The following is a 115343-nucleotide window of genomic DNA, read 5'->3' as shown; positions in this document are numbered from 1 at the left end:
GGACACATACGGCGCATCGACAACCGCCAAGGTTTAATTCTGTCATGCGCATGGGCCGGTACCGACTGTGCCATCCCCCATCCCCGGCCCGGAAATTGGACCGCTCTTGCCCGAGAGCGGTCTTTTCTTTTTCCGGATGCGCTGGGGCCTAACTCAGACCGCAGGTCGCTTTGATGTCTGCGGCCCGCTGGTCCAGCTCTTTGACGTAGTCGCCGGACAGCATTTGCAATCTTTTGTTCTCGGTCCCGGTCACAAGACCCAGTAATGCACCTGCCGGAGTGATCGCGGCGACGCTTTCCAATTGCTGGTCCTGAGCGTGTTTCTTTTCCGATGCAATCGCCCGCAGATCCCCTTCGGCTGTGGCACAATTGATCGGATGCCGCTTGAGTGTTGTGTCCGAATAAGCGGGAATGGCCGTGATCATGGCTGCGGTGCCGATCAAAGCAGTATAAAAAATTGCATTAGATTTGTCGCGTAACCCATTCATTTCAATATAACTCCCCAAATGTAATTTGATCTCTGGCCGACTTTGGCAAACTGTCTTGTGTCAGGCTACGCGCATCCGTCACGTCAACGCAACCCGCGCAAGCTGGTGGTAAATTTCACAACATCCAATCGCACCGACTTGAGCCTGCCGGGATACGCCCCTAAATTAGCGGTAACGCGCGACGACGGAGACACAGATGTTCGGCATTCCCGGCAAACAGGCCGTGACCATAACGCCCAAAGCTGCAGAGCAGATCACCCGCCTGATGAAATCCGGCGGTCATACTGGTCTGCGTATCGGTGTGAAAAAAGGCGGCTGTGCAGGCATGGAATACACCATGGACTATGTCGACGAGGCCGACCCGCATGACGAGGTGGTCGAGCAAGACGGCGCACGCGTGATGATTGCCCCCATGGCGCAAATGTTCCTGTTCGGAACCGAGATCGATTACGAAGTCTCGCTGCTGGAATCCGGGTTCAAGTTCAAAAACCCCAACGTGGTCGATGCCTGTGGTTGTGGCGAGTCGATCAAGTTTGACGAAAGCCTTACATCGCAGCCCTAAGCTGATTTCAGGTGCAGATAGGTTTCATTGAAACGTTTCGTCAGGTGATCGCCTGCGGAAATCACCTGCCCTGAACCCGGTGGGGCGACATTGGTGTCGTAGGTTGGGTTGAAGAACATCGGGACCGAGATCCTTTCGTGGGACCCGCCTATTACCCGGTGCTCGGTCGCCTTGACGCGGCCTGCGGTCCAGAACTCCAGCATCTCACCGAAGTTGATCACAAAGACACCCGGTTCGGCCTGAACCTTCTCCCACGCCCCATCGGGCATCCGTACTTCCAATCCAGACGTGCCGTCGGTGGCCAAAAGGGTCAGGCAGCCGTAATCTGTATGCGCGCCAATGCCGAAGTCTTTGTCCCCGGCCCAAACAGGCCGCTGGGGATAGTAGTTCCCGCGCAGCAGGGCCATTGGCGTGTCGAAGGCCGCATCAAAACTGCCCGCGTCCCGCCCCAAGGCGACAGCAATCGCGCGCAACACCCGCATGGATACATCGCAGGCATCCGCGTAATACGCGCGAATGGTGTCTTGAAAGTGCTCTGGTTCCTCGGGCCACAGGTTCGGGGCATACACGCTCAGGTTCTGGGCGCGGTATGGGTTGCCCTGCGGCAGTTCATAGCCGCAATCGAACACTTCCTTGAAATCCGGATTGGCTGTCGGATCAACCTGCTCTGACTGCGGCGCGCCCCAGCCCCGATTGGAACCGGTCACAGCCATGTCGACAGCGCGTTTGTCCTGCTCGGGCAAGCGGAAAAAGTCGTAATAGGCCGCGATCACGTTCTGAATGCGTTCCCGCGTCAGCCCTGTGTTGCGCACCTTCAAAAACCCAATCTGTCCAACGGCTTGCCGCAAGCGCGCAAGCTCTTGCGGGTCCCGGTTGTCCAGCTTTTCAAGATCAAGGTTGTCGATCATGGCATCCTCGGAAGACTCAGCGCGAAAACTGCCCGTCACAGATATGAACTGCAACCGCAATTGTAAGGTCCGATCATCGATGCTATCCGATGGCCCAAACGACAAATTCGCAGGGAGAGTTCGATATGCGGCGCAAGCTGGCGGCTGGAAACTGGAAAATGAACGGAACCGGCGCAGCGCTTGCCGAGCTTAAGCAACTTGCGGCCAAGCACCCCTCGCCTTCGGTCGATATTCTGATCTGTCCCCCGGCCACCCTGTTGCACCGCGCCGCCGAGATGGTTGAGGGTACTGGCGTCTCGGTCGGCGGGCAGGACTGCCACGCAGAACACTCGGGCGCGCATACCGGTGATGTCAGCGCCGAGATGCTGCAAGACGCCGGTGCCACGGCAGTCATTCTGGGCCATTCGGAACGGCGCGTGGATCATGGCGAGCAAAACGAAGACGTGCGCGCCAAGGCCAGATCGGTCATGGATGCAGGCCTGAAAGCCATCATCTGCGTCGGCGAAAGCCTCGAACAGCGCGAGGCCGCCAACACATTGGACATCATCGGCGGGCAGATGTCGGGCTCGATCCCGGACCAGTCAACCGGCGAGAACCTGATCGTCGCTTACGAGCCGATCTGGGCCATCGGCACCGGCAAGGTTCCGACGCTGGAAGAGATCGGTGAGGTCCATGATTTCATCCGCGCCCGTCTGGAACGCCGGTTTGGCGAGGGCGTCGGCCGCTCGGTCCGGTTGCTGTATGGCGGTTCGGTCAAGCCGTCCAATGCGGCCGAAATTTTCGGTGTTTCGAATTTAGACGGCGCGCTGGTCGGCGGGGCCAGCCTGAAAGCTGCGGATTTCTCGGGCATCATCGAGGCGCTGGAAGGCGTCTGAGCCGGGGCCGCACAATCAGGCCAGCTTCATCGTCACGATCCCGGCAATGATCAACGCCGCTGCCAGAAGGCGCATGGGCGTCAGCGCCTCACCCAGCACCGTGACGCCCACCAGAAACGCGCCAACCGCGCCGATGCCGACCCAAATCGTGTAAGCAGTGCTCAGCGGCAGATCCCGCATCGCCAGTGACAGCAACCCAAACGAGCCAATCATGGAAACGCCCATGATCGCGGTTGGCAAAAGCCGCGTGAAACCCGCGGATTGCTTCATCGCACCCGCCCAGACAATTTCGAGAATTCCGGCAAAAACAAGCATGATCCATGCCATGAGGTGACCCCTTATCCAAGCGGGTCGTCCCGCATGATCTGCCCGTGGTGGGGAGGTCGTCCTCTGACCCCGAGATAGGCATCCCTGCCCCGGGTTCAAGTGTGTGGCCGGGCAACACGCGCCGCCCGGCCACAAATTCGCTAGTTCGTTATGATCTCAGGCCCCATGACCGAGTTCGGCAGGAAGGTCGAAATCCACGGTATATACGTCACCATGATTAGGAAGACGAACAGCACCGCCAGGAACGGCAACGCGGCCCGCACGACGCTCATCATCGGCATGCCTGCCACGCCCGAAGTCACGAACAGGTTCAACCCGACCGGAGGCGTGATCATCCCGATTTCCATGTTCACCACCATGATGATGCCCAGATGGATCGGGTCGATACCCAGCTCGATCGCAATCGGGAACACCAGCGGCGCGACGATGACCAGCAGACCCGAAGGCTCCATGAACTGACCACCGATCAGCAGGATCACGTTCACCACGATCAGGAAGGTCACCGGACCCAGACCGGCAGACAACATCGCCTCGGCAATGTGTTGCGGGACCTGCTCGTCCGTCAGCACATGTTTCAGGATCAGCGCGTTGGCGATCACGAACAGCAGCGTGACGGTCAGTTTACCAGCCTCGAACAGCGTATGCTTGGTGTCAGGGTGAAAGAACGCGGTGACCAGAGCATGCGGTTTCTTGAACAGCGGAATATTCGCCGTCCCCTCTTCCGTACTGAGCGGCCCCATGTCCTTGTAGACAAAGCTGGCAATCAGGAAGGCGTAAACAGCGGCCACCGCTGCGGCCTCGGTTGGTGTAAAGATACCACCGTAGATGCCGCCGAGGATGATCACGATCAGGAACAATCCCCAACCGGCCTCACGTGCCGAGGTGAAAATCTCGCCCCAACCCTTCCAGTCGCCTTTGGGCAGGTTCTTCACCTTGGCCATGACGTAAATGGTGATCATCAGCATCAGACCGGCCATCAGGCCCGGAATGACACCCGCCAGAAACATCCGCCCGACCGAGACCTCAACGGCTGCCGCGTAGACAACCATCACGATCGAGGGCGGAATCAGGATGCCCAGCGTACCCGCGTTACAGATCACACCTGCGGCGAATTCCTTGGAATAACCCACCTGACGCATCCCGGCGATGACAATGGAGCCGATGGCCACAACGGTCGCCGGGGACGACCCGGACAGCGCAGCAAACAGCATACAGGCAAAGACACCCGCAATCGCCAGACCACCGGGCAGATGCCCCACGCACGCAATCGAGAACCGGATGATCCTCCGTGCCACCCCACCCGTGGTCATGAAGGACGAGGCCAGAATGAAGAACGGGATCGCCAGCAGGGTAAAGTGCCCCTCGAACGCCTCGAACAGCGTGCCCGCGACCGAAGCCAGCGAACTGTCGGAATAAATCAGCAGGAACAGGGTCGAACTGAGGCCAAGCGCCACCGCAATCGGAACCCCGATCAGCAGCAGGCCGATGACCATCGAGAAAAGAAGTACAACGTCCATCAGTCATGTCCTCCCTGCTGCGCGCGCACTTCTTCGATCTCGTCCTCAACCTCGTGGCTGGCGACCAGACGGTCCGTTTCACCGCGCCAAATCTGCAGGGCAACCTGCGCAAAGCGGATCACCAGCAGCAGCATCGACAAAGGCAGGATGAAATACGGAACGACCTTGGGCAGTTTCTCGTAATATTCGCCATAGTTGATCAGGTCTTCCAGGAACCGCAGCGGTGCGATCATCGGAATATCGTCAACTTCATAGAAACTCTGGCTGCGGGCGTCGAAATTGAACCCGGTCGGGAACCAGCGACCCGATGTGGGCGGCAGGTCAGCAAATACCGCCCAGTAATCATAGGCACCCTTGAGCAACAGCAGCGAGAACACCAGACAACAGGCCACAGCGATCAGCGCCAGGATCCGACGCGGCGCGGGGGCCAGCATGTTCAGGATCGCATCGACCCCAAGATGAGCGTGTTTCTTGACCGCATATGACGCGCCCAGCAGCACAAGCCAGCCGAACATGAACACCGTCAGTTCCAGCGCCCATAGTATGTTCGAGTTAAAAAAGAACCGGGCGATCACATTGGCAAAGGTCACGGCCGTCATCAGGCCCAGCAGCAATGCAATCACGGTCTCTTCGATATGGTCGACCAGCCCAGACGGGCCGGATTTCGCACCAGACATCTTTCTGTCCCCGCATTTTTGGTGATGAGAGTAAATTGCGGCGGGCCTTTGAAGCGGCCCGCCAAGGCCGCGCGTCGTTAACTCCCCAGTCCCCGGACGCGCGGCCTGACCGGATCAGAACCCGGCGTTGATGGCCTGTGCGGCGTCGATCTTGTCCTGACCCACGTCACCAGCGAACTGATCCCAGACGGGCTTCATCGCATCAACCCAGGCCTGACGCTGTTCGGGATTCAGTTCACGAATGATACCACCCGCGTCGGTGATCGAGGCTTTGGCCGCTTCGTTCACGGCAAAGGCTTCCTTGTTCCGGGTTTCGGTCACTTCGTCCATGATGGTCATGAACTGGTCACGCACCTCGGGGTCCAGGCTGTCCAGCCAATCCACCGAGGTCACGACCAGATAATCGATGATGCCGTGATTGGTCTCGGTAATGCCGTCCTGCACCTCGAAGAACTTCTTGCCGTAGATGTTCGACCAGGTGTTTTCCTGCCCGTCCACAACGCCCTGTTGCAGCGCGCCATAGACTTCCGAGAACGCCATCTTCTGCGGGCTGCCACCGATCGCTTCCATCTGCGCAACCAGCACGTCCGAGGACTGCACCCGGAATTTCAGACCATCCGCATCCGACGGATCAACCAGCGGCTTGTTCGCCGACATCTGCTTCATGCCATTGTGCCAGAAGGCCAACCCCTGCAGGCCACGGCGCTGCATGCTGTCCTTCATCGCCTGACCATCGGCCGAGGCCTGGAACGCGTCCACGGCATCGATGTTCTTGAACATGAACGGCAGGTCGAACAGGCGGAACTGTTTGGTGAACTTCTCAAACTTCGACAGCGACGGCGCGGCCAGTTGCACGTCGCCTTGCAGCATCGCCTCAAGCACCTTGTCGTCATTGTAGAGGGTCGAGTTCGGATAGACCTCCATACACATCACGCCGTTCATCTCATCATTGACGCGCTGTTCCAGCAGCGAGGCAGCGATGCCTTTCGGGTGCTTGTCGGTGTTCGTCACATGCGCGAACTTGACGACGATTTCACCGTCGTCGCACGCCGCAATACCCGCCGAGGCGGTTACCGCCAATGCCAGAGCCGTCGCGGCTGTTGTCAAAACTCTCATCTGTTCTCCTCCCAGACTTCAAAACATTCCATCAGATGCCACAGGGGCACCGCATGCCGGGCAGTGAAGCGAATCAAATCCTACCGCACAACGTTTTGATTCCGGGGATGAAGGGTCGTTATTTATATAATAATAACCGATACTTAAATTATACCTTTCAGGCACGTATTTTGTCACCCAGCCAAGGGTGTGCGGAAATCCGCACAACGGAAAACCAAGATGTGCGGAAATCCGCACGGTTTTCGAATCACCGGTTCAGAATCAATCCCTTTGCCCCATCACACCCACCGCAGCCCGCTCCAGCGGGCTGCCCGGCCCAACAGGTTTGATCGCATGAAAATGCGGGCAAACCTGACGGGAGGGTCTGCTTATCTGCGATAATCCTCGGGGCGGATCTGATACCGCGCCAGCTTGTCATAAAACGTCTTGCGCGGCAGTTTCAGTGCCTTTGCCGCGTCCGAGGCTTTGCCATTGTGCCGCCCCAAAGCCGCAATCAACAACGACCGTTCGACGCGTGCCATCTGATCGCTCAACCCAAGTTCCGCGGCTTGAGCGACATCCTCGGGCATCCCCAACACAAACCGCATCGCTGCAGACATCAACGACCGTGCATTCCCCGGCCAATCGCGCGCCATCAACGATGCCAGATGGTCCGAGGTGATCTCGGGCTCGGGGATACCGGCCTGTTCAGCGGCTTGCGCCACATAGTGACGAAAGATGATCGGGATATCCTCGGGCCGCTCGGCCAGAGACGGAATGCGCACCTGCATCACGTCCAGACGATAGAACAGATCGGCGTTGAAACGCCCCTCGTCCGACAGCGCAGCCAGATCCGCCGTTGTCCCTGCAAGGATCCGGGCATCCATGCCCTGTTCAATCCGTTCCAGAGCCGCATATTGCGTGGCCTGCGGCATTGCCGAGATCTCATCCAGAAACAAGGACCCACCCGCAGCATCCTCGCACCCTTGCAGTAGCTCCTCAGCAGTCAACGCGGATCCTGCGCGCTTCACAAAGGGACCCTGTGCAACAGGAGACATTAGATGCACAACTTCGGCCACTTTGGACACCCCGCTGCCCGGCGGCCCGGTCACCAAAACCTCGGCACCGGTTGGGGCGACGTTTCGCACCCGCTCGCGCAACGCCTCGGCCTGTGGTGACAGGCCGAACAACAAACGCGCTGCGGGATCGCCGCGCTCAAGCTCGGACTTCAACGCACGTTTTTCCATAACCTGCGAGCGCTGCGCAAAAGCCCGTTCCAGCACCGCCAGCAGATCCGAGGCCGCGCAGGGCTTTTCCAGAAAATCAAACGCCCCCTGCCCCATGGCCTGCACCGCCATCGGAATATCCCCCTCACCGGTCAACAGAATCACCGGCAGTTCGGGGTCCACATCGCGCGCATAGGTCAGAAGATGAAAACCGTCACGCCCCGGCATCCGAATGTCCGAGACGATGACACCGGGAAAATCCGCCCGGATATGATCCTTTGCCGCAACAAAGGATCCTGCCGGAACCGGCGTGAATTCGGCCAGTTCCAAAGTCTGCGCCAGCGCCTCACGCACGGCGGCATCGTCATCGACCAGAAGGACCCTGCGTGTCATGCAACCTCTTCCTCTCTGAAATACTCAAGCTCGACAGTGAATACCGCGCCGTTTTCGGCGTTCGCACCGCGAATATTGCCGCCAAAACTCTGCACCAGCCCGTAAGAAATCGACAGGCCCAGCCCCATGCCTTCGGACGAGCCGACGGATTTGGTGGTATAAAACGGCTCGAACAATTTGTCGGGGTCTTCGATACCCGGCCCGCTGTCGCGTATCGCCACAACAACGCGATCTCCGGTTCCAATCTCGATCAAGATACGCTTGTCTGCCTGCCCGCTCATCGCGTCGATGGCGTTGTTGATCAGGTTCACAAAGACCTGCGCCAAACGAACCTCACCGCCCCACGCATTCACCGGATGGGTCGGTGGGGTCCAGTCCAACGTTACCCCTTCTTCACGCAATCTTGCCTCTGTCAGTTCAATCGCCGATTGGATCACCTGAACCAGATCGACCTTGCCCATAGGCTCGCTTTCGTTGCGCGCAAAGGCCCTCAGGTTCTTGATGATCCGCGCCATGCGCGCGGCCATTTCCGAGATACGGCCAAGGTTTTTTCCGGCCTTTTCACCCTGCCCCCGCTCCATGAAGGCTGCACCATTGTCGGCGAACTGTTGAATGGCCATCAAGGGCTGGTTCAATTCGTGACTGATGCCCGCCGACATCTGACCCAATGCGCTCAGCTTACCAGCCTGTACCAAATCCGCCTGAGCTTGCTTCAAGGCAGCCTCCGCCTCCTGCCGCTCAGCCACTTCGCGCCGCAGGGCTGTGTTGGCGGTCGTCAGATCCCGTGTTCGCTTTGCCACGCGGCCTTCAAGCACGGCATTGGCTTCGGCCAAAGTACGCCGCCGCTCGGTGGCCAGAAACAACAAGGCGCCAAAGGCCAGACAGATCGCGGCCACCGCCGCCGCCTGCAACCCGGCCAACCGGCGCGCCGGGGCCACATCCACCAGCACCTCGGCGGTCATGTCGATCACCGGCAGATCAAGCGTCAGATGCAGCGCGTGCTGCGGCAGGTAACGGCCCCAGTTCAACCGCCATAACTCGTGCCCGCCAACCCAGGACGAGGCAAAATCGACTGGCGCGCCCTCGGGCGGCGTCAACCCCCGCTGCCCGTCGGCGCGGTACCAGAACAACAGATCGGACCGGTTCGAGATAAAGACGACGCCGTTGTGATCAACAAAGAAAACCGCTTCGGTACTGCCGCGCCAGGTCTGTTCGACATCCTGAACATCTGCGAACACCATCAAGGCCCCTACGACCTGTCCGGCTGGACCAAAAGCCGGGGCCGCGTAGGAATAGATCCTGTTTCCGCTTTCGGTTTCGACACCATGCGCACTGCCCATCGCGCCCTGCAATGCACGCTCAAACGCGGGATGCCCCGCCATGCTGCGTTGCGCAACTGGCTGGGCCGAGGCCAGAACGCGGCCAGTTCGATCCAGATACATCATGTTGACCGCAGCTGTCTTGTCGGCCACATCCAATAGCACCTTGCGCGCCTCTTGCTGCTGCTGGGACGTTTCCAGCGCGGCCAGCGTCGGGTGACCTGCCATCAGAACCGCAAGCTCCTGATAGACCTGCATCTGAGTGCTCAGCCGGTCGGCGGCAAGCTCCAGATCGGCTTCGGCCTTTTCACTCAGCTGCGACAGCGCCTGCCGATACCCGTAGGACCAGACACCTGCCGACAATAAACCGACCGCGATCAGGAAACCGCAAATGACCCAAAACCTTTGCATGACATAGGGTCTTGCATTCACGCCGCCTGATGGCAAGTCTGCGCCGCATGAAGACCGTCTCTCAATCTCCGACCGATCCGGGTTTCGTTCAGGACCCCTATCCGTTCTATGACACAGCGCGCGCGCATGGAGATCTGGTTTATTGGAGCGACTACAACATGGTCGCCGCCGTTTCGCACAAGGCGGTCCACGCGCTGTTGCGCGACCGCCGCTTTGGTCGCGAAATCCCTGCTGAGCTTGCAAAACCCGGCCCGGATCACCTGGCCCCGTGGCTGGCGGTCGAGGCTCATTCGCTGCTTGAGACTGAACCACCCCGCCACACGCGGCTGAGGGCTTTGGTCACACGGGCCTTCACCTCGCGCGCCATTGCCGCCTTGGCCCCGTCGATCGAAACCCTGTGCCATGACTTGATTGATCAGTTTCCGGACCGGCCCTTCGACTTACTGGATGCCTATTGCACGCAAGTTCCTGTCATAACGATCTGCCGCCTGCTGGGGGTGCCCGAAAGCATGTCCCCCGACCTGCTCAGATGGTCCCACGACATGGTCGCGATGTATCAGGCAAGCCGCACGTCAGAGACTGAACAGAACGCAGCGCAATCCGCACAGGATTTCACCGCCTTTCTAGACGGTTACATCCAACAACGACGCACCGACCCGCGTGACGACCTGATCACCCGCCTGATTGCGGCAGAAGAAGAAGGCGACAGGCTGTCAACCAATGAACTGATCGCCACCTGCATCTTACTGCTCAATGCAGGGCATGAGGCGACGGTCCACTCACTTGGGAATGGTGTAAAAACCCTTCTTCAATGCGGTCTGGGCAGCAGTACCCTCGGGCCGGATGCAATCGATGGCACTGTGGAGGAGATCCTGCGCTTCGATCCGCCCCTGCATATGTTCACCCGCTATGCCTATGAAGAGGTTGAGGTTTTTGGCCATTCCTTCAAACGCGGCGATCAGGTTGCGCTGTTGCTGGGTGCCGCCAACCGGGACCCCGAGGCATGGCCGGACCCGCATATCTTCAATCCAAAGCGTCCGGTCAAAACAAACTCAAGCTTTGGCGGCGGCCTGCACTTTTGCGTTGGCGCGCCCCTGGCCCGGCTCGAGATGCGCATCGCTCTGCCCATCCTGTTCGACAGATGCCCCAATCTGCACCTGACCGAGCCGCCAACATACTCGGACAGCTACCATTTTCACGGCCTTGAACACCTAATGGTTCTGGCCTGAAGCCTAAAATCAAATCGCGCGTTCCGCGCGATGCCTCCGGCGGGGATATTTTTAGCCAGATGAAGTCTGGATCCCCTGTTCATCTGGCTGGAAATATCCCGGGGGAGTCGCCCCGACAGGGGCGGCGGGGGCAGCGCCCCCAACCCCCTTAGGTGCTGGCCAAGGCGTTCAAGGGAAGCATGGTCGTGGACTTGATCTCTTCCATTGACAGCAATGCGGTGACGTTGTGGACACGAACCTCTGATATCAGAGACTGGTAAAACTGATCATAGGCGCGGGCATTTTTAACCCGTACTTTCAGAATATAGTCGATGTCCCCTGCCAGTCGGTGTGCCTCTTGCACTTCGGGTTGATCCCGAAGGGCTTTCAGGAACCTACGCTGCCAGTCGGCTTCGTGCTCGGATGTGCGGATCAGAACAAAAAAAGTGGCCTCGAACCCCAGCGCTTCGGCGTCCAGCAATACCGTTTGCTGACCAATGATTCCGGCGCTTTTGAGCTTGCGGATTCGATTCCAAACCGGGGTCTTGGAACTGCCGACCCGGGCTGCTATTTCGTCCAGCGACTGGCTGGCATCGCGCTGCAGCTCAGCCAGAATTTTCCGATCCGTATCGTCTATCCGCACCGACATTCCATTTTTCCTTCAGTTTCGAAACGCTCGTCCCAAACAGGTCGCTTAAGAAGACGCACGTTCTTATTTATTCCGCGATATGGCGGTTTGGTGGGAATATTTCCTATATTGTAGGGCAAGTCAAACCAAGCTCTGGACGATCTGATGCAGCTTACGAACGAAACAGGACGCACAGGACATGTCGACTTTGTCGGCGCTGGTCCCGGTGATCCGGAATTGCTGACGCTCAAGGCCCTGAAAGCCTTTGAGCGCGCGGATGTCGTTCTGCATGACCGTCTCATCGGCGAAGACGTCCTGACCCTTGCCGGGCAAAGCGCGCATCTGGTGGATGTTGGCAAGGCTGGGTTCGGCCCGTCATGGAAGCAAGCCGATATTGACGCACTGCTGGTCGATTATGCCCTGAAAGGCAACCGCGTTGTGCGTCTGAAATCCGGCGACCCCACCGTGTTTGGGCGGCTGGACGAGGAAATCGAAGCGGTTGAGGCTGCTGGTATCTCGTGGCGCATCGTTCCCGGCATCACTGCGGCCTCTGCAGCCGTTGCGGGCATCGGTCAAAGCCTGACCCGGCGTGGGCGCAATTCCTCGGTCCGGTTTCTGACAGGGCATGACATGAAGGGTTTCGCCGATCACGACTGGACCGCTCTGGCGCGCGAGGGATCGGTTGCCGCGATTTACATGGGCAAGAAATCCGCCCGTTTCATCCAGGGTCGCCTGATCATGCACGGCGCGGACCGCGCCACCCCCGTAACACTGATCGAAAATGCCTCGCGCCCGGATCAGCGCGTTGTGGCAAGCACACTCGATCAACTGCCCACCGACCTGAGCGCCGCCGAAATGGACGGCCCGGTTCTGACATTCTATGGCCTTGCCCCGCGCCAAGCGGCCGAGGCCCTGACCGAATTCAATAAGGAGCTTGCCTGATGGCCCGCGCTTTTACCCCTAAAGTTGTCACTGCAAATGACCTGCTGGAAGGCGACGTGATCTACCAGACCGAGGATGACCGCTGGTCGCGCGATCTGTCCGAGGCCGAGCTGATCACCGATGAAGCCCACGCGCAGGTCCGTCTGCTGGACGCCGCCCGCCAAGCCAACAAGATCGTTGGTGCCTATCTTGCCGATGCAGCCGCTGGCGCAAACGGCCCCGAACCCACCCATTTCCGCGAGGAGTTCCGCCGCACCGGGCCCTCGAACTATGCCCATGGCAAGCAGGAAACTGAAACGCAGCCCCGGGCCTGACTTCCGGCCCCTCTTCCTCTCCCCAAAAGGCCCCAAAGTTCGGGGCTGCAACTAAGGACAGCTAGATATGTATCGCTACTCCGAGTTCGACACAGCATTCCTGGCAGAGCGCAACAAACAGTTCCGCGCACAGGTCGAGCGTCGTATTGACGGCTCGCTGACCGAAGATGAATTCAAACCCCTGCGCCTGATGAATGGCCTTTATCTGCAACTGCACGCCTATATGCTGCGGGTCGCCATTCCCTACGGCACGCTGAACAGCGCGCAGATGCGCCAACTGGCGCTGCTGGCCGAGAAGTGGGACAAGGGCTATGGCCATTTCACCACCCGTCAGAACATCCAGTATAACTGGCCGAAACTGAACGACGTGCCGGATATGCTGGACGCGCTGGCCGAAGTTGGGATGCACGCCATTCAGACCTCAGGCAACACGATCCGCAACGTGACCGCCGACCATTTTGCCGGTGCCGCCGCGGATGAGATCGCCGACCCGCGCCCCTACGCAGAACTGCTGCGCCAGTGGTCCACCGATCACCCGGAATTCCAGTTCATGCCGCGCAAGTTCAAGATCGCCATCACCGGCAGCGAAAACGACCGCGCCGTGATCAAAGCGCATGACATCGGCCTGCAACTGATCGAGCGTGACGGCGTTCTGGGTGCCCGCGTCATCGTGGGCGGCGGTTTGGGCCGCACGCCGATGATCGGCAAGGAACTGTCCGAGTTCGTCGCCTTCGACGATCTGCTGGCGTATCTGGAAGCCACTGTGTCCGTATGGAACCAGATCGGTCGCCGTGACAACAAGTACAAGGCCCGCATCAAGATCACCGTGCATGAAAACGGCATCGACGCCATCCGCGCCAAGGTGAACGAGCGCTTCCTGCAGGTCCGCCCGCAGTTCAAAGGCGCCGACATGAACCTGCTGGAAGAGATCAAGGGCCACTTTGCTGCACCTGCTTTCCGCAAAGGTTCGGTTGCATCGTTCGAAAGCGCCTATACCAACGATCCGGTATTCCGCTCGTGGGTCGATACCAACATCGCGCCGCACAAGAACGCGGACCACGCGATTGTCACGATCTCGATCAAAAAGCATGGCGCAACGCCCGGTGATGCAACGGCTGAGCAGATGCGCGTAATGGCCGATCTGGCCGAAACCTTCGCCTATGACGAGCTGCGTATCAGCCATGAGCAGAACGTGATCCTGCCCCATGTCCACAAATCGGACCTGCCCGCGATCCATGCCAAGCTGAAAGAACACGAACTGGCCACAGCCAATATCGGCCTGATCAGCGACATCATCGCCTGCCCCGGCATGGATTACTGCGCGCTGGCGACGGCCCGCTCGATCCCGGTTGCGCAGGAAATCGCGACCCGGTTTGACGAGCTGAAGCTGGAGCATGATATCGGTCACCTTAAGATCAAGATCTCGGGCTGCATCAACGCATGTGGTCACCACCATGTGGGCCATATCGGAATTCTGGGTCTGGATCGCGCAGGCGTCGAAAACTACCAGATCACGCTGGGTGGTGACGCGACCGAAACAGCCTCCGTTGGCGACCGCACTGGCCCGGGCTTTGCCTATGACGAAATCGTGCCAGCCGTCGAACGTATCGTGGACACCTACCTGAACCAGCGTGAGAGCGCCGAAGAAACCTTCCTGGAAACATATCGCCGCGTCGGTATGGCTCCGTTCAAGGCGGCCCTCTACCCCGAGGCTCAGGCGAATGCCGCTTGACCTTATCCAGACGGAACTGGGTGCAGACAGGCGCGAACTGACCGACAAGGTTGACGCGCTGAACAACCGGTTCCGCCACCACAGCGCCCATGACGTCATGCATGGCGCAATCGAAGAGATCGACGAGCTTGCTCTGGTCTCAAGCTTTGGGGCGGAATCGGTGGTGTTGCTGCATATGGCGGCGGTGGTCGACAAGATGACCCCGGTGCTGTTTGTGGACACGCAGATGCTGTTCACCGAAACGCTGGAATACCAGCAGGAGGTCAGCGAGCGTCTGGGCCTGAAAAACGTTCATATCATCCGCGCGGATGATCAGGACATTCAGCGGGAAGACCCCTATGGCGCGCTGCGCCTGCGGGATACGGATGCGTGTTGCAACCTGCGCAAGACCTTCCCGCTGCAACAGGCATTGACCGGGTATTGCGGCTGGATTACCGGGCGCAAGAGATTCCAGTCCGGTACCCGCGCCGCGCTCGATTTCTTCGAGGTCGAGGACGGAACAGGCCGGATCAAGGTCAACCCGCTGGCCCATTGGGCGCCCGAAGATGTGCGCGCCTATATGGAAGAAAACAACCTGCCCCGGCATCCGCTGGTGGCCAAAGGATACCCATCGATCGGCTGTGCGCCCTGCACCTCGCCGGTCAAAGAGGGCGAAGACCCCCGCGCCGGGCGCTGGCGCGACCAGAACAAGGAAGAATGCGGCATCCATTTTGTCGATGGCAAGATGGTGCGCGCCGGAGAGAAAACATGAACGTAATCGTAACGGATGAGGGGTTCGCCCCCGATGACTGGACCGACGGCTTTGTGACCCTGGAAGACGCCGCGAATGATGTTGTGGCGCTGGATGTGGCCTCGGACGCCGACCCGGATGAGCTGATTGACCGTCTGGGCAGCGCAAAAATGGTGCGCGTGGACTTTCCGTCCTCGGCGGATGGGCGTGGGTTCACCATCGCGCGCGTGCTGCGCCTGAAAGGCTTTACCGGACGTCTGCGCGCCAAGGGGCACGTTCTGGCCGACCAATACGCCATGGCCCGCCGCAGCGGGTTTGATGAGGTTGAAATCGACAACGCCCTGGCGACCCGTCAGCCCGAAGATCAGTGGCTGGCCCGCGCCGACTGGAAAGAGAACAACTACCAGGCCCGCCTGCGCGGCTAAGACCGCTATCGCCAGCTTGTGAAGGAAGGGGGCAAACTGTCCCCTTTTCCTGACTTGGATCAAAGATTAAACGGAGATGTCGGTTTACCTCACCGGCAGTGAAACGATGACAGAGATGAAACCCGTGAGTGAAGCAACCGCCGTAAAGGCCCCCGTACTGCCCGACGCGCAGACTGTGACCGATGTGAAGCATTGGACCGACAGCCTGTTCTCGTTCAAAGTGTCGCGCCCTGCGACGCTGCGGTTCCGCTCGGGCGAGTTTGTGATGATCGGCCTGATGGGTGACCCCGACCCCAAAACCGGGCGTCAGAAACCTCTGCTGCGCGCCTATTCGATTGCTTCGCCCTCGTGGGATGAAGAGCTGGAGTTCTACTCGATCAAGGTGCAGGACGGCCCGCTGACCTCGAAGCTGCAGCATATCAAACCCGGCGATCAGATCATCCTGCGGCCCAAGCCCGTCGGCACGCTGGTGCATGATGCCCTGCTGCCCGGCAAACGTCTGTGGTTCTTTGCCACCGGCACCGGCTTTGCGCCATTTGCCTCGCTGCTGCGCGAGCCGCAGACCTATGAGGACTATGATGAGGTCATCATCACCCACACCTGCCGCGAAGTGGCCGAGTTGGAATATGGCCGCCAGCTGATTGAAAGCATTCGTCAGGACGAATTGCTGGCCGAACTGATGGGCGAAGGCTTTGCCGACAAGATCCGCTACTACCCGACAACAACGCGGGAAGAGAGCCCCAAGATGGGCCGCATTACGGAACTGCTGAAAGACGGCACCGTGTTTGCCGATCTGGGCATCGAAGGCGGCATCAAGCCCGAAACCGACCGCGCGATGGTCTGCGGCTCGCTGGCCTTCAACCTGGACATCAAGGAAATCCTGGAAGAGTTCGGCCTGCGCGAGGGCGCAAACTCGGAACCCAAGGAATTCGTGATCGAAAAGGCATTTGTCGGCTGATCGACACGGCTGGCTGGGCCTTTCCTGACCCGGCCAGCCGATTCCCGCGATAATTCACGGGAATTTCCGACTTACAGGCGTTTATGCTGCTTGAAACGCTGCCCGGCCCGGTCTAAATTCCGGGCTCGAAATTCTGCAATCATCAAAGGAATGAACCCATAGCTCGCAGACCCCACAACGCGCCGCCGCAAAGAGATACCGGACCGCGCGTCAACGACAAAATCCGTGCCCCCGAAATCCGCCTGATTGGTGCTGAAGGTGAAAATGTCGGGGTGGTTCATCCCGCCAAAGCCATGCAACTTGCCGCCGATGCCGGCCTCGATCTGGTCGAGATCTCGCCCAACGCGAATCCGCCGGTCTGCAAGATTATGGACTTTGGCAAGTACAAGTACGAAACGCAAAAGCGCGAAGCCGAGGCCCGCAAGAAACAAAAGATCATCGAGGTGAAAGAGGTCAAGTTCCGGCCCAACACCGACACGCATGATTATGACGTCAAGATGAAGAACGTCTTCAAGTTTCTGGAAAAGGGCGACAAGGTCAAAGTCACCCTGCGGTTCCGCGGTCGTGAGATGGCGCACCAGAACCTGGGGCGCGAACTGCTGGAACGCGTTGCCGAAGACATCAAGGATATCGGCAAGGTCGAGAACATGCCGAAGATGGAAGGCCGTCAGATGATCATGATGATCGGCCCGCTACCGCAGAAATAGTCCCGGCAAGCAATCCCAATTCGAACCCTGTCAGAGACGATCTGGCAGGGTTTTTTCGTTCACCTGAACGTCATAGAACGCGATTTGCATCCCATCGAGATAATCCGCACATGCTGAAAGCCGGAAAGCGACAAATGGTCGATTTCAGACGCTCTGATTTCGACGCCGCCTTGGCGCAATCCGGAAAGATGTGGATCGGGGTTTGGCTCAATCCGAATGCGACGGATCCTTGGGAGGCTACGATGGGTGAAATGTCTTTTGCCGGCGGCGTTTATCAGTCGCTTCCGTCGCAGGCCTATTGCGACGAGGCCGTGTTTGCCACCGAACGCAGCCGCATATTCAGACGCGCGTGGCAACTGGTTGGCCATGTAACCGACCTGCCCAACCTCGGAGACTATGTTGTCGAGGATATCAGCGGCATCTCGGTGATTGTGATCCGGGGTCAGAATTGTGAAATCCGCGCTTTCTACAATGTCTGCGTGCATCGCGGGCATGAGCTGCTGAATGGCAAGGGCTGCGCCAAAAAGATGACCTGCCCCTATCACGCCTGGACCTATGACACGACCGGTCAGCTGCGCGCCGCCCCAAATGCCACTGCCTTTCCCGGGTTCGACAAAAGCCAGTACAAACTGCGCCCGGTGCGGATTGAGGTCTTCTTTGGGCTGATCCTGGTCAATCTGGATGCGGATGCACGCCCGATGGCCGAACTGGCACAGGAGGCGCTTGGCGAGATTTCGGACTATGCCCCCAACCTGCCCACCTACCAGCGCGCCGATCGCACGGAACGCTTGGCCAGTGCGAACTGGAAGGTCGTGGCCGAGAATTTCAACGAATGCTACCACTGCGCCGTCGTGCACAAGACCCTGACCACAGGCGTTGTCGACCCGGATCAATACCAGACGCGCGGTCACGATTATGGCATTCGCCACGCCAGCCCGGCGCGGCCGGATTCCCAGAAATCCTATGAATACGTGGCGGACCCCACTGCGCGCACGGACAAATTCCTGACCTGGTGGTTCTTTCCCCTGTTCGCGCTGCAGGTCTATCCCGGTGGCATCGTGAACACCTATCGCTGGAAACCGCTGAGCGTGAACTCAACCAAGATTGAGGTCGACTGGTGGCTGCCCGACGCCACCCCCAACACAGTCGAGCGCGAGATCATCCTGCAACACCGCACCACTACCTTTGCCGAGGACGGCCCGATTGTGGATTCGGTGCAGCGCGGATTGGAAAGCGGTGCTATCGGTCATGGTGCGCTGGTGGTGGACAATGCCTGCTCGTCCCAGTCAGAGCATCCGATCATGGCATTCAACGCGCATTATCAGAAGGCCATGCAGAACACGGCCCTCTGACCCCTTTTTCAGACCGGAAGCGTCGCATCGATGGCTTTCGCCAGTTTTGAAACCAACTCGTCAATCTGCGGCTCTTCGATGATGAAGGGCGGTGCCAGCAGGATGTGATCGCCGTTCTTGCCGTCGCGGGTTCCTGACATCGGGTAGCAGATCAGCCCCTCGGCCATTGCCGCCTTCTTGATCTTCCCGGCCACACCATGCGCTGGATCGAACGGGGTTTTGCTGTCCCGATCAGCAACCAGTTCGATCCCCCGAAACAAACCGCGCCCGCGAATATCGCCTACATTCGGGTGCTGGCCAAAGGCAGCTTCCAGCGCCGATTGCAGTTTCTCACCCATCACACCGGCGCGCGTGGGCAGATCACGCCCGGTCAGTTCGCTAACCACCGCCAAAGCCGCTGCCGTGGCCACCGGATGGCCGATATAGGTATGCCCGTGCTGAAAGAAGCCAGAGCCGTTCTGAATAGCCTCATAGATCCTGCCCGCGCACAGCATTGCACCAATCGGTTGATAACCAGCCCCTAACCCCTTGGCGATACACAGAATATCCGGAGCGATCCCGTCACGGTCGCAGGCAAACAGATGCCCGGTCCGCCCCATGCCGCACATGACTTCATCCAGGATCAACAGCACACCGTACTGATCGCAGATTTCGCGAATACGCTTGAAATACCCGTCCACCGCCGGAACAGCGCCCAGCGTCGCCCCGACAACCGGCTCGGCCATGAATGCCATGACCGTCTCGGGACCAAGCCGCAGAATTTCGGCCTCCAACTCATTGGCGACACGTTGGCCGTAGTCAAAACTGCTCTCACCCTCGGGCTTCTCGGCATATTCATAACAGGGCGCGATATGGGTCATTTCGATCAGCATCGGCGCAAATTGCGTGCGCCGCCAGGCATTGCCGCCCGCCGACAAAGCCCCCAGCGTATTGCCGTGATAGCTTTGCCGCCGTGCGATCACGTGGCGGCGCTCGGGCTGGCCGATCTCAAGGTAGTATTGCCGGGCCAGCTTGATCGCGGCCTCGGTCGCCTCGGACCCGCCCGAGACAAAATACACCCGATCCAGATCACCCGGAGCATGCTCGATCAGCAAATCCGCCAGCGCCTCGGCAGGTTCCGAGGTCATGAACCCACTATGTGCAAAAGCGATCTGTTCGACCTGCTTTTGAACCGCTTCGATAACGGCAGGATTGGAATGCCCCAGACAGGACACCGCCGCATCGCCACAATCCAGATAGCGTTTGCCATCGGCATCAATCAGGTAACACCCCTCACCCCCGGCGGCGACGGGCAAAGCAGCCTTGGTGTGGCGCGGAAAAACGTGGCTCATTTCGAAACTCCCTTGATCAAAGACACCAGCGCCGCAACCGACGCCGCATTGTCAGCCCATGGCTGACCGTCAGAATTCGTCAGGCTGTTTTCGAACCCGACCCGCAGATCACCGCCGCGCTGCGCGGCCTTATGCAAGCACGCATGTTCACGCGGCCCAAAGGCGCACACCATCCAAGGTGAGCGATCCTGCGGGAACTGATCAAGATCTTCGGGCGACGACACCTGACCGGTCGAATAGCGTCCCAGCACCAAAAGGCGATCCTCCTGCCCGTCCCGGACAATGCCTGCGCGCTGCCATTCGGTCAGCAATGCCGCATCCTCAGCATCATACAGAATATGCTGAACGCGCGTCCCCTGATCTTGACACAGCCCATAGACACGATCCGCCATCTCTGGCGCCCGCGCGATCTCGCGCACCGAGACCGATGCCCAACCGGGCCGCACCTGTCGCAAACACCCATACTGGGCATCAACGCCATAAATGCCCGCGGCCTCGGTCGTGATTTGAATGTCCAGATCGGGCACCTGCTTTTTCAGTTCCACGACGGCTTCGAGATACCGCCCTGCATCCAGCGAATGCTGCCCGTGCGCATCCCGAATATGAAGATGCAAGCCATCTGCCCCAGCCTCACGACATGCCCGCGCGGTTTGGACCGTCTCCTCTAGGGTAACTGGCAGGTGCGGGTGATCCACATGCCCGCGCCGCGCGCCATTGGGTGCGACAAGGATGTAAGGTTGCTTTGGCAGGTCGGTCATCGGTTGCTCCGTCAAACACATAGCCGATCTATCCATGCCCCGGACGTTTTCAATTGGATAATTTAAAAACATATGTTTTCTTTCACACCATGACCGACACCCTCAACCAGTTGACCAACGCTCTCAGACACGAGATCGACCACATGCCGGCGCAATTGCAGGCGGCGGCCAAATACGTGATCGACCATCCCGGCGACTTTGGCCTCGACCCGATCCGCGTCACAGCCGAGAATATCGGCGTCAGTTCAAACGTCCTTGTGCGCCTTGCCCAGCGTATGGGGTTTGACGGCTACGACGCCTTCCGCCGCCCGTTCCGGCAAGCTCTGGTCACGGACGGAGAGGACCGCCTGCATCAGGACTGGCTGTCACGCCAAGGGGCAGACGGGCCGTTCAGCGCAGCCCAGGCCGATTTCGCCCGCAACGAGTTGAATGTGGTTACAAGATCACTGCGGTTGATGGACCCCGGCGACGTCAAGGACGCGACCAACCTTATTCTGAACGCGCAGCGCTGTTTCATCACCGCGACGCGGGCCAGCTACGCCCTGGCTTACTATTTCCACTACGCAGGCCGCATGGCCCATCCCGGCCTGCAACTGGTGCCACGGCATATGGGCTCTGCCACCGACGACCTGCTGGACGCGGACAGCAACGATTGCCTGCTGGCCATAACGGTGCGGCCCTATTCGGCAGAAACCATCCGCACCATGCGCTTTGCAGCAGACAAAGGGGTCCGGCTCATCCTGATCTCGGACAGCGACGTGATCGCGCCGGGATTGCGACCCGATGTCAGCTTACAGATCAGCACGCGGTCCATGCACCATTTCTCCAGCTTTTCCGGGGCGATGGCCGTGCTGGAATGCCTTCTCAGCCATCTCTTCGCTGCAGGTGGCGAGGACGCCAGGCGCCGGGTCGAAGCCTATGAAAAGGCTCGCGAGGATACCGGCGCCTATTGGCAGGCCCCGAAACTGCCCAGAATACGCAGCACATAAAAAGCCCCGGCGCACGGTCCGGGGCTTTCCAGAAAAACCTGCCTGCTTCACATACAGGCTTCAACGGCGCGCTTGGTCATTACTCCAACCAGATGCGCCCGGTATTCCTTGCTGCCATGCAGATCGGCAATCATGTTCATCGGGTTGACCTTCAGATCCATCAACGCATCAGGACGGAACGCAGTGTTCAGCGCCGCCTCGGCCTCGGACCACCGGAACACACCGTCCTCGCTGGCCCCCGTTACGGCAACACGGACACCATCCGAGAACCGCGCCACAAACACACCGACCAGGGCAAAGCGCGAGGCAGGTTGCAGGAACTTCTGATAACTCGCCGCCTGCGGCACCGGGAACCGGACCGATGTGATGATCTCACCCTCATCCAGCGCCGTGCTGAACATACCGTCAAAGAAATCATCCGCCCCGATCTGGCGCGTATTGGTCACGACCGTCGCGCCCGATCCCAGCACACCTGCCGGATAACACGCCGCCGGGTCATTATTGGCGATGGACCCGCCAAGGGTACCGCGATTACGCACCGCCGGATCACCGATCTGACCCGCCAGCGCCGCCAATGCCGGATAGTTGCCCGCAGCCTCGCGCGCCACCACCGCGTGTGGTGTCGCCCCGCCAATAGCGACCGAGCCGTCATCCTCGATGCACACCCCCTGCATCTCTGCAATCCCGCTCATCGACACCAGTTTCGACGGCGCAGCCAACCGCTGCTTGAGAGTCGGAATCAGCGTCTGCCCACCCCCCAGCGCCTGCGCATCTTCAGACCCTAACGCAGCAACCGCATCAGCGATGGTCGAGGGCTTCTCAAACTCGAAATTGTACATTTCGTCTTCCTTTCCGAAAGGCGCTGATCCGCCCTTCATCTGGCTATAAATATCCCGGGGAGCGCGAGGGGCTGGCCCCTCGCACCCCAACCTCTCAGCTGTTCATCGCGGCCCAAACGCGCGACGGGCTCACGGGCATGTCGATGTGATCGACCGCCTTGCCGCCCGAATTCAGCGCATCCAGCACCGCATTGACCACCGCAGGCGGAGAGCCAATCGCCCCAGCCTCACCACAGCCTTTCACCCCCAGTGGGTTATGCGTGCACGGCGTCTGGCTGGAATGATCCACGCCATAGAACGGCACGTCATCGGCGCGTGGCATAGCGTAATCCATGAAAGACGCGCTCAGCAGTTGCCCGTTTTCGTCATAGGCGCAGTTCTCCAGCAACGCCTGACCGATCCCCTGCCCGATCCCGCCATGAACCTGACCATCCACAATCATCGGATTGATGATGTTGCCGAAGTCATCCGCAGCGGTGAACTTTTCGATGCTGACCTGGCCGGTTTCAGGATCGACCTCAACCTCACACGCATAGGCCCCTGCCGGGAAGGTGAAGTTGGCCGGATCGTAAAACGCAGTCTCTTCCAGCCCGGGCTCCACCTCCAGCGGATAGTTATGCGGCACGTAGGCGGTCAGGGTCACATCACCCCAGGCCACCGACTTGTCGGTGCCTGCCACGCTGAACTGACCGTCCTTCAGCTCAATATCAGCCTCAGACGCTTCCAGCAGATGGGCGGCGATCTTCTTGGCCTTCTCGATCACCTTCTCGGTCGCCTTGACCATGGCCGAGCCACAGACCGCCAGAGACCGAGACCCATAGGTCCCCATCCCAAACGGGATCTTCGAGGTGTCACCATGCACAATCTCGACCATCGACTCGTCGATGCCGATCATGTCGGCCACAACCTGCGGGAAAGCGGTCTCGTGCCCCTGCCCGTGGCTATGTGCGCCGACCATGACGCTGATCGAACCGGTGGCATTCACCCGCACCGTCGCCGCATCATAGAGACCCGCGCGGGCCCCCAGCATGCCAACGATGTTCGAGGGTGCAATCCCGCAGGCTTCGATATAGCAGTTGATGCCCAGACCCCGAAGCTTGCCATTGGCTTCACTGGCCGACCGGCGCGCGGCAAAGCCTGCCAGATCGGCGGCGGCCTCCAACTTGTCCATGGTCCCGTTGTAGTTGCCGGTGTCATAGGTCAGCGCCACCGGCGTGTCATAGGGGAACTGGGTGATGAAGTTCTGACGGCGCAGGGCAATCGGATCGACGCCCAACTCACGCGCGGCCTTGTCCACCACACGTTCCAACTGGAACGTCGCCTCGGGTCGGCCCGCACCGCGATAGGCATCCACCGGAACCGTATTGGTGAACATCGCCTTCACGTTCACCTGAATGACCGGCGTCTTGTAGTTGCCCGCCATCAACGTGCCGTGCAGCCATGTGGGCACGGAACTTGAGAAGGTCGACAGATATGCCCCCAGATTCGCAAAGGTATTCGTGCGCAAACCGATGAAGTTATTGTCGGCATCCAGCGCCAGCTCGATGGTACTGACATGATCGCGACCATGAGCATCCGACATGAACGCCTCGGACCGGCTGGACGACCATTTGACCGGACGGCCGCAAGCTTTGGCGGCAAAGGTCACGAATGCCTCTTCCGCATAGTGGAAGATCTTGGTGCCGAAACCACCGCCCACATCCGGCGCGACCACGCGGACCTTGTGTTCAGGCAGGCCCAGAACAAAGGCGCACATCAGCAGGCGGATCACATGCGGGTTCTGCGAGGTGGTATAAAGCGTATATTCCTCGGTCGCCCGAGCGTATTCGGCGACAGCGACGCGCGGCTCCATCGGGTTAGCAACCAATCGGTTGTTCACCAGATCCAGAGTGGTCACATGCGCCGCGTTGGCAAACACCTCATTGACCTTGGCATCGTCGGCCTCACCCAGTTGCCAGTCATAGCAGATGTTGTTTTTGAGATCGTCATGGACCAACGTCGCGCCATCCTGTGCGGCGGCCTTCATGTCGATCACGGCGGGCAGTTCTTCGATATCGACCTCAATCGCCTCGGCGGCGTCGCGGGCCTGTTCCAGACTATCGGCCACAACGGCGGCAATCGGATCACCCACATGGCGCACCTTGCCTTGTGCCAGAATGGGGTGCGGAGGTTCCTGCATGGGCGCGCCGTGCTTGTCGGTCACTTCCCAGCCGCAGGGCATCCCGCCCACGCCTTCGAAGTCCTTGCCGGTGAAAACCTTGACCACACCCGGCATCCCCTCGACCGCCGAAGTATCGACGGATTTGATCCGCCCATGCGCGATGTCGGAACGCAGGAAATGCACATAGGCCTGGCCATGTACGTTGATGTCGTCGGTGTAATTGCCTGCTCCGGTCAAAAAGCGCACGTCCTCGCGGCGCTTGGAACTGGCTCCGATGCCACTGTCTTTGGGCATTGCTTGTTCTCCTCCCATAAACGGATGCGGAAGCATCCTCTGTCATCCCACGGGCGTCTCCCTTACGCCCGCAGTGGCATCATTCGGCAGCGATGCTGCTGGCGTCCTGACCCGAAGCGGCCATGATCGCCTTGACGATGTTGTGGTATCCGGTGCAGCGGCACAGGTTGCCTTCCAGATACTTGCGGATCTCGGCCTCGGTCGGGCGCGGATTGTCTTTCAGCAGGGCCGCGGCACTCATCACCATGCCCGGTGTGCAGAACCCGCATTGCAGCCCGTGGTGATCCTGAAATGCCTGCTGCATGACATTCAGCGACCCGTCCGGATTGGCCTGACCTTCGATGGTACCCACGTCGGCCCCATCAGCCTCAAGCGCCAGCATGTTGCAGGATTTGACCGCCTCACCATTCACATGCACCACACAGGCGCCGCATTGGGCCGTATCGCAGCCTACATGTGTGCCCGTCAGCGACAGGTGGTCGCGCAGAAAGCTGGACAGCAGGGTCCGGCCTTCGACGTCACCGCTAACGGATTTACCGTTCACGGTCATTGAGACCTGTGTCATGAGTTCCTCCCAGTTTTGATTTTCTCCCTTGCGACCGAGTTAAACACGGGAATTTTCGTTTGAGAACAAAAATCTTGTCGCGTTCAACGCCCCAAGCGTCGCTTAACACTCATAACCTAAAGTGGCGGGGATAGAGGTCAAAATGCCGTAGCGTCACGGCCTGCGCTGGGCGCGCGGCTGAGGTCGTGTCGGGATTTCCTTGAGCAATCCGCCCACACCCATGGCCGCAATATCCGCGCCTGTGGTCTCGACACCGCAGGCAACGCGGGACAGAACCCAATCCGCGCCGTTCAAAGCAGGCGAGCGTGCGCAACCCGGCAGGCCGATAACGGGCCGATCCCCCATCGCGCCCAGAAACAGCAGGTTGCCGGGATCGACCGGCATACCGAACCGATCCACCGCCCCACCCGCTGCCCGCACAGCCGAAGGTGCCACATCATCCACATCCGAGGTGGCCGAGGCGGTCAGGATCATCAGAACGTCGCCCTGCGTTCCGGCAATGGCCTTCGCAAGGGGATCGGTGTCATGCGCGACGATCTGCACGTCGCACAACTCCATCCCCAACAGTTCGACCCGCCCCCGCATGGCCGCGATGCCTTTTTCGTTCGGTGGTCCGCCGGGAATATCCGTCACGATCAGACCAGCGGTCTTGTGAACCGGCGCAATCAGTTGAATTGCGCTTTGCGCAAGGCTTGCTGCGCGCTGAACGTCTACTTCGGGCACGGCGTAGGAAATCACCTTGATCGTCGCGACCATTCCGCCATCGCTCATCTGCTGATGCTGCGGAACAGTGGCGACGGTGATCATTGGGTTGACCTGATTGAACTGCTCCAGCGCGGCCACGTCCAGCCCCACGACGCCCGGCCCGTTGGCCAGCAAGTTGACGCGCCCCGTAAATGCTTCGGTCACGCGCAGGTTCGCCGCCGACGGGTCAGGTACCAAAGCCTTGGCCAACAGCGTAGCCGCCTCGTCCTCGTGACAGTCGCCGGGTTCCAGACGGGCCACGACAATTTCGGTCAAACCGGCCTGTGTCAGTTGTGCGATGTGATCTTCGGTCAGTCTCAGGCCCTTGCGCAGCTTACCGTCCGCGGCCATGACCGAATGCGCCAGAATCGCCCCGCTTGCATCGGCTACGGGCACCGGGCCAAACTTCATGCTTTGCCTCGCAGAACAGCCGTCATCTGAGCCAGGATCGCAACGGCAATTTCCGAAGGATCAGCGGCCCCGATGTCCAGACCAATTGGCCCGTGTATTCTGCCGATCTGCGCATCGGTAAACCCGGCAGCAACCATACGCTCGACCCGTTTGGCATGGGTTCGCTTTGACCCCAGCGCGCCGATGTAGAACACGTCCGCCTCCAACGCGGCTTGCAGCGCGGGGTCGTCCAGCTTGGGGTCATGGGTCAGCAGAACAACCGCTGTGCGCGTGTCCAGTCCCAGTTTCAAAACGGCTTCGTCCGGCCAATCGGTGAGAATCTTTTCACCGGGAAAACGCGCATCCGACGCGAAGGCATCGCGCGGGTCCACGATGGCCGGGTCATATCCCGCAATCCGCGCCATTGGCACCAGAGCCTGCGCGATGTGAACCGCACCGACGACGATCAGGCGCAACGGCGGGTTATGGACGGCGACAAAGGTCTCTCCATCCTCTTCAAACCCTGACCGGTCCATGCGCAGTCGGTCGGGGTATTTGTTGCGCCTCAGGGCGCGGTGGCCGCTGTTAATATTGACCTCATAAGCCAGCGGCTCGCGCGCCGCCCGCGCGGCGACCAGTTCGGCCAGCATCGATTCAGGCAGGACGCGGCCAACCGGCTCAACCAGAACCCGGATGGTGCCGCCACAAGCCAGACCCACGGCAAAGGCGTCTTCGTCGCTGACGCCAAACTCCAGCAATCGCGCCTCGCCCTCATCAATGGCTTCCAGCGCCTCGACGATCACCGCGCCTTCGACGCACCCGCCGGACACGGACCCTTCGATCCGCCCATCACCGCCAATCACCAACTGAGCGCCCACCCGGCGCGGTGCACTGCCCCAGGTCTCGACCACCGTCGCCAGGGCCGCACCGCGCCCTTTGCGGTGCCAGTCCAAAGCGGTTTCCGGGCTGTTGTCGAATCGCTCCATCGAAGCCTCCTGAGGTCATCGGACTCAACATAGTCAGGAAAAGCGGGAAGAAAAGCATGTGGGGGCGGTCCCCGCTCAAGGACGAGGTCGCTTGGGGGCAAAGGTTCCTTCGTATTCACATAAGCAAAGCATTGATTGTCTGCGCCCGTGCTTTTAGCCTGCAGCTACCTTCGGGGCCTATCCCGGATGTGCCCCCATTTTCAAAACGGAGACAGAGAGTTGAAACGCATTCTTACACTCGGCGCAGCCATTGGGCTGTTGGCGTCAACCGCAGCCTGGGCTGATACATTTGAACGCTATGGCGAGGTCGAAGGCTGGAAGGTTTTCATCGACAATGAAAAGAAATCCTGCCTGATCGAGGCGATTGATGACTCGGAGAACGTGGTTCAGATGGGCCTGACAGAGGATCGCGGCGTGGGCTATGTCGGCGTTTTCACCAAGGCCGAAACGGACATCAAACGCGGTGAGAAGGAAGAGGTGGCAATCATTCTGGGCGACAACCTGTATCTGGGTGAGGCCACAGGGATGAAGGGAAACATCACCAAGGGGTATTCAGGCGGCTACGTGCTGTCGGACGATCCGCAATTCGCGGAAGATCTGGCCAAACAGAAGGTCATGATCGTGTTCCCGGAAAAATCCTTTGGATTCACCGTCGATTTGACCGGCACTTACAAAGCCATCGAAATGGCGCGCGAGTGCAATGAAAAACAGCTGGGCTGACGCTTAGCCGGAAAGCGCGGAGATCAGCCGCGCTTTCTCTCCCACATCCTGTGGTTCCGAAATGACGGTCGCCAGATCTTCGAGCGATGCAATCGAGTGACCGGCGCGGAAGCTGTCCACATGCGGCAGCATGGCAGCCACGCCCTGCGCCTTGGGCGCGAACCCATCCCATCGCAGCAACGGATTGAGCCAGATCAGACGGCGCGCCGACAGGTGCAGACGTTCGGTTTCCTTCGCCAAGGCGTCCGGGTCGCCACGATCCAGCCCGTCCGAGATCAGCAGAACAACGGCACCCTGCCCCATCACGCGCCGCGACCAGTCACGATTGAACGCGTGCAGACAGTCCCCGATCCGTGTGCCGCCCTCCCAATCCTGCGCCTCGGCCCCAGCAGCGGCCAAAGCGGCATCCACATCGCGTTGATGCAGATGGCGAGTAATATTGGTCAGTCGTGTGCCGAAGGTGAAAGCGTGGACCTTGGCCCATCCGGCGCCCTTGGCGTTCGAGACGGTGTGCAGGAAATGCAGGATCAGGCGGCTGTATTGGCTCATTGAACCCGAGATGTCGCAAAGAACCACAAGATTGGGCCAGCGTGGCCTAGGTTTTTGCAGCGCAATGTCCCGTATCTCACCACCCTGACGCATGGCTGCGCGCAGGGTTTTGGCGCGGTCGATGCGGTGGCCCAGAGGGTTGGCCTGCGCCCGCCTGCTGGCAATCGAATGAACCGGCAAGGTAAGACGCGCCAGAAGGCGTTTGGCCTGTGCGATTTCATCCGTGCTCATCTGCTCAAAATCCAGACTGCGCAGGCGTTCTTCGGAAGACGCGGTTTGCGAGGCGTCAATGTCGAGCTCGGTCTCGCCTTCATCTTCCGCAGGCTCGGGCAGATCACGTTCAACCCCGTCCAGCAGCGCCTCGGCTGCGCGCTTTTCGGCAGCGTCTGCTTTACGTTCTTCCTGCACGCCCCGAATGGCGGGCAGCATCATGGACATCATGTGTTCCAGATAACGCGGGTCGCGCCAGTAGAGGCGGAAAACCTGTGCAAAGACGGTGCGATGTTCAGGTCGGTTCACGAAACAGGCGTGCAGGGTCCAGTAGAAATCCTGCCTTTGCGTGAAACCCGCCGCCTGCACGGCGCGTATGGCATCCACCACCCGACCTGTCCCGATGGGCAGTCCCGCCTTGCGCAGCGCGCGGGCGAAATGGGTGATGTTTTGCGCCAGTTTCGGATCTGCGGGGGTGTCGAGCGTAAGGTGTTCGGCCATTACCTTTCATGGGGGCTCTGCCCCCATACCCCCGAGGTATTTTTGAACAGAAGAAGCATCAGGCGGGTTCGAGGTCGGCTTTTGCCTCATCCAGAATGCGTTTGGCTTCAGAGCCTTGCAGTTTCTGGATGTCGTCCTGGTATTTCAGGATCGCGCCGAGCGTGTCGCCGATGACCTCGGGGCTGAGGTTGATAACGTCCAGCGCCAGCAGGCATTTGGCCCAGTCGATGGTTTCGGCCACGCCGGGCTTTTTGAACAGGTCTTCTGTGCGCAGGCGTTGAACAAAGGCGACAACCTCGCGGCTGAGTGTCTCGGCGGCTTCGGGGGCGCGGGCGTGCAGGATTTCGATTTCGCGGTTGAAATCGGGGTAGTCGACCCAGTGGTAGAGGCAGCGGCGTTTGAGGGCGTCATGCACCTCGCGCGTGCGGTTCGAGGTGACGATGACGATGGGTGGCTCGGGCGCATGGACGGTGCCGAGTTCCGGGATTGTGACCTGAAAATCGCTGAGCGCTTCCAGCAGGAACGCCTCAAAAGGTTCATCGGTGCGGTCGAGTTCGTCAATGAGCAGCACCGGCGCGCCGTGCTCATCAGGTCGCATGGCTTGCAGCAAAGGGCGTTCGATCAGGTAATCGTCCGAGAACAGCTCGGTTTGCAGGGCTGTTCGGTCCGCACCGCCAGCGGCCTCAGCCGTGCGGATGGCAACCATTTGCGCCGGGAAGTTCCATTCATAGACGGCTGAGGAGGCATCCAGCCCTTCATAACACTGCAGGCGGATCAGGCGGCGCCCCAAACCCGCGGCCAGTGCCTTTGCGATTTCGGTCTTTCCAACGCCTGCCTCACCTTCCAGAAACAGCGGGCGGCCCAGCTTGAGCGCCAGAAAAACCACCGTCGCCAATGCCCGGCCGCACACGTAACCTTGCGCGCCCAGTGTTTGCTGAACGGCATCAATGGAACTTGGTTGGGTCATGCATGTTCTCCTTGCGGCCTAACAGGTCATGGGCCGGGGTCTTCGTCAAGCCTGCGGTGGGGGAAGAGGTACGGCGATCCTGCGCGCTGACAAGGTCTTTTCCGGCGGCGGGGTCTGTGCTAGCGGGTGCGTCATGACCGATAGCATCACGATCCGCCGCCCCGACGACTGGCACCTGCATCTGCGCGATGGCGCGATGCTGCAGGCCGTTCTGCCCGAAACCGCACGCCATTTTGGCCGTGCGATCATCATGCCCAATCTGGTGCCCCCGGTGGTGACCGGTGCCCATGCCGCCGCCTATCGCGAGCGCATCATGGCCGCGCTGCCCGAGGGGATATCCTTTGAACCACTGATGACCCTGTACCTGACCGAGGATACGGACCCGGACGATCTGGCCGCTGCCCATGCAAGCGGGCTGGTCAAGGCGGTCAAGTTGTATCCGGCGGGGGCCACGACGAATTCGCATTCCGGCGTGCGGAATTTCGACAATGTGCGCCCTGTGCTGGAACGCATGGCCGAGATTGGCCTGCCCCTGTGTGTGCATGGTGAAGTGACAGATGCCGAGATCGACATTTTCGACCGCGAGGCGGTGTTCATCGACCGCGTTCTGGACCCGATCCGCAAGTCCACGCCGGGCCTGCGGGTGGTGATGGAGCATATTACGACCCGTGACGGTGTTCAGTACGTCAAAGCCAACGACACCGATCTGGGCGCAACAATCACGGCGCATCACCTGATCATCAACCGCAACCACATTCTGGTTGGCGGGATCAAACCGCATTACTACTGCCTGCCCGTCGCCAAGCGCGAGGAGCATCGGTTAGAGCTGCTGAAAGCCGCGACCTCGGGTGATCCACGCTATTTCCTGGGCACCGACAGCGCGCCTCATACCGATGACAACAAGGAAATGGCCTGTGGGTGCGCGGGGTGCTTCACGGCGACCAACACCATGTCGCTGGTGGCCGAGATGTTCGACCGCGAAGGGGCGTTGGACAAGCTGGAAGGGTTCGTTTCCCTGAACGGGCCTGCCTTCTATGGCCTGCCTGTGAACGAAGGTTCGATCACGCTGACCAAAGGCGAACCGGTCGAATACCCCGACAAGATCGAAACCGGAGATGGCCCGGTAACCGTGTTCGACCCCGGTTTTCCCCTGCACTGGCGCGTGGACTAACCCGCCAGTTTTGCAGCCAGATCGCGGGCGCGACCACCGGTGCGCAGCATCGACCAGATCGCGTCCGCCTCAATCCCTCCGATCAGTTTCGAGGCTTTGGCACGTACCCGGTCTTCCCGGTCGGACAGAGACATTGGGGTCATGAGGTCATAGGTTGCCTCGCGCCGCGCCCCGTCGCGCCGCAGCAAGGTCAGGCGAGCCTCAGTTTCGGAAAGGGAGTCATCCGCTTCGACAGTGATACGATCTTGCAGCGACCGGATGCGCGGGTCGGCACAGACCTTCTCAGAGTAGCTGCCCGGTAACGCGGTGTCATATCCCAACGCCTGCATTGCAATCACCGTGCGATACGAGAATTTCGCGCCCAATCCGGTGGTCGGAGATATCTGGTTACACACGCTCATCCAGCGCGGGTGGGTTATTACCTTGATCTCGGCCACTTCGGGTTCGGCGATATCCAAAGAAAGCGCCGCCTCTAGCGCCGCGTGCAACCCATGGCAGCAGGCGTGGAACTTGTGGCTGACGGATTCGAAGAGCCATTCGTCGCCCAACCCATCCAGAGCGGCCGCAGCATCCGCAGCCCCCTGATGCGTCGCGCCAAAGCCATAGGGCCCTTCCAGCGCGTCCGCGTTGGGTTCAAATCCGCGCTTGACCAGCAGCGCCGCCTCAACCCCATTCGAGGCTGCCAAACCCGCGTTGTAAGGCTTGCCCATCGTGCCGAACTGAGCCTTCAGACCCGCCGAACGGGTCGCCGTCAGGCCCAGCACCTGACGCATCTGATCGGCGTCGAACTGTAACAGACGCCCCACCGCCACCGCCGCCCCAAAGGCCCCGGCCGTTGCCGTTTGGTGAAACCCGGCCTGATAGTGGCCGCGCCCCAGCCACAGGCCGATGCGGATCGAGACCTCCATCCCGATCAGGGCCGCTTCGAGGAAGTCCACAAGAATACGATCATCCCATTCCGACACCGCCAGCGCTGCAGGCAGAACCGCGACCGAAGGGTGGCCGATATGGGCGAAATGGGTGTCGTCATAATCCAAGGCATGGGACACCGTACCATTGACCAGAGCCGCCGCGCGAAGGGGCGCGCGCGCCCCGCCGAACATATGCGCCTGGGCGGTGCCCCCCTCCTCTAGCACCATATCCCGAACGGTATTGGATACTGGTTCATCCGCCCCGGCGCGGCCAACGGCGACCCAATCCAGAACAGATAGCGACGTGACAATCCGTGCCTGCGCAGTGGTCGAGATCGGGCCCGCGGCAAAAGCCGCCAATGCTGATGTGAAATCTGACATGAGGTGCAGTCTAACGTGCGCCGTTCGTTGGTAAAGCCTTAGCTGTAAAGCTCGGCGGCACGAGCCTCAAACGCGCGAACGATGCGCTGCATGGCCTCGTTGAAGACCACGCCAATGATGCCCTGCAGGATGGCGTTCTTGAATTCGAAATCCACATGGAACGACACGTTGCAGCCCCCGTCCGGCGCGTCTTCGAACTGCCAGTCGGATTTCATGTATTTGAACGGACCGTCCAGATATTCGGTGTCGATCTTCTTCTGATCCGCGAACAGCGTCACCCGGCTGCCGAACCGTTCGCGAAACACTTTGAATGAGATGACCAGATCGGCCTCCATCACCTCGGCCTCGCCTGCCGCATAGGTCTTGCGGATACGGGCCGCTGCGCACCAGGGCAGAAACTGCGGGTATTTCGCCACATCCGCGACCAGATCATACATCTGCTGGGCGGTGTATGGCAGGTGGCGGGTTTCCGAGTGGATGGGCATGGCATTCAGGCATTTAAAGGTGACAATGGCGCGTCATGTCGTATGTTGCGCGCCAAAGATCAAGGGGGCTGCGATGACTGACCGCGCTTATGTGATAGATGAGATGATCTCGGCCAAGGCCATCGCGGCGCGGATTGAGGAGCTTTGTCGCAAGATTTCCGAGGAATTCGGCAATACCGACAAGCTGGTCGTGGTGGGCCTATTGCGGGGCAGTTTCGTCTTCATCGCCGATCTGGTGCGCGAGCTGGACCTGCCCATCGAGGTCGATTTTCTTGAGGCGTCGTCTTACGGCGATTCCATGGAGAGCAGCCGGGAAGTGCGTATTCTCAAAGACTTGCGCGGCGCAATTGAAGGGCGCGACGTATTGGTGGTCGAGGATATTGTCGACACTGGCCACACGCTGAACCACGTCACCAACCTGCTGCACAGCCGCAATCCCAAGCGTCTGAAATCCATCGCCCTGCTGGACAAACCCAGCCGACGCGAGGTTGATTTCCGCTCGGACTGGATCGGGTTTGAGATCCCGGATGAGTTTGTTGTCGGTTACGGAATTGACTACGCACAGCGCAATCGCAATTTGCCCTTTATTGGCAAGGTGCGCTTTACCGAAGACACGTAAGCGGCTGGCTTAACCCAAAACCTGACGGACCGCATTCAGAAAGATTCCGGTTCCGATCGGGATCAACGCATCGGGAAAATCGTAATCCGGGTTGTGCAACTGCGGATGATCGCGCCCGGCCCCGAGCCAGAACATCGCGGTCTTCGCGTCTTTGCCGAATTGGCCGAAATCCTCGGAAAACCGCTGTGGTGCGTTGGTCCGTTTACACGCAACGTTTTGGGCGGCGCAGGCTTGGGCCAAAATCTCCACCGCATCCGAATGATTGGTGCAGGCGTCGAAAACGTCTTCGTAAGTGATCGTGGCACCCAGCCCCTCGGACTGCGAGACCTGCTGCACCAGGGTCTCGGCATCCGCAATCAGTTTGGACATCCGGTCGTCGGATACCGTTCGCAGCGTCACCCAAAGCTCGGCCTGTCCGGGGGCGACGCCGAATGTCTGTTCGCCCAAACTGGCATGGGTGATCGTGGTCAGAGCGTAATCCGCGTTCAGCGCGCCACCACCGCCAAGCGCCGTCAGCGCCGGGATCAAAGCCGCCAACGCGCCCGCCGGAGAGACCCCGTCCTGAGGCGCGGCCGCGTGCGACGTCTTACCCGTCAACGCAATACGCATCCCGCGTGACGCGCAATTGGCGGGGCCTTTACACAGCTCGACCGCGCCAAGTTGCAAACCCGGAAGATTATGCAGCGAAAACACGAAATCAGGTGCGATTTCAGCGAATTGAGGATCGGCGCGGAAGGCTGTGGCCCCCTGCCCGGTTTCCTCGGCAGGCTGGAAGATCAAAACAACGCGACCTCGTTCGGGGCGCTGTTTCTGCAACGCCAGCGCCACGCCCAACACCATCGACATATGGCCGTCATGCCCGCACAGATGCCCCCGGCCCGGTCTCTGCGAGACGTAAGGAACATCCGAGAGTTCCTGAATCGGTAACCCATCCAGCTCACACCGAATACCAACGCATGGCCCGTCCTGACCGCTGTCGAACACAGCGGCGACGCCGTGCCCACCAAGCCCGGTCAACACGCAATCCGCGCCGATGCCGCGCAATTCATCCGCAATCCGGGCGGCGGTCTCGTGCTCGGCTCCGGACAGTTCGGGCTGTTTGTGCAAGCCATGGCGCAACCCAATCAGCCGCGCCAGCGTGTCAGGTGTCACGCCTGCCCCAGCTTCTCTTGCCGGGCGGCGCGCAGGCGGGCGAAATCATCGCCTGCGTGATAGGACGACCGGGTCAACGGCGTGGCCGAGACCATCAGGAACCCTTTGCCATAGGCCGCTTTTTCGTACGACTCGAACTCTTCTGGCGTGACAAACCGGTCCACCGCGTGGTGCTTGGGCGTCGGTTGCAGATACTGACCGATGGTCAGGAAATCGATATCGGCGGCGCGCATGTCGTCCATCACCTGACCGACCGACTGTTTGTCTTCGCCCAGACCCACCATGATGCCGGACTTGGTGAAGATCGACGGGTCCAGTTCTTTCACCCGCTGCAACAGGCGCAGCGAATGGAAATACCGCGCGCCGGGACGGACCTCGGGGTAAAGGCCCGGTACGGTCTCAAGATTGTGGTTGAACACGTCCGGTTTCGCCTCGACAACAGTCTCAAGCACTTCGGGCGCGCATTTCAGGAAATCCGGCGTCAGAATCTCAATCGTCGTCTTGGGTGAGCGATGACGGACCGCGCGGATGGTCTGCGCAAAATGCTCGGCCCCGCCATCGGTCAGGTCATCGCGGTCCACCGAGGTAATCACCACGTGGTTCAGACCCAGTTTTTCAACCGCATGTGCCACGCGACCGGGTTCGAACACGTCCAGCGCATCGGGGCGTCCGGTGGCGATGTTGCAGAAGGTACAGCCGCGGGTACAAATCTCGCCCATGATCATCATGGTGGCGTGGCCCTGGCTCCAGCATTCGCCTACATTCGGGCACCCGGCCTCTTCGCAGACGGTGACCAGATTGTTTTCACGCATGATCTTATGCGTGTCGGCATAGCCTTTCCCGCCGGGCGCCTTGACCCTGATCCATTTCGGCTTCTTGGGCTGTGCATTGTCCGGGCGATGCGCCTTTTCGGGGTGACGTTGCTCGGGGATTTTCAGATCTCGCACGGGCAGTTTTCCTGACTTTGGGTCAACTTTCTGTTCTCATAACATAAAGCAGTCATAGGTGTTACGCCAGCGACGCATAGCCGCTATGCAAGCTATCCCAATAGTGCATTTTAGTTTAACCTTAAACTACATCTTTTCCATACATTTCAAAGGACAATTACAAAAGCGACGCTTTGCGCCCGCAGCATTTCTTGGATTGAAGGCATTTTAGACCTGTTTTAAATCACGCCCGGATCACATGTGAATCACAGGAGCTTGAACGTGAAAACCGGAACCAAACTGCCGCAGGTTACCTTCCACACCCGCGTCCGCGACGAGGCTGTCGAAGGCCCCAACCCCTATCGCTGGCAGGACATGACAACCGCAGATTACTTTGCGGGCAAGCGGGTCATCCTGTTCTCGCTTCCTGGCGCGTTCACGCCGACCTGTTCGACCTATCAACTGCCCGGTTTCGAAAAAGGCCACGCAGATTTCGTCGCCAAGGGTGTGGACGAGATTTACTGCATGTCGGTCAATGACAGCTTTGTCATGAACAAATGGGCGCAGGATCAGGGCCTGAAAAACGTCAAGGTCATCCCCGACGGATCCGGCGAATTCACCCGCAAGATGGGCATGCTGGTCGACAAGGACAATCTGGGCTTTGGAATGCGCTCGTGGCGCTATGCTGCGATCATCAATGACGGTGTGGTCGAGGCGTGGTTCGAAGAGCCCGGCCTGATGGATAACTGCCCTGAAGATCCCTATGGCGTGTCCTCGCCGGAAAACCTGATGCAGCACCTGCAACAGGCGGCCGAGCCTGAACTGGCCTGAAGCGCGATCCGTCTTTTCCCGATTGGCCCGCCCTTTGGCGGGCCTTTTCAGTTTCGGGTGGCGGATACGATGGATTCTCCGACCTCGCGGATAACCTCGGCCAGCCGGTCAGACCAGTCTTCATCCCCGCTGGACACGCGGCGGACCAGACCCACGGTACGGGCCGGTTGTGGCGCGCCAAAGCGGAGAAGTTTCAGGCCGGGAACTGCCTCACCCTCGGCCCGTGCGGCAAGTTCCGGGATCAGGGTCAGGCCAAACCCTTCGGCCACCAACCGCGACAGGGTCGCCAGCGAGGATGCGCCCATGTTGATCTGGCCGCTGCCCCGATCCTGACCACATACCTCAAGCGCCTGATCCGTCAGGCAATGGCCGTCTTCCAACAGCATCAATTGCGCAGATTGCAGGTCCAGCGGGCGCAGCATGTCCGGGGTTGCGGATACTTTTTCCAACCGCGCGGCGCTGCCTGCCAACAGGAACTGATCCTGAAACAAGGGCGTCTCCCTGAACTCCGACCCCGCGACAGGCAAGGCCAGAACCGCGGCGTCAATTTCTCCGGTACGCAGCAGGGTCAGCAGGTGTTCGGTTCTGGCCTCGCGGATCTGCACCCGCAGCGAGACATCGCCGGCCCTTAACCCGGCCAGAACGCCGGGCAGCAGATACGGCGCAATGGTCGGGATGATCCCGATCGACAGCGACCGATGCCCGCCTGAATGGTCGCGCGCAAACTGATCCAAACGGTCTGCCGCACCAAGGATCAGTCGCGCGCGGTCCAGAACATCCCGGCCAAGCGGTGTCAGAAGAATATCGCGCGCCTGCCGCTCGAACAGCACCCCGCCCATGGTTTCCTCAAGCGCTTTGATCTGAACGGACAAAGCAGGCTGCGATACGTTACAGACCTGCGCCGCGCGCCCAAAGTTGCGCTGCTCGGCCACGGCCTGAAAATATTGCAGCTGTCTGAGTGTGAAATTCATAACCCCTGCTTATCACCACCCAAGTGATCTGCAAGGGTTATGTATGACTTCTAACCGATCATCCGATCCCGTTCAGCCTGATCTTCATAGTGTCGTTTCAGGCGCTGCAAAGCGATGCGCAGGACGATTTTACCGGACCGCGCCGACCATCCCATACGCTTTTCCGCCAATTCCAGCCCTTCCAGATAGCAGCAACACCGCAAGGCAACATCGCTGAGACCCGGACCCAGATCAGACAAGGCCCGCGCCACCCGGTCGCGCGCATCAGAGGACCCGCGTCCGCCATGCGACTCGCTGCCGAAACTGCCCCGGCCACCGCTTGTAAGAAACCGGTCCCAATTCTGCGCCACCTGAGGGCCGATCTGCGCCAGTTCAAAATCTTCGCGCAGGCGCTCCCCTGCACTGACAAGGGTCTCGTCCAGAAAGGGTTTACCGTCCCGATCCCGACGCCGCGCCAGCGCGATCAGCGGGCTTTCTGCAGCGCTATAGCGGATGCGCCGCGCCCGGTCGCCTTGGTCCGAGGCGGCTTTGGCCTGAAACGGTGTTTGCGCTTCGGCCATACCAAATTCATTGCGCGCGCGGGCTTTGTTCTCAGCCTCGGCTACAAGACGGCTCAGCGCGGTGCGACCTGATGCCGATATCCGGTAACGCGAAATCCGCCCGGGATTGTCGCAGGTGATCCAGTCCTGCAAGGCCAGCGCCTGTGCAATCCTGCATTCGACCACGGCGGTTCGGGTCGCACCGGCCTCGCCCGTATCCCGAACCACAACTGCCTTGTCCATATCTTCGGCCACAGCAAGCACCGACCCGGTTTCGCACAAACGGCGCAGAACGCGCATGGCTTCCTGATCGAAAACGTCCTCTTCCCCCTCGTCCGGCAAGGCACGGTGGTTTTCGGAAATCGAAAAATGGGTTTCGGCCAGCGATTGCAGGGCTGCATCCACAAGCGGATCGTCACGGCGCATTTCAATGCGTCTGATCTGCCGAAGAATGGTCGACGCATGGCACCCTGCCGATCGCGCGATATCCCGTATCGATCGGCCGGTCTCGGTATGAGCAAGGTATCTCTGCGCCCCTTCAGGCACCCATGCCGGGATGGTGAAAGCCACGTTGTTTTCCATATTCATTTGCCCTCGTCGACAAAACAGACTGCCACTTTTCGCCCTCGGAATTTGAGTTAACCAAATCTAACTAGAGGTGCTTTCGTTACTCGTTCGTTAACCCCAACGGCCTGGAACCAGATTTGATTCAAAAAGATAAACAGTCGTGAAACCATCGTTCGGGGGGAGCCGAACCAAGGCAACACCCGCTTAGGTTGTGTGACAAACAGGCCGTCAAAGCTCGTACAAGGGAACACGAACATGCAGGACCTGATGACCATGATCACAACGCTTCGCCGCCCCCGACTGCTGGCACGGGCGGCCAAACACGGGGCGCAGGATTACAATCGGGACCGGCACCTGCAACGCATTCTGGGATATGGTTCGCTGCCCGGCACAGGCGCGGCCCTGATGCGGTTGCTAGAGCTTGAGAGAGAGGTAAATGAGCAACGAAAAGAAGAAGATGCTGCCTATTCTCTGGTCCGGCATCTGGATCTTCTGATTGCCCTGTTGGGCGAGGCGCAGCTGTATCAGGCCAGCCGCGCCTCGTACACTACTTGATCAGATGAAAGCGTCCGGCATAGAGGCTTTCTTTTCCGCTACATAAGCCTCAAGCGCGGCGGCTTTGTCCGGGTCCATCTGCGGCTGCTGATAGTTTGCCAGCAGATGCTCGACCCGCGCAGTTGCCAGGGCGCGCGTATCGCGGGCGCCTTCTTCCTGCCAGGTCTCGAACGGCTTGTAGTCCAGCATTTCGGTTTTCCAGAACGCGTCCTTGAAATTGGCCTGCGTATGCGCGCAACCCAGATAGTGACCGCCCGGCCCGACTTCGCGGATCGCGTCCATGGCCAGCGCGTTTTCGTCATAGGTCACGCCTTTGGCCAAGCCGTGCAGAATGCCCAGTTGATCGGCATCCATGACGAATTTCTCGAAATCAGCGACCAGACCGCCTTCAAGCCAGCCGCAGGCATGCAGCATGAAGTTCACACCCGATAGCAGACCCATGTTCAACGAGTTGGCTGTTTCATACGCCGCTTGCGCGTCCGGCAGTTTCGACCCGCAGAACGAGCCGGCCGAACGGTAAGGCAGGTTCAGACGCCGCGCCAACTGGCCCGCGCCGTAGGTAATGTGCGAGGCTTCGGGCGTTCCGAATGTCGGCGCGCCCGAGTTCATGTCGATCGAGGTCACCATCGCGCCAAAGATCGCAGGCGCGCCGGGGCGAATGATCTGGCTATAGGCGACACCGGCCAGAACCTCGGCCAGAACCTGCGTCAGCGTCCCGGCAACCGACACCGGAGCCATCGCTCCACCGACGATGAACGGAGAGATGATGCAAGCCTGATTGTTGCGTGCATAGACCTCCAGGGAGCCCATCATCACATCGTCGAATGTCATCGGCGAGTTGATGTTGGTCAACGAGGTCATCACCGTGTTTTCCTGCACGAACTCTTTGCCGAACAGAATCTCGCACATCTCAACCGAATCCTGCGCGCGGCTGGGGTCGGTCACGGATCCCATAAAGGGTTTGTCCGACAGGGTCATATGCGCCAAGAGCATATCCAGGTGACGCTTGTTCACCGGAATATCGGTCGGTTCGCACACTGTCCCGCCCGAGTGGTGCAGCCACTTGGACATATAGGCCAGTTTCACGAATTTGTTGAAGTCATCCATGGTCGCATAGCGGCGACCGCCCTGCGCGTCACGCACGAATGGCGGGCCATAGACCGGAGCAAGCACCAGATTGCGGCCGCCAATTTCGACCGATTTCTCGGGGTCGCGGGCGTGTTGCGTGAATTGGCTGGGGGCGGTCTTGATCAACTCACGCGCCAGACCGCGCGGGATGCGCACACGCTCACCATCGATATCCGCGCCCGCATCGCGCCAGCGTTCCAGCGCCGCCGGGTTGTCGACGAAGTTGACGCCGATCTCTTCCAGCACTGTTTCCGCGTTGTATTCGATGATCTCCAACGCTTCTTCGTTGAGAACTTCGAAATTCGGAATATTGCGTTCGATATACTTTGCAGTTTCGATGCGAACCGCGGTGCGCTCGGCCCGGCGGGCAGCGCCACCGCCGCCTCTCGCCCTGCGCCGGGTGTTTGCCTCTGCCATGAGAAAATCCCGTCTGAATGGTTAGATTGACCGTTTAGTTACAGGATTGAGCGTCATCGAGCATATGGTTTACGGCGCTCTGGGGGGAAAAGCGACATTGCGCTTCACATTGGCGTAGATCTGCACCGCGGCGTTACGCTTCGGAAACCGTATCCCATTCAATGCTGTCGATGCTCGGCTCAAGCATCAGAGGAGCGACAACCTTGTGCTGCAGTTCCTCGGGGTGATCTTCCATCGAGACCAGAACAGCGATTGTTCGTTTGCCTTCCACCGCATCGCCCTTTTCAAAGCCAACGATTCGAACATCGTTTTGCGCCAATGCCTTGAGAACAGCGACACGCGCATCTGCCTGCGCTTCTTCCGAGCATTGAAGAAGGATCTTGAACTCTTGCGTCAGCGGCACCCCGGCACGTGTGGTGCGCTTGAGCCATTTCACCAACGGCCTGAGCCCGAGATTCACAAAAATCACGAAACCCGTCATCATGACGGCAAACACCCAGGCCCCTGCCCCCGCCATCATTCCGACAGCAGCCGAGCACCACAGGGTAGCAGCCGTATTCAGGCCATGAATGGTGAATCCGTGCCGGAAAATGATACCGGCCCCCAGAAAGCCGATTCCCGAAACGACCTGCGCCGCAACGCGCGTCGGGCTCACCTCATCCGGAAACAGCGCCGAGAATACAACAAACGCAGCGGCACTCAGCGCGACCAGCGCATTTGTCCGCAGCCCGGCCATTCTTTGGCGGACCTGACGCTCGGACCCGATTAGCGCGCCGCAAAACAGCGCCAAAGCCAGATTCAGTGCGGCAATCTCGATGGAAATCGGCAATTTCGGTCCCTTGTTCTATTTGTATATACATCGACCCAGCCGAGTTGTCATATTTTCGTTACAAAACTTTTACAATTCCTTTTTTTTGAATCGCTGACCCCCTTTGAGAATCAGAGGTTGCTCTTGCGAAACAGGTGCGCTTGGCCTAAGGCGCGGATATGACCCAAGACACCCATGACCGCCTTCTGATCATCGACTTCGGCAGCCAGGTGACGCAGCTGATTGCCCGTCGCCTGCGTGAACTGAACGTCTATTGCGAAATCCACCCCTACCAAAATGTCACGATGGATGTGGTGCGCCAGATGGCGCCGCGCGCCGTGATCTTTTCGGGCGGCCCGGACAGCGTCACGCGCGATGGCTCGCCCCGCGCCCCGCAAGAGATTTTCGACTATGGCGTGCCGATCCTTGGTATTTGCTACGGTCAGCAGGTGATGATGCACCAGCTTGGCGGCAAGGTCGAAAGCGGCCATGGCACTGCCGAATTCGGTCGTGCCTTTGTTACACCGGAAAGCAAGCTAGACATTCTGGACGGCTGGTTCGCTGACGGCGACGAACAGGTCTGGATGAGCCACGGCGACCATGTCAGCGAAATTGCACCGGGTTTTGAGGTCTACGGCACCTCGCCCAACGCGCCCTACGCGATCACAGCAGACCCCGCGCGCCACTTCTATGCGGTGCAATTCCACCCCGAGGTGCACCACACGCCCAAAGGCGCAAAGCTGTACGAAAACTTCGTCAAGCTGGCCGGGTTCAAGGGCGATTGGACCATGGGTGCCTATCGCGAAGAGATGATCCGCAATATCCGTGAACAGGTTGGCGACAAAAAGGTCATCTGCGGTCTGTCCGGCGGCGTCGACAGCTCGGTCGCGGCGATCCTGATTCACGAGGCTATCGGCGACCAGCTGACCTGTGTCTTTGTCGATCACGGCCTGCTGCGCAAGAACGAAGCCGCCGAGGTCGTGGGCATGTTCCGCGACAACTACAACATTCAGCTGATCCACGCGGATGAAAGCGAGCTGTTCCTTGGCGAGTTGGACGGTCAGAGCGACCCGGAAACCAAACGCAAGATCATCGGCAAACTGTTCATCGACGTGTTCCAGAAACACGCCGACACCATCGATGGGGCCGAGTTCCTGGCGCAAGGAACGCTGTACCCCGACGTGATCGAATCCGTCTCGTTCTCGGGCGGGCCCTCGGTGACAATCAAGTCGCACCACAATGTCGGCGGCCTGCCGGAAAAGATGGGCCTGAAACTGGTCGAACCCCTGCGCGAATTGTTCAAGGACGAAGTCCGGGCACTGGGCCGCGAACTGGGCCTGCCAAACAGCTTCATCGGCCGCCACCCCTTCCCCGGACCGGGGCTGGCCATCCGCTGCCCGGGCGAGATCACCCGCGAAAAGCTGGAGATCCTGCGCGATGCCGATGCCATCTACATCGACCAGATCCGCAAACACGGCCTTTACGACGACATCTGGCAGGCCTTCGTTGCCATTCTGCCCGTGCGCACCGTTGGCGTTATGGGTGACGGCCGCACCTATGACTATGCCTGTGCCTTGCGCGCTGTGACCTCGGTCGATGGTATGACCGCCGATTACTATCCGTTCAGCCACGAGTTCCTGGGCGAAACCGCCACGCGAATCATCAACGAGGTCAAGGGCATCAACCGCTGCACCTATGACATCACATCAAAACCCCCCGGAACGATCGAGTGGGAATGACAGAGCATCGCAAAAGCCGGGATTGGTGATCACCATCCCGGCTTTTTTGTTTACTGGCGCTGCTTCTGCGCCGACCTTAGGTTCTTAGGACCCTGCTGAACTCAGGCGTGACCCATTGCGCGATTCAGCGCAGATCCGTCAAAACCGGATTCAGGGTGCCCGATCCGCCCGAATCCGTTTAAGCCCTGTAAGACACAGGAACAAAGCGCGGAGGATGCGGGGTGGAGAAAGGATCGGTCCAGGTCTTCAAGGCCGGTTTCTGGATGATCGGCGCGATCCTGTCGTTTTCCTCGATGGCTGTCGCCGGGCGCGAACTGAGCCTGCATCACGACACGTTCGAAATCATGATGTATCGCAGCATCGTGGGCATCATTGTCGTCGCGACTGTGCTAAGCGCAATTCGCGGGTGGCATCAGGTCACCACCGAACGCCTGAGCCTTCATGCGATCCGGAACGCGCTGCATTTCACCGGACAGAATCTGTGGTTCTACGCGGTCGGGGTGATTCCTTTGGCACAGGTCTTCGCGCTGGAGTTCACGCAGCCGCTGTGGGTCATCCTGCTATCGCCGTTGTTTTTGAATGAGCGTCTGACAACACTCAAGGTCACTGCGGCCCTGATCGGTTTTGCAGGTATCCTCATCGTAACGCGTCCCGGCACCGCCCCGCTAAGCCCCGGCTTGATGATGGCTGCCGCCTCGGCGATTTTCTTCGCGTTTACAACGATAACCACCAAAAAGCTGACGCGGTTTGCAAGCATCGGATGCATCATGTTCTGGCTTGCTGTTATGCAGGCCGTTCTGGGGGCTGCGGCCGCAGGTCTGGACGGTCAGATCGCCCTTCCCACCCTGCAAACAGCGCCCTACTTGCTGTTGGTCGGGCTGGCCGGATTGCTGGCACATTTCTGTATTACCAACGCGTTAGCCATCGCTCCGGCCACTGTGGTCATCCCCTTTGACTTCGCGCGTCTCCCCACAATCGCCGTGGTCGGAATGCTTCTTTACAACGAGCCCATCGATCATTGGACAATGCTGGGGGCTGCCGTGATCTTCTCGGGGATTTTCCTGAACGTGCGGTCCGAGAATCGTAACAGTTTGGCAACAGTCCGCGACTCTAGTCGTAACTAGTAACGCACGGTCACGACTTGACCTTAAACTAACCGGAAAGAAAGTATCGGGCACATTTTTGCAGGTTGGTACGCAACTCACACTCAACGCGTAGCCGAAAGCACCTGCGAGGGACTGTAAAGGGAGGTTCAAAATGAAAAAAGCGCTACTGACGACATGTGCGCTTTGCTTTGGGGCGACAGTTGGTCATGCAGGTGGCCTGGATCGAAGCGGGCAAGGCATCAACCTGATCTTTGAGGAGGGATCGGTTGTTCAGTTTCGCCTTGGGTACACCAACCCAAGCGTATCGGGAACAATGCCTGCGTTAATCGGGCCAAATGCTGGTCAACCTGTCGATTCGGGCAACGTTGCAAATGACTTTTTTACACCGCATCTGGGGTACAAGACTGCTCTGACTGAGCAGTTGGACTTTGCGATCATGTATGATCAACCTTTCGGCGCGGACATTGAATATGCCGATGATTACCCGCTGTCGATCAACCCAAACCCTGCTGGACGCCAGGATACTCTGAATGCAACCGCAGACACAGATGCTGTGACCGCGCTTTTGCGTTACAAATTTGACAACGGGTTCAGCGCACTGGGTGGCGTACGCGCGCAGCGCGTAAAGGCATCGGTCAGCGTACCACTTGTAGCCGGGTATGAAGTCAATACGGACGCGGACATTTCGTTCGGATATGTTGTCGGAATCGCTTGGGAAAAACCGGAAATTGCTGCTCGTGTCGCACTGACTTACAATTCAAAGATCAGCCATAACCTCTCGCAAACCGAGGCACTTGATTCCACCGGTACACTCAACTCAGGAACCGAGATCGAAACACCGCAATCGGTCAATCTGGATTTTCAGACTGGCGTCGCCCCGAAGACCCTGCTTTTCGGATCTATTCGTTGGGTTGACTGGCCTCAGCTCAACTTTTCGCCGCCGAATTATCCATTTAACCCACTTGTCGACTACGACAACGCCACCTATACCTATTCGCTCGGTCTTGGTTATCAGTTTTCCGACGAATTCTCTGGTGCGGTAACACTTGGCTATGAAACCGACGAGGGTGAACCAGTATCGAACCTTGGTCCGACCGACGGTTTCTGGAGCATCGGTGTCGGTGGAACATATTCGTTGGAAAAAGCCAAAATCTCGGGAGGCATCCGCTATACCGACATCGGCGATGCGACCGTGGACGGCGCAGGCCCCAACGCGCGCGCCGACTTCTCAGGCAACAGCGCCTGGAGTGTTGGTTTCCAGATCACCTACGCTTTGGACTGATCTGACCGATCACGCAAACACAAGGCCCCGCCCATTCGGCGGGGTCTTTTTTGTCGCATGTTTCGGGTCGCTTCGGCGTTCGCGTGGTGACAGGTTGGCCCTATGGAACCTCAGAAACATCTCTCATCCCGCGCCTGGGCCGAACTGTTGCTGCTTGGCCTGATCTGGGGCGCGTCCTTTGTGTCGATTCGCATAGCTCTGGATACGATACCGGTGATGACCTCGGTCCTGCACCGCACGTTCTGGGCCATGGCCGCGCTGTGGCTGGTCGTTTGGATCAAGCGCCTTGAGCTGCCCACGGACCCACGAACCTGGCTGGCCTTCTTGATCATGGGTCTTTTGAACAATGCCGTTCCCTTCTCGCTGATGGCGTGGGGACAGTTGCACATCGACACCGGACTTGTGGCCATCTTGAATGCGGCAACGGCGATCTTTGGCGTGCTGGTTGCGGCCTTATTCTTCGCGGATGAACGGCTGACAAAATCGCGCCTGACCGGGGTCGTTCTTGGGTTTGCGGGCGTCTCGGTCGCCATCGGCCTTGGCAACTTTGCAGGTTTCAACCTGCAAAGCCTGGCTCAGCTCGCCGTTTTAGCGGGCACGGTGTCTTATGCCTTCGCCAGCGTGTGGGGCCGAAAACACCTGTCCGGCATGTCCCCAGTCGTCGCAGCGGCGGGTATGCTGACCGGCGCGACACTCATGATCCTGCCGATCACGCTAATGGTTGATGGCGTGCCAACCCTGCGCCTTCCGGCGGCAACATGGGCGGCCATTGGATACTATGCCATCATTGCGACGGCGGGGGCCTATCTTCTGTATTACCGGGTGCTGGCAATGGCTGGCAGCGGCAACCTGATGCTGGTCACTTTGGTCATCCCGCCCATCGCCATTGTCCTTGGCGCGGGTCTAAGGGACGAAGCACTACCACCCAATGCCTATATCGGTTTTGCCATCCTTGCCTTTGGGCTGGTAATCCTGAACCGCTCGGGCAAGCGCGATTGACGCGGTCCCCTGCCCGTTCTAGCAAAGGCAAAACTAAGGGACAGCGGAACATGATCTACGGCTCGGCAAAGGATTGGCGCAGCGCTGCGCGGAAGAAAGTGCTGTTTTTCGGCATGTCGGGCCTGGGCAAAACCTATGTGTCGAACATCCTGCGGGATTCGGGCGATTGGTTCCATTACTCGATCGATTACAGGATCGGCACGCGCTACATGGGCGAATACATCACCGACAATGCCAAGGCCGAGGCGATGAAGGTGCCGTTTCTGCGCGACCTGCTTTTGTCGGATTCGATCTATATCGGCTCAAACATCTCATTCGAGAACCTGACACCTGTCGCCGCCTATCTGGGCAAGCCCGGCGATCCAGCCAAAGGCGGGCTTGAGATGCCCGAATACCACCGCCGTCAGGAACAGTTCCGACTGGCCGAGATTCATGCCTTGCTGGATACCGAGTATTTCATCGACAGGGCGCAGCGTCTGTATCATTACCCGCATTTCATCTGCGACACCGGCGGGTCGATCTGCGAATGGGTCGATCCGAATGATCCGTCTGATCAGGTGATGACCGAACTGTCCAAGCACACGCTGATGATCTGGCTGAAAGGGGACGAGGATCACACGGCAGAACTTGTCCGCCGCTTCGACAAAGCTCCGAAACCGATGTCCTATCAGGCCGAATTCCTGACCCGCGTGTGGACCGACTATCTGGACCAGCACGGCTGCGCCGAGGCCGAGGTCGATCCGAATGCCTTCATCCGCTGGACCTATGCGCAGGCGCTGGCCCATCGTCAGCCCAGATATGCGGCCATGGCCAAAAACTGGGGCATCACCATCACCGCCGATGAGATAGGCAAGGTGCGCGACGCGGCCGATTTCGATGAGTTGATCGAACGCGCCCTTGAGACCCAACCCAAGAACGCCTAACTACAAGCTTCTGTAAAAACCCAAAAAAGCCTGAACCGATGCCGATCAAGATCCCCTCAGACCTGCCCGCCTTTGACGTCCTGACCAAGGAAGGCGTCATGGTCATGGCCGAGGATCAGGCAATGCGTCAGGATATCCGCCCCCTGAAGATCGGGTTGCTGAATCTGATGCCCAAGAAGATTCAGACGGAAAATCAGTTCGCACGTCTGATCGGTGCAACGCCGCTGCAAATCGATCTGTCCCTGATCCGCATGACCGAGCATCGGACTAAGAACACCGCAGCCGAACATATGGCCGAGTTCTATCGCCCCTTTCAGGAGGTCAAGGACCAGAAGTTCGATGGCCTGATCATCACCGGCGCTCCGATTGAACATCTGGAATTTCCGGACGTTACCTATTGGGACGAGATCAGCGAAGTTTTCGAGTGGACCCAGACCAACGTGCATTCCACCTTCGGCGTCTGTTGGGGCGGGATGGCGATGATCAACCATTTCCACGGCGTCAAAAAGCACATGCTGGATGCCAAAGCGTTTGGCTGTTTCCGACACCGGAACCTGAACGCGGCGTCTCCGTTCCTGCGCGGCTTCTCGGATGATTGCGTCATTCCGGTCAGCCGCTGGACCGAAATGAAACAGGCCGAGATTGACGGCGCACCGGGGCTGAACACCCTGCTGGGCAGCGACGATGTGGGCCCCTGTCTGGTCGAGGATCCGGGGCATCGTGCGCTCTATATCTTCAACCATTTTGAGTATGACAGCGATACGTTGAAGCAGGAATATGATCGGGACGTGGCCAATGGCACGCCGATAAACGTGCCGATGAACTACTACCCCGATGACGACCCGACCCGGACGCCGCAAAACCGCTGGCGCAGCCACGCGCATCTTTTGTACGGCAACTGGATCAACGAGATTTACCAGACCACACCTTTCGACATGGACGAAATTGGCCGTTAAGCTTCTGATATCATTCGCCGTACTCGTTCTTGGCTTTGCCGCATTCACCGCGTGGCGCAGCGCCCAGATCGAAACACGGGCCGAGGCTGCCTTTCCACCGGAAGGTCAGATTTTAGATGTCGATGGGATCGCAGTCCACGCTGTCGTGATGGGCGAAGGCCCCGATGTGGTACTGATCCACGGGTCCAGCGGAAACACGCGCGACATGACCTTTGCGTTGGCGCCAATCCTTGCCCAGACCTACCGTGTCATCGTGTTTGATCGTCCGGGGCTGGGCTATTCCGCCAGTTTCAATCCTGACGGAGAAACCATCACCGAACAGGCTGACATCCTGCAGAAGGCTGCCGCTCAGCTAGGGGCTGATAAACCCATCGTCGCTGGCCAAAGCTATGGCGGATCCGTCTCGCTTGCCTGGGCCGTAACGCGGCCCGACAATATCTCGGCCCTTGTTCTGATCGCCCCCGCCGCCATCCCGTGGGAGACGCCGCTTGATGGGTTCAACCGCCTCGCCTCGACCCCGGTCGGGAACACGCTCGCACTGCCCCTGATCACCTCTTACGTGCCGGGTTGGTATGTCGAACAGGCGATGGACAAGGTCTTCGCCCCGCAGACGGCCCCCGAAGGATATGCCGCGCATTTCGGGCCGGAACTGACGATGCGCCGGGCCTCGATGCACGCCAATGCCAAACAACGCGCCAACCTGCTGGACGAAGTCGCCACGTTGCAACCCCGCTATGCCGAGATTTCGGTGCCGACGGAAATCCTGCACGGCACCGCCGACGACACCGTGGGGCTTGAGTGGCACTCGCACCGCCTGATCGAACAGATACCGGGGGCAGAGCTGATCGAACTGCCCGGCATCGGCCACATGCCGCAGGTCGTGGCTGCCGAGGAAGTGGCCGCCGCAATAGATCGGGCCGCGCAGCGTGCGGGTTTGCGTTAGGCAGGCACCTAATCCATAGTAAGAAATGGATTTTATTGCGAGGTGATGCATGGCCCGGTCCGAAAAAGGCTCCATCGATAACTACTTCCGCAAAGGCGCGCCGAAGGATGTGCGCGACCTGATCAAAAAGGCAAAGAAGGGCGACATCCTGAACCCGACCTACCCCTATGCGGAAAAGATGAAGTCCAAGGAGTATGAGGCGCAGATCGGGGCGTTGCAGATCGAACTGGTCAAGATGCAATCCTGGGTCAAAGAGACCGGTCAGCGGGTTGCAATCATCTTCGAAGGCCGCGACGCGGCGGGCAAAGGCGGCACGATCAAACGCTTTCGCGAAAACCTGAACCCGCGCGGCGCACGCAATGTGGCGCTGGCCAAACCGTCCGACGCCGAACGCAGCCAGTGGTATTTCCAGCGTTATATCCAGCATCTGCCTACGGCTGGGGAAATCGTGTTCTTCGACCGCAGTTGGTACAATCGCGGCGTGGTTGAAAACGTTTTTGGCTTTTGCGAGCCTGAACAACGCGAACGTTTCTTTCGTCAGGTTCTGCCGCTAGAAACCGGGCTGGTGAATGACGGCATCCACCTGTTCAAGTTCTGGCTGAATGTCGGGCGCGCCGAACAGCTGAACCGGTTCCTCGCGCGAGAAACCGACCCGCTGAAGCAATGGAAACTCAGCCCCATTGATGTGGCGGGATTGAACAAATGGGACGAATACACTCAGTCGATCTCGGAGACTTTGACCCGATCCCATACCGAGCATTGCCCCTGGACCATCGTCCGATCAGACGACAAGAAACGCGCCCGCATCGCAGCGATTCAGACGGTTCTTGGCGCGCTGGACTATGATGAAAAAGACAAGGGCGCGGTGGGTAAAATTGACCCAAAAATCTGCGGCGGGCCAGAGATTTGGGACGCGTAGGCACGCAGCACCAAGTGATGGACGCTCAGACACAGGTGGACTATGTCTTTGCTTCCCAAGGAATGAAAACTGACCTGAGGCCAGGATGACGAAACGCGGTTACCACCATGGAAACCTGAAACAAGCCCTGATTGAGGCTGCGTTGTCCCTGATCGAGGAAAAAGGCCCGACGGGGTTCACTCTGTCCGAGGCGGCGAAGACGGCTGGGGTCACGCCAGCGGCTGTTTATCGGCACTACCACGGGCGTGAAGATCTGATTGCCGAAGCTGCCAAACAAGGCTTCGAGATGTTTGCCGACCTGATGCAGTACGCCTATGACAAAGGCCAGCCCTCGGCCCTTGCCGCGTTCGAGGCGACGGGGCGCGCCTATCTGGCTTTTGCCCGCAAACATCCCGGCCACTATATCGCGATGTTCGAAAGCGGCGTGTCTCTGAACCGCACGCCCGAGCTTTCTCTGGCGGCCAATCGTGCCAAGAATGTGCTGGAAAAGGCCGCAGCGGATCTGTCGCAACATATTCCACCGGAAAAACGCCCGCCTGCTTCGATGTTCAGCGCGCATATCTGGGCGATGAGCCATGGGGTCGTCGAACTCTACGCCCGCAACACGGGCGCAACGTCGCCCTTCCCGCCCGAGGACCTGCTGGAAAGCGGTATCGGGATCTATCTGCGTGGATTGGGGTTGGTGCCGCAGGACGACTGATGTGGTTCAGACCCGCTGACTGTTTTGCGGCACGCTCAGGCCCGAGGTGACATTGATCAGGTTCATCTGCCCCATGCCCTTGATGTCGACAAGACCGATATCCGAGACCTGAAATTCGTCGATCAGGGCGTATTTCATTTCCTCCGGCGCGACGATATTCATCGGGTTTGCAAAGACTTGCAGACGCGCGGCGGTGTTCACCGCTGGACCAAAGACGTCATAGACGTATTTCTGGATACCCACGACCGACCCGACCGCAGCCCCCATGCCCAACCCGACACGTGCCTGCCATTTATAGGGGTGGCTTTCATTGCGGCGTTCGAGATAGCGCAGAAACCGCACGGCACAATGGGCCACGGCGGTTGCGTGATCCGGCGTCGCATCGGGCATGCCCGAAACGGCCAGATAGGCGTCACCGATCGTCTTGATCCTCTCGCATCCAAACTGTTCGACGATCCGGTCAAAGGCTGTGAAGATGTCGTTCAACTCGCTCAGCGTCACTGTCGGATCGGTTTTCGCGGCAAAGTCGGTGAAGCCGACAAAATCCAACATCACGACCGAGACCTGATCGTACAATTGCGGGGTCACAACACCGAAGGTCTTGAACTCTTCGTACACCGCGCGCGGCATCACGTTCAGCAGCAGACGTTCGACCCGTTCCTTTTCGCGCTCCAACTCTCGGGTGTTGCGTTCCACCATAGTCGAGTAGCTGTCGATCATGCTTTCAAGTTCGCGAATGCGCGTGATGTTCTGGCATTCGATGATCAGAACCTGCTCGGACAGGCCATTGGCCAATGACACTGTGACCGCAAAGATCAAGGTCCGGCGTCTGGGCTTGATCTGCAACTCGACCGAGTAGCGCAGGCCAGACTGTTTGACGTCATCCAACTCTCTCAGATCAAGATCGGGCACCAGATCCAGCAGCGTTTGACCGTCCTCTGGTTTGCCGAACCATTCGGCGAAAGAGCCATTGTGAAAGACAAACTCCAGATCCTCGGCCCGCACCACGGCCACGCCGACGCCAATAGCGCGCAACAATTGCTCGTTGATGGCATGGATGCTCATGCAGCGTCCCGGGCGACGATGATCGACCGTTTTCCTTCAATCGCGCCAAGGGCTGTCTTGATGTCTGGCTCTGACATACCGTGCATTTCCAGCGCCTCGCCGAACAACACGGCCATGGCGTCGAAGTCCTCGTGGCTGATATTGAGATGGCGGTGAACCGCCTCGATCCTGTCGTCACTGAATGCAGCAGGCCCCCCGATCAGAGAGGAAACGAATTTGGTTTGATGGTCGATCAGGCGCGGCATATCGATATCTTCGAAATAGTCGCCGATCTCGTCGGAATCCAATGCCATTTCGTAGAAGGACATCACCACCCGGCTGATCGTTTTAAACCCACCGTATTTCTCATAAAGCGTCTGTGTCACACCAATACCCGGGCGTTACCAATTGAATAACGCCACAAGACTATAACAAATTCCGATTTTTGTTAACGTTTATCAGACTTAAGGGTCTATTCGCCTGTTGTGGGGCTGTTTTTTGAACCCGGAAAGCGCCGCGAAAGGTCCAACCTCAATCCGTTCCATGGGTGCGGCTATAGGCCGAAACGGCCGGCGGTTCATGCGCAGCACGGGCTGTTTCACCGGGGTCGTAGACCTCGATCAACAATGGGTAGCAAGCGGCGGTGTCCGAGGAATGCTCGGACGAACAATCCCCGCCCGGGCAGGCCGACAGACCGACGATCAAATCGATCTCGGCGTAAAACTCAAGATAATCCCCCGGACGCACCGGGCTGGCCTTCATGAAATACTGACCGGTGTCCCGCGTGAACCCGGTGCACATGAAAACGTTCAACACGTCATGCACGTGCATCTCAGCCTCGTGCAGCGGCAGGCTGCAATACCGGGACAAGGCGCGTGTCAGATTGGAATGGCAGCAATAGTGATAGTCGTCACCAGACAACAGCCGACCGGTATACGGGTCACAGCGCGTCCCGATAACATCGTGGACCGAGCCGCCGAACTCATCGAATCCATACCAGTCCAGCGTATCGTCAATGATGGTCGCCATCGGGCGCATGGTAGGGAAACTCGACCACATCCGGTCGCCGGTCGACAGATGCGTGCCATGCAACGCGCGGGTTTTTCCGGAATAGAACCGCTCGGCCAGATCGTGCTTGTTCCACAGGTTCAGATCGCCGACCTGAGACCCCTGCACCGACACAATGCGGAAAAACGCGCCTGCGGGGACGTCGATACACGCCGCATCCCGAGGGGCCGCAGTGACCTCGGCGGATTTGACGGCTGCGTTGCGCAGGGCACGCAGCCCGGTCAGGTCCGGCGGGTCCAGCGTGTCTGGCGGATAGCAGATGACGGGTTCAATGGCCTTGCGCTGAGACGCATCTGCAGGTGGCGTGGAGTTCGGGATTTCAAGTTTCACGGCGCACCTCTTGGCGAAAGACAATCAAATTGACGAACTCTGTAAGGGATAGAGCAAATCAGGCCGAACCGCCAAGGCCCGGAATCACAAATGCGCACCCCTTTCCGACACGCGTCAGCGCGCCATTCGCGCGCGCCGCCGGGCGATTGATTGCCGAAAGGCCCAATCGCTGAACACGGTCAACGGGAAAAGAACCCGCTCACCCAGCCCATCGATCACAACAAGCCGACCGCCGCGTTCCTGCGCGCGGACGATGTTTGCGGCCCACAGGTCGCCCACGATGATACGACCGCGCTCCAGATCGTCCAAAAGCTCCAGTAGTTCGGCCTTCAGCTTTTGCTGAACCTCGGGTTTATCCTTTGCCGCCACCATTTCAGCGTGCAGCGAGGGCGCGAGATCTCCGTCCGGCCCGGTCATTTTTTCAACCACAAGGGCCGGTCCCCGAGAGGTCGGCGCATAGCCCATGAACCGGGCCAGACGCTCAATCTCGGGACACCCACGATTCAGGGCCGCCAGGTATTCATTCGCCTCACGCGCCCATTGTCGCAGATTTCCGTACCGCCATTCGGCATAGCGCGGAATGAGATGGTTGCGCTTTGGCTCATCAACCCGAACCTTCAGCAAGGCGTTTTCCAGTTCAGGATGTTGGAATATCTCGTAATTCTGGCTTTTGCGCAGCGGCGCATTACCGTCCAGCTCAATCATTTTGTTTTTTGTCCTGTCTGCCGATATGCAGAGTTTTCCGCTTGAGGCGAATATAATCCCGTCATCAATTCGTTACAATGCAGGCAGTTGGCGCACCGGCGTTCACAGCTTGGCAATTGGACAGCAAATCGGATGAAAGTGGCGGAGAGACAGGGATTCGAACCCTGGAGACGGTTTCCCGCCTACACACTTTCCAGGCGTGCGCCTTCGACCACTCGGCCACCTCTCCGTGACGGCGATATTTGGACCAATGCCGGTGGATTTGCAAGGGCCGAATTCAGGGAAAGTGAACGGTTTCAAACAAATCCGTGACGTCGAAATCCGATGTCTTCTATGGACGGATCAAAGCTCATCCCCGGCGTCAGGATCCAGATCCGCCTCGGTCATTTGGATCGGCGCAGACGTCGCCTTTTTCGGGGCCTCGGGTTCTTTCTCAGGCGGCTCGGACGGGCCTTGAGGCGCCGGGTGCAGAACTTCAGGGTTGCGCAGCCACAGATCACGCTGAGCAAACGGGATCTCGATCCCGGCCTCGGCAAAGCGGCGGTTGATTTCGTGGTTCATGTCGGATTTCACCGACAGCACCCAGTTCACGTCGCGCAGGATGGCCCGGATTTCGAAATCCAGCGAATCCGCGCCAAAGCCCTGGAACACCACGCTGGGTGCAGGGTTCGCCAGAACCATCGGATGGGCATTTGCGATCTCACCCAGAATCGTTTCGACTTGTTGCGTGTCTGTGCCATAGGCCACGCCTACCGGCACGATCACCCGCCCGATGGTATTGCCCCGCGTATAGTTCGTAACCACGCCGCTGATCAGGTCCGAGTTCGGAACGATCACATCTGTTCGGTCGAAGGTCTCAATCGTCGTGGACCGGACCGAGATGTCGCGCACATAGCCCATCATCCCGTTCACATCGATCCAATCCCCCTTCGAGATCGGACGCTCGACCAGCAGGATAATGCCCGAGACGAAATTCGACACGATAGTTTGCAGACCAAATCCGATCCCGACAGACAGCGCCCCGGCCACAATCGCAAGCGAGGACAGATCGAACCCGGCCACCATAATCGCGATCAGCGCAGCGATGGTGATCCCGACATAGCCGGACCCGGCCACAATCGCGTTCTGGCCACCTGGATCAATTTTTGTTTTGGGCAACAAAGAGTTGCGCAACCCGCTTTGAACCAGCCGCGTCACCGTGTAGCCGATGGCAAATACGGCTACGAAGGTCAGGAAATTGCTGGGTGAAATTGTGACCCCACCGATGTCGAAACCCAGCAGAATGCGCGTCCAAACCTCGATCAGATCAGTCTCGCGTGCGCCCCAGTAGATGGCCAGAACGGGCACCGACAGGATCGCAAGCGCAAACCCCAGCAGCACCGAAAACAACGAGTCGCGCGCGGCGTCGCCCTGCCCCGTTATCCAACCATAAACCGTTGTCAGGAAGCGCTGCGCGATCACCAGCGCCGCAATCAGGATCAGCGTCTTGACCGCCGGAAAAACAATGGCCTCGGCTGCATTCGTATAGCCGAACATCGCCAGAACCGGCGTCGCGATGCCAAGCAGGAACAGCACACGACGCAGCAGCTCGATCAGTTGGCTCAGGCTTGCGCCGCGGGTTGACGCGTTTGGGTCGACCTCATCCTGTTGGACGTCATTGGTCCGGATATGGCGCACCCGCAGCAGAAGCAACGCGGTCATGACAACAACCGGGAAGCTGACAACAGCCCGCGTCGCGTCCGAGATATTTTCGATCTGATCGAACAGAATGGCCAGTTCGTGCAAAATCAGCATGATGGCCAGCAGATCCAGATAGACCCGCAATTCCTTGATTTTATTTGCTGACAGGCGGCGGAAATTCTGCGCCTCTCCGATCAGATAGATCTGCCGACCGATCCAATCGTAGAAGAAAATGATCGCGGCCCAATACGGAACGCTTTGCAACAGAAAGGTGCCACGCAAGCCCAGCACCCCGGTCAGCGTGATCGCCTGAACGGCGGCCCAGACACCCAACCAGGGCAGAGCAATGCGGAACAGCGAGACGACAAAGGTCCAGACCCCGGTGCCCCCACCACCCAATTTACGCAGGTAGTCCCCGCCTCTTTCCGACCAATAACGCCCAAAGATCAGCAGAACCGCCGAGGCAACCATCAACAGAAAAATGCCCAGGCCGCGCTCGCGGATTTGTTCGCGGACGGAATCTGTACGCAGGTTCTTGGCGGTCTCGTTGAACAGGCTGCGGGTGGCTTCGGTCACATCCGCCCAGGCCGGCCGCCAATAGATCGGGTTGATCGGGGACGGACCACGCTGCAACAGCTCTTTTTTCTGGCGGTCCCGGATGATCCGGTCAATCTCGCTGATCAACCCGTTGGCCCTGCTATAGGCCTCTTCCGAGATGATCCGGGGGACGCGCAGGCTGTTGAGTTGTTCGTCCAGATGCGCGCGCAACATCGCCAGTTGTTCTGGTTCTTCGGCATCACCTTCCGGCTTGGGACCCAGCGCCTTGATCTGGCCTTCCAATGTCTGAATGCGGTCAGTGTTTGCCCCGCGCGCCTGATTAAAGTCCTCGCGGTAATTGTTTATTTCAGAACGTAGATTTTCTAACGCAGCATTCGAGGCCCTGTTGGCCTCGATCACCGTTTCGGCCCGGTCCGCCGTCTTGATCCAGCCCTGATAGTATTCGCTCTGCCGGTCGGTCAGTTGCGCGGTGGCCGCGCCGACAAACCCGAACAGACACAGGGCAACCAGAACAAGGCACAGGCGGACCTGCTGCAGCATCATACGTCCTCGAACACGCCCGGAATGCTGCGGGGTGCTTCGGTCATCCAATCCGGTACCGGCAGTTCTTTTTCACGCAGGAATTCCGGGTTGAACAGCTTGGACTGATAGCGCGTGCCATAGTCGCACAGGATGGTCACGATAGTATGGCCGGGGCCCAGATCCTTGGCCAGACGCACCGCGCCCGCCATGTTGATCGCGGTTGAACCGCCCATAACCAGACCTTCCTCGCGCAGCAGATCGAAGATCAGGGGCAGCGCCTCATTGTCGGTCATCTGGTACGAAAAGTCCGGCGTGAAGCCTTCCAGGTTCTTGGTGATGCGCACCTGTCCGATGCCTTCGGCGATCGAGCTGCCCTCCATCGCGATCTCACCGGTGGTGTAGTAGGAGTAAAGCCCTGCCCCCATCGGATCGACCAGGCCGATCTTCACACCTTTGGGCTGCAAAGCGTCGGCCACACCGGCCAGCGTTCCGCCTGAACCTACGGCACAGACAAAACCGTCCACCTTTCCATCGGTCTGTTCCCAAATCTCGGGGCCGGTGGTTTCCACATGGGCCTGACGGTTGGCGATATTGTCGAACTGGTTGGCCCAGATCGCGCCATTGGGTTCGGTTTGCGCCAGTTCCTCGGCCAGACGGCGCGAGTAATGCACAAAGTTGTTTGGGTTGCGATACGGCGCCGCCGGAACCTGTACCAGTTGCGCGCCGGCAAGGCGCAGCATGTCTTTCTTTTCTTCCGACTGGGTTTCCGGAATCACGATCACCGTCTTGAAGCCCATTGAGGCACCAACCAGCGCCAAGCCGATCCCGGTATTGCCCGCCGTGCCTTCGACAATGGTGCCACCGGGTTTCAACTGACCCCGCGCGACCGCATCGCGGATGATATAAAGCGCCGCGCGGTCCTTGACCGACTGTCCCGGGTTCATGAACTCGGCCTTGCCGAGGATTTCGCATCCGGTCTCTTCACTGATGCGCTTCAGCCGGATCAGCGGTGTTTTCCCGACTGCGTCGGCAAGGTCTCGTGCAATGCGCATGGCGCCCTCTTGTCGTTTGGTATCAGGGAAGATTTACAGCCGAGCCGCCGCAACCACAAGCGCGATAGTCACTGGCGCAAACGGTCCCGGTGACGGGCCAGCCAATGGGCCAGCGACAGCAAGGGCAAATCCTTGAAGGCATGGCTGTCCACAAGACTGATGAATTCCGAATACGGCAGAATTCGGGTGCGAATATCCTCGCCTTCGCTGTCCAATCCGCCTGCGTCGGTCGTTTCGGTCAAAGCTCCAAGACCGACATACAGATAGACATACTCGGTCGAAGACCCGCTTGAGGAATAGGCCCCACCCGCAAACTCTAGCGCATCGAGCGTGACCTGAGCCTCCTCCAACGCCTCGCGATGGGCCGCCTGTTCCGGTGTTTCGCCAGCGTCGATCATGCCCGCCACCGGCTCCCACATCCAGGGCTCGGGGTCTTCGATCAGGAAGATCGGGGGGCGGAACTGCTCGACCAGCATCACGGTGTCCTGCACCGGGTCATAGGGCAGAACCACAACCGCGCTGCCCTGCATCAGGCTGTTGCGGTTCAGAACAGGACCCATCGAACCGTCGTGCTGGCGGTGCTGTAGCTGGATTTCCTCTATGCCGAAGTAATCGACATAGGCGCGTGTATGACTGTGGACGACAACATCCGTTGCCGTATCGCGCGGATCACCCGAGCGGCGCTGCCGGGCAAACAACTTGGCCTGGGCGCGAGTCTGTATTGCCGGGATGCTGCGGGTCATCTTTTTGGCATCAACCTTGCCGAAATAGGCCATCTCCTCTTCGGCGGCCAGCGCGGTGACCTCGCCCAGTTTCTCGGCCCACCGCTCCAGCGACCAAAGACCCGCAGGCACCCAGGCACCGGGGGCCGGGAAAAACACCTGAGCGGTCGTCGTGCTGCCATCGGGTAAGGCTACGGCCAAGGGCTGCAAATCATAGTCAAACCCGCCTTCGTAATAGGCCAGTCGTGCCAGATCCTGCTTGGTCAGGTCGCGGGCCAAAAGGCCGTCGGCCTCAGCCCCCGGCATTGGCTGGATCATCGGAAAGTCCTCTCCTACCACCGCATGAACTGCATGATCCGGCAGACTGGCAGGGGTCAGCGACACATCCCCAGCGGACCGACCCAGCACGCGTTCCAGCAGTGGAACGTAGCGCAGGGTGCCGTAAAAGAACAAATCAGACACGGGTGAACAGCTTTCCTGTCGGGTTGAGGGTATCAGCGCCAGCGTCGGCTGGCGATTTCCGTGGCCAGACCGGCCAGAACCGACCCGACGGCCAAAGTGATCAGGATTTCCGGAACCAGCAGCAACCGCCCATAGTCGACACCGATCACGAAGATCGCCTTGAGCGCCTCGAACGGGCCGTCATAGCGGTTGCGCATGGCAAGGCGAAACATCTCATAACAGCCCTGCACAAACAGCGCCCAGAACACCAGCGAGGCCACGCCGGTCAGCCCGTTGTTGATCCCGGCAGTCCAGCCGCGCCCTGCCCGTTTGCCCATGATTTTCCAGCCACATGCGACAGCGATTACAAGGTTCACCACGGTGAAATAGCCGTAATCCTTACCCTCTTCCCCGTTGTTGATAATCATGCTGGAGACCAGAAAGGCCACCACCGCAAGACAAAGGGCGGCAACTAATCGCGCGGCTGTGGGCATTTACCAATTCCGTTCCTTAACTGGGCTTTGCTATGGTGATCTGTGTCACATCGCAATTGCCCGTGTCAAAGGCCGCGCCACATGCGGTCAAATAATAATTCCACATGCGGCGGAAACGCTCATCAAACCCCATGTCAGCGATCTGATCCCACTTGGCGTTGAACGTGTCATACCAGCGGCGCAGCGTCAGGTCGTAGCTTTTGCCAAACTCTTTCGAACGCACCAGATCAAGCCCCGCCAGATCAATCTGCTGGCGCAGGATCGTGGGCGATGGCAACATGCCGCCCGGAAAGATGTATTTCTGAATGAAATCAACACCGTTCTTGTAAAAATCCCAGCGGTGATCGCCCACGGTGATGATCTGCAACGTGGCCTGAGCGCCGGGCTTCAGACGTTCGCGCACCGTCTCGAAATAGACAGGCCAGTACTTTTGTCCCACAGCCTCGAACATCTCGATCGAGGCGATGCCGTCATACAATCCACGCTCGTCCCGATAATCCTGAAGCTTCAGCTCGACCATATCGGTAAGTCCAGCTTTTTCCATACGTTGTCGCGCAAAGTTCAACTGTTCTTGACTAATGGTCAGGCCGGTGACGCGCAAACCACGCTCTTTCGCGGCATATTCGGCAAAGCCGCCCCAGCCGCATCCGATCTCAAGCACATGATCGCCGGGTTTGACGCCCATTTCGTCAATGAGGCTGGCGTATTTGGCCGTCTGCGCCTTTTCCAGGCTCTCCTGTCCGGTCTCGAACAGGGCGCTGGAATAGGTCATCGTATCGTCAAGCCACAGGCCATAGAAGTCATTGCCCAGATCGTAATGGTACGAGATGTTCTTCTTGGCCTGTTTCCGGTTGTTGCGATGCAGCCAGAACCGCAGCCGTTCATACGCCTGCACCAGGAACTTGCCCGTGAACCCGTCATAAACCGTTTCCGAGCCGAGATGGACAAGATCCATAAAGGATCGCAAGTCGGGCGTGCTCCAATGTCCTTCCAGATAGGCGTCCGAGAACCCAAGCTCTCCTTCCCGGATAAGACGTGCAAAAACATCCGGGTCGTGGATTTCGACCGCCGCAATCGGGCCGGGTTTGGGGCCTTCTGATCGAAACACGCGACCATCCGGCAAAGTGATATCCAGCCGCCCGGACTCCATCTTGCCCAGCATCTTGAAGACTTGCGCGAAATATCTGGGCAGGTCTGTCTGCCCCTCGGTCGACGTCAGGATCATCCGCTCTCCCCTCTGCGGTGTTTGGTTCAGGCTAGGACGGCTTTTTGTTTCTGGCAAGTTTTCAGTTCCTTACTGGGTTTTTCGGCTTTCATACGCAGACAGAGCGCGCTTGCGCCCGTCAGCCAGATCCACGACCGGTGACGGGTATGGCGTGGACGGGTTCATTCCCCAGGACCTCGGGATCGCGTCGAAATAGGCCAAGGCGGTGGCGCTTGGGTTTGCGTGCCTTTCGGCGATCCAACGCTGCAGATAATGGTTCCTAGGGTCGAACTTCTCTTGCTGCGTTTGCGGGTTGAAGATGCGAAAAAACGGGGCCGCATCCGGACCTGAACCCGCCACCCATTGCCAGCCCATCGCGTTTGAGGCCGGGTCCCAGTCGATCAGGCAGTCCTCAAACCAATTCATCCCGACTTTCCAATGGGTCATCAGGTGCTTGGTCAGGTAGCTTGCGACGATCATCCGGGCACGATTGTGCATTCGACCGGTCACATACATCTCGCGCAGGCCCGCATCGACTACAGATATGCCGGTTCTGGCCTGTTTCCAGGCCAACACCTCGGGGTGGTCCGGGTCGGTATTCCATGGGAAGGCATCCCATTCGGGTCGCCAGTTGCCGGTCAGCAGGTGCGGCGTGTGATACATCAGGTGATAGGCGAACTCGCGCCAGACCAACTGCCGCAGGAAACTGTCGGTCCCGGTCGTTCCCATCAACGCGGCCTGTTGCACACGGTGCCACGCCGCCCGAGGGCCGATCTCGCCCAAGGACAAATATTCCGAGAGGTTCGAGGTGCCATCGACATCCAGTCGGTCCCGGTCTTCGGAATAGCGTGAAACGCGATCCAAAAAGGCGTTCAGTTGGTCATAGGCCGCGTTCTCACCGGGTCGAACATGCGGGCGAACGACCCGAGCGCCCCGGTTCATCGATTTTCCCATACTCCAGTCAACCAGCGTTTCTGACACAGGCCAATGGGTGGGCGCGGTCAGGTTGGTTACATTGGGAAATGGCTCGGGCACCTCTCGCCCCTGCACTGCGCGCCACATCGGAGTGAACACGCGGAACGGCTGCCCGGTTTTCGTGGCAACGGTCCAGGGTTCGAACAGCAGGTGGCCTGCAAAGGACCTGGTTTGAACGCCATGGTCGATCAGGGCCGCTTTGACTTTGATATCCCGCGCAATCGACTCTGGATCATAGGCCCGAGACCAGTAGACCTCGGTCGCGCCGGTCTCGGACACCAGTTTCTGCAACTGATCCAACGCAAAGCCGCGCCGTAGGATCAATTGGCTGCCAGCCTGACCCAGCGATTGCGCGAAGGCGTCAAGCCCCAAACCCAGACGCCATTTGGGTGCAGCGCCAAGTGTCTCGGTCAGTGGATCAAGAATGAATACCGGAATGACAGGCCGACCGGTTTGCGCGGCGGCAGACAAGGCCGGATGGTCCGACAGGCGCAAATCCCGTCGGAACCAGATAATGATTGGGGACTGTATAGATGACATGACCGCCCCGGTGTTTTCTTCGTGATACGAAACAGGGCTTTGAGTGGATCACAAAACGCGATCAAGCGCCTCCAACAATTGATCAATTTCCTGTTGCGAGGTGTAGTGCGTGAAGCTGACCCGCAATACGCCCTGCGCCGGATCAACGCCCATGGCTTGTAACGGTCGCACCGCGTAGAAATCACTGCCACCCGCCATGATGCCATATTTGGCCAACTCGGCTGCCACAGGCTCGGCCGGTTTTCCCAAGGCCAAAGCGACCGTCGGTGCACGATGCGCCGCATCAGAAGGTCCGATCAGGCGCACGGCATTGCGCGATTTGACCGCATCCAGAACCGGTTGCAGCAACGCCTCTTCATGGGCGCGCATCAGATCATGGACAAAAGCCCCCTGTGCGGCCGCACCTGTGTCTGGTCCGCCGTGGTGCTGGCACAGCAGTTCGATGTAATCTGCCATCCCCGCACTTGCCGCGATCTGCGCGTGGTCGGGACCAGCGGGGGTAAAGCGCTTATACAGAACGTCCCCGTTGAAGTAATGCGCCTGGTTCGGCAGCAGTTCCCCAAGCGTTCGCCGAATGACCATGCAGCCCTGATGCGGGCCGTAGGTCTTGTAGGCCGAGAACAAATAGATATCCGGCCCCAGATCCCCGACATTCGGCAACCCGTGCGGCGCATAAGACACGCCGTCAACGCAGACAAACGCCCCGGCGGCATGAGCAATGGCTGTAATTTCCGTCACCGGATTGATCTCACCCACCACGTTCGAGCAATGCGGAAAGCAGACAAGGCGGGTTTTCTCGTCCAGCAGATTCTCAAGGTCTTGCGGGTTTAGCGCTCCGGTCTGGGGGTCGATCTGCCATTCCCGGATTTCGATCCCCGCATCTGCTAGGCGTCGCCACGGACCGGAATTTGCCTCGTGATCCTGGTTGGTTACGACAATCGCCTCACCCGGCTTTATCCATTGCCGTACCGCTTGCGCCAGAACATAAGTGTTTTGGGTGGTCGAGGGTCCAAAGCTCAGCTCATCGGTGTCGACGCCCAAAATGGCCGCCAGCCGCGCGCGGGCTTCGTCCATTTCAGCCCCTGCAAGCTGGCTTGCCTCAAACGGCGCATAAGGCTGCACCTTGCGCTGGGCGTAGAACCGCGTCAGCCGGTCAATCACCGGCTTGCACGTATAAGACCCGCCCGCATTTTCGAAAAAAGCCTGCCCTTTCAAGCTGGGCTCGGAAAAGGCCGGGAACTGAGCCCGAACGAAATCGATATCCAAAGACGTCATGGCCGGTCCCCTTCCCCAATTGCTTTCAAAAGCGCCGCGTCAGCCCTGAACCTTGGTATAGGTTCCCTCGCCCGCCAGAATGCCGCGGAAGCCTCCGGGCTCATCAAGGCCGAACACAATCAGCGGCAGGTTGTTGTCCCGCGCCAGCGCAATGGCCGAGGCGTCCATGACCCGCAGCCGCTTGGCCAGCACATCATCATAAGAGACGGTGTCGTAGCGTACCGCATCGGCGTGCTCTTTTGGGTCCTTGTCATACACGCCATCAACGCCGTTCTTGCCCATGAAGATCGCCTGACAGGCCATTTCGTTGGCGCGCAGGGTCGCGGCGGTATCGGTTGTGAAATACGGGTTGCCGGTACCGGCGGCAAAGATGCAGACCCGCTTTTTCTCCAGATGTCGCACCGCACGGCGGCGGATATAGGGCTCGCACACTTCATCCATGCGAATGGCCGAGATCACGCGGGTGAACACCCCAATCTCTTCCAGTGCCGACTGCATCCCCAGCGCGTTCATCACGGTGGCCAGCATTCCCATATAGTCAGCGGTGGTCCGCTCCATCCCCTGTGCCGATCCGCTGAGGCCGCGAAAGATGTTGCCCCCGCCGATCACCATGCAAATCTCGACCCCCAGATCGTGAACCGATTTCACCTCTTGCGCTATCCGCTGCACGGTTGGCGGGTGCAGACCGAATCCCTGATCCCCCATCAGCGCCTCGCCAGAGATTTTCAGCATGACGCGGTTATACTTGGGTTTCGTTGTTTCGGGTGATGGGGTCAGGCTCATATTGCGCTCCGGGCTGGCACGGGTTTATTTGCGGCGCAAAATGAAGCAAAAGTTCCGCAGGTTCAATGCGGATGCTTAGGAAGAAAGCGACCCTGATGGCGGACCGACCCGCAACACGAATTTGGGACCGGTTGCCGCCTATCGAGGATGGCAAGCCCGTGCTGATCGCAGGCCCGACCGCATCCGGCAAATCGGACCTGGCTTTGCAGATCGCCGAAACCTTTGGTGGGGTCATCGTTAACGCCGATGCCAGTCAGGTTTACGACTGCTGGCAGGTGATCTCGGCCAGACCGTCGCCGCAGGACGAGGCGCGTGCACCGCACAAGCTGTATGGCCATGTCGCCTATGATCATAGCTATTCAACCGGCCACTGGCTGCGTGAGGCTGTGCCTCTGCTGACCGCTGGGGAACGCACGATCATCGTCGGCGGCACCGGGTTGTATTTCACCGCCCTGACCGAAGGGATGGCCGAGATCCCCGCCACCCCCACCGAAGTTCGGCAGATCGCGGATCAGATGTCCCTGCCGGATCTGATCGATGGCGTGGACAGTCAAACGCTGAGCCGATTGGACATAAACAATCGCGCCCGCGTTCAGCGCGCGTGGGAGGTTCAGACCGCGACGGGTCGCAGCCTTCAATCCTGGCAATCGGATACGCCACCGCCTGCATTGAAGCTGGAGGACTGCGTTCCGATCGTCTTTGATGTGGACAAAGCGTGGCTGCTGGATCGGATCTCACGCCGATTTGATCAGATGGTGAGGACAGGTGCCTTGGACGAGGTTGCAGCCATGAGCGACCGCTACGATCCGTCACTGCCCGCCTTCAAGGCCATCGGCGTGCCCGAGCTGATGTCTTATCTGGACGGTGAAATGACACTGGACGAGGCACGCGAACGAGCCACGATTTCGACGCGCCAGTTCGCAAAACGTCAGCGCACGTGGTTTCGCGCACGCATGAAACGCTGGGCAAATGTGGATTTCTCCAAGTAACAAGATGGTAAGATTACGACGCGGGCCCCTTACCTGAAGAAAACTTAATCCTTGTCCGCGTTACGCAAGGAATCGATGCGCAATCCCCTAAAAATAGGCGGAAAAACTGCGAATTTCGTGACAGACAGGCGCAACCTGTTACCGAAAACATCCCGAACACAAGACCGGCCAATGTCGTTTTTGTGCCTCGAATGACGATTTCGAACATTGACGCGTTCCAAATTCTGGTGCCGAATACGCCCATGGGGATGCAGAGAATCCAAAGAACAAATCCCGTAGATTTACCCGTCGGCGCGAACTGCGCCGGGTAAGCTCGTTCATCAAATCAAAAAAACTGTTACTCAGGGAGATAGAGTAAATGTCAGATCGAACACCAACCGGAGCATCGGTTCATTGGGCAGCAGAGATGCACGCCCAGGAATGCCGCGACGGTAAACTCAGCCGACGCGAGTTTATGGCCCGCGCCACCGCGCTGGGCGTTGCAGTGCCCACGGCTTATGGCCTGATCGGCTTGCAAGCACCGGCAGCCGCACAGGAACCGCCGCGTGGCGGCACCATCCGCTATCAGATGGAAGTGCGCGCGCTGAAAGACCCGCGCACCTTCGACTGGACACAGATTGCCACCTTCACCGCAGGCTGGCTGGAATATCTGGTCGAATATAACAATGACGGCTCGTTCAAGCCCATGCTGCTGGAAAGCTGGGAGGCCAATGACGACGCCACCGAATACACTCTGAACGTTCGCAAGGGTGTTAAGTGGAACAACGGCGACGATTTCACAGCCGAAGATGTTGCCCGCAATATCACCGGCTGGTGCGACTCGTCGGTCGAGGGCAACTCGATGGCGTCGCGGATGGCGTCCCTGGTTGACGAAAGCACCCAGAAAGCAGCCGACGGTGCGATCACCGTGGTTGACACGCACACCGTAAAGCTGAAGTGCAACGCGCCGGACATCACCATCATTCCGGGCATGGCTGACTATCCGGCGGCCATTGTTCACAGCAGCCACGACCCCGACAACATGTTGGGCAACCCGATCGGAACCGGCTTTATGCTGCCCGAAAGCCACGAAGTCGGCGTCAAAGGCGTTCTGGTGCGCAACGAAGGCTTCGACTGGTGGGGTTATGAAGCCGGAAAAGGCGGCTATATCGACCGGATCGAGTTCATCGACTACGGCACCGACCCTGCCGCCTTCCTGGCTGCATACGAAGCCGAAGAAATCGACATGAACTGGGAATCGGTCGGTGAATTTGTCGACATCTTTGACGGCATCGGCCTGACCCGCTCGGAAATCCCGTCGGGCTTTACCATCGTCATTCGTCCGAACCAACTGGCCGAAGACGCCGATGGCAACAAGATCTACGGCGACAAACGCGTGCGTCAGGCGCTGGCGATGGCCGTGGACAACGAAGTGTGTCTGGAGCTTGGTATGTCCGGCTACGGCATCGCTGCGGACAACTGCCATGTCGGTCCGATGCACCCGGAACATGATTCAGCGGTCACTCGTATTCCCTATGATCCTGCAAAGGCCAAAGCCCTTATGGACGAGGCCGGCATGGGCGACTTCGAGCATGAAGTTCAGTCCATCGACGATGACTGGCGCCGGAACACAACCGCAGCTGTTGTTGCTCAGCTGAATGACGCCGGGATCAAGGCGAAGCACACCGTGTTGCCTGGCTCGACCTTCTGGAACGACTGGACCAAATACGCCTATTCGTCGACCAACTGGAACCATCGTCCGCTGGGAACTCAAATCCTGGCGCTGGCCTATAAGTCAGGCGTGGCATGGAACGAATCCGGTTTCGCGAACGAAGAGTTTGACGCGCTGCTTGCCGAGGCCAACTCGATTGCCGATGTAGACCGCCGTCGCGAAGTGATGGGCAAGCTGCAGGCGATTATGATCGAAGAAGGCGTTGTGATCCAACCCTACTGGCGCACGGCGATGCGTCACCATCGTGAAAACATGGTGGGTGTTGAAAAGCACATCGCGGACCTGCCGCAGATCTACAAATTCGGCATTCTGTCCTAAGCCGAAAAACCCAAGGCCGCGCCGCGCTGGCGCGGCCTTTTCGTCCTGAATGCGGCGACCATAAAAACAGCTAAGCGTGAAGCCAGACGACATTCACGCCAGCCTACCAACAGGGGCTAACATGGGACTATTCATTCTAAGGCGCGTCGGCATCATGCTATTGACAGCATTATGCCTGACGTTCCTGGTTTTCTTTCTGACCAACCTCTACCCGAACCTTGAAAAGCTTGCGAAGACGCAAGGCAACTTCCGCATGTCGGATGAACAGGTCGAGAGTTTCCTGGAAAAGAACGGCTATCTTCAGGCGACGCCGATAAAATACGGCGAATGGCTGGGCGTGTTACCCTCGTACCGGCACACCAATGAGGACGGCACCGTTCAAGGCCGCTGCATTCTGCCCGGTCAACCTGCGGAAGAAGCGTCCAATTTCTGCGGCATCCTGCAGGGATACTGGGGTTATTCGACGGTCTTCAAAGACGAGGTCTCGGCGGTTGTAGGAACCCGTCTGGCGCTGACTGGACGGCTGATGTTCTGGGTCATGCTGCTGATGGTCCCTTCGGCGCTGATCCTTGGCATTCTCGCTGGGATGAAAGAAGGCTCGGCCACGGATCGCACGTTGTCCACCTTTGCCATTACCACGACGGCAACGCCGGAATACGTCTCGGGCGTTATCTTCATCGCGATCTTCACCTCCTCTGCTGTTGGATTGAAATGGTTCAAGGGGACGGCAACACAGGCGATGGAGAACCCGACGTTTGAGAACTTCTTCCTGCCGGTTCTGACCATTGCTCTGTACGGGATGGGCTATATCGCCCGAATGACCCGCGCCTCGATGACCGAGGTGATGACGGCGCAATACATCCGAACCGCGCGCCTGAAAGGTGTCTCATTCCCGAACATCGTCATGAAACACGCGCTGCGCAACGCGCTGATCGCGCCCTTTACCGTCATCATGTTGCAGTTCCCATGGCTGCTGAACGGCGTTGTGATCGTCGAGACCCTGTTCAACTACAAGGGTTTTGGCTGGGCGCTGGTACAGGCGGCGGGCAACAACGACATTCAGCTGTTGCTGGCGATCTCGGTCGTGTCGGTCTTTGTGGTGCTGGTGACGCAGCTGATCTCGGATATCGGCTATGTCTACCTCAACCCGCGCATCCGCATCGCATAAGGAGGGATAGATCATGGAACCACTTACCTGGACCGGCTCTATCGCCTTCCTCAACCCGCTTCTGGTGCTTGCACTGGGGCTGATGTTCCTGTCGATCATTGTCTGGATGCTGGCCAGCATCGTGCTGCCCGAAGACCAGATGACCGTGAACCCGGATGGCACGCTGACCTCAAGCTCGGGGCTGCGCAACATGATCCAGGGCGCGCTTCGCTACAGCTTTCTTGCAAGTGTCGGGATTGCCGTAGCCTATATCGTCCTCGGGATCGTGATGGGCACCGGCGCCGGTATCATCGGCGCGATATCGCAACAGTTCCTGCCGGTTTGGCTGTCACTGATCCTGCTTTATGCAATGTCGATCGCGTTCAAACGCAAGCTGGGTCTTTACGGCAAGCTGTTCGACAGCCCCATCGGCATGATCGGCTTTGGGCTGGTCATGTTCTGGGTGTTCACCGGGATCTTCGGAGCGCTTGATCTGATCATCACCCATGACCCGCTGGCGCAGGTCTCGGGCATGAAGAACAAGGTGCCGGGAACTCCCCTGCCGGGGTCGGAAGAAGGCGCGTATTCCTGGTATCTGCTGGGCGGCGACAACCTTGCCCGCGATGTCTTTAGCCGTATGGTCAAGGGCGCGTGGATCGTGGTTCAGATCGCGCCACTGGCGACCATGTTTGCCTTCATGGTCGGCATTACGCTGGGTCTGCCCGCAGGATATTACGGTGGTCGTCTGGACACGTTCATCTCGTTCCTGGCCAACCTGATCCTGGCCTTCCCCGTGATCCTGCTATTCTACCTGCTGGTCACACCCGAGATCGTGGCGACCGGGGTTCCGAACTACATGGCTGCCGTGCTGTTCGTGTTCCCGATCCTGTTCCTGGGCGTATTGCTGAACTCGCGCTACTACACGCGCCCCAATTTCCGCACACCGTTGCTGATCGGGGTGCTGGGGGTGACGATCTGGCTGTATCTGTCGCTGATTTCATCCGGCGGCTACATCATCGACACCGATGCCTATCGCATCTGGGGTCTGCCGACCTATCTGGACCTGTTCGATATTCCGGGCGGGATTCTGGTGGTGTTCGTCTCGGTGGTCTTCGTCAACTCACCCACGGTGTTCCGCATCGTGCGCGGTCTGGCGCTGGACATCAAGACACGCGATTATGTGGCGGCGGCGCAGACCCGTGGTGAAGGCCCGTGGTACATCATGCTGTGGGAAATCCTGCCCAACGCGCGCGGCCCGCTGATCGTCGATTTCTGTCTGCGCATTGGCTACACCACCATCCTGCTGGGGACCTTGGGTTTCTTCGGGCTGGGCCTGCCGCCGGAAAGCCCGGATTGGGGGTCCACGATCAACGAGGGGCGTAAGCTTCTGTCGATCTATCTGCACCCGGCCCTGCCGCCCGCGCTGGCGTTGTTGTCGCTGGTTCTTGGGTTGAACCTGCTGGCAGATGGTTTGCGCGAAGAAAGTCTGAAGGACTGATGTGATCTGTTCTGGGGGCGCTGCCCCCAGACCTCCGGGATATTTTTAGCCAGATGAAGGGGATCCCCGGACTCTCGCGAGGAGATACAAGATGAATAAACTGGCGGATTATGACGGTCCAATTCTGGAGATCGACAAGCTTTCGATTTCGTTCTTTACCCGTCTGCGTGAAATTCCTGCCGTGATGGATTTCTCGGTCAGCGTACAGCCCGGTGAGGCTGTGGGGCTGGTTGGTGAATCCGGCTGCGGTAAGTCCACCGTGGCCCTTGGCGTAATGCAAGATCTTGGCAAGAACGGCCGGATTGTCGGCGGCACGATCAAGTTCAAAGGGCGCGACCTGTCCGAGATGACCTCGGATGAATTGCGCGACATTCGCGGCAATGAAATCGCGATGATTTATCAGGAGCCGATGGCATCGCTGAACCCCGCGATGAAGATCGGCAAGCAACTGATGGAAGTGCCGATGATCCACGAGGGCGTCGGTGCCGAAGAGGCCTATGCCCGCGCGCTGGAAGTTGTCACCGACGTACGCCTGCCCGACCCCGAGCGGATGCTGAATTCCTTCCCGCATCAGTTGTCGGGCGGTCAGCAACAGCGGATCGTGATCGCGATGGCGCTGATGTCGAAGCCTGCGCTGCTGATCCTGGACGAGCCGACCACCGCGCTGGACGTGACGGTCGAGGCCGCCGTTGTGGAACTGGTCAAGGATCTGGGCAAGAAATACGGCACCTCGATGCTGTTCATTTCGCACAACCTGGGGCTGGTTCTGGAAACCTGCGACCGGTTGTGTGTGATGTATTCGGGCGAGGCGGTCGAGCGTGGCTCGATCAAGGATGTGTTCGACGAGATGCAGCACCCCTATACGCAGGCGCTGTTCCGCTCGATCCCCCTGCCCGGCGCGGACAAGAACGCGCGCCCGCTGGTGGCCATTCCGGGGAACTTCCCCCTGCCGCATGAACGCCCGCCGGGCTGTAACTTTGGCCCGCGCTGCGACTATTTCGAAGAGGGTCGCTGTGACGCGCAGAACATTCTGATGGAGGCTGTCCCGGGCAATGATCGCCACCACACGCGCTGTCTGAAATTCAAAGAGATCGATTGGAACGCCCCCATTACCGTCGGCGAACAGAAAGAAAAGGCCGAGATCGGGCGCACCGTCCTGAAAATGGACAACCTCAAGAAATACTACGAGGTGGCGGCCAACGCCCTGTTCGGGGGCGGTGAAACCAAGGTTGTGAAAGCCAATGAGACGCTGAGCTTTGAGGCGCATGAATCCGAGACCCTCGCCATTGTGGGTGAATCCGGATGCGGCAAGTCCACCTTTGCCAAGGTGTTGATGGGGCTTGAGACGGCAACGGACGGTCAGATCCTTCTGGACAACCGCAATATCGAGGCGGTGCCTATTGAGGAGCGCGATGCCAAGACCGTAGGCGAGGTTCAGATGGTGTTCCAGAACCCGTTTGACACGCTGAACCCGTCAATGACGGTTGGACGGCAGATTATTCGCGCGCTGGAGATCTTCGGCATCGGCAATTCCGAGGCTGAACGCAAGCAACGGATGCTGGAACTGCTGGATCTGGTGAAACTGCCGCGTGCCTTCGCCGACCGAATGCCACGGCAATTGTCGGGCGGCCAAAAGCAACGCGTCGGTATCGCACGCGCCTTTGCAGGCGATGCACGGATCGTGGTTGCGGATGAACCCGTATCTGCGCTGGACGTGTCAGTACAGGCCGCAGTGACCGATCTGCTGATGGAGATTCAGCGCGAACACAAGACCACCTTGCTGTTCATCAGCCACGATCTGTCGATTGTCCGATACCTCAGCGACCGGGTGATGGTAATGTATCTGGGCCATGTGGTCGAGTTGGGGACAACCGATCAGGTCTTCTCGCCGCCCTATCACCCCTATACCGAGGCCTTGCTGAGCGCGGTTCCGATTGCGGATACTTCGATCGAGAAAGAGCATATCGTTCTGGAGGGCGATATCCCCTCGGCCATGAACCCGCCGCCGGGTTGCCCGTTCCAGACCCGCTGCCGCTGGAAGTCCGAAGTTCCGGACGGGCGATGCGAGTCGGATGTGCCACCGGTCAAGACACTGGCTGATGGGCATCAGGTGAAGTGCCATCTGGCCGACGAGGTTCTGGCCCGTATGGAACCGGTGATCAAAATCGCAGCGGAATAAACCCTGCAACACTGGAAAAAAGGGCCGGTTCAAGGACCGGCCCTTTCTTTTGCGCCCTGAGGCGGGGAAACCGTCAGATTACCGGCGCACTTGATTTGCGAGTGGTGGTTCTGCCGGTCCTTGTATCAACCGGTCATTACGTTGTTGCCGAAATGCATGAATTCCTGAGTCATGCCGCCAATCTCTCCGGCCTCAAGCGTCAGGCTCGCGCTGTCGAGCATTTTGTAGCTGGGCTGCGCCTTCACCCAGTCATCTGCCGATTGCAGCGTGGTCAGCGTGTAGGACGTGACCTCGTTCAGATAGTGGGTCGGAATGACAACCTTTGGTTTCAGCTTTGAGACGATGTCGTTGCCCTGCTGGTAGCTGAGGATATGCTCTGACCCATCGACCGGAAGGGTCAGCACGTCCACCTGCCCGATTGCATCCCAGAATTCCTGCGGCGGGTTGTGGCGGTTGTCGCCCCAGATCAGCGTGCGGATGCCGCCGGTTTCGACCAGATAGACCACCATATCCATGTGACCCACGTTGTTGGGCGGACAGGCTTCCACGCCAAATTCGGCCAACGCATTGGTCCATTCGTACCAACCCGGTGCCACGCAGGCGTGTTTGTCTGCAAAGCCGGTGATTTTGACATCGGCAAATTCGAAATTGCCGACCATCCGGTCCAAAACCATGGTCGAGCTTGGGCGCTCGATCGCGTCATGGTCAAAATGGGCGTGGGTCGACAGGGTTATGTCCACAGGGATCTGAGGGAACTCGTTGCGGAACCACAAGCCCCAAGCACCCGACGGATCATCGCGCCACGGGTCGAACAGCACGGTCGCACCGTTGGGCGAGGTGATCTTGATCGCGCAATGCCCGTAATAGTCGATCCCGACCGTGCCTGTACTGGCCTGACCGGTCGCGCCTTGCAGGTCGATAACGTGGTTATTGTTGCCCGGCTGAAGCCAGGCTTGCGATTGCGCCTCGGCCGGTTTGCCGTTCAGCAGCGATGCCCCGACTCCGGCCGCGCCTGCCGCCATAAAGAAAGACCGGCGCGACAGGCCCTTGGCCAATCTGTCTTTCTGTCCGTTCAGGATTGTGGGCTTCAGATCTTTGCGATCCATCTTGTACCTCCTTGTTGGTCAGGCGCGCGTGCGGCGCACCTGATCGGAAGGGTAACAACGGGGGAACAACAGGCTCAGATCAGAAAAATCTGGGGGGAATATGGGGGCATTCCCCATATTCGATGTTCAGGAAATAGAAAGCAGATGACTGCGCAGATTCTGATCGCGCCCGTCCAAGCCCAGTTTCCGGCGAATGTTGTTGCGATGAAAATCGATGGTCGATGTCTCACGCGACAAGGCCCGCGCAATGTCTTTCGTCGTTTTCCCGGACATCACCAACTGCGCAATTTCGATCTCGGTCGGTGTCATGATCGAGAACGCATCGGACAGTTTGTCCGACAGCATCGAGGTCATATCCCTAAGGTTGCTTTCGGCCAGATCCAGATAAGCATGGGCCGCGTCGCCCTCGGGCAGGTGTCCGCGCAGCTTGTCCAGATAGGGCAAGACCATCAGGCGCACACGCTCGACAATATCCTGGTCATGGTCTTTGCGGTTATCATCGACGCTGGTCAGCAGAACGCGCAGGGCGGTGTTTGTTTCTTGCAATTCACGGGTGCGAGCCTGCACCCGGCTTTCCAGTTGCGCCAATGTTTGATTCAGCTTTTCTTCCAGCGCGCGACGCAGATAAACCTCTTGAATCAAAGCAAGATCGGATTCGACCATTCGCGCGAATTGTGCCAGACCTTCGCGGAACAACAGCGCGCGGCGATTGCGCTGCCGGTCCAGGATGCAGATGGTTCCAAACACGGCCCCATCGGGCCATTTCAGCGGCAATCCGATGTAAAAGGACATGCCGTGTTCCATGTCGTCATTGCCGCTCCAGACGGGATCACAGGTGGCGTCCTCGACCACCAACTCGCTGTCCTGTTGCAACACGCCCTGACAATAAAGCTTGGGATTCAACTGAAAGTTCATCCCCACGGGATACGGATTCTGAGGGTGGTCCGAGGTGATCAGGACCGTATGATCCGGCGCATCCGTTTTCATGATCAGACTGGCAGGCACATCGGCAAGCTTGGCAACAAGGTCCACCAACCTTTGCCAATTGGCCTTTGTTTCAGCGGGGATTTCCGGTCGGTCTTGCAACATCGGCACCTGTTCGGGTCCTGAAAGATCGCCTACAGGTTAGGTCAGCGGTCATTGCCGGATCAAGGATCAGATCATGCCGCCTTGCAGCATCACCCGATCAGCCGCCCCAGATTACCTTCACGTAGTTCTGGGTTTCCTTGTAGGGTGGGATTCCGCCGTGCTTTTCAACCGCTTTCGGGCCAGCGTTATACGCCGCCAGCGCCAAAGGCCAGGATTTGAACTTGCGGTATTGCCAGGACAGATAGCGCGCGCCGCCTTCAAGGTTCTGCTTGGGATCATGCGGGTTCACGCCCAGCAACTTGGCGGTCTGAGGCATCAGCTGCGCCAGCCCCAACGCCCCCTTGTGAGATTTGGCATGCGGGTTCCAGCCGCTTTCCTGCTGCACCAGCCGCAGGAACAGATCTTCGGGGATGCTGTGCAACCGGGCCGCATCGCGCGCGAGGCTCAAGTATTCGCCCCGGTAGCTGCCGGTATAGCGCTTGTTCAGCTTGACCCGCTCGGTCTTTGGTTTCAGGCGCTCGGAGCCGCGATACTGCGTTGCCGCCCTGCCATCCAATACTTTGGATTGTTTCAGAAAAATGTCCATCCGGCTTTTCGTGGACAACGTGTCCGCCTGCACAGATCCAGACAGCAACACAACGCCCAGAACCGTTAACCCAACACACACAGAACGCATGAAAGCCTATCCCGCTCGCTCAAAAATCAGTCGGAGTATAGGTATTCCAGTCAAAAATGAAAGCTTGGTAAAGACAGACGCAAGAATTCTTGCCGAACGTTGTCGTGATCAATCATGTTTTAACCAAGACGCAGGCGATATAGGGTCGCAAAGACATCCGGCGCCAGATTCGGCGCACTCAGATCAATACAGAACGGGGAAATACATGGCGGGTTCAGTCAACAAGGTCATTCTGGTCGGCAATCTTGGCCGCGATCCCGAGGTTCGGTCATTTCAGAACGGCGGCAAAGTGTGCAACCTGCGCATCGCCACCTCCGAGAACTGGAAAGACCGCAACACCGGTGAACGCCGGGAACGGACGGAATGGCACTCGGTTGCCATCTTCTCGGAACCGCTGGCCCGCATTGCCGAGCAGTATCTGCGCAAGGGCAGCAAGGTCTATATCGAAGGCCAGTTGGAAACGCGCAAATGGCAGGATCAATCGGGGCAGGATCGCTATTCGACCGAAGTGGTGCTGCGCCCCTATCGCGGTGAACTGACACTGCTGGACAGCCGCGGCGGTGAAGGCGGCGGCGGTGGCGGTTATGGCGGAGGACAGTCGGGCGGCTATGGCGGCGGTCAGGCCGGTGGCGGCTATGGCGACCCCTATGGTGGCCAATCCAGCGCCCCTGCCACTGCATCCGGCGGAATCGACGACGACGAGATTCCGTTCTAAGCGAAACGGAGTAAACACATGACATGGTCCTTCGCCCTCGGCCGGTTCCTCGGGTCCGAACTGAGGGTCCATGTCACCTTCTTCCTTTTGTTGGCCTGGGTCGGCTTTGCCGCCTACTCCAACGGTGGCTGGCCTGCGGTCATCGACAATCTGCTGTTTGTGCTGGCCCTGTTTGCCTGCGTTGTGGCGCATGAGTTCGGTCATGCCCTGATGGCCCGGCGCTTTGGCATCAAAACCCCCGATATAACGCTGTTGCCCATCGGCGGTCTGGCCCGTCTGGAACGGATGCCCGAAAAACCGATGCAAGAGGTCTGGGTGGCGCTGGCCGGGCCTGCGGTGAATATCGTCATTTGGTTGGTGTTGGTTCTGCTGGGCGCGGGCATATCGCCCGGTTCAGTCACTGATCTGGACTCGGCCAGTTTCGGGATCTTGCAACGGTTGGCCTATGTCAATCTGCTGCTGGCGGCCTTCAACATGATCCCGGCTTTCCCCATGGATGGGGGGCGCGTGGTCCGCGCCCTGTTGTGCCTCAGGATGGACCGGGTTCAGGCCACCCGCATTGCCGCATTCAGCGGGCAGATTGTTGCCATTGGATTGGGGTTCTGGGGCCTGAGCTCGGGCAATCCGATCCTTGTTCTGATTGCCGTTTTTGTGTTCATCGCAGCCAATGCCGAAAATCAGGACGTCGCCCTGCGATCCGTCGCGCGCCGTGTGCTGGCGCGGGATGCGATGATTACCGAGTTTCACGCGCTGTCGCCGCAGGACAGTTTGAACACCGCCGCCCAAGCCGTCATTCACACGACGCAGCACGAGTTTCCCGTCTTGGATACCGACGGGGCCTTGCTTGGCTTTGTCACGCGGGATCGTTTGTTTGCCGCGCTGGCGGGGGATCATCCCCGGTCGGACCCTGCGACCTCGATCATGGAGGGCGATATCCCTCAGGTTGGACTGACTACCGGCCTTGAGGCGGTTCTGAAAGGGCTGCACAAGGGTGCCCCGGCGATTGCTGTCACCAGCCGCACGGGTCGTATGATCGGCTATATCACTCGGGAAAACATCGGCGAATTGATGGTGATCCGGGGGCGTTAGAGCGTGCGACCTTGAACCCGAGACACGAAGACCCTGCCACGCCTAAAGCGCTCTCGGGCCATTCGTGTCGCATGATGCTTCAGGTTAAAGATCGCACGCGCTGGGATCAGGCCTTGGCCAACGCGTCCTGCAGCACCGACATCACCGCATCGCGCGGCACATCCGATGTGACAAAGGCCTGACCGATCCCGCGCGCCAGAATAAAGCGTAACTGACCGTCGATCACCTTCTTATCCTGCGCCATCAGATCAACCAAAGCGTCGGCACCCGGAAGCTCGCCGGGAATGTCGGCCAGATCGGTTTTCATCCCCATCGCTTTCAGATGCGCCCGCACGCGGCTTGGATCTTCCTGAGAACACAGACCCAAACGGGACGATAGCTCGAACGCCAGCGCACAGCCGATGGCGACACCCTCGCCGTGCAGCAGGCGGTCGGAATAGCCCGTCGCGGCCTCCAGCGCGTGACAGAAGGTATGGCCGAGGTTCAGCAGGGCGCGGTCGCCCTGCTCGGTCTCATCCCGCGCGACAATGTCGGCCTTCATCTGAACCGACCGGGTGACAGCCCGCACCCGTGCGGCCATATCACCGGATGAAACGTCGGGGCCGTTGGCCTCTAGCCATTCAAAGAACTCCGCGTCGCCCAGCAGACCGTATTTGACTACTTCGCCGTAACCGGACAAGAAATCCCGCTGCGCCATGGTGCCCAGTACCGAGGTATCGGCCAGCACCAGCGAGGGCTGATGAAACGCGCCAATCAGGTTCTTGCCTTGCGGTGCGTTGATCCCGGTTTTGCCGCCCACCGAACTGTCGACCTGCGCCAGCAGCGAGGTCGGGATTTGCACAAACCGCACCCCGCGCCGCAGCACGGAAGCGGCAAAGCCAGCCAGATCGCCGATCACGCCACCGCCCAAGGCAACGACCACATCGCGCCGTTCGACCTTTTCGGCCAACAGCCATTCCACCGCACGTTCGAAATGCGGCCAGCTTTTGGTCGCCTCACCTGCCGGAAGGGCCAGCGCCGACATCTCGATCCCGGCAGCGGCCAGACCGTCACGCAGCGCGTCCAGATGCAGTGCCGCTACGTTTTCATCGGTCAGAACCGCAACCTTCGGACGGTGCAGCAACGGGGCAATCCGCGCACCGGATTGCGCCAGCAGATCGGGGCCAATCTCGACATCATACGAGCGTTCGCCCAGCTCCACATGTACGGTTTGATGCATTTACTTCCGTTCCAAAACATCCGGGCGGGCCAACAGGGCCTCGACCACGCGGTCCACCATATTGTCGATCGAGGTCTCACCATCCGACTCGGCAATCAGATCAGCCTCGGCATAGACCGGCACGCGATCCTCGTACAGGGCCTTGAGCGTCGCATACGGGTCGGAAGTGCGCAGCAGCGGGCGGGTATCCTTATGGCGCACCCGGTTCCACAGCACGTTCAGATCGGCCCGCAACCAGACCGAGGCCCCCCGCTCGCTTATCATCACGCGGTTGCCCTCTGCCATGAACGCGCCGCCGCCGGTGGACAGGATGCCGCGTTCCTCATCCAGCAGACGGCCAATAACCTGCGTTTCCTTCTGGCGAAAAAACGGCTCACCATCCCGTTCGAAGATCTCGGGGATGGTCATGTTGGCCGCCGATTCGATCTCGGCATCGCTGTCGAGAAACGGAACACCCAGCCGCGCGGCCAGGGCACGGCCCACAGCCGTCTTCCCTGCCCCCATCATGCCGACAAGAACCACGGTTTTGTGCAGATCATATCGTGATCCCGTATCCGCCGGATGCGTGTTATGCTTAATTTCGCTCATTTCACCGTGAATGACGTGATCTTGGAAAAAATGCCAGTTATAACTTGGCCAAAATCAAAAATTGAGGCAGCGTGGCGCCATGGGTCGTCTGATCAAGTTCCTGATTTACTTAATTTGCCTGAGTTTCATCGGGCTGGTGGCCTATGCCTATATCGGCCCCTATTTCGGGGCGGATTTCTCGGCCCCGCAAACTGAAATCCGTGAACCGGTCACTCTGGATGTCGACTAAGCACATTGCGGTGGCATTGCTTCTGGCCGGGGCCGCGCAGGCGCAAGAGCCGCTGTCGGCTATCGAATGGCTGACCGAGCCGCCGGAAAACCTGCCCGGAACCGTCCTGCTGGAGCCGCCTGTCACCCAGAACGGGGTGCAGCCTCAGGTCGAGGTCACACCGCTTGAGGCGCTGTCGCAGCCGCTGGGTCTGGTGTCATCCACTGTCACCGGCTTGCCGGTTGATCTATGGCAGGGCAGCGACCCGGAACGTCTGTCCGAACTGATCGCGCGGGTGCCAGTCAAACATAACCCGGCCATGCAGCGGTTGCTGTTCACCCTGCTGCTGTCCGAAGCCCGCGCGCCCGCAGGTTCCGGCGCCGAAGAGGTTTTGCTACTGGCGCGCCTTGATCGGCTGATGCAATTGGGGGCTGCTGATCCGGCGCAATCGCTGGTGCAACTGGCTGGTCCCACGGATTCGCAGGCTCGGTTTCAACGCTGGTTCGATGCTACTCTACTGACCGGGGACGAAGACCGCAGTTGTACTGCCCTGATCGCGCAACCTCATCTGTCGCGTGATTATGCGGCACAGATTTTCTGCAAGGCCCGGCGGGGCGATTGGCCTTCGGCTGCGCTGACGCTGGAGGCCGCGCATGCGCTGAAAATCCTGCCGCAGGATGAGTTGGACGTGCTGGACCGTTTCCTGAGCCCCGAACTTTACGAAGACGCAGCGTATCTGCCGCAGCCCGAAGACCCAACGCCGCTCAGCTTCCGCCTGTTCGAAGCGATCGGGGAACGATTGCCATCTGCCCCGCTGCCCCGCGCCTTTGCCAATGCAGACCTGCGCGATGTGGCCGGGTGGAAAGCCCAGATCGAGGCCGCCGAGCGTCTGACGCGTATCGGGGCCCTGACGCCCAACCAGTTGCTCGGGCTTTATACCGAGCGGGACCCAGCTGCATCCGGCGCGGTTTGGGATCGGGTCGCGGCCATCCAGCAGTTCGAAAGCGCGTTGGTTAGCGGCAATGCCGAAGCGATCGGAAAGACCCTGCCCCGCGCATGGGATCAGATGCGCAGTGTCGGGCTCGAGGTGCCATTTGCCGAGCTGTTCGCCGACCGGCTGGCCGACGTGACCCTGCCCGTTCCGGCCACGGACAACCTGCGCTGGCGTATTCTGATGTTGTCCGAGCAATACGAGCGGGCAGCGCTGACAACACCGGACAAATCAACCGAGGCTCAGTTCCTCGTGGCCCTTGCGCAAGGGGACCCCGGTCGCGCCGTATCGCCCTCGCCGCTGGCTGATGCGGTGGCGCAGGGGTTCGAATGGGCCGCGCCTGTTCCATCGGATATCGACGCCCTGCTGGAACAGGGCCAGTTGGGAGAGGCCATTCTGGAGGCCATGCAACTGTTCACCCATGGTGCACGCGGCAATCTGGTCGATCTGACAGCGGCCATTGCGGCCTTTCGGCGCGTGGGACTGGAAGACACCGCCAGACGCGCGGCGCTGAACCATCTGATCCTGCAGGGGTGACGGTCATGGGTGGACCAGCCTCGCAAGAATTGTGGATCTCGACCTTTTTGCAGGCGCAAGCGGCCGAGTTGGGGGCCGCTACCAACACTCTGCTGGCCTATGGGCGAGACCTGAAGGATTTCGCGTCGTGGCTGGAACATCGCAACATCACCTTCGAACAGGCTGATCGCGACCAGATTGAAGGGTATCTCATCGATTGCGATGCACAGGGGTTGTCGAAATCCACTCGGGCGCGGCGGCTTTCGGCGATCAAGCAATTGTATCGGTTCGCATTCGAGGAAGGCTGGCGCGAGGTCAATCCCGCCATTCAGATCAAAGGCCCCGGACGAACCAAGAAACTGCCCAAAACGCTGGACGTGCCCGAGGTCGACCGGCTGCTGGAAGCCGCCCGCAATACCGGGCGCACCGAAGCCGACCGCGTGCGCAATTCCTGTTTGATGGAGTTGCTCTATGCCACCGGCATGCGCGTGACCGAGCTGGTCTCGCTGCCTGTGTCATCGGCGCGGGGTGATCCGCGCATGTTGCTGGTGCTGGGCAAAGGCGGCAAGGAACGCATGGTGCCGTTGTCGCCCCCGGCCCGCGAGGCGCTTTCGGAATGGCTGAGAATGCGGGACGAAGCCGAAGACAAGACGGTCGAAAAAGGCGGGCAGCGATCCAGGTTCCTGTTCCCGTCACGTGGTAAATCCGGCCATCTGACGCGGCACCGGTTCTTCCTGCTGGTCAAGGAACTGGCGGTTCAGGGCGGTGTATCGCCCGAAAAGGTCACGCCCCACACTCTGCGCCACGCCTTTGCCACCCATCTGCTGGCCAACGGGGCCGATCTGCGCTCGATCCAGACGCTGCTGGGCCATGCCGATGTTGCCACGACCGAGATCTACACCCATGTTCTGGACGAAAGACTTGCGGAACTGGTGTTAGAGCATCACCCGCTGGCGAAAGACCCCGGCGACAAGGGCTAAACCCTTGATCCATAGGGGCAGCATCCCCATAACGGATGCAGAAACACGAACAACCAAGGACCGATGGAACCCACATCCTCTCTGATCGACGGCGCATTCTGGTTAACCTCAGGCGCTATCCTGCTTTTGCTTTTCCTGTCTGGCTTTTTCTCCGGCTCTGAAACGGCACTTACAGCGTCATCGCGCGGTAAGTTGCGCGCGCAGGCTGACAAGGGCTCGCGCGGGGCCAAGAAGGCGCTGGAAATCACCGACGATAATGAGCGTCTGATCGGATCGGTCCTGCTGGGCAACAACCTTGTGAACATTCTGGCGGCTTCGCTGGCCACGGCCCTGTTCACGCGCCTGTTTGGGGAAAGCGGCGTGGCGCTGGCGACGCTGGTCATGACCCTGCTGGTTCTGATCTTCGCTGAGGTCTTGCCGAAAACCTACGCCATCACAAACTCGGAAAAAGCGGCCGCAGCCGTTGCCCCGATCATCAGCGTGGTGGTCACGGTGTTTTCCCCCATCGTGGCTGCGGTTCGGCTTTTGGTGCGGGCTGTTCTGCGCCTGTTCGGGGTGCAGATCGACCCCGACAGCAACATCCTTGCCGTGCGCGAGGAAATCGCTGGTGCTTTGCAACTGGGTCACTCCGAAGGTGTCGTCGAAAAGGAAGACCGCGACCGCATTCTGGGCGCGCTGGATCTGGGCGACCGGGTGGTGGAAGAAATCATGCTCCACCGTTCGAACATCGAGATGATCGATGCAGATGCAGCACCCGAGGCGATCCTGAAGCAATGTCTGGAAAGCCCCCATACCCGCCTGCCCGTCTTTCGGGATGAGCCCGAGAATATCGTCGGGGTGGTCCACGCCAAGGACCTGTTCCGCGCCATGTACGCGCAGGTCGGCGGGGCCGAAGGTGACACGGACCGTCTGAAAGCGTTCGACATCTCAAGGGTCGCCAATGACCCGTATTTCGTGCCGGAAACGACCACTCTGGACGACCAGATGCGAGAGTTCCTGCGCATGCACAGCCATTTTGCGCTGGTTGTGGACGAATACGGCTCGCTGCGTGGTCTGATCACGCTTGAGGATATTCTGGAAGAGATCGTCGGCGAGATTGCCGATGAGTTCGACCTTGAAGAAGAGGTTCCGGTCACCCGAACCGATGATGGCCAGTATCTGGTCGAAGGGGCGATGACGATCCGCGACGTGAACCGCGCGTTGGATTGGTCCCTGCCGGACGAAGAGGCCAACACACTGGCCGGGCTTGTCATTCACGAGGCGCAGATGATCCCGGTTGTGGGTCAGGTCTTCTCGTTCCACGGCTTCCGGTTCGAGGTCACGGCCCGTGAGGGCAACCGGGTAACGGGCCTGAAAATCCGCCCGCTGTAACCAGCCGAAAGAAAAACCGGCGCCCGATCACAGGGCGCCGGTTCTGTTTAAGGGGTTATGCAAACCAGGTCCGGCTTGCGACATAACCGTCCATCAGGTCGCCATTGGCATGCGCGGCCCAGCCGGTCACCTTGTCCGAATAGCCGTCGATGAACTGGTTGAACATCGGGTTGATCAGACCGCCTTCTTCCCAAACGATCCGGGCCATCTGACCGTAGATTTCTTTGCGCTTGGTCTCATCCAGTTCGGCACGGGCTTTCAGCAGCAGCGCGTCGAATTCTTCGTTCTTGAAACGGGTGTCGTTCCAGTCGGCAGTCGACAGGTAGCCAACCGACCACATCTGATCCTGCACAGGACGCCCGCCCCAATACGAGGCACAGAACGGCTTGTTGTTCCACACTTCCGACCAGTAACCATCTGCAGGCTCACGCTGGATTTCCAGCGGAATACCGGCCTCTTGCGCCGACAGCTGGAACAGCTGCGCCGCATCGATCGCACCGGCAAAGGCACCGTCCGAGACATGCAGTACGATGGGAGAGCCATCATGGCCCGACGCCTTGTAATTCTCGGCAGCCTTGGCCAAATCGAACTGGCGTTGCTCCATCGTGCCGTCGAACAGCGGATAGGCTTCGTTGATCGGAATGTCATTGCCAACCGAGCCGTAGCCACGCAGCACCTTGTCGACCAGCTCCTCGCGGTTGATCGCGTATTTCAGCGCCAGACGCAGGTCTTTGTTGTCGAACGGCGCGGTGTCGCAATGCATGACAAAGATGTAATGCCCTCGGCCCGAGGTTGCGTTGATGGTCACACCCGGCGCGCGACCGAACAGTTTCGCGGTGCGCGGCGGCACGATGTTGATCGCGTGGACCTGACCGGCCTGCAACGCGGCCGAGCGGGCGGTGTCGTCGTTCAGAACCAGAATCTCGTGGCTGTCGAAATGGCCGACACTGTCGTCCCAATGGTTCGCGAATTTCTCGAACGCGTAGCGAATACCGGGCTCATCCGCGACCACCTTGTAGGCACCGGTCGAGATCCCCTCGGCCGGGTTGTCCATGCCACCGCCCGGCTGCATGATCAGGTGATAGTCGGACATCAGGTAAGGAAGGTCCGCGTTGGGCGTGGTCAGGCTGATCACGACGTTATCGCCATCGACGCGAATATCCTCGATCCCGCGCATGATCCCCAGTGCGCCGGACTGCGACTCTTCGTTTGAATGGCGCGCAAGGGTCAGTTGCACGTCTTCGGGTGTCAGGGTCTTGCCGTTGTGGAACTCGACCCCTTTGCGAATGCGGAAGGTCCAGTCTTTGGCGTCTTCAGACGCCTCCCAGCTTTCAGCGATGCTGGGCTCAAGCCCACCATCAGCCGAGACAACGGTCAACGTGTTGCCAAAGGCCCGCAGCGCCTTGGCGGTCACATGCGAAGCCGACAGCGTCGGGTCCAGCGTGTTGGTGCTTTCGCCCCCCTTCAGGCCCAACACGAAGTGGCCGCCCTTCTTGGGGGTATCCGCCAGACCGGCCTCGGCCCAGATCAGGTTAGCCGCAGCGGCGCTCAGGCCCAGTGCGCCTGCTTTTGCCATGAATTCACGGCGGCTCAGCGACAGCGGTTTGAGGTCAAACTTGCTCATCTCATTTTCCTTGTTGAGTGTTTCAGGAGGGATCCAGTCGGCGCGGCAGTTAGCTTGATTCTGTAACAGCCTTGTGACCGCTTTTGTCTGTCTTTGACCGGAATTGAGGATTTCGTCCAGCGACAATTCTTGTCGCATTTGGCGTTGCATCTGCGCGCGCGCAGATCACAGTGGAAACCAAGCAAATCGGAGGCGTTCATGAAACTTCAAACCCGTGTGGCGGTGATAGGCGGCGGCGTTGTCGGGTGTTCCGTGCTGTATCACCTGACCAAGCTTGGATGGTCGGATGTGATGTTGCTGGAACGCTCGGAACTGACCAGCGGTTCGACCTGGCACGCGGCGGGCGGGTTTCATACGCTGAACGGCGACACCAACATGGCGGCGCTGCAAGGCTATACGATCCGGTTGTATAAAGAGTTGGAAGAGATCACCGGCATGTCCTGCGGGCTGCACCATGTTGGCGGTGTGACGCTGGCCGACAATCAGGACCGCTTTGACATGCTGCTGGCCGAACGGGCCAAGCACCGCTTCATGGGGCTAGAGACCGAGATTGTCGGCCCGGACGAGATCAAGAAGATCGCCCCGATCACCAACACCGACGGCATCATCGGTGCGCTTTACGATCCGCTGGACGGGCATCTGGACCCCTCGGGCACGACCCACGCCTATGCCAAAGCGGCGCGGATGGGCGGAGCCACGATCGAGACCCATTGCATGGTGCGCGAAACCAACCAGCGCGCGGACGGCACATGGGACGTGGTCACCGACAAGGGCACGATCCATGCCGAGCATGTGGTCAACGCAGGCGGCCTTTGGGCGCGTGAGGTTGGCGCGATGGCAGGCGTCTATTTCCCGCTGCACCCGATGGAGCATCAGTATCTGGTGACCGACTCGATCCCTCAGATCGAGGCAATCATCGACGCGGGCAGCGAGCATCCGCATGTGATGGACCCCGCCGGCGAAAGCTATCTGCGGCAGGAAGGTCGGGGCCTTTGCATCGGGTTCTACGAACAGCCCTGCAAGCCGTGGGCCGTGGACGGAACGCCATGGGAGTTCGGGCACGAGCTGTTGCCGGATGACTATGACAAAATCGCCGACAGTATCGAGTTCGCCTATAAACGCTTCCCCGTTCTGGCCGAGGCCGGTGTGAAATCTGTGATCCACGGGCCGTTTACCTTTGCGCCGGACGGGAACCCTCTGGTCGGGCCGGTGCCGGGGATGCGCAACTATTGGTCGGCCTGCGGTGTCATGGCCGGGTTCTCTCAGGGCGGCGGCGTTGGTCTGACGCTGGCGCAATGGATGATCGAGGGCGAGCCCGAACGTGACGTCTTTGCCATGGATGTGGCCCGGTTCGGCGATTGGATCAGCCCCGGCTATACCCGCCCGAAGGTGATCGAGAACTATCAAAAACGCTTCAGCGTCGCCTACCCGAACGAGGAACTGCCCGCCGCCCGCCCCAACCGCATGACCCCGATGTATGACATCTTCAGCGATCTGGGCGCGGTCTGGGGGCAGCAATACGGGCTTGAGGTGCCGAATTACTTCGCGCAAGGGGATGAACCGGGCTACGAAACGCCGTCCTTCCGACGTTCAGACGCGTTCGACGCAACGGGTCGCGAGGTGCGTGCGGTGCGCGACGGTATCGGCATCAACGAGGTCCACAATTTCGGCAAATACCGCGTCACCGGCCCCAACGCGCGCGCGTGGCTGTACCGGATCATGGCCGGACGCATTCCGCAGCCGGGGCGCGTGTCTTTGACGCCAATGTTGTCGCCCAAGGGCAAGCTGATCGGTGATTTCACCGTTTCCTGCCTGCGCGAGACCGAATTCCGCCTGACGGCCTCATATGGCAGTCAGGCTTATCACATGCGCTGGTTCCAACAAAAATTGGCCGAGGGCGTGACCGTTGAAAATTTCAGCGACCGTCTGAACGGCTTCCAGATTGCAGGGCCGAAGGCCACCGAAGTACTGGCGGCCTGCACACGTCAGGATGTGACAAACCTGAGGTTCCTCGACGTTTGCCCGATGACCATCGGCATGACCGACTGCATCGTCCAGCGGGTCAGTTATACCGGCGATCTGGGGTATGAGATCTACTGTGATCCGATGGCCCAAAGGCAGCTCTGGTGGACCTTGTGGCAAGCCGGGCAGCCGCATGGAATGGTGCCTTTTGGTATGCGTGCCATGATGTCCCTTCGGCTGGACAAGTTCTTTGGCTCATGGATGCGAGAGTTCTCGCCCGATTACACCGCCGCCGAAACGGGGCTGGACCGCTTTATCTCATTTTCCAAGAACGCGGACTTCATCGGCCGCGCCGCTGCCGAGGCAGAGCGTGCCAATGGCACCGCCCGCAAGCTGGTCGCTTTTGAGGTCGACGCCGAAGATGCCGATGTGAATGCTTACGAGCCGATCTGGCTGGACGGGTCCGTCGTCGGTTTCTGCACCTCGGGTGGGTTTTCGCATTATGCGCAGAAGTCCGTCGCCATGGGCTTTCTCCCAACAGAACGTGTAAGCGACGGGCTGGTGGTCGAAATCGAAATCCTGGGCCAGATGCGCAAGGCCCGCGTGATCTCGACCCCATTGTTTGACGCGGATGGTGCCCGGATGAGGGGATGACTTGGCGCCGCCCGGACGGCATGGTGGCGGAATGACGAGGATTCCCATCATCCTGCTGGCCGCCGGGCAATCGTCGCGGATGGGCGGTGCGGACAAGCTGTTGCAACAGGTGGACGGTGTTCCGCTGCTCAGGCGATCCGCCCAAACTGCGCTGGCCGCCGGGCCTGTGACGGTCGCCCTGCCCCAAAGGCCTCATCCCCGGTATCAGGCGCTGGACGGTCTTGATGTTCGTCGGGTGCCGATTCCGGACGCTGCGGAAGGAATGAATGCCAGCTTGCGCGGTGCGTTGGCGCATATAGGCCCGGACGCAACGGCCGTCATGGTGATGCTGGCCGATTTGCCCGACCTGACATCGAACGATCTGGCGGAGGTTCTGGCAGCACACAACAACAACCCCGACTTTCTGATCTGGCGCGGTGCCACGCAAAGCGGCAAGCCGGGTCATCCCGTGGTGTTCGACCAAAGCCTGTTTGCGGCGCTGGCCCAATTGACCGGAGACGAAGGCGCGCAATCCGTCGTGCGCACAAACAAGGATCGGGTCTTCACAGTTGCCTTGCCGGGGTCACATGCATTGCTGGATCTGGACACGCCCGAGGACTGGGCCGCATGGCACCAAAACCAGCCCCCAAAATGATCACGGCCCGGTCGTTGAAGACCGGGCCGCGTACCCAAACAGGACTACCACTTTTCTTCGATCTCAAAAGCGCGACCAATCTCGCCAATCAGGCTGACTGGGTTTTCCGCCGCTAAACCTAAACAAGACCCCCTCGTTAACATGCCGCTAGCGCTACTTAAGACCGAGATCACCGTTGGCACCCCCTAGTGCCTTCGGTTCCCCCTCACTTGGGCAGGTTCATATTCCCCGATCCGATCCGTCGAAACAACGTAAAATTGGACAAAACTGCCCAGTTCAGACGCAAACGGATGGCTTTTAAGCAACATTCTGCTTTCGCTTACACAACTTCCAAGTGTGCTTAGATTTTAAGGAATTCACAAATACGGCCGTTATGCACATGCGTAATGCGCTATCTGATAACAATCTCGTGTTATTAACCCGGTCGGCTCACAGTTTTTGGAACCGGTCCACAACTAAAGGAAGATCACTCTCTTTTTGATATTTCAGGCTACCCGATTGTCCACGAGGGAAACGAAATTCAACACTTTTGAGTGTTTGACACACGTTTCGGCAACAATCCTCCGATTCGCACAAGCAGTTCCCGCGAATCTCTGACCCACATCGCGGCACACCGAACAGGCGGTTTGTGGCAAAATTAAGATTTCTTAACCCTCTCGCCACGTAACCCAAAGACTGGCGTTCTATCTGCCTGTTCAACGCGCGACAGCAATCGCGCGATATGAACAGGAGACACAAATGAGCATCCGTAAATCCTCGCTTCTTTTGCCGCGAAATTCCAGTTGGATCGGCGTCAGCGCACTGGGCGCTGCATTGCTGGCGACAACCGCCCTGCCCTCGATGGCGGACGAGGCACTGGCCGATCTGGTCGAAACCGTATCCCCGTCGGTGGTGACCATCATCGCCGAACAGGACATCGCCACAAGTCCGGCGCAAGGTCAGGAGTTTGACTTCGAAACCCATCCCTTTGGTGAGTTCTTCAAACGCTTTGGTGGCCCCGAAGGATTCCAAATGCCACAACGCGGCCCGGCACAGGGTCTGGGATCGGGGTTTGTTCTGGATGAGGCCGGGTTTATCGTGACCAACCACCACGTGGTCGACAACGCCTCATCGGTCACCGTGCGCCTGAACGATGACCGCACGTTTGACGCCGAAGTGATCGGCACCGACCCGCTGACCGATATCGCCGTTCTGAAGATTGACGCAGGTGAGACTCTGCAAGCGGTTGAGATGGGCGATAGTGACGTCATCCGTGTTGGCGAGGATGTCGTGGCCATCGGCAATCCGTTCGGCCTGAGTTCGACCGTCACCACTGGGATCGTCTCGGCCAAGGGCCGCAACATCTCGCAAGGTCCATATGCCGAATTCATCCAGACCGATGCGGCGATCAACAAAGGCAACTCGGGCGGTCCGCTGTTCAACATGGAAGGCGAAGTGGTCGGCGTGAATTCGGCCATCTATTCGCCCAGCGGCGGCTCGGTCGGCCTTGGCTTTGCGGTGACATCGAACATCGTGGAACATATCGCAGCCGATCTGCGCGATGACGGTCAGGTCAGCCGTGGTTGGCTGGGCGTGTCGATCCAGAATGTCAGTCCGGAACTGGCAGCGGCGCTTGGTATCGACAGCTTGACCGGTGCTTTGGTTTCGGACGTCGTGGCCGGTAGCCCGGCGGACGGTGTTCTGCAACAGGGCGACGTGATCCTGAGTTTCAATGACGAGACCGTGGATAACAGCAGCGACCTGCCCCTTCTGGTTGGCACCACCAAAGTTGGCACCGACAGCACCCTGACCGTGCTGCGCGACGGCACCCAACAGGACCTGCAATTGACGATTGGCCAGCACCAGTCTGCCCAGGCCCAAGTGGACGGCCCCGTTGATGCGGAAGCCACTGGTACCCAACTGGGTGTCACCGTTGCGCCGCTGACCGAGGCCGCCCGCGCCGAGATGGGTGTGGCCGAAGGCGTTGACGGCGTGGTTGTGACGGACCTGAAACCTGACAGCCCTGCCGCCAAGGCCGGTCTGCAGCGCGGTGATGTCATCGTCAAACTGGGTGGCCAGGACACGCTGACGCCGGATGCACTGAAAGCTGCGCTGGACAGCGAAAAGACCGACCCGGCGCTGGTGCTGATCAATCGCAGCGGCAACCAGATCTTTGTCGCGGTTGAAATCGCCTGACCGAAGACCCGCGCGCGTCACATGATGGGGATATATGACGTGCGCTTCCTGGCGGAATTGATTTGTCCGCAATCCGCCGGGCTTGCCGGGTGCGCGAGGCCGCACCCGGCTCGATCCCTCAGATACGAACCATTCTCAAACCATGTGCTTTATCTGAAAATTGTGTTTAAATCCCGATAGAAAGGAACCCCGATCATGAGCCGACGCCTGCTGATCGTCGAAGATGACGAAGACACACGGGACTTCATCGCTAAAGGTTTCAGCGAGGAAGGCTATGTGGTCGAGGTTGCCGCCGATGGCCGCGAAGGGCTGTATCATGCCACGGATGGCGGCTTTGACGCCATTGTTCTGGATCGGATGCTGCCGGGCTTGGACGGGTTGTCCCTGATCAAATCCATGCGCGCTGCAGGGTTGAAAACCCCCGTTCTGATGCTGACCGCCATGAGCGCGGTGGATGAGCGCGTGAAAGGTCTGCGCTCGGGCGCGGATGATTATCTGGTCAAGCCGTTTTCCTTTCAGGAACTGCACGCAAGGATCGAAGCGCTTTTGCGTCGCCCGCAGGAATCCGAGGAAACGCCTACCCTGACCTGCAAGGATCTTGAGATGGATCTGCTGACCCGCAAAGTCACGCGCGACGGGCATGAGATCACGCTGACCCCGCGCGAGTTCCAGATCCTCGAATTCTTCCTGCGCCGCAAAAATCGCGTCGTATCGCGCACCATGCTGCTGGAAGGCGTTTGGGATTATCACTTCGACCCGAACACCAATGTCGTGGACGTCCATATCTCAAAACTCCGCCGCCAGTTGGACGAAGGCGGCGACGCGCCGCTGATTGAAACGGTCCGGGGTGCGGGTTACATGATGTCTGATGGATAACCTGCGGCTTTCCCTGAACAATTCTCGCACACGGCTGGTTCTGGCCAGCATGGTTCTCAGCACGCTTTTGACGGCGACGGTGCTGGCGCTGGTCTATGTTACCGCCAATCGCAGTATTGAATCCGAAACCCGCTCGGTCGTGTCAGCAGAACTCACGGGGTTGGCTGATGAATATGAACGCCGGGGCCTGATCGGGCTGATCACAGCCATCGAACGCCGCCTTCCCAGCGCCTCGGAACGCGATGCGCTGTATCTTCTGACGGATCGGTTCGGCAACAAGCTGGTCGGAAACCTCAAGCAATGGCCCGAACATATCACGGCAGGCAGTGGCTGGGTTGAACTGGAACTGCGCCGCGCCGATGACGATCAACTCGTCCCCGTCTCGGCCGCGTCGATCCGCCTGCCCGGCAGGGAGCGCCTAATCGTCGGCCGCGACGCCGTCGCGCGGCAACAATTCGACCGGGTTCTGCTGCGATCCGTAGCGCTGGCCCTTGGCATCGCATTGGCGCTGAGCGTGCTGACCGGCTGGTTGTTCACCCGGCTGGTTTTTTCCCGCCTGTCCGACATCGCCAGCACTGCCGAGAACATCGTCTCGGGCGATCTGTCCCGCAGGATGCCGTTGCGCGGCACTGGCGATGAGTTCGATCAGGTGGCCGGAACACTGAACAACATGCTGGATCGGATCGAAGAACTGATCAGCAACCTGCGCACCACGTCCAACTCGATAGCCCATGACCTGCGCTCGCCCCTGTCGCGCCTGAAACAACGGGTCGAGGCGCTTTCAGATCCCGACAAAAGCGACTTGGATCGTGAGGTTGATATTGCCCGCGCCACCGGAGAGATCGACCACGTTTTGCGGGTTTTGGGGCAGTTGACGGAAATCTCACGCGCCGAGGCCGGGCTGGGCCGTGAACAGTTCGAACAGGTGGATTTGCAGCAACTCGCCCGCGACGTTGTTGAACTCTACGAACCTGTCGCCGCTGATCAGAACATCCGGCTAAAGGTTCAGGGACAGGCCGCCCCGATACAGGGCCACCGGCCCCTTCTGTCTCAGGCGCTGTCGAACCTGCTGGAAAACGCTATGCGCTATGCGCCCGAAAACACCGCCATCACAATCTCGATCGGTGAGGATGGTGACACGGCCCACCTGAGTGTGCGTGATCAGGGACCGGGCGTCCCGCCAGAGGACCTGCATCGCCTGCAACTGCCATTTGTGACGCTTGACCCTGCCCGTACGGAACGCAATGCGGGGTTGGGGTTGGCGCTGGTCGCGGCGATCTCACACATGCATGGCGGTCAGTTCGCGGCCCGGAATTGCGAACCGGGCCTTGAAACCACCCTGAATCTGGCGCGCCGGGTTTAGTCAGGCGCGCCGTCGATGGCCATGTTCTTGTTTTTGTAGCGCTTATCCTCGGTCACATCCGCGCCGAACCAAGCGGGCGGCGCAAAACTGTGCGCCTCGTCTTCTGACGAGAACTCAACCTCGACAAGTTGCAGCGGCGCCAAATTGCCTTGGAAGATATCCAGCTCGAACACCCGCCCATCTGGCAACGCGCCGGTGAACCGTTCTTTTTCGACCCGCCGCCCTTCGGTCTCAGGCCAGAAGGTTTCGAATTGATCGGCCGAGATTTCGGCCTCACGCTCAACCCGAACCAGCCCTCCGCCGCCCTTGAGGGTCAGGAAGTACCGGTCATTCTTCTGCCGCAACCGCAATTCGGTCGAATCGTCAGGGGCCGTCAGATAGCCCTGCCGCACGACCGCCTTCTGCGTGCCGCTCAGGTCCGGCAGACTGTTGACCAGAAATTTGCGCTCGATTTCCTTGCTCATTTGGTCGCAACCACCCCGTTTTCCAATTCCTCATACAGCGCCTTGTAGGCCGCCCCTGCCACGCCGCGCGGGGCGTAGGTGACCACCGGCGCGCGATATTGGCCCATCTTTTCGATATCCGAGGCAAAAGGAATGCAACTTTGCATGAACCGCTTCCGATAAGCCTTGCGCATCGTCTCCATCGTCTGCTGATGCAGGGTTTTGCGTTGCTGGACCATCGAAAAAAATGCCTTCAGCTTTTTCTTCGGCAGTTTGTGTTCGTCAAAGAACCCCACCAACTGATCGAACGTACGCTCCGACAGGGTGGTTGGGATGACCGGCACGACAATCTCATCGGCGGCCTTAAAGATATTCTCGGACAGGGTCGAAAAATTCGGCGGGCAATCGAGGATGATGACGTCATAGTCACTGCCCGCCGCCATCAGAGCCTTTTTCAGGCGCGAGCGCTTGTTCCGCATCCGAGACAGAAACACGTCAAAATCGCGGAAGGTCAGGTTTGCGGGAAGAATATCCAGACCGTCGAAATCGCTGGCCCGGATGGCGTTGGTAAAGCGCTTCACATCCTCAAAAAACCGCGCATCCGTGAGCTTTTTCGAAGGCTTGACCCGAAAGTAAAACCCCGAGGCGCCTTGTGGATCAAGATCGCACAGCAGCACCAGCTTGCCCGCCGCGGCATAGGCATGGGCCAGATTGACCGAGGTTGCGGTTTTCCCGACACCGCCTTTGTTGCTGTAACAGGCAATGATCTTCATTCCTCACTCCTTGGGCTGGTGAAACAGGCTGCGGAACAGATGCCGTGTTTCGGGGGCATCGAATTGCTGGAAATTGGCGATCACCCGGTCACGCTCGGCCCGCTGACGTTGATCCAGTACGGCGATCAGCCCGCCAACAGCCAAACCGACCTGAGCATCCACACGGCCTTGGGCGTTTGATTGCTGAGACGTAAAAGCCAGCAGAGCCTCTTGCTGGACCGAGAAATCGTTGAACAGTCCAAGGTTATCCTGAAGCTTTTTCAGGGGCTTGAGGATCGATTTGAAATCCTTTGCGTCGAACAGGGGCGCAAAGAACTCCATCAGGTATCGGAGTTTCTTGCAGTCGATCCGAAGGCCATGCACTGATTCATCCGGAGTTTCGGGCGTGATGCTGCGCGCGATCTTGCAGACCTTGCGATAGCGTTTCCAGATCAGCGCGCAGGCATAATCATACGCCCCGCGCTGCGCATTCGGTCCCGGTTTTACGTTATCTGTCCCGTCAAACAGCGCCCTGAGGTCAGACATCTGGCTTTGGTAAGTCTTGCTGCGCAATCGGCGCGTGATGCGCGACAGTTCTTGGGCGCGTTCCTTCTGGAATTGCGCAAACATGGCGTCCAGACCAGCATGAAGCGTGCTTGGCACCAGGTTGAAATACATATCCTTTTCCAGAAGATAGACGTCCAGATCCCGCATCCGCCCTGTCGGCGCCATCAGCTCCGAGAAGGTCTTTTTGAATTCGGCGGTCTGCGCCTCAGAAAACACCCCTTTGAACAGGCTGATGACCGAGCGAATTCGACGCAGCGACACGCGGTAGTCATGCAGAAACTCGGTATCAATATCCGCGATCAGGCCACTTTCATTTTGCTGCGCAACCTTTAGATAAGTCTTGATAATATCAGCCGCGACTTGAATCGAGGGTTCGTCGGTCCCCAATGCGATCTCGGGCTTGGCACGATAACGCGCGTCGGTCGCCGATACCGCATCCGCCAGTGATTCAATGTCCGGGCTTGCCCCAACCATTGCACGGACCGCAGCGCAGGCTTTGTCAAAGGCTTTGTCGTATCCACGCAATCGCCGAAGGCGCAGGATTGTCGCCCGACCATGTTCCGTAGACAACGACACCACACTGCCGCGCACTTGCGTCTTTTGCAGATCGTCCAGCAGGGCCACGTCGCTTTCCTGCCTTTCTCCCGTGGCGATTTCCATCAAGGCGCGTAGTTTGGGAAAGCCGCTCAAAGCCTCACGCACAGGACCTGTTGGCAGATCCTGCACAAACCGGCCCCGGCCCTTGCCTTTTTGGATCCGGCGCGCACCGTCCTTCTGCAACAGGTGCAACGCCCCTTCCGTTTCCAACAATATCCGACCAGAGGCGCGGATCGACTGATCATGGCAATCCAGCAGAATAAACGGCTTACCAGCGTTCGACCTGGTGACTCTCACCGACATATCAGTCAGGGCCGACGCAAACGCAGCCTGATCAAACGCGCCAAGAACAAAGAAAAGCGCCTCGGACTCAGAATTCATGAACTGCTCTTTCGTTCTGCTTCAAGGTCGTCATTGACCAGAATCTCCGTGACCTTCTGAATGCCGATGCTTTCTACAATCGAACTTTTTTCAGCAATCCAAGGGGCTTTCCCTCAAGCCAATGTGGGGTGTTTTTCGCTATTCTCCACAGTTTGGCCGAAGCCTTTGGTTCTAACCATCCAATTTTCTGCGATGGCATGACGTTATGAATGCAAGACTCTGCATTCGTTGCAAGTAAAACCGGGCGCGACCCGACGAAATGCGCGGGTGACAGCCCTGCAACGGCTGGTTAAACCAAGGGCATGTCTGATCCCGTCTCATCCATCCGCAATCTGGGTCCCGCCTTCGAGCAAGCCTGCGCCCGCGCGGGCATCCATTCAGCGCAGGAACTGCGCGAGTTGGGGCCGGATGAGGCGTATTCCCGGCTGCTACAGGCCGGAACCAAAGCGCATTTCATCGGGTATTATGTGCTGGTGATGGGCCTGCAGGGCCGCCCTTGGAACGACTGCAAGGGTGAAGAGAAAAAGCAGCTGCGTCAGCGGTTTGACGCCATCAAGGCCAGCACCAAAGCCGCTCCGGAAAACCAGATGATCTCGGATCTGGATGCGATTGGCGTGCGTGTTGCCGCCAAGGATCTGAAACAGGTCTGAACGAAAAAGACCGCCCCAAAACGGAGCGGCCTCAAAATCCGATATAAGCCGTAGCTTAGCCGACCAGTTCGATGCCCGAGAAGAAATAGGCAATCTCGACTGCTGCGGTTTCCGGTGCGTCCGAACCGTGGACCGAGTTTTCACCGACCGATTCAGCGAACTCGGCGCGGATGGTGCCGGCGGCCGCGTCAGCGGGGTTGGTTGCGCCCATGACTTCGCGGTTCTTGGCAATGGCGCCTTCGCCTTCCAGAACCTGAACAACGACCGGAGCCGACGACATGAATTCGCACAGTTCGTCATAGAACGGACGCTCGGCGTGGACTTCGTAGAACTTGCCAGCCTGTTCCTTGGTCATGTGGATGCGCTTTTGCGCAACGATGCGCAGGCCCGCGTCTTCGAATTTGGCGTTGATCTTGCCAGTCAGGTTGCGGCTGGTTGCATCGGGTTTGATGATCGAGAATGTGCGTTCCAGTGCCATGTCGGCCTCTCCTTAACATAGGGCGCGACACTCGCGCCGAAATCCATCGCGCGCCGCGTAGCATGGTATCGGGCGTAAGAAAAGGACAATGATTGCCTGACATTCAGATCGTGTCGGGAAGCGGGTCGTGCAGATCGATCCAACGCACATAGAGGATGGACAAAAGCCCCGCAAAGCTGCTGGCGCACATCATGCCCAACACGACAAAGGGCGCGTTCTGGGCACTGACCAGTGCGCCGGTGGCTGAGGTGAGAATAGCGCCCAACAGAACGGTGATCGCGCCGGACAATCCGGCGGCGCTGCCCGCAAGCTGCGGCCTGACCGACATCAACCCGGCCGTTGCATTGGCGACAGTCAGACCGTTGCCAAAGCCCACGAAGACTGCGGACCCAAAAAACGTCCAGACCGTGCCGAACCCGCCAAGGAATGTCAGCAAGCCGATCAGCGGACCAAGCGAGGCGATTGCCCGTCCAACAAGGATCATCGTGCTTAGTTTTGTGTGGGCGGCGAGGCGTCCGGTCAGAAAGCTGCCAGCCATGAACCCCAGCGTGATAATCCCGATCCCTACCCCTAACAAAGCCGGGTTGAGATCGAACCACGCGCCCGCGACCAAAGGCGCGCCAGTGATGAAGGCATAAAAGCCCCCGATCGAAAATGCCGCGCAGAACGAATAGCCCCAGAACCGGCGAGAGCCGAACAGCTGCGGATAAAGCCGCATCTGCGCGGCGAAAGTTGCGTTGGCGTTTGTGTTGGTCTCGCCCATATCGGCCCAGACCAGCACCAACATGGCCACGCCCAACATGGCATAAAGGACAAAACCCGCGCGCCAGCCGAACAGCATTTCAAGCACGCCGCCCAGCATCGGGCCCAGCATTGGCGCAAGGGCCATCGCCATCGAGATGTAACCCAGTTTGCTGGCGGCTTCGTTGGGCTCGTACATATCGCGCACAGCAGCGCGCGACAGCACCTGCCCCGCGATGATTGCGCCCTGCAACATGCGAAAGCCAAGAAAGACCCAGATCGACTCGGCCAAGGCGCAACCGACAGATGCCGCAACAAAAATCACCATGCTGAGCAGCAGAACGGGCCGCCGCCCGAACCGGTCGGACAAGGGCCCCATGATCAGTTGCAGAACAGCGGACAGAGCCAGATAGCCCGCGACCGCCAGATTGACCAATCCATAGTCAGCCTGCAAATCCTCACCAATATGGGCCAGTGACGGCAGGAACATATTCAGCGACAGCACCGACAACGCGGTCAGCAGAACCAGCGTGATCAGTGTCGGGTGCGATTGGGCCGCGCGCATAAGATGTCTCCGGTGCTTGCAGAACGCGCTAACACATTGCCCGGCGGTTGAACATGCCAAGCCGCTGGCGGCGGCATCACGGCTCTGCTAAGAGCGGCCTCATGCTACGGATCGAAGACATCACCTATGCCGTTGAAGGCCGTCCCCTGTTCGACGGGGCCAGTGCAACCATTCCCGACGGGCACAAGGTCGGGCTTGTGGGGCGCAATGGCACCGGCAAGACCACCCTGTTTCGTTTGATCCGGGGGGAACTGGCGCTGGAGTCCGGCAATATCTCGGTCCCGAAACGCGCGCGGATCGGTGGGGTGGCGCAAGAGGTGCCCTCGTCCGATATCTCGCTGATCAACACGGTTCTGGCCGCCGATACCGAGCGCAGCGCGCTGATGGCCGAGGCCGACAGCGCCACCGACCCTGGGCGCATTGCAGAAATCCAGACTCGACTGGCCGATATTGATGCGTGGTCAGCCGAGGCGCGGGCGGCCTCGATCCTCAAAGGTTTGGGGTTCGATGACGACGACCAGCTGAAACCCTGTTCCGATTTCTCGGGCGGCTGGCGGATGCGCGTGGCGTTGGCGGCGGTGCTGTTTTCTCAGCCTGATCTGCTGCTGCTGGACGAACCGACCAACTATCTGGACCTCGAAGGCGCCTTATGGCTGGAAAGCTATCTGGCGAAATATCCGCATACGGTCATCATCATCAGCCACGACCGCGGGCTGCTAAACCGCGCGGTGGGCTCGATCCTGCATCTGGAGGATCGAAAGCTCACCTACTACGCGGTGCCATACGACAAATTCGCCGAACGCCGGGCCGAGCGGCTGGCGCAGGCGGAATCGGAAAACGCCAAGGCCAAGGCCCGCATCGCGCATCTGCAAAGTTTCGTGGACCGGTTTCGCGCCAAGGCGTCCAAAGCCGTGCAGGCCCAATCGCGCCTGAAGATGATCGAACGCATCCAACTGGTCTCAACCCCGCAAGAGGCCGCGTTGCGCGCGTTCTCTTTCCCGGAACCCGAGGAACTGTCGCCACCCATCATCAATCTCGAAGGCGGCGTCACGGGCTATGGCGAGACCGAAGTGCTGCGCCGTCTGAACCTGCGCATCGATCAGGACGACCGCATCGCGCTGCTGGGCAAGAACGGTCAGGGTAAATCGACCCTGTCCAAGCTGCTGTCCGACCGCCTGCCCCTGATGGTGGGCAAGATGAGCCGCTCCAACAAGCTGCGCATCGGCTATTTCGCGCAGCATCAGGTGGATGAGCTCTATGTGGACGAGACGCCGCTGGACCACTTGCGCCGCCTGCGCCCGGATGAGGCGCCGGGCAAGTGGCGCTCGCGTCTGGCCGGGTTCGGCCTGAACGCGGATCAGGCTGAGACCAAGGTGGGGCGTCTGTCGGGCGGTCAAAAGGCGCGGCTGTCGCTGCTGCTGGCCACCATCGACGCGCCGCATATGCTGATCCTGGACGAGCCGACCAACCATCTGGACATCGAAAGCCGCGAGGCGCTGGTCGAGGCGCTGACCGCCTATTCCGGCGCGGTTGTGCTGGTCAGCCATGACATGCACCTGCTATCGCTGGTGGCGGACCGGCTATGGCTGGTCTCGGACGGGACGGTCAAGCCGTTCGATGGCGATCTGGAGGCCTATCGTTCCTTGCTGCTGGCCCGCGACAAACCCGTGAAGGCGAAGCCGCAAACCGCCAAGCCCAAGCGCCCCTCGCGTGAGGCGATGCTGGCCCTGCGCGCCGATCTGCGCAAATGCGAGGACCGGATCGAGAAACTGACGGACATGCATGACAAGCTGTCGGCCAAGCTGGCGGACCCGGCCTTGTACGAGGATGACAAGATCAACGATCTGGAAACCTGGAACCGTAAATTCGCCGAAGTCACCGAAGCCATGCAAAAGGCCGAGGCGCTTTGGGTTGCTGCGGCTGAAAAACTGGAACAGGCCGAGAGCGCCGCATGACTGACGCCGCCTTCTTCATCACCGCCTTCACCACCTTGTTCGTGGTGATCGACCCGTTTGGCACCGCGCCCATCTTTGTCGCGATGACGCAGGATATGGACGCGCGCACCCGGCGGCGAACGGCCTATCGCACCTGCGTTGTGGCTTCGGGCATCCTGATTGCCTTTGCCGCCTTTGGTGAGGCCGTACTGGGTTTCGTTGGCATTTCGATGGAGGCGTTCAAGGTCGCCGGCGGCGCACTGCTGTTCCTGACCGCGCTGGACATGCTGTTCGAACGCCGCACCAAACGGCGCGAGGATCGGGCCGAGGAAGAGGAACATAATGACCCGTCCGTCTTTCCGCTCGCCATCCCTCTGGTCGCCGGGCCAGGATCGATTGCGACCATTATTCTGCTGTCCGGGCAGCATCCGGGCATTCAGGGAATTGCTGCGGCAGTGGCCGTAATGCTGGCCGTCATGGCGGTGGTGCTGTTGTTCTTCCTGTCGGGCGGCCTGATCGCCCGCATTCTGGGCAAAACCGGTCTGAACGTGTTGACCCGGTTGTTGGGTATGCTGCTGGCCGCCCTGTCGGTGCAGTTCATTCTGGATGGCCTCAAGGCCTTTGGTTTTGCGTCCTAAATCCCCATATAGAGGGTCAGAACCAAGGATAAGGGCAGCAGCATGAATGGCGACGATATCGGGCGTTTGGTGTATCTGGTCGTGTTGGCCGCGGCCATATTGCTTTGGTTTGTCGCCCAGAACCGCCAATCTCTGAACAAGACCCTGCAACAGGTGATGGCCTGGGTGTTCATCTTTGTGGGCGTCATCGCGGTCATTGGCTTGTGGGAGGATATCCGGTCCTCGGTCGGACCTGCCCCGCAAATGGCCGTCACCGGCGACACGATCGAGGTGCCGCACGCGCAGGACGGGCATTATTACCTGCCTGTCACGGTGAACGGCGAACCCATTGTCTTCCTTGTGGACACCGGGGCCAGCCAGATCGTCCTCAGCGCGCAGGATGCGGAACGCGTGGGCATTGATCCGGATCAGCTGAACTATTTCGGGCGCGCGATTACCGCAAACGGCGAGGTCCGGACCGCGCCCGTGCGGCTGGATAGCCTGGAACTGGGGCCGATCACGGACCGCAATGTCTCGGCCTGGATCAATGAAGGTGAACTGCATCAGTCGCTGCTGGGCATGGATTACCTGCATCGGTTTTCGAACATCCAGTTCACCGATGGTCGCCTGATCCTGTCGCGCTGAACGCGCCCCCACTTGAGAACGAAACAAGAACATGATACGAACATATCATGTCTGCTCAGCTTCTTGGTCAAAAGCCCGCGCGCGTTGCGCCGGGGGTCAAACTTCATGAGGAAATCGCCCTGCAACTGGGCCGCGTGCACGAAGCCTGCGGCCCCGCCCGGCGCAGTTTTGCCATGTGGCTGGCCGGTCAGATGCAGGGGCCGGTCTTGTGGATTTCCCCCGCGTGGGAGCCCGGCCAGCTACACCCCGACGGGATGATGCCCTTTGCCGATCCCGCCCGATTCATCTTTGTCCACCCCACCCGCTCCGAGGATCTGCTGTGGTGTCTGGAAGAGGCGTTGCGCAGCGGGGCCATTCCGCTGATCGTCGGCGACCTGCCCGGCGCGCCGGGGCTGACCCCTATCCGGCGGATGCATCTGGCTGCCGAACAGGGCGGCGCGATGGCGCGCGCGCCGCTGGGTCTGCTGCTGACCCCCGGCGATGGTGGCGCGCAAGGGGTCGAGACGCGCTGGCACATGGCCGCCAATCATAAGGGAGAGGCCCGCCGCTGGACCCTGACCCGCCGCCGCGCCCGCGCGCTGCCGCCGGTCACATGGCAGGCCACCATGACCGCCGCCCGCGCCGGTTTGCACCTGAAACGGGTCGAAACCGAGGATGTTCTGACCTGAGACCGCATCGATCACGCAAGATGTGACTGGTCAAACCCCGGACCGCACCCTAGCGTCACCGCATGACTCACCCGATCCACGATAGCCGCTACTCGTGGCTGCGCCTTCTGATCACCCTCGCCATCGCAACGGTGGCGAATGTGGGCATGTGGGCGGTGATCGTGGTGATGCCCGCAATCGAGGCCGAATTCGGCGCAGGGCGGGCCGAAGCCTCGTTGCCGTATGTTCTGTCCATGATCGGCTTTGCCCTGGGAAATATGTGGCTGGGGCAGATGGTTGACCGGCTGGGCGTGACCATAGCGCTGATCGGGGCCGCAATGCTGAGTGCCGTCAGCTATCTGCTGGCGACTTGGGCCCCGAATATCCTGCTGCTGTCCGCCGCGCATCTGCTGTTGGGTCTGGGCACATCGATTGGGTTTGGCCCCCTGATCGCCGATATTTCGCATTGGTTCATGAAGCGACGCGGAATTGCCGTGGCGCTGGTGGCCAGCGGCAATTACCTGTCCGGGGCGATCTGGCCCACGCTGCTGTCCGACATTCTGGCCCGCGATGGCTGGCAACAGGTCTACCTGACCCTGGCCGCCCTGACCCTGCTGGTCGTCATTCCCCTGTCGCTGCTGCTGCGCCGTCAGGTCCCGGTCGAGGCGCACAGCACCGCCGCCGCGACCGCGCAGATCAACGCCCGCAGCGTTGGCGTCTCACCCCGCGCGCTGCAATATATTCTGGGCCTTGCCGGTATCGGCTGTTGTGTGGCCATGTCCATGCCGCAGGTCCATATCGTCTCGTATTGCGTCGGACTGGGATACGGGCCTGCCGTGGGGGCCGAGATGTTGTCGCTGATGCTGCTGGGTGGTGTTGTCAGCCGGATTATCTCGGGCTTGCTGGCGGACCGGTTGGGTGGTGTCATGACCCTGCTGATCGGCTCGGTCCTGCAATGTATCGCGTTGTTTCTGTTCCTGCCTTATGACGGGATGGTCTCGCTTTATGTCATCAGCATGCTGTTCGGTCTGGCACAGGGCGGCATCGTTCCCAGCTACGCGCTGGTCGTGCGTGAATACATGCCCCCGCAAGAGGCCGGGGCGCGTGTCGGCTTTGTCATGATGATGACCATTCTGGGCATGGCCCTTGGCGGCTGGATGTCGGGATGGATTTACGACGTGACCGGAAACTATCAACTGGCCTTCGTGAACGGCATTCTGTGGAACGGGCTGAACATCGCCATCGTGCTGATGCTGCTCAAACGTTCCCGCCCCAGACGAGAGGGGGTCATGGCATGACCACCCTGACCCGCCGCTGTGTCCTTGCCGGGTTGGCTGCCCTGCCCCTGACCCGGACGGCGCAAGCCGCTTTGCAACCCTATGTTCTGTCGGCTCGGGACACCCGCGTCGGTTTCAGTTTCGATCTGTCGGGCGTTTCCCAGACCGGGTCGATGCCGATCCGGTCGGCGAATGTTCAGATCGATACGCGCCGATTGCAGAACAGCCGGGTCGACGTGGTGCTGGATGTTAGCAAGGCGCGCACACGGCTGCCGTTTGCCCGGATGCCGATGCTGGGGCAGACCGTGCTGAACGCAAAAAGCCATCCGACCATTCGCTTTGTCTCGACCGACGTTCAGCTTGGCCCGTCGGGCCGCATCTCGGACGGGGCGCGGATTACCGGCGATCTGACGGTGCGGGGCGTCACCCGTCCGGTGACCCTGGATGCGAGCCTTTATCGTCGCCCCGGAACAGCCCCGGACGATCTGGACCAATTGTCCATCGGCCTGACGGGTGCGCTGAACCGGCATGATTTTGGCGCCTCGGGCTATCCCGATCTGGTGGCAGAAAACGTCGGGCTGGACATCCACGCCGAAATCTCACGCGCCTGAAATCGGCCAAAGGTCAAAAAACGACCCCCTCGCGTCGAATAGGCGCGCGCATCTGCCTGTCAGAGCGTCAGTGTAACCCCATTATGCGCACGATCATTTCCTTCGCCGCCCTGTTTCTTTCCGTCATTCTGTTGCAACTGTCGACAGGCGGCGTCGGGCCATTGGACGCCATCTCGGGCATCACGCTTGAGTTCACGACCGAGCAGATCGGTCTGCTGGGATCGGCACATTTCATCGGGTTCTTTGTCGGCTGCTGGTGGGCCCCGCGTTTGATGGGGACTGTGGGCCATTCCCGCGCCTTCGCGGTCTGCACCGCCTTGGGTGCGATGGGGCTGATCGGGCACACACTGACCGAAAACCCCTATATCTGGGCCGCGCTGCGGATCGCATCGGGCACCTGTGTCGCCGGGTGCTATACAGTGATCGAGGCCTGGCTGAACGCAAAAGTCAACAATGAAACGCGTGGGCGCGCGATGGGCACGTACCGCATTGTCGACATGGGTGCCTCGCTGACCGCGCAGTTGATCATCGCGGTTCTGCCACCTGCCTCTTACGTGTCGTATAACCTGCTGGCCATTCTGTGCTGCGCCGCGTTGTTGCCGCTGACACTGACGCGGGCCAGTCAACCTCAGACACCTGATGCGCCTCGGTTGCGGCCAAAACTGGCCTGGCGCAGCTCGCCCCTTGCCGTTGCGGGCGTGATCGTTGCCGCGCTGAGTTCCGCATCGTTTCGAATGGTTGGTCCTGTCTATGGGCAGGAGGTCGGACTGGGCGTGGACCAGATCGCGTTCTTCCTGGCCTCATTCGTGTTGGGCGGGGCATTGGCGCAATATCCGATGGGCTGGCTTGCGGATAAATATGACCGGCGCTGGGTTCTGATCTGGCTGTCCGCCGTCGCGGTCCTAAGCTGCGGGGTCACCATGGCGGCCAGCGGCACCGGAACTGTGGGTGTCATGCTGGCGGCTGGTTTCTTCGGCTTTACCACCTTCCCGATCTTTTCGGTTTCATCCGCCCACGCAAACGACTTTGCCACAACTGAACAGCGGGTCGAGCTGTCGGCAGCGCTGATGTTCTGGTATGCGCTGGGGGCCATTGCATCGCCCTACATCTCATCAACTCTGATCCAGCAATTCGGTCCCGGGGCGCTGTTTGCCTTTGTTGCGCTGGGTCACATCTTCCTGATCGGCTTTGGCCTGGCCCGAATGCGGTCGCGCCCCACGCCCGAAGAGCGAACAAATTACGTCTATGCACCGCGCACCTCTTTCACCATTGGCCGATTGCTGAAACGGTCCCGGGAAGGATAGCAAAGCAGGACCACCATTGATCGTATCTGGCCCCAACGGTGCGAAACATGCGGGTTATGCCCAAGACCCCGCGTGCGGATCATGCCTGAACGACCGTCCCAAGGCGGAACCTGCGCGAGTCCTGAAAGAGACTGACCTTCAATCTGTCGAAGTTAACGTCGGGTCGCAGGCGCTTATTCCGGAAAAGCATATAGTCTAACCCCGAATACTCGGGAGGAAGACGATAATGATGACCAGAGCAGCCATGCAGGCCTTCAGGGCGAAATACCGCGCTGGCATAAGCAAAATGTACAGCGGGTATTTCCATATGCTGTCGGTGGCCATCGCTGGCCTTTTCGTCATCTGCTACAGCCTGACCTTCGTCACGGACGTGACCGCGTCACAGTTGCTGGTGATCCCGGCGACGCTTTTGTTTGTGAACTTTGCCGAATATGCCTCGCACCGCTGGCTTGGTCACGAAAAGACCAGGGTGCTCAAACTGTTCTACCAGCGCCACACCGGGGATCATCATTCCTTTTTTCTGGACACCGACATGGGATATGAAAGCCCATTTGACTGGCGTGTGGTTCTGTTCCCGCTCTATCTGATCTTTCTGTTCACGATGGGCATTGCGCTGCCCGGTGGCCTTGTTCTGGGATGGATATTCAATCCAAATGTCGGCGCGTTGTTTGCCGCTTCGACCATCGCCGGATATCTGCTTTATGAGGTGTGTCACTTCAGCTATCACATCCCACCCGGCAGCCGGGCCGAGGCGATGTTCCAATCCATACCCGGCTGGTGGCGTCTCAGGCATCTTCATGCCTTGCATCACAAACGCGAACGGATGCAGGAGGCGAATTTCAACATCACCTTTCCGGTCTTTGATGTCGCATTGGGGACCTTGTATTGGGAACGCCCTGAAACGAACGGTGGCTGAACCTCTTAGGTCGCATTAGGGTCGGCAACACAGACGTTAAAATCGCTTCTGCCCGAAAGCCGGGCTTTTGCTGGCCAGTGACTTACTGTAGACGAGCGCGCAGACAGTTACGTGGACACGCAAAATGGCTCGGATTCTCATCACCTCGGCGATCCCCTATATCAACGGGATCAAGCACCTCGGCAATCTGATCGGCTCGCAATTGCCTGCTGATCTTTACGCACGTTATCAGCGTGGCCGCGGGAATGAGGTCATGTTCCTGTGCGCCACCGACGAACACGGCACCCCGGCCGAGCTGGCGGCCGCCAAGGCGGGCAAACCGGTCGCGGAATACTGCGCCGAGATGTATGGCGTGCAGGCCGATATCGCCAAGCGGTTCGGGCTCAGCTTTGACCACTTTGGCCGCTCGTCCAGTGCGCAGAACAAGGTGCTGACGCAGCATTTCGCGGGCAAACTGGATGAGGCCGGGCTGATCCGCGAGGTCAGTGAGAAACAGGTCTATTCCAACGCCGACAAACGCTTTCTGCCCGACCGCTATATCGAGGGCACCTGCCCCAATTGCGGCTATGACCGCGCGCGCGGCGACCAGTGCGAGAACTGTACCAAGCAATTGGACCCGACCGACCTGATCGAGCCGCGCAGCGCGATCAGCGGCTCGACCGATCTGGAAGTGCGCGAGACCAAGCACCTGTATCTGCGTCAATCCGCGATGAAGGACCAACTGGACGCGTGGATCGACTCCAAGACCGACTGGCCGATCCTGACCACCTCGATCGCCAAGAAATGGCTGCATGATGGCGACGGTTTGCAGGACCGTGGCATCACCCGCGATCTGGACTGGGGTGTGCCGGTCAAAAAAGGCGATCAGGACTGGCCGGGGATGGAAGGCAAGGTCTTCTATGTCTGGTTCGACGCCCCCATCGAATACATCGCCTGCGCCAAGGAATGGGCAGATGCCAACGGCAAGACCGACGCTGATTGGGAACGCTGGTGGCGCACCGACAAGGGCGCGGACGATGTGCGCTACGTGCAGTTCATGGGCAAGGACAATGTGCCGTTCCATACGCTCAGCTTCCCGGCCACCATTCTGGGCTCGGGCGAGCCGTGGAAGATGGTCGATCACCTGAAATCCTTCAACTACCTGAACTATGATGGCGGCCAGTTCTCGACCTCTCAGGGGCGCGGCGTGTTCATGGATCAGGCGCTGGAGATTCTGCCCGCCGATTACTGGCGCTGGTGGCTGCTGAGCCATGCGCCCGAAAGTAGCGATAGTGAGTTCACGTGGGAGAACTTCCAGCAATCGGTGAACAAGGATCTGGCCGACGTGCTGGGCAACTTTGTCAGCCGCATCACCAAGTTCTGCCGTTCGAAATTCGGCGAGGCTGTACCCCAAGGCGGCACCTATGACGAACGTGAAAACGCGCTGATCGAAGAACTGACTCGCCGCGTCCGTGCCTATGAAGGGCATATGGAGGCGATGGATGTGCGCAAATCGGCGCAGGAATTGCGGGCCATCTGGGTGGCGGGCAACGAATATCTGCAAGCCGCAGCACCGTGGTCGACCTTCAAGGAAGACCCCGAACAGGCCGCCGCACAGGTGCGTCTGGGTCTGAACCTGATCCGGCTTTACGCGGTGCTCAGCGCGCCGTTCATCCCCGACACCTCGGCCCGGATGCTGAGCGCGATGAACACGCTGGACACTGGCTGGCCCGAGGATGTGGCGGCGGCGTTGTCCGCCCTGCCCGCCGGTCATGAGTTCACCGTTCCCGATGTCCTGTTCGCCAAAATCACCGATGAACAACGCGAAGACTGGCAAACCCGTTTTGCTGGCACCCGCGACTGAATTCAGACCATCGTGGCAGATACGACACGGGGGCCGCTTCGGCCCCCGTTTTTTATGCCGATACATCGCGTGACACACGCTACCTTACCGGGGTGCCGAACCCTTGGGGCCCTAAGTTAGCCGAAGCACGAAGAAATTTCTGCGCCCAAGGCCGCACAAGTCGTATTCAAGAAGCTTGAGATAAAGTCCCAAAACGTCCATCCTGTCGAGGAATTCTATCGACTCGCGCCGGGGCCTTTGGGGTCCGGGCAGCTATTTCATATCTACTGTGAGGCACGCGCCATGTCCCTTGATTTGACGAATATCGGTTTTCCCATCTTCGGGTCAGCCAAAATGCTGGGACGGTATATTGCCTTACTGACCTGCCTTGGGGTGGCGCATGGGGCTGCTGCGCAAGATCAAAGCGACGCGCCGCCGCCGAAGGTTTCCATCGCTGCGGCCTATACCCAAGAGATCACGGATGAAGCCATTTTCATCGGTCGGGCGGAAGCCATCGACAAGGTGGACATCGTCGCGCGGGTCAACGGGTTTCTTGAGTCTCAGAACGTCGAGGACGGCGCACTGGTCCAGAAAGACGATCTTCTGTTTACCATCGAGCCCGACCTCTATGAGGCCACGCTTGAGGCGCGCAAGGCCGATCTGGACCGCGCCGAGGCAAATCTGGAACTGGCAAAGGTCGATCTGGCCCGGAAAGAAGAGTTGTTCCGCCGTGATGCAACCCCGGAATCCGAACGCGACATTGCGCGCGCCAACGAACTGGTTGCCGAAGCCGAAGTCAAAGCCGCAAACGCGGCCATCCAACAGGCCCAGCTTGACCTGAGCTACACGCAGATTCAGGCGCCGTTTTCGGGCCGCATCGGGCGCGTTGCCACAAGTGTAGGTGACGTTGTTGGCCCGTCGAACCCTCCGCTGGTGAACCTGGTCAGCGAAGCGCCGATCTATGTGAACTTCTCGCTGAACGAAAAACAATTTACTTCGGTTCTTCAACAGTTTGGCGAGAATGCCAGCACTCTGGCAGAAAGTCAGAAAAGCCCAAATGTGCACGTCACCCTGCCCAACGGGACGGAATTGGGTGAAACCGGCGAAATCGTGTTTGTCGACAACCGCATCGACCCTCTGACCGGCGCGATTACTGTGCGGGCCGAGTTTGAAAACGCGGATCGGCTGATCATCGACGGCGCATTCCTTAACGTCCAGATCGAAGCGCTGGAGCCGACCTTGCAGGTGCTTGTCCCTCAGGCCGCGCTGCAACGGGATCAGCGGGGCGAGTTTGTTCTGGTCGTCAATGACCAGCAGATGGTCGAACAGCGCTATATCACGACCGGTGACACGGTGGACACCGCCATCATCGTCACCGATGGGCTTCGCGAAGGCGAGAGCGTGATCGTCGAGGGCCTGCAAAGGGTGCGTCCTGGCGTGGACGTGGATGCGGTCGTGGCCTCTGAGCAGCCGGGAGAATAACGGATGTTCTCAGCCCTGTTCATCAGCCGGCCCAAGCTGGCGCTTGTCATTTCGCTTGTCCTGACGATCATGGGCGGCATCGGCTATATGGTTCTGCCGGTCGCCCAGTTCCCGGACATCACACCGCCCGTGGTCAGCGTGACGACCACCTATACCGGCGCAAACGCCGAGACCGTGGAAAACACCGTCGCCGCCCCGATTGAGGCGCAGGTGAACGGTGTGGACGACATGATCTACATGACGTCAACCTCGTCCGATAACGGTTCGTATTCGCTGAATATTACCTTCGAAGTGGGCACGGACCCGGACATTGCCTCGGTCAACGTGCAGAACCGGGTGGCACAGGCCATGTCATCCCTGCCGTCCGAGGTGACATCCTCGGGCGTGGTCACTCAAAAGGCATCGACCAACATGCTGTTGCTGGTGACGCTGACCTCGCCCAACGGGACCTATGACAGTGTGTTTCTGTCCAACTATGCCTCGATCAACCTGAAAGACGCGCTGGCGCGGGTTCAGGGTGTGGGCAAGGCGGATGTTCTGACCAATCTGGAATACGCCATGCGGATCTGGATGGACCCGGACAAGATGGCCGCCCTGTCGATCACCCCCGGAGATGTAATCAATGCGATCCGCGAACAGAATATCGAAGTCTCGGCAGGCTCGATCGGGTCTCCGCCCGTGCCTGAAGGCCAGACATTCCAATACACGATCAAAACCAAAGGACGCCTGACCTCAGCCGCCGAGTTTGGCGAAATTGTTATCCGCACCGGCGATGCCGGGTCCATCGTGCGTGTGCGCGACATTGCACGAGTGGAGCTTGGGGCGCAGTTCTATTCAGCCTCGGGCTACTTTCAGGCGGTTCCTGCCACAGTGATCGGCATCTATCAGGCCCCCGGCGCCAACGCGCTTGCGGTGTCTGAACGGGTACAGGCCGAGTTGGAACGCTTGTCCCGCTCTTTCCCGACGGATGTGGAATATGAAGTGCCGTTCAATACCACCGACTTTGTCGAGGCGTCGCTGAACGATGTGGTTTCGACCCTGATCCTGACCTTCATTCTGGTGATCTCGGTCGTGTTCATATTCCTGGGGAATTGGCGAGCGACCATCATCCCGGCGGTGGCAATTCCGGTATCCTTGATAGGAACGTTTGCCTTCCTGCTGGCCTTTGGCATGTCGCTGAACACGATCTCGCTGTTCGCTCTGGTTCTGGCTATCGGGATCGTGGTTGATGACGCCATCGTGGTGGTGGAAAACGTCGAACGGATCATCGCGGATGAAGGGCTGCCCCCTGCCGAGGCGACCCGCAAGGCGATGGGCCAGATCACCGGTCCCGTGATCGCGACAACGCTGGTTCTGTTGGCCGTGTTTGTGCCCGTGACCTTCATGCCCGGCATCTCCGGACGGCTGTATTCGCAGTTTGCGGTGACGATCTCGACCGCTGTTGTGATCTCATCGATCAACGCGTTGACCTTGTCGCCCGCTCTGTGTGGCCTGGTTCTGCGTGCCCGTTCCGGCCCGCCCAAGGGGCTTCTGGCCCTGTTTGAAGGGTTCATCGGAACGGTGCGCAGCGGCTATGTCGCGATTGTGCGCAAGCTGTTGATCCTGCCCGTCGTCGCGCTGGGTGTCATTGTGGCGCTTGGGATGGGAACGGGGACGATCATGTCCAACACCTCCAGCGGCTTTATCCCGCTTGAGGACAACGGCTATCTGTTCGTGGACATCCAACTGCCCGACGCGGCCACTTTGGAACGGACCGAAACGGTCTCGGCCCGCGTGGACGACAAGATCCGCGAAATCCCGGGTGTCGCCAGTACCGTGCTGGTCAACGGCTTCTCGCTGCTGAACGGTACAACCACAAACGGCGCGGCGATCTTCGTGAACCTGACCAATTGGGATGACCGTCAGGACGATGATGTGAGCGCCAATGCCATTTTGGCCAAGGTGCTCGCCATCGCCAATGGCGAATCCGCGGCCTCGATCGTGGCCTTCAACCCACCGCCCATTCAGGGCCTGGGCATGTCCGCTGGGGTCGAGATGGAGGTGCAGCAGACCGGCGGCGGTACACCGCAGGATCTGGCTTCGGCCGTGGGGTCCTTTGTTTATGCGGCGAACCAACGCCCCGAGATCGGACAATCCTACACGACCTTCCGCGCAAACGTGCCACAGCTGTTTGTCGATCTGGACCGCGAGAAAGCCAAAACCCTGCAAGTCTCGGTTGCCGAGATCTTTCAGACCATGCAGGCGCAGTTGGGATCGTACTATGTGAACGATTTCAACTTGTTTGGCCGCGTCTACCGCGTGATGATACAGGCGGACGGGACATACAGGGACAATGTCGAGGATATCTCGAACCTCTACGTCCGCTCGCAACAGGGTGAGATGGTTCCGCTGGGCACGCTCATCGATGTCGAAAACGTGCTGGGCCCGGTTTTGTTGAAGCGGCATAACCTGTTCCGCTCGGCCACTGTGACTGCGGTGCCTGCGCCGGGCCTGTCCACCGGTGATGCCATCAATGTAATGACCGAGGAATCGGCGACCGCCCTGCCCCCCGGCTATGCGTTCGAATGGACCGGAACGGCGCAGCAGCAGTTGGCTTCGGGCAGTCTTGTGATCGTGATCCTGGGGCTGGCGATCCTTTTTGGCTACCTGTTCCTTGTCGGTCAGTACGAAAGCTGGTCGATGCCTGTCTCGATCCTGCTATCGGTGGTTGTCGCCCTGTTCGGGGCGGTGGCGGCGGTGGCCATCGTGGGCAGCGACATCAACCTGTATACGCAGATCGGGATGATCATGCTGGTCGGGTTGGCCTCGAAAAACGGGATTCTGATTGTTGAATTCGCGATGGAACAACGCGCCAACGGTTTGTCGATCAAGGATGCCGCAGCCGAAGCCGCCTATCAGCGTTTCCGCGCGGTGATGATGACGGCTTTGTCCTTCCTGCTTGGAGTTGTTCCCCTGCTGGCGGCAAACGGCGCGGGTGCGGCAAGTCAGAAAGCCATTGGTGTGGCCGTATTTGGCGGAATGCTGGCCGCAACGCTTGTCGGCGTGATCCTGGTGCCGGTGCTCTACGCCCTGATGCAAAGCCTGCGCGAATGGCTGAAGGGCAGCAAAAAAGACCCGGACCCAACGGGCGAAGCAACCTGACCCAGTCAATGATGCAGAAAAAAGCCCCGTGCAGGTCACGGGGCTTTTTTTAGTTCAGAATATCACGCAGCAACTGTCCGACCGCGTCGCCGGGCGGTGACGGCGCTAATGACGGTTTGCGCCTCTGCCGGTGGGGCCTGTTCGACACGTCGATAATCGCTGCAATCGCTTTGCCGGGTCAGCATTCCGCAGCCAATCATCGTGCGCCGCAAGGTGGCCGGATCGTGGAACAGATGCTCGCGCCCCAGCATGTTGTTGATTTCTTTCTCGCTCAGACTGATGCCTGCGGGAAGGCTGGCCCACAAGGCCCATAACGCAAGGGTTTGCACCGCGCGTCGGGACGGCCACTGGCGCAAGCGGCCATGTGCATCGAATTGAAACAGAGCCCGCTCGACCAGACGCATATCAACGGGCACAAGGTCGGGCCGGGCCTCGATACGCCGTTTCGCAGCACTCGCAGTCCGCATATGTTGCAGGTTCTGGTACCCCGCAGCGCGGGACAGCATGTTCATCAGGGTCAGATGGGACGGGCTGCCCTCACCCAATTGGCGGCTTAAGCTGCGGGCAAATCCGGTCAGGTCATCCACGTGTAAAGGGACAGGTGTTTTGGTCATCATGCATCCATATCGGGCGTTTCGCACGCTCGTCGGTCGCTGACTTGACGAAACAACGCCCCTTTTGGTTTGCGATGCCGTCTCAAACTGAATGGCAGGTTTAGCTCTCTGATGTCAGAGCAGCGACGCCTCGGTGTCTGCCGACCGTTCCCGATGGCTAACACGATCTGTCGGCCCATCCAAGGGTCAGGCGACCTGCGCCTGCGCGCGCTGCCCCATCCACTGATCAATCCGCGCGATCTGATCGGCATTCAGACGCAGCCCCAGCTTGTTGCGCCGCCAGACCACATCCTCGGCCAACCGGGCGTATTCCTTGTCCATCAGCCATGCGACCTCGCGCGCGGTCAGGGTCGCGCCGAAATCCTCGCCCAGATCAGAGGCTTCCTTTGCGTCGCCCAGCATCACCGCCGCGTCGGTGCCATAGGCGCGGATCAGGCGCGCGGCCCAAGCGGCATTAAGGAATGGATAGTCTGCGCGCAGCGCGTCGGTAAGGGCCTGCACCCCATCAACTGGGAAGTCCCCGCCCGGCAAGGCCACTCCTGCTGTCCATGGTCCCGACAAATCCGGGAAATGCTCTGCCACTTTCTCAAGCGCGCTTTCAGCCAGACGGCGATAGGTGGTGATCTTGCCGCCAAACACGTTCAGCACAGGTGCCCCGCCATTTGCGTTCACCTTCAGCGTATAATCCCGCGTCGCCGCTGTCGCGCTGCTGGCACCGTCATCATACAACGGGCGGACGCCGGAATAGGTCCAGACGATGTCGTCCCGCGTCACGGGCTGCGCGAAATATTTCGAGGCAAAGGCGCACAAATAGTCCTTCTCGGCGTCGGTGCAGACGGGATGTTCGGACGGTTCCGCGTGGTCTTGATCCGTTGTTCCGATCAGGGTGAAATCCTGCTCGTAGGGAATGGCAAAGATGATGCGACCGTCCTCACCTTGAAAGAAATAACACTTGTCGTGATCGAACAGCCTGCGTGTCACGATATGGCTGCCCCGCACCAGCCGCACGCCTTCGCGCGAATTCACGTGGATTTTGGATTGGATGATGTCCCCAACCCACGGCCCACCGGCATTGATCAGCATTTTGGCACGGATCACACGCGTTTCATCGCTGTCGCGATCCCTGACCGTAACCTCCCACAGATCGTCGACCCGGTGGGCCGAAATCACTTCGGTCCGCACCATGATCCGAGCCCCGCGCGCCTCGGCGTCGCGGGCGTTCAGAACCACCAGCCGGGCGTCTTCGATCCAGCAGTCGGAATACTCATAAGCCGTTTCGAACCTGTCCTGCAACGGAACACCTTCGGGCGCGCTGCGCAGGTTCAAAGAGCTGGTCCCCGGAAGGATTTTGCGCCCACCAAGGTTGTCATACAGGAACAGGCCCAACCGGATCAGCCAGGCCGGTCGTCGCCCGCGCATCCATGGGATCACGGTGCTGAGCAGCTTTGATGTCGGCGTCTCAGAATCGAACCGCATATCCTTGTGATAGGGCAGCACAAAACGCATCGGCCAACTGATGTGGGGCATAGCAAGCAGCAGCGTCTCACGTTCGATCAGCGCCTCGCGCACCAGGCGGATTTCGAAATACTCAAGATACCGCAGACCGCCATGAAACAGCTTGGTCGAGGCGGAAGACGTAGCCGACGCCAGATCGTTCATTTCAGCCAAAGTGACAGACATTCCCCGCCCTGCCGCATCCCGCGCGATGCCGCATCCGTTGATCCCGCCGCCGATGATGAACAGGTCGGTGATCTGATCGTCCGTCGATGTCATAGCTTTTGATTCCCAATCAAACCCATCTGCGCGCATTAATCAGAAGGGTATTCGTATTATCAAGCTTTATGTTCGTTTATTTTCGCTTTGCAACACTGATTTGAATTTCACGCATTGCAACTTGCCAATTCGGCCAGAAAGAACAAAAACGAAAGAACTCTGACTATTTGGAACTGCTATGTCCCTTTCCTTCCGCCAAGCCGACATTCTTGAGATCGCAAGCACCGAAGGCCGCGTCACGGTAGAGGGGCTGGCAGAGCGGTTCGGGGTCACCGTCCAAACCATCCGGCGCGACCTGACCGAGCTGGCCGATACCGGCAAACTCGACAGGGTGCATGGTGGTGCGGTTCTGCGTTCCGGGGTGTCCAACATCGGGTATGAGGATCGCCGCACCCTGAACGCGGATGCCAAGACCCTGATGGCGCAGGCCTGCGCACAGGATATTCCCGACGGTGCCTCGATCTTTCTGAATATCGGCACCTCGACCGAA

106 protein-coding genes and 1 tRNA gene (1 of these 107 only partly in view) are annotated in these 115343 nt (G+C 59.4%); 55 read left to right on the top strand and 52 right to left on the bottom strand.

Translation table 11 applies throughout. From position 1 onward, the window contains the following. Positions 1 to 148: 148 nt before the first annotated feature. Complete coding sequence (locus ACR0KJ_RS03210; RefSeq protein WP_480625964.1) at positions 149 to 424, bottom strand: hypothetical protein; 276 nt, start codon at positions 422 to 424, stop codon at positions 149 to 151. Between the two features lie 259 nt (positions 425 to 683). On the opposite strand from ACR0KJ_RS03210, the gene ACR0KJ_RS03205 reads away from it, so the two are divergent. After that, positions 684 to 1049: a HesB/IscA family protein gene (locus tag ACR0KJ_RS03205; protein ID WP_170518332.1), complete on the top strand. Its 366-nt coding sequence runs from the start codon at positions 684 to 686 to the stop codon at positions 1047 to 1049. On the opposite strand, the gene ACR0KJ_RS03200 is transcribed toward ACR0KJ_RS03205, so the two are convergent. Further along, positions 1046 to 1957, bottom strand: coding sequence for an isopenicillin N synthase family dioxygenase (locus ACR0KJ_RS03200; RefSeq protein ID WP_480625963.1), 912 nt, complete (start codon positions 1955 to 1957; stop codon positions 1046 to 1048). The two genes, ACR0KJ_RS03205 and ACR0KJ_RS03200, sit on opposite strands and share 4 nt — an antisense overlap. A gap of 125 nt (positions 1958 to 2082) precedes the next feature. Between ACR0KJ_RS03200 and tpiA the strand changes: the two genes are divergently transcribed. After that, on the top strand, positions 2083 to 2832 hold the full coding sequence (gene tpiA / locus ACR0KJ_RS03195; protein ID WP_480626270.1) for a triose-phosphate isomerase: 750 nt from the start codon (positions 2083 to 2085) through the stop codon (positions 2830 to 2832). A 15-nt stretch (positions 2833 to 2847) separates the two neighbouring features. Here tpiA and ACR0KJ_RS03190 read toward each other — a convergent pair whose 3' ends face one another. The 6 genes from ACR0KJ_RS03190 to ACR0KJ_RS03165 all read right to left on the bottom strand — a co-directional run bounded on the left by ACR0KJ_RS03190 (position 2848) and on the right by ACR0KJ_RS03165 (position 9797). Beyond that, positions 2848 to 3159: a DMT family transporter gene (locus tag ACR0KJ_RS03190; RefSeq protein ID WP_480625962.1), complete on the bottom strand. Its 312-nt coding sequence runs from the start codon at positions 3157 to 3159 to the stop codon at positions 2848 to 2850. 140 nt (positions 3160 to 3299) lie between these two features. Then, a complete protein-coding gene (locus tag ACR0KJ_RS03185) occupies positions 3300 to 4676 on the bottom strand; it encodes a TRAP transporter large permease (protein ID WP_170450958.1) in 1377 nt (458 codons plus the stop codon). Further along, positions 4676 to 5353, bottom strand: coding sequence for a TRAP transporter small permease (locus ACR0KJ_RS03180; protein ID WP_170734660.1), 678 nt, complete (start codon positions 5351 to 5353; stop codon positions 4676 to 4678). The genes ACR0KJ_RS03185 and ACR0KJ_RS03180 overlap by 1 nt, the downstream gene beginning before the upstream one ends. A gap of 114 nt (positions 5354 to 5467) precedes the next feature. Beyond that, positions 5468 to 6469, bottom strand: coding sequence for a DctP family TRAP transporter solute-binding subunit (locus ACR0KJ_RS03175; RefSeq protein ID WP_170621739.1), 1002 nt, complete (start codon positions 6467 to 6469; stop codon positions 5468 to 5470). A 368-nt stretch (positions 6470 to 6837) separates the two neighbouring features. Then, positions 6838 to 8067, bottom strand: coding sequence for a sigma-54-dependent transcriptional regulator (locus ACR0KJ_RS03170; RefSeq protein ID WP_480625961.1), 1230 nt, complete (start codon positions 8065 to 8067; stop codon positions 6838 to 6840). Next, the gene (locus ACR0KJ_RS03165; protein ID WP_170450966.1) at positions 8064 to 9797 is read right to left on the bottom strand and encodes an ATP-binding protein; all 1734 of its coding nucleotides are present in this window, start codon (positions 9795 to 9797) and stop codon (positions 8064 to 8066) included. Before ACR0KJ_RS03165 ends, ACR0KJ_RS03170 begins: the two co-directional genes overlap by 4 nt. Positions 9798 to 9844: 47 nt before the next feature. Between ACR0KJ_RS03165 and ACR0KJ_RS03160 the strand changes: the two genes are divergently transcribed. Continuing rightward, positions 9845 to 11026, top strand: a complete 1182-nt coding sequence (locus ACR0KJ_RS03160; protein ID WP_480625960.1) for a cytochrome P450 — start codon at positions 9845 to 9847, stop codon at positions 11024 to 11026. Positions 11027 to 11174: 148 nt separating this feature from the next. On the opposite strand, the gene ACR0KJ_RS03155 is transcribed toward ACR0KJ_RS03160, so the two are convergent. Then, positions 11175 to 11654, bottom strand: coding sequence for an Lrp/AsnC family transcriptional regulator (locus ACR0KJ_RS03155; protein WP_480625959.1), 480 nt, complete (start codon positions 11652 to 11654; stop codon positions 11175 to 11177). Positions 11655 to 11798: 144 nt separating this feature from the next. On the opposite strand from ACR0KJ_RS03155, the gene cobA reads away from it, so the two are divergent. From cobA to ACR0KJ_RS03115, 8 genes are all read left to right on the top strand, one after another. Beyond that, the gene (cobA, locus tag ACR0KJ_RS03150) at positions 11799 to 12575 is read left to right on the top strand and encodes a uroporphyrinogen-III C-methyltransferase (RefSeq protein WP_480625958.1); all 777 of its coding nucleotides are present in this window, start codon (positions 11799 to 11801) and stop codon (positions 12573 to 12575) included. Continuing rightward, positions 12575 to 12889: a DUF2849 domain-containing protein gene (locus ACR0KJ_RS03145; RefSeq protein WP_170450972.1), complete on the top strand. Its 315-nt coding sequence runs from the start codon at positions 12575 to 12577 to the stop codon at positions 12887 to 12889. The genes cobA and ACR0KJ_RS03145 overlap by 1 nt, the downstream gene beginning before the upstream one ends. Positions 12890 to 12956: 67 nt before the next feature. Then, positions 12957 to 14621 carry a nitrite/sulfite reductase gene (locus ACR0KJ_RS03140; protein ID WP_480625957.1) on the top strand — a complete coding sequence of 555 codons (1665 nt, stop codon included), beginning with the start codon at positions 12957 to 12959 and terminating at the stop codon, positions 14619 to 14621. After that, positions 14611 to 15372 (top strand): phosphoadenylyl-sulfate reductase, encoded by a 762-nt coding sequence (locus ACR0KJ_RS03135; RefSeq protein ID WP_480625956.1) that lies wholly within the window; start codon positions 14611 to 14613, stop codon positions 15370 to 15372. Before ACR0KJ_RS03140 ends, ACR0KJ_RS03135 begins: the two co-directional genes overlap by 11 nt. Next, on the top strand, positions 15369 to 15776 hold the full coding sequence (locus ACR0KJ_RS03130; protein ID WP_480625955.1) for a DUF934 domain-containing protein: 408 nt from the start codon (positions 15369 to 15371) through the stop codon (positions 15774 to 15776). The genes ACR0KJ_RS03135 and ACR0KJ_RS03130 overlap by 4 nt, the downstream gene beginning before the upstream one ends. 106 nt (positions 15777 to 15882) lie before the next feature. Next, on the top strand, positions 15883 to 16734 hold the full coding sequence (locus tag ACR0KJ_RS03125; protein WP_170450982.1) for a ferredoxin--NADP reductase: 852 nt from the start codon (positions 15883 to 15885) through the stop codon (positions 16732 to 16734). Positions 16735 to 16850: 116 nt separating this feature from the next. Beyond that, on the top strand, positions 16851 to 17441 hold the full coding sequence (infC, locus tag ACR0KJ_RS03120) for a translation initiation factor IF-3 (protein WP_480626269.1): 591 nt from the start codon (positions 16851 to 16853) through the stop codon (positions 17439 to 17441). A gap of 134 nt (positions 17442 to 17575) precedes the next feature. Next, positions 17576 to 18793 carry an aromatic ring-hydroxylating oxygenase subunit alpha gene (locus ACR0KJ_RS03115; protein ID WP_480625954.1) on the top strand — a complete coding sequence of 406 codons (1218 nt, stop codon included), beginning with the start codon at positions 17576 to 17578 and terminating at the stop codon, positions 18791 to 18793. Between the two features lie 8 nt (positions 18794 to 18801). On the opposite strand, the gene ACR0KJ_RS03110 is transcribed toward ACR0KJ_RS03115, so the two are convergent. Then, positions 18802 to 20124, bottom strand: a complete 1323-nt coding sequence (locus ACR0KJ_RS03110; protein WP_480625953.1) for an aspartate aminotransferase family protein — start codon at positions 20122 to 20124, stop codon at positions 18802 to 18804. After that, positions 20121 to 20882 carry a beta-keto acid cleavage family enzyme gene (locus ACR0KJ_RS03105; protein ID WP_480625952.1) on the bottom strand — a complete coding sequence of 254 codons (762 nt, stop codon included), beginning with the start codon at positions 20880 to 20882 and terminating at the stop codon, positions 20121 to 20123. Before ACR0KJ_RS03105 ends, ACR0KJ_RS03110 begins: the two co-directional genes overlap by 4 nt. Positions 20883 to 20971: 89 nt before the next feature. On the opposite strand from ACR0KJ_RS03105, the gene ACR0KJ_RS03100 reads away from it, so the two are divergent. Next, on the top strand, positions 20972 to 21871 hold the full coding sequence (locus ACR0KJ_RS03100) for a MurR/RpiR family transcriptional regulator (protein ID WP_170630138.1): 900 nt from the start codon (positions 20972 to 20974) through the stop codon (positions 21869 to 21871). Between the two features lie 47 nt (positions 21872 to 21918). On the opposite strand, the gene ACR0KJ_RS03095 is transcribed toward ACR0KJ_RS03100, so the two are convergent. From ACR0KJ_RS03095 to ACR0KJ_RS03075, 5 genes are all read right to left on the bottom strand, one after another. Next, positions 21919 to 22710 (bottom strand): FAD binding domain-containing protein, encoded by a 792-nt coding sequence (locus tag ACR0KJ_RS03095; RefSeq protein WP_170630139.1) that lies wholly within the window; start codon positions 22708 to 22710, stop codon positions 21919 to 21921. Between the two features lie 94 nt (positions 22711 to 22804). Next, on the bottom strand, positions 22805 to 25165 hold the full coding sequence (locus ACR0KJ_RS03090) for a xanthine dehydrogenase family protein molybdopterin-binding subunit (RefSeq protein WP_480625951.1): 2361 nt from the start codon (positions 25163 to 25165) through the stop codon (positions 22805 to 22807). A 79-nt stretch (positions 25166 to 25244) separates the two neighbouring features. Next, positions 25245 to 25730 (bottom strand): (2Fe-2S)-binding protein, encoded by a 486-nt coding sequence (locus tag ACR0KJ_RS03085; RefSeq protein ID WP_480625950.1) that lies wholly within the window; start codon positions 25728 to 25730, stop codon positions 25245 to 25247. Positions 25731 to 25883: 153 nt separating this feature from the next. Continuing rightward, positions 25884 to 26885: a molybdopterin-binding protein gene (locus ACR0KJ_RS03080; RefSeq protein WP_480625949.1), complete on the bottom strand. Its 1002-nt coding sequence runs from the start codon at positions 26883 to 26885 to the stop codon at positions 25884 to 25886. Continuing rightward, a complete protein-coding gene (locus ACR0KJ_RS03075; protein ID WP_480625948.1) occupies positions 26882 to 27850 on the bottom strand; it encodes an XdhC family protein in 969 nt (322 codons plus the stop codon). Before ACR0KJ_RS03075 ends, ACR0KJ_RS03080 begins: the two co-directional genes overlap by 4 nt. Before the next feature lie 219 nt (positions 27851 to 28069). On the opposite strand from ACR0KJ_RS03075, the gene ACR0KJ_RS03070 reads away from it, so the two are divergent. Further along, positions 28070 to 28570 (top strand): hypothetical protein, encoded by a 501-nt coding sequence (locus tag ACR0KJ_RS03070; protein WP_480625947.1) that lies wholly within the window; start codon positions 28070 to 28072, stop codon positions 28568 to 28570. Positions 28571 to 28573: 3 nt separating this feature from the next. On the opposite strand, the gene ACR0KJ_RS03065 is transcribed toward ACR0KJ_RS03070, so the two are convergent. Beyond that, the gene (locus tag ACR0KJ_RS03065) at positions 28574 to 29830 is read right to left on the bottom strand and encodes a vWA domain-containing protein (RefSeq protein WP_480581409.1); all 1257 of its coding nucleotides are present in this window, start codon (positions 29828 to 29830) and stop codon (positions 28574 to 28576) included. A gap of 58 nt (positions 29831 to 29888) precedes the next feature. Beyond that, positions 29889 to 30797, bottom strand: coding sequence for an AAA family ATPase (locus ACR0KJ_RS03060; RefSeq protein WP_170621723.1), 909 nt, complete (start codon positions 30795 to 30797; stop codon positions 29889 to 29891). 133 nt (positions 30798 to 30930) lie between these two features. On the opposite strand from ACR0KJ_RS03060, the gene pyrC reads away from it, so the two are divergent. Beyond that, complete coding sequence (gene pyrC / locus ACR0KJ_RS03055; RefSeq protein ID WP_170451124.1) at positions 30931 to 31968, top strand: dihydroorotase; 1038 nt, start codon at positions 30931 to 30933, stop codon at positions 31966 to 31968. On the opposite strand, the gene ACR0KJ_RS03050 is transcribed toward pyrC, so the two are convergent. After that, positions 31965 to 33260 (bottom strand): MmgE/PrpD family protein, encoded by a 1296-nt coding sequence (locus tag ACR0KJ_RS03050; RefSeq protein ID WP_170451126.1) that lies wholly within the window; start codon positions 33258 to 33260, stop codon positions 31965 to 31967. The genes pyrC and ACR0KJ_RS03050 overlap by 4 nt on opposite strands. Before the next feature lie 38 nt (positions 33261 to 33298). Next, positions 33299 to 33745 carry a type II toxin-antitoxin system RatA family toxin gene (locus ACR0KJ_RS03045; RefSeq protein ID WP_170451128.1) on the bottom strand — a complete coding sequence of 149 codons (447 nt, stop codon included), beginning with the start codon at positions 33743 to 33745 and terminating at the stop codon, positions 33299 to 33301. 73 nt (positions 33746 to 33818) lie between these two features. On the opposite strand from ACR0KJ_RS03045, the gene hpt reads away from it, so the two are divergent. Continuing rightward, positions 33819 to 34364 carry a hypoxanthine phosphoribosyltransferase gene (gene hpt, locus ACR0KJ_RS03040; protein WP_170451130.1) on the top strand — a complete coding sequence of 182 codons (546 nt, stop codon included), beginning with the start codon at positions 33819 to 33821 and terminating at the stop codon, positions 34362 to 34364. 9 nt (positions 34365 to 34373) lie between these two features. Here the strand turns inward: hpt and ACR0KJ_RS03035 are convergent, their stop codons facing one another. Both ACR0KJ_RS03035 and lipA read right to left on the bottom strand, forming a co-directional pair. Then, positions 34374 to 35516 carry an amidohydrolase gene (locus tag ACR0KJ_RS03035; RefSeq protein ID WP_480625946.1) on the bottom strand — a complete coding sequence of 381 codons (1143 nt, stop codon included), beginning with the start codon at positions 35514 to 35516 and terminating at the stop codon, positions 34374 to 34376. Then, positions 35513 to 36463: a lipoyl synthase gene (gene lipA / locus ACR0KJ_RS03030; protein ID WP_170518239.1), complete on the bottom strand. Its 951-nt coding sequence runs from the start codon at positions 36461 to 36463 to the stop codon at positions 35513 to 35515. The genes ACR0KJ_RS03035 and lipA overlap by 4 nt, the downstream gene beginning before the upstream one ends. Before the next feature lie 261 nt (positions 36464 to 36724). Between lipA and ACR0KJ_RS03025 the strand changes: the two genes are divergently transcribed. Next, entirely contained in the window at positions 36725 to 37273 is a 549-nt protein-coding gene (locus ACR0KJ_RS03025; RefSeq protein WP_170451137.1) for a peroxiredoxin, read from the top strand. A 47-nt stretch (positions 37274 to 37320) separates the two neighbouring features. Here the strand turns inward: ACR0KJ_RS03025 and ACR0KJ_RS03020 are convergent, their stop codons facing one another. Then, positions 37321 to 38244, bottom strand: a complete 924-nt coding sequence (locus ACR0KJ_RS03020; protein ID WP_170451139.1) for a LysR substrate-binding domain-containing protein — start codon at positions 38242 to 38244, stop codon at positions 37321 to 37323. Between the two features lie 50 nt (positions 38245 to 38294). After that, positions 38295 to 39365 carry a DUF6456 domain-containing protein gene (locus ACR0KJ_RS03015; protein ID WP_170453065.1) on the bottom strand — a complete coding sequence of 357 codons (1071 nt, stop codon included), beginning with the start codon at positions 39363 to 39365 and terminating at the stop codon, positions 38295 to 38297. Between the two features lie 240 nt (positions 39366 to 39605). On the opposite strand from ACR0KJ_RS03015, the gene ACR0KJ_RS03010 reads away from it, so the two are divergent. Further along, complete coding sequence (locus tag ACR0KJ_RS03010; protein ID WP_170518233.1) at positions 39606 to 39905, top strand: DUF6477 family protein; 300 nt, start codon at positions 39606 to 39608, stop codon at positions 39903 to 39905. Here the strand turns inward: ACR0KJ_RS03010 and ACR0KJ_RS03005 are convergent, their stop codons facing one another. Continuing rightward, entirely contained in the window at positions 39906 to 41450 is a 1545-nt protein-coding gene (locus ACR0KJ_RS03005; protein WP_170518230.1) for a trimethylamine methyltransferase family protein, read from the bottom strand. A gap of 133 nt (positions 41451 to 41583) precedes the next feature. Continuing rightward, entirely contained in the window at positions 41584 to 42279 is a 696-nt protein-coding gene (locus ACR0KJ_RS03000) for an MgtC/SapB family protein (protein WP_170518227.1), read from the bottom strand. A gap of 158 nt (positions 42280 to 42437) precedes the next feature. On the opposite strand from ACR0KJ_RS03000, the gene guaA reads away from it, so the two are divergent. From guaA to ACR0KJ_RS02955, 9 genes are all read left to right on the top strand, one after another. Further along, complete coding sequence (guaA, locus tag ACR0KJ_RS02995; protein ID WP_480625945.1) at positions 42438 to 43997, top strand: glutamine-hydrolyzing GMP synthase; 1560 nt, start codon at positions 42438 to 42440, stop codon at positions 43995 to 43997. 263 nt (positions 43998 to 44260) lie between these two features. Next, a complete protein-coding gene (locus tag ACR0KJ_RS02990) occupies positions 44261 to 45121 on the top strand; it encodes a DMT family transporter (protein ID WP_480626268.1) in 861 nt (286 codons plus the stop codon). A gap of 133 nt (positions 45122 to 45254) precedes the next feature. Further along, positions 45255 to 46385: an outer membrane protein transport protein gene (locus tag ACR0KJ_RS02985; RefSeq protein ID WP_170451149.1), complete on the top strand. Its 1131-nt coding sequence runs from the start codon at positions 45255 to 45257 to the stop codon at positions 46383 to 46385. Positions 46386 to 46487: 102 nt separating this feature from the next. Continuing rightward, complete coding sequence (locus tag ACR0KJ_RS02980; RefSeq protein ID WP_480625944.1) at positions 46488 to 47384, top strand: DMT family transporter; 897 nt, start codon at positions 46488 to 46490, stop codon at positions 47382 to 47384. 50 nt (positions 47385 to 47434) lie between these two features. Beyond that, positions 47435 to 48307 carry an ATPase gene (locus tag ACR0KJ_RS02975; RefSeq protein WP_480625943.1) on the top strand — a complete coding sequence of 291 codons (873 nt, stop codon included), beginning with the start codon at positions 47435 to 47437 and terminating at the stop codon, positions 48305 to 48307. A gap of 38 nt (positions 48308 to 48345) precedes the next feature. Continuing rightward, complete coding sequence (gene metA / locus ACR0KJ_RS02970) at positions 48346 to 49263, top strand: homoserine O-acetyltransferase MetA (RefSeq protein ID WP_170451156.1); 918 nt, start codon at positions 48346 to 48348, stop codon at positions 49261 to 49263. After that, positions 49253 to 50206 carry an alpha/beta fold hydrolase gene (locus ACR0KJ_RS02965; RefSeq protein ID WP_480625942.1) on the top strand — a complete coding sequence of 318 codons (954 nt, stop codon included), beginning with the start codon at positions 49253 to 49255 and terminating at the stop codon, positions 50204 to 50206. Before metA ends, ACR0KJ_RS02965 begins: the two co-directional genes overlap by 11 nt. Before the next feature lie 49 nt (positions 50207 to 50255). Beyond that, positions 50256 to 51125, top strand: coding sequence for a polyphosphate kinase 2 (ppk2, locus tag ACR0KJ_RS02960; RefSeq protein ID WP_480625941.1), 870 nt, complete (start codon positions 50256 to 50258; stop codon positions 51123 to 51125). A gap of 85 nt (positions 51126 to 51210) precedes the next feature. Further along, on the top strand, positions 51211 to 51825 hold the full coding sequence (locus ACR0KJ_RS02955; RefSeq protein ID WP_170451162.1) for a TetR/AcrR family transcriptional regulator: 615 nt from the start codon (positions 51211 to 51213) through the stop codon (positions 51823 to 51825). Positions 51826 to 51831: 6 nt separating this feature from the next. Here the strand turns inward: ACR0KJ_RS02955 and ACR0KJ_RS02950 are convergent, their stop codons facing one another. The 13 genes from ACR0KJ_RS02950 to pyrH form a co-directional block, all read right to left on the bottom strand. After that, positions 51832 to 52890, bottom strand: coding sequence for an adenylate/guanylate cyclase domain-containing protein (locus ACR0KJ_RS02950; RefSeq protein ID WP_480625940.1), 1059 nt, complete (start codon positions 52888 to 52890; stop codon positions 51832 to 51834). Further along, positions 52887 to 53255, bottom strand: coding sequence for a group I truncated hemoglobin (locus ACR0KJ_RS02945; RefSeq protein ID WP_170451166.1), 369 nt, complete (start codon positions 53253 to 53255; stop codon positions 52887 to 52889). Before ACR0KJ_RS02945 ends, ACR0KJ_RS02950 begins: the two co-directional genes overlap by 4 nt. A 145-nt stretch (positions 53256 to 53400) precedes the next feature. Further along, complete coding sequence (locus tag ACR0KJ_RS02940) at positions 53401 to 54267, bottom strand: urea carboxylase-associated family protein (RefSeq protein WP_480625939.1); 867 nt, start codon at positions 54265 to 54267, stop codon at positions 53401 to 53403. 114 nt (positions 54268 to 54381) lie between these two features. Further along, positions 54382 to 54972, bottom strand: coding sequence for a YrbL family protein (locus ACR0KJ_RS02935; protein ID WP_480581438.1), 591 nt, complete (start codon positions 54970 to 54972; stop codon positions 54382 to 54384). 139 nt (positions 54973 to 55111) lie between these two features. After that, positions 55112 to 55201 (bottom strand) — tRNA-Ser (locus ACR0KJ_RS02930). A 113-nt stretch (positions 55202 to 55314) separates the two neighbouring features. Continuing rightward, the gene (locus ACR0KJ_RS02925; RefSeq protein ID WP_170621711.1) at positions 55315 to 57750 is read right to left on the bottom strand and encodes a DUF3772 domain-containing protein; all 2436 of its coding nucleotides are present in this window, start codon (positions 57748 to 57750) and stop codon (positions 55315 to 55317) included. Further along, positions 57750 to 58784: a cysteine synthase A gene (locus ACR0KJ_RS02920; protein ID WP_480625938.1), complete on the bottom strand. Its 1035-nt coding sequence runs from the start codon at positions 58782 to 58784 to the stop codon at positions 57750 to 57752. The genes ACR0KJ_RS02925 and ACR0KJ_RS02920 overlap by 1 nt, the downstream gene beginning before the upstream one ends. Positions 58785 to 58852: 68 nt before the next feature. After that, positions 58853 to 59968, bottom strand: coding sequence for an NUDIX domain-containing protein (locus ACR0KJ_RS02915; protein WP_480625937.1), 1116 nt, complete (start codon positions 59966 to 59968; stop codon positions 58853 to 58855). 32 nt (positions 59969 to 60000) lie between these two features. Next, positions 60001 to 60441, bottom strand: coding sequence for a TrgA family protein (locus ACR0KJ_RS02910; protein ID WP_170518201.1), 441 nt, complete (start codon positions 60439 to 60441; stop codon positions 60001 to 60003). A 16-nt stretch (positions 60442 to 60457) separates the two neighbouring features. Further along, complete coding sequence (locus ACR0KJ_RS02905; protein ID WP_170518197.1) at positions 60458 to 61666, bottom strand: SAM-dependent methyltransferase; 1209 nt, start codon at positions 61664 to 61666, stop codon at positions 60458 to 60460. A gap of 69 nt (positions 61667 to 61735) precedes the next feature. Further along, positions 61736 to 63160 carry a cryptochrome/photolyase family protein gene (locus tag ACR0KJ_RS02900; RefSeq protein WP_480625936.1) on the bottom strand — a complete coding sequence of 475 codons (1425 nt, stop codon included), beginning with the start codon at positions 63158 to 63160 and terminating at the stop codon, positions 61736 to 61738. A 48-nt stretch (positions 63161 to 63208) separates the two neighbouring features. Continuing rightward, positions 63209 to 64435: an aminotransferase class V-fold PLP-dependent enzyme gene (locus ACR0KJ_RS02895; protein ID WP_480625935.1), complete on the bottom strand. Its 1227-nt coding sequence runs from the start codon at positions 64433 to 64435 to the stop codon at positions 63209 to 63211. A 39-nt stretch (positions 64436 to 64474) separates the two neighbouring features. Next, positions 64475 to 65212: a UMP kinase gene (gene pyrH / locus ACR0KJ_RS02890; protein ID WP_480582223.1), complete on the bottom strand. Its 738-nt coding sequence runs from the start codon at positions 65210 to 65212 to the stop codon at positions 64475 to 64477. A 101-nt stretch (positions 65213 to 65313) separates the two neighbouring features. On the opposite strand from pyrH, the gene miaA reads away from it, so the two are divergent. The 5 genes from miaA to ACR0KJ_RS02865 all read left to right on the top strand — a co-directional run bounded on the left by miaA (position 65314) and on the right by ACR0KJ_RS02865 (position 73060). Then, positions 65314 to 66207, top strand: coding sequence for a tRNA (adenosine(37)-N6)-dimethylallyltransferase MiaA (miaA, locus tag ACR0KJ_RS02885; protein ID WP_170451187.1), 894 nt, complete (start codon positions 65314 to 65316; stop codon positions 66205 to 66207). A 358-nt stretch (positions 66208 to 66565) separates the two neighbouring features. After that, positions 66566 to 68236: an ABC transporter substrate-binding protein gene (locus ACR0KJ_RS02880; RefSeq protein ID WP_170451189.1), complete on the top strand. Its 1671-nt coding sequence runs from the start codon at positions 66566 to 66568 to the stop codon at positions 68234 to 68236. Positions 68237 to 68357: 121 nt separating this feature from the next. Beyond that, entirely contained in the window at positions 68358 to 69404 is a 1047-nt protein-coding gene (locus ACR0KJ_RS02875; RefSeq protein WP_480625934.1) for an ABC transporter permease, read from the top strand. A gap of 13 nt (positions 69405 to 69417) precedes the next feature. After that, on the top strand, positions 69418 to 70881 hold the full coding sequence (locus ACR0KJ_RS02870; RefSeq protein WP_170451193.1) for an ABC transporter permease: 1464 nt from the start codon (positions 69418 to 69420) through the stop codon (positions 70879 to 70881). Between the two features lie 91 nt (positions 70882 to 70972). Then, positions 70973 to 73060, top strand: a complete 2088-nt coding sequence (locus ACR0KJ_RS02865; RefSeq protein WP_170630168.1) for an ABC transporter ATP-binding protein — start codon at positions 70973 to 70975, stop codon at positions 73058 to 73060. Positions 73061 to 73185: 125 nt separating this feature from the next. Here the strand turns inward: ACR0KJ_RS02865 and ACR0KJ_RS02860 are convergent, their stop codons facing one another. From ACR0KJ_RS02860 to ACR0KJ_RS02850, 3 genes are all read right to left on the bottom strand, one after another. Further along, positions 73186 to 74166, bottom strand: a complete 981-nt coding sequence (locus tag ACR0KJ_RS02860) for an MBL fold metallo-hydrolase (RefSeq protein WP_480625933.1) — start codon at positions 74164 to 74166, stop codon at positions 73186 to 73188. A gap of 126 nt (positions 74167 to 74292) precedes the next feature. Beyond that, positions 74293 to 75255, bottom strand: a complete 963-nt coding sequence (locus ACR0KJ_RS02855; protein WP_170518176.1) for a LuxR C-terminal-related transcriptional regulator — start codon at positions 75253 to 75255, stop codon at positions 74293 to 74295. Positions 75256 to 75352: 97 nt separating this feature from the next. Further along, positions 75353 to 75931, bottom strand: coding sequence for a lytic transglycosylase domain-containing protein (locus ACR0KJ_RS02850; protein WP_480625932.1), 579 nt, complete (start codon positions 75929 to 75931; stop codon positions 75353 to 75355). A gap of 205 nt (positions 75932 to 76136) precedes the next feature. On the opposite strand from ACR0KJ_RS02850, the gene ssb reads away from it, so the two are divergent. Then, positions 76137 to 76646 (top strand): single-stranded DNA-binding protein, encoded by a 510-nt coding sequence (ssb, locus tag ACR0KJ_RS02845; protein ID WP_170734614.1) that lies wholly within the window; start codon positions 76137 to 76139, stop codon positions 76644 to 76646. Positions 76647 to 76664: 18 nt separating this feature from the next. After that, positions 76665 to 77735, top strand: a complete 1071-nt coding sequence (locus ACR0KJ_RS02840; protein ID WP_170630170.1) for a site-2 protease family protein — start codon at positions 76665 to 76667, stop codon at positions 77733 to 77735. 106 nt (positions 77736 to 77841) lie between these two features. Here ACR0KJ_RS02840 and aroB read toward each other — a convergent pair whose 3' ends face one another. Further along, positions 77842 to 78954, bottom strand: coding sequence for a 3-dehydroquinate synthase (gene aroB / locus ACR0KJ_RS02835; protein ID WP_170621699.1), 1113 nt, complete (start codon positions 78952 to 78954; stop codon positions 77842 to 77844). After that, positions 78955 to 79542 (bottom strand): shikimate kinase, encoded by a 588-nt coding sequence (locus tag ACR0KJ_RS02830; protein ID WP_170451209.1) that lies wholly within the window; start codon positions 79540 to 79542, stop codon positions 78955 to 78957. It abuts the gene before it with no gap. Positions 79543 to 79621: 79 nt separating this feature from the next. Between ACR0KJ_RS02830 and ACR0KJ_RS02825 the strand changes: the two genes are divergently transcribed. The 4 genes from ACR0KJ_RS02825 (at position 79622) to ACR0KJ_RS02810 (ending at position 83608) form a co-directional block, all read left to right on the top strand. Then, positions 79622 to 79771 carry a hypothetical protein gene (locus ACR0KJ_RS02825; RefSeq protein WP_170451211.1) on the top strand — a complete coding sequence of 50 codons (150 nt, stop codon included), beginning with the start codon at positions 79622 to 79624 and terminating at the stop codon, positions 79769 to 79771. After that, positions 79761 to 81278 (top strand): hypothetical protein, encoded by a 1518-nt coding sequence (locus ACR0KJ_RS02820; RefSeq protein ID WP_480625931.1) that lies wholly within the window; start codon positions 79761 to 79763, stop codon positions 81276 to 81278. Before ACR0KJ_RS02825 ends, ACR0KJ_RS02820 begins: the two co-directional genes overlap by 11 nt. A 5-nt stretch (positions 81279 to 81283) precedes the next feature. Beyond that, positions 81284 to 82237: a site-specific tyrosine recombinase XerD gene (locus ACR0KJ_RS02815; protein ID WP_170451215.1), complete on the top strand. Its 954-nt coding sequence runs from the start codon at positions 81284 to 81286 to the stop codon at positions 82235 to 82237. A gap of 63 nt (positions 82238 to 82300) precedes the next feature. After that, positions 82301 to 83608 carry an HlyC/CorC family transporter gene (locus tag ACR0KJ_RS02810; protein WP_170451217.1) on the top strand — a complete coding sequence of 436 codons (1308 nt, stop codon included), beginning with the start codon at positions 82301 to 82303 and terminating at the stop codon, positions 83606 to 83608. A 55-nt stretch (positions 83609 to 83663) separates the two neighbouring features. On the opposite strand, the gene ACR0KJ_RS02805 is transcribed toward ACR0KJ_RS02810, so the two are convergent. Beyond that, positions 83664 to 85232 carry an ABC transporter substrate-binding protein gene (locus ACR0KJ_RS02805; protein WP_480625930.1) on the bottom strand — a complete coding sequence of 523 codons (1569 nt, stop codon included), beginning with the start codon at positions 85230 to 85232 and terminating at the stop codon, positions 83664 to 83666. A gap of 198 nt (positions 85233 to 85430) precedes the next feature. Between ACR0KJ_RS02805 and ACR0KJ_RS02800 the strand changes: the two genes are divergently transcribed. The 5 genes from ACR0KJ_RS02800 (at position 85431) to ACR0KJ_RS02780 (ending at position 92896) form a co-directional block, all read left to right on the top strand. Further along, positions 85431 to 87848: a GcvT family protein gene (locus tag ACR0KJ_RS02800; RefSeq protein ID WP_480625929.1), complete on the top strand. Its 2418-nt coding sequence runs from the start codon at positions 85431 to 85433 to the stop codon at positions 87846 to 87848. A gap of 31 nt (positions 87849 to 87879) precedes the next feature. Continuing rightward, the gene (locus ACR0KJ_RS02795) at positions 87880 to 88482 is read left to right on the top strand and encodes a nucleotidyltransferase family protein (protein ID WP_170518150.1); all 603 of its coding nucleotides are present in this window, start codon (positions 87880 to 87882) and stop codon (positions 88480 to 88482) included. A 738-nt stretch (positions 88483 to 89220) separates the two neighbouring features. Further along, complete coding sequence (locus tag ACR0KJ_RS02790; RefSeq protein ID WP_480625928.1) at positions 89221 to 90657, top strand: Do family serine endopeptidase; 1437 nt, start codon at positions 89221 to 89223, stop codon at positions 90655 to 90657. A gap of 195 nt (positions 90658 to 90852) precedes the next feature. After that, the gene (locus tag ACR0KJ_RS02785; protein WP_170451226.1) at positions 90853 to 91533 is read left to right on the top strand and encodes a response regulator transcription factor; all 681 of its coding nucleotides are present in this window, start codon (positions 90853 to 90855) and stop codon (positions 91531 to 91533) included. Further along, the gene (locus ACR0KJ_RS02780; protein WP_480625927.1) at positions 91526 to 92896 is read left to right on the top strand and encodes an ATP-binding protein; all 1371 of its coding nucleotides are present in this window, start codon (positions 91526 to 91528) and stop codon (positions 92894 to 92896) included. The genes ACR0KJ_RS02785 and ACR0KJ_RS02780 overlap by 8 nt, the downstream gene beginning before the upstream one ends. Here ACR0KJ_RS02780 and ACR0KJ_RS02775 read toward each other — a convergent pair. From ACR0KJ_RS02775 to ACR0KJ_RS02765, 3 genes are read right to left on the bottom strand one after another with little or no spacing between them, the layout of a single operon-like run. Then, the gene (locus ACR0KJ_RS02775; RefSeq protein WP_170451230.1) at positions 92893 to 93360 is read right to left on the bottom strand and encodes a CYTH domain-containing protein; all 468 of its coding nucleotides are present in this window, start codon (positions 93358 to 93360) and stop codon (positions 92893 to 92895) included. The two genes, ACR0KJ_RS02780 and ACR0KJ_RS02775, sit on opposite strands and share 4 nt — an antisense overlap. Beyond that, positions 93357 to 94112, bottom strand: coding sequence for an AAA family ATPase (locus tag ACR0KJ_RS02770; RefSeq protein ID WP_170451232.1), 756 nt, complete (start codon positions 94110 to 94112; stop codon positions 93357 to 93359). Before ACR0KJ_RS02770 ends, ACR0KJ_RS02775 begins: the two co-directional genes overlap by 4 nt. Positions 94113 to 94115: 3 nt before the next feature. Further along, positions 94116 to 95636: a CHAD domain-containing protein gene (locus tag ACR0KJ_RS02765; RefSeq protein WP_480625926.1), complete on the bottom strand. Its 1521-nt coding sequence runs from the start codon at positions 95634 to 95636 to the stop codon at positions 94116 to 94118. A 302-nt stretch (positions 95637 to 95938) separates the two neighbouring features. On the opposite strand from ACR0KJ_RS02765, the gene ACR0KJ_RS02760 reads away from it, so the two are divergent. Next, a complete protein-coding gene (locus ACR0KJ_RS02760) occupies positions 95939 to 96286 on the top strand; it encodes a TfoX/Sxy family protein (RefSeq protein ID WP_170451236.1) in 348 nt (115 codons plus the stop codon). A 55-nt stretch (positions 96287 to 96341) separates the two neighbouring features. On the opposite strand, the gene ndk is transcribed toward ACR0KJ_RS02760, so the two are convergent. Both ndk and ACR0KJ_RS02750 read right to left on the bottom strand, forming a co-directional pair. After that, positions 96342 to 96764, bottom strand: coding sequence for a nucleoside-diphosphate kinase (gene ndk, locus ACR0KJ_RS02755; RefSeq protein ID WP_480625925.1), 423 nt, complete (start codon positions 96762 to 96764; stop codon positions 96342 to 96344). Between the two features lie 103 nt (positions 96765 to 96867). Next, positions 96868 to 98070: a multidrug effflux MFS transporter gene (locus ACR0KJ_RS02750; RefSeq protein ID WP_170621687.1), complete on the bottom strand. Its 1203-nt coding sequence runs from the start codon at positions 98068 to 98070 to the stop codon at positions 96868 to 96870. A 101-nt stretch (positions 98071 to 98171) separates the two neighbouring features. On the opposite strand from ACR0KJ_RS02750, the gene ACR0KJ_RS02745 reads away from it, so the two are divergent. The 11 genes from ACR0KJ_RS02745 to ACR0KJ_RS02695 all read left to right on the top strand — a co-directional run bounded on the left by ACR0KJ_RS02745 (position 98172) and on the right by ACR0KJ_RS02695 (position 112466). Further along, on the top strand, positions 98172 to 100025 hold the full coding sequence (locus ACR0KJ_RS02745; protein ID WP_480625924.1) for an ABC-F family ATP-binding cassette domain-containing protein: 1854 nt from the start codon (positions 98172 to 98174) through the stop codon (positions 100023 to 100025). Beyond that, the gene (locus tag ACR0KJ_RS02740) at positions 100022 to 100642 is read left to right on the top strand and encodes a MarC family protein (RefSeq protein WP_170451242.1); all 621 of its coding nucleotides are present in this window, start codon (positions 100022 to 100024) and stop codon (positions 100640 to 100642) included. Before ACR0KJ_RS02745 ends, ACR0KJ_RS02740 begins: the two co-directional genes overlap by 4 nt. A gap of 42 nt (positions 100643 to 100684) precedes the next feature. After that, positions 100685 to 101266 carry a retropepsin-like aspartic protease family protein gene (locus tag ACR0KJ_RS02735; RefSeq protein WP_480581487.1) on the top strand — a complete coding sequence of 194 codons (582 nt, stop codon included), beginning with the start codon at positions 100685 to 100687 and terminating at the stop codon, positions 101264 to 101266. Positions 101267 to 101313: 47 nt separating this feature from the next. Beyond that, complete coding sequence (locus ACR0KJ_RS02730) at positions 101314 to 101934, top strand: ImuA family protein (protein ID WP_480625923.1); 621 nt, start codon at positions 101314 to 101316, stop codon at positions 101932 to 101934. Positions 101935 to 101996: 62 nt separating this feature from the next. Beyond that, positions 101997 to 103211, top strand: coding sequence for an MFS transporter (locus tag ACR0KJ_RS02725; protein WP_170518127.1), 1215 nt, complete (start codon positions 101997 to 101999; stop codon positions 103209 to 103211). Next, positions 103208 to 103801, top strand: coding sequence for a YceI family protein (locus tag ACR0KJ_RS02720; protein ID WP_170621683.1), 594 nt, complete (start codon positions 103208 to 103210; stop codon positions 103799 to 103801). The genes ACR0KJ_RS02725 and ACR0KJ_RS02720 overlap by 4 nt, the downstream gene beginning before the upstream one ends. A gap of 83 nt (positions 103802 to 103884) precedes the next feature. After that, positions 103885 to 105105, top strand: a complete 1221-nt coding sequence (locus ACR0KJ_RS02715) for an MFS transporter (RefSeq protein WP_170451252.1) — start codon at positions 103885 to 103887, stop codon at positions 105103 to 105105. Between the two features lie 226 nt (positions 105106 to 105331). Beyond that, complete coding sequence (locus ACR0KJ_RS02710) at positions 105332 to 106021, top strand: sterol desaturase family protein (protein ID WP_480625922.1); 690 nt, start codon at positions 105332 to 105334, stop codon at positions 106019 to 106021. A gap of 124 nt (positions 106022 to 106145) precedes the next feature. After that, a complete protein-coding gene (metG, locus tag ACR0KJ_RS02705; RefSeq protein ID WP_480625921.1) occupies positions 106146 to 107864 on the top strand; it encodes a methionine--tRNA ligase in 1719 nt (572 codons plus the stop codon). Between the two features lie 282 nt (positions 107865 to 108146). Next, positions 108147 to 109325 (top strand): efflux RND transporter periplasmic adaptor subunit, encoded by a 1179-nt coding sequence (locus ACR0KJ_RS02700; protein WP_480625920.1) that lies wholly within the window; start codon positions 108147 to 108149, stop codon positions 109323 to 109325. Between the two features lie 3 nt (positions 109326 to 109328). Beyond that, complete coding sequence (locus ACR0KJ_RS02695; protein WP_170451261.1) at positions 109329 to 112466, top strand: efflux RND transporter permease subunit; 3138 nt, start codon at positions 109329 to 109331, stop codon at positions 112464 to 112466. Between the two features lie 62 nt (positions 112467 to 112528). Here the strand turns inward: ACR0KJ_RS02695 and ACR0KJ_RS02690 are convergent, their stop codons facing one another. After that, positions 112529 to 113080 carry a DUF2087 domain-containing protein gene (locus tag ACR0KJ_RS02690; RefSeq protein WP_170451263.1) on the bottom strand — a complete coding sequence of 184 codons (552 nt, stop codon included), beginning with the start codon at positions 113078 to 113080 and terminating at the stop codon, positions 112529 to 112531. Positions 113081 to 113266: 186 nt separating this feature from the next. Then, positions 113267 to 114853 (bottom strand): glycerol-3-phosphate dehydrogenase, encoded by a 1587-nt coding sequence (glpD, locus tag ACR0KJ_RS02685; RefSeq protein ID WP_480625919.1) that lies wholly within the window; start codon positions 114851 to 114853, stop codon positions 113267 to 113269. 178 nt (positions 114854 to 115031) lie between these two features. Between glpD and ACR0KJ_RS02680 the strand changes: the two genes are divergently transcribed. Further along, positions 115032 to 115343, top strand: the 5' end (the start) of a protein-coding gene (locus ACR0KJ_RS02680; RefSeq protein WP_170451267.1) for a DeoR/GlpR family DNA-binding transcription regulator. Its footprint extends 450 nt past the window's final position; 312 of the gene's 762 nt are visible here — the first part of the coding sequence; its start codon is at positions 115032 to 115034; its stop codon lies beyond the right edge, outside the window.

This window comes from Ruegeria sp. AD6 (assembly GCF_056542325.1).
The sequence above is the reverse complement of the archived record's forward strand: the minus strand, read 5'-3'. Positions and strand labels throughout refer to the sequence as shown.

Bases quoted from the DNA above. Each gene is read 5' to 3' on its own strand.
- ACR0KJ_RS03210 (WP_480625964.1), bottom strand. From the start codon at position 424: ATGATCACGGCCATTCCCGCTTATTCGGACACAACACTCAAGCGGCAT.
- ACR0KJ_RS03205 (WP_170518332.1), top strand. From the start codon at position 684: ATGTTCGGCATTCCCGGCAAACAGGCCGTGACCATAACGCCCAAAGCT.
- ACR0KJ_RS03200 (WP_480625963.1), bottom strand. From the start codon at position 1,957: ATGATCGACAACCTTGATCTTGAAAAGCTGGACAACCGGGACCCGCAA.
- tpiA (WP_480626270.1), top strand. From the start codon at position 2,083: ATGCGGCGCAAGCTGGCGGCTGGAAACTGGAAAATGAACGGAACCGGC.
- ACR0KJ_RS03190 (WP_480625962.1), bottom strand. From the start codon at position 3,159: ATGGCATGGATCATGCTTGTTTTTGCCGGAATTCTCGAAATTGTCTGG.
- ACR0KJ_RS03185 (WP_170450958.1), bottom strand. From the start codon at position 4,676: ATGGACGTTGTACTTCTTTTCTCGATGGTCATCGGCCTGCTGCTGATC.
- ACR0KJ_RS03180 (WP_170734660.1), bottom strand. From the start codon at position 5,353: ATGTCTGGTGCGAAATCCGGCCCGTCTGGGCTGGTCGACCATATCGAA.
- ACR0KJ_RS03175 (WP_170621739.1), bottom strand. From the start codon at position 6,469: ATGAGAGTTTTGACAACAGCCGCGACGGCTCTGGCATTGGCGGTAACC.
- ACR0KJ_RS03170 (WP_480625961.1), bottom strand. From the start codon at position 8,067: ATGACACGCAGGGTCCTTCTGGTCGATGACGATGCCGCCGTGCGTGAG.
- ACR0KJ_RS03165 (WP_170450966.1), bottom strand. From the start codon at position 9,797: ATGCAAAGGTTTTGGGTCATTTGCGGTTTCCTGATCGCGGTCGGTTTA.
- ACR0KJ_RS03160 (WP_480625960.1), top strand. From the start codon at position 9,845: ATGAAGACCGTCTCTCAATCTCCGACCGATCCGGGTTTCGTTCAGGAC.
- ACR0KJ_RS03155 (WP_480625959.1), bottom strand. From the start codon at position 11,654: ATGTCGGTGCGGATAGACGATACGGATCGGAAAATTCTGGCTGAGCTG.
- cobA (WP_480625958.1), top strand. From the start codon at position 11,799: ATGCAGCTTACGAACGAAACAGGACGCACAGGACATGTCGACTTTGTC.
- ACR0KJ_RS03145 (WP_170450972.1), top strand. From the start codon at position 12,575: ATGGCCCGCGCTTTTACCCCTAAAGTTGTCACTGCAAATGACCTGCTG.
- ACR0KJ_RS03140 (WP_480625957.1), top strand. From the start codon at position 12,957: ATGTATCGCTACTCCGAGTTCGACACAGCATTCCTGGCAGAGCGCAAC.
- ACR0KJ_RS03135 (WP_480625956.1), top strand. From the start codon at position 14,611: ATGCCGCTTGACCTTATCCAGACGGAACTGGGTGCAGACAGGCGCGAA.
- ACR0KJ_RS03130 (WP_480625955.1), top strand. From the start codon at position 15,369: ATGAACGTAATCGTAACGGATGAGGGGTTCGCCCCCGATGACTGGACC.
- ACR0KJ_RS03125 (WP_170450982.1), top strand. From the start codon at position 15,883: ATGACAGAGATGAAACCCGTGAGTGAAGCAACCGCCGTAAAGGCCCCC.
- ACR0KJ_RS03115 (WP_480625954.1), top strand. From the start codon at position 17,576: ATGGTCGATTTCAGACGCTCTGATTTCGACGCCGCCTTGGCGCAATCC.
- ACR0KJ_RS03110 (WP_480625953.1), bottom strand. From the start codon at position 20,124: ATGAGCCACGTTTTTCCGCGCCACACCAAGGCTGCTTTGCCCGTCGCC.
- ACR0KJ_RS03105 (WP_480625952.1), bottom strand. From the start codon at position 20,882: ATGACCGACCTGCCAAAGCAACCTTACATCCTTGTCGCACCCAATGGC.
- ACR0KJ_RS03100 (WP_170630138.1), top strand. From the start codon at position 20,972: ATGACCGACACCCTCAACCAGTTGACCAACGCTCTCAGACACGAGATC.
- ACR0KJ_RS03095 (WP_170630139.1), bottom strand. From the start codon at position 22,710: ATGTACAATTTCGAGTTTGAGAAGCCCTCGACCATCGCTGATGCGGTT.
- ACR0KJ_RS03090 (WP_480625951.1), bottom strand. From the start codon at position 25,165: ATGCCCAAAGACAGTGGCATCGGAGCCAGTTCCAAGCGCCGCGAGGAC.
- ACR0KJ_RS03085 (WP_480625950.1), bottom strand. From the start codon at position 25,730: ATGACACAGGTCTCAATGACCGTGAACGGTAAATCCGTTAGCGGTGAC.
- ACR0KJ_RS03080 (WP_480625949.1), bottom strand. From the start codon at position 26,885: ATGAAGTTTGGCCCGGTGCCCGTAGCCGATGCAAGCGGGGCGATTCTG.
- ACR0KJ_RS03075 (WP_480625948.1), bottom strand. From the start codon at position 27,850: ATGGAGCGATTCGACAACAGCCCGGAAACCGCTTTGGACTGGCACCGC.
- ACR0KJ_RS03065 (WP_480581409.1), bottom strand. From the start codon at position 29,830: ATGGCCGAACACCTTACGCTCGACACCCCCGCAGATCCGAAACTGGCG.
- ACR0KJ_RS03060 (WP_170621723.1), bottom strand. From the start codon at position 30,797: ATGACCCAACCAAGTTCCATTGATGCCGTTCAGCAAACACTGGGCGCG.
- pyrC (WP_170451124.1), top strand. From the start codon at position 30,931: ATGACCGATAGCATCACGATCCGCCGCCCCGACGACTGGCACCTGCAT.
- ACR0KJ_RS03050 (WP_170451126.1), bottom strand. From the start codon at position 33,260: ATGTCAGATTTCACATCAGCATTGGCGGCTTTTGCCGCGGGCCCGATC.
- ACR0KJ_RS03045 (WP_170451128.1), bottom strand. From the start codon at position 33,745: ATGCCCATCCACTCGGAAACCCGCCACCTGCCATACACCGCCCAGCAG.
- hpt (WP_170451130.1), top strand. From the start codon at position 33,819: ATGACTGACCGCGCTTATGTGATAGATGAGATGATCTCGGCCAAGGCC.
- ACR0KJ_RS03020 (WP_170451139.1), bottom strand. From the start codon at position 38,244: ATGAATTTCACACTCAGACAGCTGCAATATTTTCAGGCCGTGGCCGAG.
- ACR0KJ_RS03015 (WP_170453065.1), bottom strand. From the start codon at position 39,365: ATGGAAAACAACGTGGCTTTCACCATCCCGGCATGGGTGCCTGAAGGG.
- ACR0KJ_RS03010 (WP_170518233.1), top strand. From the start codon at position 39,606: ATGCAGGACCTGATGACCATGATCACAACGCTTCGCCGCCCCCGACTG.
- ACR0KJ_RS03005 (WP_170518230.1), bottom strand. From the start codon at position 41,450: ATGGCAGAGGCAAACACCCGGCGCAGGGCGAGAGGCGGCGGTGGCGCT.
- guaA (WP_480625945.1), top strand. From the start codon at position 42,438: ATGACCCAAGACACCCATGACCGCCTTCTGATCATCGACTTCGGCAGC.
- ACR0KJ_RS02990 (WP_480626268.1), top strand. From the start codon at position 44,261: ATGATCGGCGCGATCCTGTCGTTTTCCTCGATGGCTGTCGCCGGGCGC.
- ACR0KJ_RS02985 (WP_170451149.1), top strand. From the start codon at position 45,255: ATGAAAAAAGCGCTACTGACGACATGTGCGCTTTGCTTTGGGGCGACA.
- ACR0KJ_RS02980 (WP_480625944.1), top strand. From the start codon at position 46,488: ATGGAACCTCAGAAACATCTCTCATCCCGCGCCTGGGCCGAACTGTTG.
- ACR0KJ_RS02975 (WP_480625943.1), top strand. From the start codon at position 47,435: ATGATCTACGGCTCGGCAAAGGATTGGCGCAGCGCTGCGCGGAAGAAA.
- metA (WP_170451156.1), top strand. From the start codon at position 48,346: ATGCCGATCAAGATCCCCTCAGACCTGCCCGCCTTTGACGTCCTGACC.
- ppk2 (WP_480625941.1), top strand. From the start codon at position 50,256: ATGGCCCGGTCCGAAAAAGGCTCCATCGATAACTACTTCCGCAAAGGC.
- ACR0KJ_RS02955 (WP_170451162.1), top strand. From the start codon at position 51,211: ATGACGAAACGCGGTTACCACCATGGAAACCTGAAACAAGCCCTGATT.
- ACR0KJ_RS02950 (WP_480625940.1), bottom strand. From the start codon at position 52,890: ATGAGCATCCATGCCATCAACGAGCAATTGTTGCGCGCTATTGGCGTC.
- ACR0KJ_RS02935 (WP_480581438.1), bottom strand. From the start codon at position 54,972: ATGATTGAGCTGGACGGTAATGCGCCGCTGCGCAAAAGCCAGAATTAC.
- ACR0KJ_RS02925 (WP_170621711.1), bottom strand. From the start codon at position 57,750: ATGCTGCAGCAGGTCCGCCTGTGCCTTGTTCTGGTTGCCCTGTGTCTG.
- ACR0KJ_RS02920 (WP_480625938.1), bottom strand. From the start codon at position 58,784: ATGCGCATTGCACGAGACCTTGCCGACGCAGTCGGGAAAACACCGCTG.
- ACR0KJ_RS02910 (WP_170518201.1), bottom strand. From the start codon at position 60,441: ATGCCCACAGCCGCGCGATTAGTTGCCGCCCTTTGTCTTGCGGTGGTG.
- ACR0KJ_RS02905 (WP_170518197.1), bottom strand. From the start codon at position 61,666: ATGATCCTGACGTCGACCGAGGGGCAGACAGACCTGCCCAGATATTTC.
- ACR0KJ_RS02900 (WP_480625936.1), bottom strand. From the start codon at position 63,160: ATGTCATCTATACAGTCCCCAATCATTATCTGGTTCCGACGGGATTTG.
- ACR0KJ_RS02895 (WP_480625935.1), bottom strand. From the start codon at position 64,435: ATGACGTCTTTGGATATCGATTTCGTTCGGGCTCAGTTCCCGGCCTTT.
- miaA (WP_170451187.1), top strand. From the start codon at position 65,314: ATGGCGGACCGACCCGCAACACGAATTTGGGACCGGTTGCCGCCTATC.
- ACR0KJ_RS02880 (WP_170451189.1), top strand. From the start codon at position 66,566: ATGTCAGATCGAACACCAACCGGAGCATCGGTTCATTGGGCAGCAGAG.
- ACR0KJ_RS02875 (WP_480625934.1), top strand. From the start codon at position 68,358: ATGGGACTATTCATTCTAAGGCGCGTCGGCATCATGCTATTGACAGCA.
- ACR0KJ_RS02870 (WP_170451193.1), top strand. From the start codon at position 69,418: ATGGAACCACTTACCTGGACCGGCTCTATCGCCTTCCTCAACCCGCTT.
- ACR0KJ_RS02865 (WP_170630168.1), top strand. From the start codon at position 70,973: ATGAATAAACTGGCGGATTATGACGGTCCAATTCTGGAGATCGACAAG.
- ACR0KJ_RS02860 (WP_480625933.1), bottom strand. From the start codon at position 74,166: ATGGATCGCAAAGATCTGAAGCCCACAATCCTGAACGGACAGAAAGAC.
- ACR0KJ_RS02855 (WP_170518176.1), bottom strand. From the start codon at position 75,255: ATGTTGCAAGACCGACCGGAAATCCCCGCTGAAACAAAGGCCAATTGG.
- ACR0KJ_RS02850 (WP_480625932.1), bottom strand. From the start codon at position 75,931: ATGCGTTCTGTGTGTGTTGGGTTAACGGTTCTGGGCGTTGTGTTGCTG.
- ssb (WP_170734614.1), top strand. From the start codon at position 76,137: ATGGCGGGTTCAGTCAACAAGGTCATTCTGGTCGGCAATCTTGGCCGC.
- ACR0KJ_RS02840 (WP_170630170.1), top strand. From the start codon at position 76,665: ATGACATGGTCCTTCGCCCTCGGCCGGTTCCTCGGGTCCGAACTGAGG.
- aroB (WP_170621699.1), bottom strand. From the start codon at position 78,954: ATGCATCAAACCGTACATGTGGAGCTGGGCGAACGCTCGTATGATGTC.
- ACR0KJ_RS02830 (WP_170451209.1), bottom strand. From the start codon at position 79,542: ATGAGCGAAATTAAGCATAACACGCATCCGGCGGATACGGGATCACGA.
- ACR0KJ_RS02825 (WP_170451211.1), top strand. From the start codon at position 79,622: ATGGGTCGTCTGATCAAGTTCCTGATTTACTTAATTTGCCTGAGTTTC.
- ACR0KJ_RS02820 (WP_480625931.1), top strand. From the start codon at position 79,761: ATGTCGACTAAGCACATTGCGGTGGCATTGCTTCTGGCCGGGGCCGCG.
- ACR0KJ_RS02815 (WP_170451215.1), top strand. From the start codon at position 81,284: ATGGGTGGACCAGCCTCGCAAGAATTGTGGATCTCGACCTTTTTGCAG.
- ACR0KJ_RS02810 (WP_170451217.1), top strand. From the start codon at position 82,301: ATGGAACCCACATCCTCTCTGATCGACGGCGCATTCTGGTTAACCTCA.
- ACR0KJ_RS02805 (WP_480625930.1), bottom strand. From the start codon at position 85,232: ATGAGCAAGTTTGACCTCAAACCGCTGTCGCTGAGCCGCCGTGAATTC.
- ACR0KJ_RS02800 (WP_480625929.1), top strand. From the start codon at position 85,431: ATGAAACTTCAAACCCGTGTGGCGGTGATAGGCGGCGGCGTTGTCGGG.
- ACR0KJ_RS02795 (WP_170518150.1), top strand. From the start codon at position 87,880: ATGACGAGGATTCCCATCATCCTGCTGGCCGCCGGGCAATCGTCGCGG.
- ACR0KJ_RS02790 (WP_480625928.1), top strand. From the start codon at position 89,221: ATGAGCATCCGTAAATCCTCGCTTCTTTTGCCGCGAAATTCCAGTTGG.
- ACR0KJ_RS02785 (WP_170451226.1), top strand. From the start codon at position 90,853: ATGAGCCGACGCCTGCTGATCGTCGAAGATGACGAAGACACACGGGAC.
- ACR0KJ_RS02780 (WP_480625927.1), top strand. From the start codon at position 91,526: ATGGATAACCTGCGGCTTTCCCTGAACAATTCTCGCACACGGCTGGTT.
- ACR0KJ_RS02775 (WP_170451230.1), bottom strand. From the start codon at position 93,360: ATGAGCAAGGAAATCGAGCGCAAATTTCTGGTCAACAGTCTGCCGGAC.
- ACR0KJ_RS02770 (WP_170451232.1), bottom strand. From the start codon at position 94,112: ATGAAGATCATTGCCTGTTACAGCAACAAAGGCGGTGTCGGGAAAACC.
- ACR0KJ_RS02765 (WP_480625926.1), bottom strand. From the start codon at position 95,636: ATGAATTCTGAGTCCGAGGCGCTTTTCTTTGTTCTTGGCGCGTTTGAT.
- ACR0KJ_RS02760 (WP_170451236.1), top strand. From the start codon at position 95,939: ATGTCTGATCCCGTCTCATCCATCCGCAATCTGGGTCCCGCCTTCGAG.
- ndk (WP_480625925.1), bottom strand. From the start codon at position 96,764: ATGGCACTGGAACGCACATTCTCGATCATCAAACCCGATGCAACCAGC.
- ACR0KJ_RS02750 (WP_170621687.1), bottom strand. From the start codon at position 98,070: ATGCGCGCGGCCCAATCGCACCCGACACTGATCACGCTGGTTCTGCTG.
- ACR0KJ_RS02745 (WP_480625924.1), top strand. From the start codon at position 98,172: ATGCTACGGATCGAAGACATCACCTATGCCGTTGAAGGCCGTCCCCTG.
- ACR0KJ_RS02740 (WP_170451242.1), top strand. From the start codon at position 100,022: ATGACTGACGCCGCCTTCTTCATCACCGCCTTCACCACCTTGTTCGTG.
- ACR0KJ_RS02735 (WP_480581487.1), top strand. From the start codon at position 100,685: ATGAATGGCGACGATATCGGGCGTTTGGTGTATCTGGTCGTGTTGGCC.
- ACR0KJ_RS02730 (WP_480625923.1), top strand. From the start codon at position 101,314: ATGTCTGCTCAGCTTCTTGGTCAAAAGCCCGCGCGCGTTGCGCCGGGG.
- ACR0KJ_RS02725 (WP_170518127.1), top strand. From the start codon at position 101,997: ATGACTCACCCGATCCACGATAGCCGCTACTCGTGGCTGCGCCTTCTG.
- ACR0KJ_RS02720 (WP_170621683.1), top strand. From the start codon at position 103,208: ATGACCACCCTGACCCGCCGCTGTGTCCTTGCCGGGTTGGCTGCCCTG.
- ACR0KJ_RS02715 (WP_170451252.1), top strand. From the start codon at position 103,885: ATGCGCACGATCATTTCCTTCGCCGCCCTGTTTCTTTCCGTCATTCTG.
- ACR0KJ_RS02710 (WP_480625922.1), top strand. From the start codon at position 105,332: ATGATGACCAGAGCAGCCATGCAGGCCTTCAGGGCGAAATACCGCGCT.
- metG (WP_480625921.1), top strand. From the start codon at position 106,146: ATGGCTCGGATTCTCATCACCTCGGCGATCCCCTATATCAACGGGATC.
- ACR0KJ_RS02700 (WP_480625920.1), top strand. From the start codon at position 108,147: ATGTCCCTTGATTTGACGAATATCGGTTTTCCCATCTTCGGGTCAGCC.
- ACR0KJ_RS02695 (WP_170451261.1), top strand. From the start codon at position 109,329: ATGTTCTCAGCCCTGTTCATCAGCCGGCCCAAGCTGGCGCTTGTCATT.
- ACR0KJ_RS02690 (WP_170451263.1), bottom strand. From the start codon at position 113,080: ATGACCAAAACACCTGTCCCTTTACACGTGGATGACCTGACCGGATTT.
- glpD (WP_480625919.1), bottom strand. From the start codon at position 114,853: ATGACATCGACGGACGATCAGATCACCGACCTGTTCATCATCGGCGGC.